A 115,343-nucleotide genomic window follows, 5' to 3' on the forward strand; every position below is an offset into this window, starting at 1 on the left:
TCTGGACGAGGACGCGATCATCCGGCTCGGCCGGAGCGGTCTGGTTCCGATGTCAGAGGAAGAAGGGCTCGCCCTCTTCGACCAGGCAATCGCCGGTGCTGCGCAGAATCCGCCCGTGCTGGCGGCGCTCCGTACGGATCCGGCGGGGCTGCGCGCGCAGGCGCAGGCCGGGGTACTCGCCCCGATGCTGCGGGGGCTGGTCCGCACGGTGGAGCGACGGGCCGAGCCCGACGCCGTGGGGTCGGGGTCGTTCACCGAGCGGCTCGTGGGCCTGTCCGAGGACGAACAGCGGGCCGTTGTCCTGGAGCTCGTGCGCAACACGGTGGCAGCCGTGCTCGGGTACGACTCGCCCGGCAGCCTCGACATCGGTCAGTCCTTCAAGGACCTGGGCGTCGACTCGCTCACTGGTGTCGAGCTGCGCAACCGGCTCAACGCGGCGACCGGGCTGCGACTGCCCGCGACGCTTGTCTTCGACCACCCGTCGCTGGCGGAACTCTCCGACCACCTGCTGACCCGCGTTTCGTCACAGGTGACCGACGCCCGTTCCGCGTCGCTCATGGCGGAGCTCGACCGTCTGGAGGCTGTGCTGGCCACGGCGCCCGCCGCGGCCGACGGCGACGGGGCAGGGGAGCCCGGCGATCGTTCCGCCGTCGCCGCACGACTGCGCCGGCTGCTCGCCGTATGGGAGAAGGACGGCTCCGACGACACCGGTGACGGGGACGCCGTGGACCACATCGAGGCGGCCTCGGCCTCCGAGATCTTCGACTTCATCGACAAGGAACTGGGCCGGAACGTCCACTGACCCCGCGGTGCTCGAACGCGGCGAGCGACTCGAACGGAGAGATGAGAACGTGCCGACGAACGAAGAGAAGCTCACCGACTATCTCAAGTGGGTGACCGCTGACCTGCACAAGACCCGCCAACGACTGGCGGAGGTCGAGGCCGCCGCGACCGAGCCGATCGCAATCATCGGGATGAGCTGCCGCTACCCCGGCGGTGTCCGTACACCCGACGACCTGTGGTCACTGGTCCGCTCCGGCGCGGACGGCATCGGGGACTTCCCCGTCGACCGCGGCTGGGACCTCGACCACCTGTACGACGCGGACCCCGACCGCAGTGGCACGTTCTACGCCCGGCACGGAGGCTTCCTGCACGACGCCCACCACTTCGACGCCCCGTTCTTCGGCATCAGCCCGCGCGAGGCGACCGCCATGGACCCGCAGCACCGGCTGCTGCTGGAGGCGTCGTGGGAGGCGCTGGAGGACGCCGGGATCGACCCGACGGCCCAGCGGGGCAGCGACACGGGCGTCTTCGCCGGGATCATGTACAGCGACTACGGCGCTCGTCTGCACACGGTGCCGCCGGAGTACGAGCCCTTCCTGGGCAACGGCAGCGCGGCCAGCGTCGCGTCCGGACGGGTGTCGTACGTCCTGGGGCTGCGGGGCCCCGCCGTGTCCGTCGACACTGCGTGCTCGTCCTCGCTCGTCGCCCTCCATCTGGCGGCGCGGGCGCTGCGCTCGGGCGAGTGTGGACTCGCGCTCGCGGGCGGTTCCACGGTGCTGTCCACGCCGGGCTTGTTCATCGAGTTCAGCCGGCAGCGTGGGCTGGCCGCGGACGGCCGCTGCAAGGCGTTCGCCGCGGCCGCGGACGGCACGGGGTTCGGCGAGGGGGTCGGCGTACTGCTGCTGGAGCGACTGTCCGACGCGCGGCGCAACGGGCACGAGGTGCTGGCTGTGGTACGGGGCTCGGCCGTGAACCAGGACGGTGCGAGCAACGGTCTGACCGCGCCGAACGGTCCCTCGCAGGAGCGGGTGATCCGGCAGGCGCTGGACGACGCCGGCCTGACGACCGAGGACGTGGACGCACTTGAGGCGCACGGCACGGGCACCACGCTCGGCGACCCGATCGAGGCGCAGGCGCTGTTGGCGACCTACGGACAGGACCGGGACGCCGAACAGCCCCTGTGGCTGGGCTCCATCAAGTCCAACATCGGGCACACCCAGGCCGCCGCCGGTGTCGCCGGGGTCATCAAGATGGTGCAGGCCATGCGGCACGGGGTGCTGCCCCAGACCCTCCATGTCGACGAGCCGACCCCGCACGTCGACTGGGAGGCCGGGCAGGTGCGGCTGCTGACCGAGGCGCGGGAGTGGCCCGAGCGTGACCGGCCCCGGCGGTGTGCCGTGTCCTCGTTCGGCATCAGTGGCACCAACGCCCACGTCGTCCTCGAACAGGCCCCGCACGCCGAGGAACCCGCGGACGAGGACTCCGCGGACGGGGCCGGGTCCGCGTCCGTCCTGCCGTGGGTGCTGTCCGCCCGTGACACCACCGCCCTGCGGGCCCAGGCGCGGCGTCTGCACGACCATCTGCGCAGCGTGGCCGACCACGACTCGGAGCCTCGTCCCGCGGAGGTGGCCCGGTCCCTCGCCGTACGGACCGCCTTCGACCATCGCGCGGTTGTCATCGGTGGTGACCAAGAGGGGCTCCTGCGGGCCGTCGCTGCGGTGGCCCGCGGAGAGGGCGGACCCACGACGGCGACGGGCAGTAGCGACAAGGACGCGCGCCTCGGATTCCTCTTCACCGGGCAGGGTAGCCAGCGGCTGGGCATGGGAAGGGAGTTGAGTGACTCCGTTGCCGGTTTCCGTGAACTGTTCGCGGACCTGTGCGCGCGCTTCGACCGGCACCTGGAACTTCCCCTGCGTGACGTCGTTTTCGCCGCGCCCCGCTCGCCCGAGGCGAAGCTGCTCGACCAGACGCTCTACACCCAGTGCGCCCTGTTCGCCGTAGAAGTCGCCCTGTACCGGCTGCTGGAGAGCACCGGTCTGCGGCCCGACTTCGTCATGGGGCACTCCATCGGTGAGCTGGCCGCGGCGCATGTCGCCGGTGTCTTCGATCTGGACAATGCCTGTGAGCTGGTCGCCGCGCGGGGGCGGGCGATGCAGGCGGCGCGCGCGGACGGCGCGATGGCCGCTGTCGAGGCGCCCGAGAGCGAGGTCCTGGAGACGCTCGCCCCGTACGACGGCAGGGTCGTCGTCGCCGCGGTCAACGGGCCGTCCGCCACCGTGGTCTCGGGCGACGCCGACGCCGTCGCCGAACTGGTCAAGGCGTGGCGGGGCCGGGGCCGACGCACCAAGAAGCTCCGGGTCAGTCACGCCTTCCACTCGCCGCACATGGAGGCCGCGGCGGCTGAACTCCTTGTCGCTGCCTCCCGGTTGACGTACGCGAAACCGGACATCGACGTCGTGTCCAACGTCACCGGTCGGGTGGCGATCGCCGGCGAGTTGATGAGCCCCGACTACTGGGCCCGGCACATCCGGCAGGCCGTGCGCTTCCACGACGGGGTGCGCACCCTGGAGGAGAACGGTGTGCGCCTCTTCGTCGAGGTCGGTCCGGACGCCGTCCTGAGTGCGATGGCCCGCGACTGCCTGGGCGCCGAGCCGCTCGTGCTCGCCCCCACGCTGCGCCGGGACCGCCCGGAGCCCGGCACCCTGTTCTTGGGCGTGGCCGAGACCTGGGCGCACGGCAGGGCCGTGGACTGGCAGAGCCTGCTGCCCGAAGCGACCGGCCCGAGCACGGTCGCCGGACATCTCCGGCTTCCGCCGTACGCCTTCCAGCACCGTCCGTACTGGCTTGAGGCCACGCCGGAGCGGGCGCCGGGGGCGGGCGCCGGTACGGCCGACGGGTGGGCGTTTGCGGACGACCAGGAGTTCTGGTCGGCCGTGGAACAGGGCGATCCCGCCGTCCTGGCCCGTACGTTCGGCGCCCGTGACGAGGAACGGCAGCTGCTGGCGGAGCTCCAGTCCACGCTGGCCGGATGGCGTCGCCAGCGCGGCTGGATGTACGAGTGGCAGTGGCGGCGGCTGCCGGAGACCAGCACCGGTCTGCACGCGGGCGCCCCAGCCGTCGACGTGGGCTGGCTCCTCGTGGAGCCGCGGCAGGAAGACGAGGACCAACTGTCGGACCTCCACCAGGCGCTGTCGGACGCCGGACTGAGGGTGGCGCGGTTCGAGGTGGACCCTGACGAGGAGACCGCGTCGGTCGCTGAGCGGCTCGGCGAGGCGTTGGACCGGCTCCGGCAGGACGGCGGTGTCGCCGGTGTCCTGTCCGCGCTGGCCGCCGCCAAGGGCCCGCATCCAGAGCACCCCGCCATCCCCGTGGGGGTCGCCCTCACCACTCGGATCGTGGAGGCGCTGGCCGCCCTCGGGGCGGATCTGGCGCTGTGGTCGCTGACGCGTGGAGCTGTCTCGACCGGCCCGGGCAACCCGTCCCCCGACCCCGCGCAGGGACACCTGTGGGGGCTGAGCCGAATTCCCGGCCTCCGTCCGGCCGACGGCGCGGGAGGCACGATCGACCTCCCGGCCGTCCTGGACCCCGTCACCGTCACCCAGCTGAAGCGCGTCCTCGCGGCAGCCGACGGCGAGGACGAGTTCGCCGTACGGGCCTCAGGGCGGCACGTCCGTCGTCTGGTGCGCGTGCCCTGGCCCGTGCCCGAGCAGGACGCGGATCCCGCCGACGGAACCGTCTTGGTCACGGGGGCCGGTACCACCGCGGGTCGCGCCGCCGCACTCGCCCTCGCGGACGCCGCCCACGGTCACTTCCTGCTCCTCGTGCCCGAGATCGGGGACGCCGCGGGCGAGGCTCTGCGCGCGGAGCTTGAGGAGCGCGGGGCGAGCGTACGCCTCGACGCGGCGGATCCGTCCGACCGCGCCGCGCTCGCCGCCGCCCTCGCGGAGACCGGCGAGGGGACACCCGTGAGCGTGGTCGTGCACACCGGAGGCGGTGCCGCGCTGCGTCATCTCCACGAGCTCACGCTGGACCTGCCGCTGACGGGGTTCGTCGTCTTCGCCGACTTCGCGGCGCTCACCGGCAGCGACCCGGGCTCGTGGCAGGCGGCTGTCGACGCAGCGTACGCCGAGACGCTGATCCGGCACCGGCACGCGCGAGGGCTGCCCGCCACGCTCCTGGCCTGGGGCCCGCTGGAACCCGGCACGGACCAGGAGACACGGGCCGGGCTGCGCGGCCTCGATCCCGCACGCGCGCTGGCCTGTCTGCCCAACCTCCTCGGCCGTACCGAGGTCACCCCCGGGCCGGTCCTCGGCGTCGCCGACATCGACTGGGACGACCACCTGGCGCACGCCACGCGGCTGAGCTCCGGCGCCCAGTACCGCGACCTGCCCGAGGCCCGCGGCCACCTGGCCGAGCAGCGGACGGACGGCCCGGACGGGGTGGCGGACCAGGCCGAACTGCGTGCCGCACTCGGGGAGTTGCCGGAAGAGGAGCGGGATCGGCGGCTCGCCGAACTGGTGCGTGCACACGTGGGCCAGGTGCTCGGCCTCGACGCGTCGCAGAACGTGGACGAGTCCCGTTCCTTCCTGGAGATCGGGTTCTCCTCGTTCACCGCCCTGGAATTGTGCAACGGCCTCCACCGGGCCACAGGGCTGCCCCTGCCGGTCGCGGTCGTCTACGACCACCCCACACCCGTCGCGCTGGTGGGCTACCTCAGGCGGTGGCTGGCGGACGCACCCGCCGCGTGAACGACGCACGGCCCGGGCCCCGGCACACAGTGTGCCGGGGCCCGGGTCATGTCGCGTGTCAGGCCTGCGGGCTCGCGGCGGCCCGCATCATCTTCAGCACGGTCTGCACCGTCCAGGCACGTGTCTCCTCCACGTGCGCGGGCGAACCGTGCACGTCGTCGTGCTCGTTGAGGGTGAGGTCGGAGACGTACCGCTTCAGGGTCCGCACATCCGACGGAGGGATGATCTCGTCACGCAAGCTGACCGTGTACCCCACCGGGATGCTCAGCGCCGACAGTTCGCCCGGCCGCAGTTCCCAGTCGCGCAGTCCGTCGAACAGCTCCGCCCGCGGTACACCCGTCAGGTGGGAGAGCGTGTCCTTGGTGATGCGCGGCACGCTGCTGTCGTACCAGGAGCGGTCGGTGAAGAAGCCGCTCACCGGCGCGCCGGCCGTGACCACCCCGCGGATGCGCGGATCGTGCAGGGCGCCGCGCAGCGCCATATGCCCGCTGAAGCTCATTGCAGACGCGTAGGTGCGGTCGACGTCGGCCCGGTCCGCGAGGGTGTCGAGCAGCGCCGAGAGCATGCGCCAGCTGTCCTTGCCGTAACCGAGCCGGTTCTCGCCGACGCCGGGCATCTCCGTGGCGACCATGGCGAGTCCGAGCTGTTCGGCGAGGAGCAGCGCCGGCGCCCACTGCTCCTTGACGCTGACGATGCCGCCCGTCACTACGAGCAGCGGGCGCGGCACGTCGGCCGACAGCCCGGCCGCCAGGGCCACGAACGGCAGCCGGGTTCCGTCGCCGTCGGGCAGGGTGACGTCGACGCGCTCTATGACGGTCTCCTGGGCGCCGCTCCACTGCGCGAAGGTTTCGGAGCAGGCCTGCTGTGCCCGTGCGCGCGGGGTTCCGTCGACGTAGGGGAACCGCGCGGTGTTCCAGCACTGGGAGGCGTCCAGCAGACGGTCCTCCGCCGCCAGTTTCCGCGCCGCGGCGGCCCACTCCTCGGTCCAGGAGCCGGGTCCCTCGCCGTCGTGCCCGATGCGTGCCAGGACCTCCTCGCACAGCTCCGGGGGCAGGCGCTGGGCCCGGGAGTGGACCACGACGAACTGCTTGAGCTCGTCGATGTCGTGAGCCGTCCTGCCGGGTTCTCGTCCCATCCGATGTCCTCCTCACACCGGGTGCCGCACCCGGCCGCGTCGTCGGGCGCGCTGCGGCGCCCTCGCCTCTCAGCCTCGATGCGGGCCCTTAAGCCCGGCTCTACCGGCTTCGGCCTCGCCCTCGGATGTCCGACAGGCCCGTTTTAGAAGGGACTAACCGGCTCGTGTCAGGTTCGGACGGCGTCGGCGGGAGGGCCGCCGACGCCGTATCCGACGACGGGAGAGTCACAGTCATGGCAACACGAAGGCAGGTCCTGCGCGGCGGGGCCGTCGGCCTCGCCCTGGCGGCGTCCGCGACCTTGCCGGGACCGGCCGGTTTCCCCGCGGCCGCCGCGCCGGGCGCCGACTGGACCGATCTGCGCACACGGCTCGACGGGGACCTGCTCCTGCCGTCCGACAGCGGGTACGCGCAGGCCAAGCAGGTGTACTTCAGCATGTACGACTCCTCGGCCCCGGCCGCTGTCGCGTACTGCGCGAGCGTCGCCGACATCCGGCTCTGTCTCGCCTTCGCCCAGCAGCACGACGTCCCGGCGGTACCGCGCAGCGGCGGGCACAGCTTCGGCGGCTTCTCCACCACCTCGGGCCTGGTCATCGATGTGTCACGGCTGCGCTCGGTCGAACCCGGTACCGCCACGACCGTGCTCGGCCCGGGCGCACAGACCGTCGACACGCTTTCCGCGCTCGCCCCGTACGGACAGGCTCTGGCGGGCGGGCTGCACGGCTCCGTGGCGGCGGGCGGCTTCGTGCACGGCGGCGGCATCGGCTGGCAGAGCCGCTCCTTCGGGCTGGCCTGCGACGCTCTCGTCTCCGCCGACGTGGTTCTCGCCGACGGCCGGCCGGTGACCTGCTCCGAGGACGAACACCCGGACCTGTTCTGGGCGTTGCGCGGCGGTGGCGGCGGCAACTTCGGCATCGTCAGCCGGTACGAGCGGCGCACCACGGCCGCCACCGACATGGTGAACTTCAGGATGTCGTGGGCCTGGAGCGACGTGGACCGGGTGATTGCGGCCTGGCAGGAGTGGATGCCGACCACGCCCTGGACGCTGGGTTCCCGCTGGATCGTCAGCCACCTCGACACGGCCCCGGGCGGAGCCGAGCCCGCCGTCTGGGTCGACGGCTCCTTCCTCGGCAGCCCCGGGGACCTCGCGCCCCTGCTGGACGCGCTCGCCGCCGGCGTGGGGCGCGCGCCCGACAGCCGTACCAGCAGCCAGTTCACCTTCCTGGACGGGATGCTGGACTGGTTCGGGTGCGCCGACAGGACAGTCGAGCAGTGCCACACGGTCGGCTACTCGCCCGAGGCGGTGATGCCGCGCGGCGGCTTCATCCTGGACCGCAGCAGACTCTTCAGGACCGGCCTGCCGAGGACCGGGATCAGTGAACTGCTCTCCGCTTTCACCGCCTCGCCACGAGCGGGCCAACTCCGGTTCGTCCAGGCCCTCTCCCTCGGCGGCCGGGCCAACACCCTGGACCGCACCGCGACGGCCTACGTCCACCGGGACGCGGAGTTCACGCTGAACTGGACGGTGGGCACCACGGCGGCGAGCCCGACCCAGGAGGAGCAGGACGCTCTGCGGGCCTGGATCGACGGCGGCTTCGCCGCAGTTGACCCCCACTCCCTGGGGGAGACCTACCAGAACTACATCGACCCTGCTCTGCGGGACTGGAAGCGGTCGTACTACGCGGAGAACTATGAGCGGTTGGCGTCCGTCAAGCGCGCGTACGACCCCGAGGGCTTCTTCCGTTTCGCTCAGGCGATCGCCTGAGCGAAACCGTCCCGTCGGTGGTCAGTCGGGCCGGGGGCCGTCGTCCGGGGCGTCACCCGCGTTCTCGATCAGCACGCGGGTGACGCCCTCGAAGTACGGCAGGACGTCCTCAAGTGAGGCCGAGTTGAGCGCGGGGGAGCGCAGGGCCGTGCGCATGATGCCCATGCCCAGCAGACAGGCCACCAGCATCTCCGCACGCAACGCCGCGTCCTCGCCCTTGACCTGCTTGATGAGTTCCTCGATGTGCGCCGCCGCCTGTGCCTCCTGCTCCAGGCGGTTGCGGGCGGGCGCGTGCGAGGGCGACCGCAACAGCATGACCAGGGGATGCTCGCCGGCGAACTGCTCCCACTCCTGGAAGACAACGGACTTGAGCATGCCGACCGGCAACGCGTCCAGGGGCCCCGACATGATCTCCCCGAGGACCTGGTGATCGACGCACGCCTCCTCGAACAGGGCGCGCTTGGAGCCGAAGTACCGGAAGACGAGCGCGGGGTCCACGTGGGCGTCCTGGGCGACGTCGCGCATTGTCGTCCCGTCGAAGCCGAGCCGGGCGAAGCGCACGCGCGCCGCGTCGAGCAGGGCTGCGCGGGTCGCGGCGCGGTCGCGTTTGTGCGGCTGTGGGGCGGCTGCCATAGCGGTACTCCCTTGAGTCATCAAACGTTGACATGGTAGCTCAAGGGCGCCTACGCTGAGCTTGTCACCATCGGATGACTTACGGTTCGAGTTCCTGGCGTGGAAGGAAAGAAAAGCCATGCAAACGGTCGTCGTCACGGGCGGAACGGATGGCCTGGGCAGGGGAATCGCCCTGCACTATCTGAGGGCGGGTGCCAGGGTCCTGGCCATTGGGAGCACGCCCGCCAAGGGTGAGGCATTAATCGAGGAGGCGCGTAAGATCTCGGCCGCCGACCGGGCCCACTTTCTTTCGGTCGACCTCACCTCGATCGCGGCCACCTGGCGGCTGGTGGAGGAGATCGAGAACACCTATGCTTCGGTGGACAAACTTGTCCTGTGCGCGCAGCGCTACAAACTCTTCGGGAAGCGTTCCGTGACGCCGGAAGGGTTTGAGCACAGTTTCGCCCTCGCCTATCTGAGCCGGTTCATCCTGAGCTACGGCCTGAGGGACGCGCTCCAGTGCACGAAGCAACCCGTGATCATGAACGTGGGCACCCCCGGCGTCGGCCTCGGAAAGGTCCACTGGGACGACCTTCAGCTGGAGCGCGGCTACAACGGCAACAGGGCGACCCTTCAGTCCTTCCGCGCCAACGACCTGCTGGGCGTGGGCTTCGCGGCGACCCAAGGCAACGGCCCCGTGACGTACATCGGGTACAACCCCGGGGTGGTCTCCACCGGTATGCCCAACTCCCTGCCGCTTCCCCTGAGGCTGATGACCAAGGCCACGTTCGCCGTCGCGGCGACGCCTGTGGGCAAGGCGATCAATCCCATGGTCGAACTCCTCGACAATCCGCCCGCCGATCCTTTCCTGGCGCGCTGGAAGAAGAAGCCGGTGGACATCAGCGGAAAGGCTTTCGACCCCGAGGACGCTCTGCGCCTTAAGGGCATCACGGAGCAGTTGGTCGGTGCGCGGTGAACTCCCTCATACCACCGTTTCCCGCCGGCCGGCTCCAGCAGCTGGGATATGTGGTGGAGAACCTCGATGACGCGGTCGAGCAGTTCTCCACGACATTCGGAATTCCGCGCTTTTTCGTGTGGAAGAACCTGGCCGCCGACATCACCGAGAAAACGTTTCGAGGTAAGTCGGCCGATTTTCAGTTCTCGTGTGCCTTCGGATATTCCGGCGACATGATGGTGGAGCTGATCCAGCATCACTCCGGCGAGAGCATATTCCAGGAATGGCTCGACAAAAAGGGCCCCGGCCTGCACCACGTCTGCTTCCTGATGAGCAGCCTTGAGCAGTTCGACGCGACCGTCGGGCAGATGGCGGCCCATGGGCACCCCGTCGCCATGTCGGGTCGGTCCGGGGACGCCCGCTTCTCCTACGCGGACACGGTCGAGAGGTACGGCGTCTTCACCGAACTGGCCTACGGTCCCCCGGAGTTCCTCGCGGCGTTCGACCGCATCAAGGCCGGGGACTTCTGACCGGCACCTCAGATCCGGACAGTGCGCCAGCAGCGGCCACAGGCTGGGGCATGAAGTGTTCCCCGCCGATGCATGGATGAAGGCGCGAGCTCTCCGGATTACACCACCACCGCATCGACCGGCACCGCTCAGGCGTCTTCGTGGTCGAGGTCAACACCGAGCGGTGGCTGGAGCGTGACGCGCTGGCCCACTTCGGTGTCCGGCGCTCGGCGTCGAACCGCCATGGGCGCCGTTCACCGGTGCTGCGCCGTGCCCAGCTCGTCGGTGTACCGGGCGAGGGCGTCCTCGGCCGTGGGGGCTGGGCCGAACAGCTGCTCCTGGCGGCGGGGGTCGGCGACGTAGCGGCCGCTGTCGAACCAGCCGAACATCGCGGCCATGTCCTTGACCAGGGGCATGAAGCGGCCGGCGACGGCTCCTGCGGCGCGGGCGACGACGGAGGGGACGGCCCACACCTTGATCTTCTTTCCGGCCTGGTTGCCCATCAGGTGGGCCATCTCGCGCATGCTGACCGGACGGTCCCAGCCGATGTCGACGCGCTCACCGTTGTCTGCCTCGGCGTCGACGGCGGCCGCCAGGTAGGCCGCGAGATCGGAGGTGTGGACGAAGGTCAGCGGGACGGTGGTCTTGCCGATCCACATCAGGCGGCCCTTGTCGATCGGGTTGCCCGCCATGGTCGCGATCTGGTCGAGGAAGGCCCCCGGGCGCAGTGCGACGAACGGGACGCCGAGCTGTTCGAGCTTGTCCTCGGCGAGCTTCTTGTGCCAGAAGTGCGGGACGTGGGGCGTCTGGTCGCTGGTGAGGATGCTGGTCAGGACGAAGCGCCGGATGCCGGCGCGGTGGGCGGCCTCGGCGAGGTTGGCGTTGCCGACGGTGTCGATGTCGTGGGCGTTCTTGCCGCCGCGGGTGTAGCCGGCAGCGGTGGTGATGACGGCATCGGCGCCGTTCATGGCGGCGACGAGCGAGTCGAGGTCGAGCATGTCGCCGCGGGCGATCTCGACACCCCGGCTTTCGAGCCTGCTCGCGTCGGTGGTCGGCCGGACCAGGGCACGGACGTTCTTGCCGTGCTTGTGCAGTTCGTCGACGACCTTGCCCCCGAGGGAGCCGGTCGCACCGACGACGAGGACGGGGAGGGGGGTGGTCATGGGGGTCTCACTTTCCATCACGTCAGTAGTGGGGGATTGGGTGGGCGGGGCAGTGGTGGCCGCGGACGTTGGTGATGCGTCCGTCCTCGATGTGCGGCCGGCCGGCGACGGTGAAGGGCTCGCCGGCCCGCGGGGGTGTTGCCCTGCCCCCGAATGAGTTCCGTCCTGCTTCCACCGGAACAGCTCGCGCTTGCCCCTGACGCTGAGGCCCCGCTCACCCCCGTTCCCCCTGACGCACTCGTGAGCCGAGCGTGCTGCCAGCACTGTCCACTTCGCAGGAACGCCGGAAACGCTTCCGCACTCCAGGCCGGAACCGGGGTGCAAGCCGAGGGGGTTACTCGGACTCTTCTTGCGGAACAGCGCGCCTGTTGATGGCGTCGGCGATGGCGTAGGCGGTGCGGACGAAGGACTCTGCCTGCTGCGGCGACAGGTTCTGCGCGGAGGTCTCCTCCAGGGCCTGCCACATGGCTGCGATGGGCTCGCGCATGGCACGGCCCCTGTCGGTGAGGTGGACGATCATGACGCGCCGGTCGTGTTCGGCCGGCTCGCGGATGAGCAGGCCGGCGTCCTGCATGCGGCGTAGGGACTTGGAGACGGTGGAGTGGTCCAGGCCGACGCTTTCGAGCAGCTCGGACTGGGTCTGGCCGTCCCGGTCCAGGAGTTGCATCAGCAACAGTTCCTGTCCGGGATGCAGGTCCATCTCGCGGAGCATGGCGGCGGCGCGGGCCCGGTGAGCGCGGGCGAGCTGGAAGATCGCGTAGCTCATCGGCCCCTCGCTGGCCGTGCTGGGGGTGCGGGGTGTGGGGGCGGGCATTCGGTTCCTCAGACGGCGTGGGTGGGGTAGTCGGTGTAGCCGGCCACTCCGCCGCCGTAGAAGGTCGCCGGGTCGGGGGTGTTCAGCGGCGCGTCAGAGCGTAGCCGCTCTACCAGGTCCGGGTTGGCGAGCGCGAGGGCGCCGACGGAGACGAGGTCGGCAGTGCCGTGGTCGATGTCCTTGGCGCGGGTGGGCAGGTCGGTGCCGGCCCGGTTGAGGATCAGCGTGGTCGGCCACAGCGCACGCAGGGTGCCCAGCAACTCCTCGTCGCCCGCGTGCATCACGTGGAGGTAGGCGAGGCCGAGCGGGCCGAGGGCGCGCAGGAGCGCCGGATACAGCTCGGCGGTGTCGGACTCGGCGATGTCGTTGTAGGGGTTGCCGGGGGAGATGCGCAGGCCGGTACGGTCGGCGCCGATCTCGTCGGCCACGGCAGCGGCGACCTCGACTGCGAAGCGGATGCGGTTGTCGAGGGAACCGCCGTAGCGGTCGGTGCGCTGGTTGGTGTTGTCGGACAGGAACTGGTGCACCAGGTAGCCGTTGGCGCCGTGGATCTCCACGCCGTCGGCGCCTGCCGCGACGGCAGCCGCTGCGGCGCGGCGGAAGTCGTCGACGGTCGCCGCGACCTCCTGCGTCGACAGAGCACGGGGGGCCGGCATCTCCTGGGGCCCGGACGCGGTGAACATCGCGCCCTGCGGTCGAATCGCGGAAGGGGCAACCGGCTGGCGCCCGTGGGGGGTGTTGTCGGGGTGGGCGATGCGTCCGGTGTGCATCAGCTGGATGACGATCCGTCCGTCGGCCGCGTGCACGGCGTCGGTGACCTTGCGCCACCCGGCGATCTGCTCGTCATTGTGGATGCCGGGGGTGAGGAGGTAGCCCTGGCCGTCGGTGCAGGGCTGGGTTCCCTCGGTGATGATGAGCGCGTGCGAGGCGCGCTGGGCGTAGTACTCGGCGTTCAGCTCGGTCGGTACGCCTTCAGGCGTGGAGCGGTCACGGGTCATGGGGGCCATGACCAGGCGGTGCGGGAGGGAAATGTCACCGACGGTGGTCGGTGTCCACAGGGAGTTCAGCATGAATGGTCCTTCGGTGATGAACAGGTGGTGATCAGGAAAGAGGGGGCGTGCCGGAAGGAGAGTCGGGCGTGATCAGTCGACGGTGAGGACGAGCTTGCCCCGGACATGCCCGGCATCGCTGACCTGCTGAGCCGTGGCGGCCTGATCGAGCGGGTAGGCGGTGACGGTGGTGACGACCTTGCCGGTCGCGGCATCCTGCGCCAGGGCGGCAAGGTGGGCGGCCGAGCGTTCCTGGCCGCCGCTGGCGAAGGTGATGCCGAGCTGGTGTGCGCGGAAGTCGGCGATGGTGACGATGCGCTCGGTGCCGCCCCGCAGGGCGATGGAGTCCTCAAGGGCCCCCTTCCCGGCCACGTCGAACACCGCGTCCACGCCGTCGGGGGCCAGTGCCCGGACCCGCTCGACCAGGCCCTCGCCGTAAACGGTCGGGGTGGCGCCGAGCGAGGCGAGGTAGTCCTGGTTGGCGGGGCCGGCGGTGGCGATGACACGCGCTCCGCGGGCGGTGGCGACCTGGACCGCCAGGGTGCCGACCCCTCCGGCCGCGCCGTGCATCAGCACGGTCTCCCCGGCGGCGACGCCGAGCAGGTTCAGGACCCGCTCGGCCGTCTCGCCCGCCACCGGCAGTGCGACCGCGTGCTGCCAGTCGAGGCCGGCGGGCTTGGGAGCCACGGTGGTGGCCAGCGCGTACTGGGCGTACGAGCCGGTGTCCGACCAGCCCAGCACCTCATCGCCCACCTTCACGTCCTGCACGCCCTCACCCAGGGCGTCCACCACGCCGGCGAGTTCGTGACCGGGGACGGAGGGGAGCGGCGTGGGGAACACGGCCTCCAGTGCCCCGGAGCGGATCTTGCCGTCCAGCGCGTTCAGCCCGGCCGCCTTGACGCGGACGCGGATCTGCCCGGGGCCGGGCTGCGGGGCCTCGATGTCCGCTTCGTGCAGCACTTCCGTGCCTCCGAAACGGTCGAACAGGATGGCTTTCATGACGACTCCTCTCGCGTCACCACCCCTTTAGGTGGCTAGACACATAACGAACGTAACAGCAAACATGTGGCTAGCCAAGTATTTGCTTCCGCTCGGGCTGCGCAAGATCGGTCGCGGCCGCGTCGGTTACCTCGGGATGGCGGTCGAGGCGGGAGGCGCCTCGCCGGAGCGCGCCTTGCGCGGCCAAGGGCTGCCTCGACTGGAAGCCGGACGACCGGGCCGGCCAGACCCTGGCGGTGCGCTGTTCCCTTCTGGTTCAGGGCCCGGGTCAGCTCGCGGTTGGCCGCCCGGGCGGCCTCCAGCTCCGCTTCCCTCTCCTCCGGCCGCGCCAACAGCTCGGTGTTCGCCTGCTCCAGGCGGGAGACCTGGCGCTGAAGCGCGACGAAGCCACCCATCGACAGGCCGAGCAGATCGACCCGGTCGAGACCGAGAGCCCGAATGAACAGCACTGCGTCGCGAGCCATCGCCTCGATCGTGTCCGGCGTGGAGAGGCCCGATCCGCCAACTCCGCCGTTGTCGAATGCGATCACCCGATAGGTGAAGTCCACACCCTGAACGGACACGGGGTGGGTCGCCGCGTTAGCGGTCCTGAGGGCACTTCTCGTTGAACTTCTCGTTTCCTGAGGCGATGTCGTCCCGGTGCTCGTGGGCACTTGATCGCCCGGCCGAGCGACTCCGTCATGTCATCCTGACGACGACCTTTCCGGTCTTCGCCCGTCCCGCCTCGGCGTACTCCAGCGCTTCCGGGGTCGATTCGAAAACAGGAAGGAGTACGCGACGTTGCGGCGGCGGGTACGTCGCCGGGTCCGGAGGCTCAGCGCGCCCATCGCGAATCGGATGATCGGATTCGCCCCCAGCTCCCTGCCGGAAGCGGGGTCGGGAGGACCCGCGACGCTGATGACGCCTGCTTCTTGTAGTCGACGACGAAGCGAGTGGGCGGCAACGGCATCCGAGGGCGTGCTGTCGAGCGCGCACCATCGTGGAGTCGACGGCGACGACCCCGTCGAGGTCGCCCTCGGCACCTGCCTGTGCGAGCAGAGCGGTGAAGATCGATTCCCACGTGCCGTCGATCGTCCACATTCGCAACCGTCACCCCGTGCTCACCGGCGAGACCCGCCGGACAGGCCCTGCGCGCGGCCCAGTTGGCAGTGCCGGGACGCCGCCGGGTTGCCGGTGCCGGCACCCCGGAGAACTCCCGTCATCGCAGGTCGCAAGGCACACCTTCGTCGCAAGGTGCCCGCGGGCTTTCACCGGTCCCTGGACTCATCTTCAAATAGTGAGCACAAATTCCACACACCCCTCTCTTCAGACGGGCCCCGATGGTCTAGATTGACCGTGCTTCGCAAGCTGGGACACGGGGCGACAAATGCTGATCCATGGGTCCGATGCTACGGACAGTCAGCAGCTGCGTGTCCGGTGCCAGGCGTGGGGGTGATCAATTCTTGGAGCCCGAGAGGGGCTTGGGGTGCGGGGAGCACCCGAGGTTTCGACGGGTTCCGGGGCGGGTTGTTCACGTAGCGCTGAAGTAGCCGGGACGGCACACGCGGGGGAGGGACCTCCCGCGGGGAGGGACAGCGCGGTGCGGGGGGGCGGGGGGCCTCCCGAGGGGAGGAAGCGTGCGGGGGGCGGGGGCCTCCCGGGGGGAGGAACGGTGTCAGTCGACCACGTCGTACCACTGGGGACCGGGGGGTTTCTGTGCGGCAGGGGGGATTAGTCGGCCCATTTCCGTCGGCGCGCGAGCGTCTTGCGAATGGGGCGATCAGCCAGTCGGTGAATGACTGGGAGCAGCGGTACCGCCGTACCGTGATCATCAGCGATACCGTGGCCACCGCCTTGGTGGTGGGGGCGATCGGCAACTTCTTCGGGGCCCGGGACGCGGCCAACTGGCACGAGAAATGGGGAATTCTCGCCTTCTGCACCGAGCTGCTGGTGCTGGGCGCGTTGGCGGTGAGCCGGTCGTGGGCTCCGGCCGTGCTCGGTCAGGGCGCAGAGGAGTTCCGGCGGCTCGGACGCGCACTGTTCACGGCGACCGTCGTACTGGCACTCGGCGGGATCGCCCTCACCTCGCGCAACATCAAGCTCTGGATCTTCGTCGCGATCCCCGCGATCGCGCTCGTCACCATGACCGCGCGCTATCTGCTCCGCCTCAAGCTGCACAGACAGCGGAAGGAAGGACGGTGCCTGAGACCGGTGCTCGCTGCCGGGAGCCCGGCCACCGTGCGCGACCTGATCAACCGAACCCGCAAGTTCCCGCACCTCGGCTGGCGGGTGGACGCGGTGTGCACGACGGACGGCCTCGGGTTCGACGGAGACCAAGTGGACGGAGTGCCGGTCGTCGGCCGGCTGGCGGACGTCGCCCACCACGTCCGCCGCGACGGTTACCGCGTCGTCGCGGTCACATCGGACCCGCACTGGTCACCGGACCGGCTTCAGCGGCTGGCCTGGAACCTCGAAGGCAGCGACGCCGAGATGATCGTGGCCCCCGTGCTGATGGAGGTGGCCGGCCCGCGGCTGCACGTCGACGGGGTGCTCGGCATACCGCTGCTGCGGGTCAGCATGCCGACTTTCACCGGGGGCCGCCGGTCGATCAAAGGGGTCGTCGACTGGATGGGCGCGGCGATCCTGCTGATGCTGCTTTCGCCGCTGATGGTTTTCGTCGCGCTGCTCGTGCTGGTGGACAGTCCGGGCGGGGCGTTCTACCGACAGCGCAGGGTCGGCAAGAAGGGCCGCGAGTTCACCATTCTCAAGTTCCGCACCATGGTCACCGGGGCTCACGGGGCACGTGCCGAGCTGGCCGGCCGCAACGAGGGCGCAGGGCTGCTGTTCAAGCTTCACCGGGATCCGCGGGTGACCCGGGTGGGAGCGGTGCTGCGCCGGTACTCGATCGACGAGCTCCCGCAGCTCTTCAACGTGCTCACCGGATCGATGTCGCTCGTCGGCCCGCGACCTCCGTTGCCGGAGGAGTCCGCCGCGTACGGCCCGGACATCCGGCGGCGGCTGCTGGTCAAGCCCGGGCTCACCGGTCTGTGGCAGATCAGCGGACGCAGCGACCTGCCCTGGGAGGAGGCGGTCCGCCTCGACCTGCGGTACGTGGAGGACTGGTCGCTCGCCCTGGACGCAGTGATCTTGTGGAAGACGCTGCGTGCGGTGCTCCACGGGCAGGGGGCCTATTGATGCGCGGGGGGCGTCGTTCGGTGCACGCGCGAACCGCAGGCCGGAAAGGCCTGCCTGGGGGGAGGGACGGATCATGAAGGTCAGCGTTTTCGGGCTCGGCTACGTGGGCTGTGTGTCGGCCGCGTGCCTGGCCAGCATGGGTCACGAGGTCATCGGCGTCGATGTGAACCAGGTGAAGGTCGACCTGGTCAACGACGGCAAGGCCCCGGTGGTCGAGGAGCGGATCGGCGAACTCATCGCCGAGGTCGTGCGGACCGGAGCGCTGCGCGCTACCGACGACGTCCGCGAGGCGATCATGGGCAGCGAGGTGTCGCTGGTCTGCGTGGGCACGCCTTCGGAGCCCAACGGCAGCCTGTGCACCACGTATCTGGAGCGGGTCACCGAGCAGATCGGCGCCGCGCTGGCCGAGCGGGGCGGGCGGCAGACCGTCGTGTTCCGCAGCACCATGCTCCCGGGCACCTGCCTGAACCTGCTGGTACCGATCCTGGAGAAGTACGTCGGCGGCACGGCCGGGGTGGACCTGGGGGTCGCGGTCAACCCGGAGTTCCTGCGCGAGGGCACGAGCGTGCGGGACTTCTTCGACCCGCCCAAAACCGTCATCGGCGAGCTCGACCCGGCAAGCGGCGACGCGGTGGCGGCGCTGTACGACGGCCTGCCCGGCGAGGTGTTCCGGGTGCCGATCCCGACGGCCGAGGCGATCAAGTACGCGGACAACGCGTTCCACGGCCTCAAGATCGGCTTCGCGAACGAACTGGGCGTGGTGTGCCAGGCGCTCGGGGTGGACTCGCACCAGGTGATGGACGTGTTCCTGGCCGACCGCAAACTGAACGTCAGCCCCGCCTACCTGCGGCCCGGCTTCGCCTTCGGCGGCTCCTGCCTGCCCAAGGACCTGCGCAGCCTGGTCCACGCGGCACAGCGGGCCGACATCTCGGTGCCCATCCTCGCCCACGTGCTGCCCTCCAACTCCGCCCATCTACAGCGCGCGGTGGAGCTGGTCGAGCGCACCGGCAAGCGCCGGGTGGGAATGTTCGGGCTGTCCTTCAAACCCGGCACCGACGACCTCCGCGAGAGCCCGCTCGTCGAGCTGGCGGAGCGGCTCTTCGGCAAGGGTTACGACCTGAAGATCTACGACGCCAACGTGAGCCTCTCCCGGCTGCTCGGCGCGAACCGCGAGTACATCGAGACCCGGCTGCCGCACCTCGGGCAGCTGCTCGCGAACTCCGTCGACGAGGTGCTCGAGCACGCCGAGGTGTGCCTGGTCGGAACCAGAGATCCGGCCGTGCTTGCGGCGCTGCCGCATGGCGACGGCCCGGTGATAGTCGACCTCATCCACCTTCCCGACGCCGAGACGCGGCGGGCCGAACCGGGGTACGTGGGCCTTGCTTGGTGACACATCTCTTGATGAAACGGTCGGCGGTGACCGGCCGGACCGGCGCGCGCTGATCCTGGTGGAGAACCTCTCGGTGCCGTTCGACCGGCGGGTGTGGCAGGAGTGCACGACGCTGCGCGACGCGGGCTGGGAAGTGCACGTCATCTGTCCCCGGGGGGAGAAGCGGGACACCGAGCCGGAGGCCGTGATCGACGGGGTGCGCATCCACCGCTACCCGTTGCGCGCGGCCACCGGAGGACCGGCCGGCTACCTACGGGAGTACGGGTCGGCGTTGTGGCACACGGCCCGGCTGGCCCGCAAGGTCGGCCCGGTCGACGTGGTCCACGCCTGCAACCCGCCCGACCTGCTGTTCCTGCCGGCACTGTGGCTGAAGCGGCGCGGCGCGCGGTTCGTCTTCGACCAGCACGACCTGGTACCCGAGCTGTACCTCTCCCGGTTCGACCGCGGTGAAGACCTGCTCTACCGCGCCGTGTGCGCGCTGGAACGGCGGACCTACCGGGCCGCGGACGTCGTGCTCGCCACGAACGAGAGCTACCGGGATGTCGCGATACGCCGTGGCGGTCAGCGACCCGAGGACGTGTTCGTGGTGCGCAGTGCGCCGGCCATCGAACGGTTCCAACCGGTGCCGCCCGAGCCGGAGTTGAAGCGCGGCAAGCCTCATCTGCTGTGCTACCTCGGCGTCATGGGCCCGCAGGACGGTGTCGACTACGCCTTGCGCGCCCTCGCGAAGCTGCGCGACGAGTTGGGGCGGACCGACTGGCATGCGGTGTTCGTCGGCGCAGGCGACGCCTTCGACGCGATGGTGGAGCTGTCCCGGCGGCTCGGTCTCTCCGAGCAGGTGCAGTTCACGGGGCGCATACCGGACGCCGATCTGGTGCGCTACCTGTCCACCGCGGACGTGTGCCTTTCTCCCGACCCGCGCAATCCGCTCAACGACGTGTCGACCATGAACAAGGTCCTGGAGTACATGGCGATGGGCCGGCCGATCGTCTCGTTCGACCTGAAGGAGGCGCGAGTCTCCGCCGGTGACGCCGCCCTCTACGCGCCCGCCAACGACGAGGCCGAGTTCGCCAAGCTCATCGCGTTGCTCCTCGACGATCCGGAGAAGCGGGCCCGGATGGGCAAGATCGGCCAGGAGCGGATCGGCGGACCGCTTTCCTGGCGCAACTCGCAGGCGTCACTGCTCGCCGCCTACGCCGCTGCCTGCGGTGACCGCACTCCGGTGCCGGCGGGCAAGACGGACCGAACAGGGAAGAGGCCGCGGCGTTGAACGAAGACACGATCCGCCTGGTCACCATCGGGCGGATTCTCCGCCGGCGCTGGCGGCTTCTCGCCGTCCTCACCGTGGTGGGCGCACTCGTCGGCTACGGCGCCTCGGTGCTGCTGTTCCCGCCGCGCTACACGGCGTCGGCCTCGGTGCTGCTGCCGGGGCAGTGGGAAGAGCGCGAGCTGCTGACTCAAGTGGACATCGCGACCAGCTCGTCGGTGGTCGACCGCGCGGCTGCCAATCTCGGCTGGAAGGGCGTCAGCGGCAGCGAGCTGCGGGACAGAGTGACTGCCAAGGCCGCCGACGGGAACATCATCAAGATCTCGGGTACGGCCGACACCCCGGAGCGCGCGCAGCAGCTCTCCGACCGAATGGCCCAGCAATTCGTCACCTTCGCCGCGCAGATCGCAGGCGGCAGCACCGACGCGACCACGGGGCTCGACGCGCTGCGAAAGAAGGTGGAGGAGACCAACCGCGGCATCACCGACCTGGCCGATGCCGCTGATCCAGGGCAGACCGTGGAGAGCGTGCAGGCGCGCACCTCACTCGAGAAACTGCGCACCTCGCTGGAAGAGGCCATGACGAAGCTGGACCAGGCCGACCCGACCAACAGCAAGGCGGGCATGGTCGTCATGGGGCCGGCCGCCCGGCCGACCGGCGAGGCCCCGCCGACGAGGATGCAGTTCATCGTGGCCGGGGCACTGCTGTTCTTCCTGTTCGCGATCATCGGCCATCTCGCCGCCGCACGGATGAATCGCCGACTGCGCACCGAACCGGAGATCACCGCGGCGCTGGGCTCGGCGCTCCTCGGCACCGTCGACGTGCTTGGTGAACCGAGCGCGCACCGGTCGGAAGACGGGGGCCCACCGGCCCGGATCCGCCGACTCCTTGGCGTCGACACCCGGTGGGACGTACCGACCCCGCAGAGGTCCGGCGACGAGGCCGGCAGGCGGATCCGCTACCGGCGGGTGTGCGCTCGCCTCCGGGACCAGCTGCCGGCCCCCCGGCGGCTGCTGGTCGTCGTACCGGACGGCGACGAGATCGCCCGCCGGGCCGCCGGGCAGCTCGTCGCCGAGGCCAAGAGCGATCCACTGTTGCGGGTGGTGGAGGTTTCGGTGGACCGGCCGACAGTGCCGGACCGCGACATCGAGTCCGGTGCCCTGGTCGTGCTCAGCGCGGGCAGCTGGACCGCCGAGGAACTCGCCGGCATCGCCGAGGCGTGCGCGGACGCCAGGCATGAGGTCGTCGGTTTCATCGTCGCCGGCACGGTCCGGGCGGCCCAGCCGACGCGGTCCGCCGGCCATCCTCCGGACAACGCCACTCCCGCGCTCGCGGTTCGCGGCCACGCGACGGGAGGTTCAGCGTGACGACGAGCACGACGTCGGAGCCGTCGGCAGCTCCGCTCTTCGACCTTCAGGGGCTGGTGGTGGCGGTGCGCAGGCGCCGCCGCCTCTGGTACGCCATGGCGCTGCTGGGGCTGCTGGTCGGCGCGGCGGTGGCGGTCCTGCTGCCGCCGCCGCCTAGCGCGGTGACCAAGGTGCTGGTCGCGCATGAGGAGGACCAGCCGAACGACACCGGAACACTGATCCGCACCGACGTAGAGCTGCTCGGGACCACGCGGATCGCCGAGAAGGCCCTCCAGTCCCTCAAGTCCCCGGAAAACCCGGAGGACTTCATGCGGGACTACCGGGGGACCGGCTTGACCAACAACCTGCTACAGATCGAGGTGACAGGTGACAGCGACGCTGAAGCGGTGTCCCGGGCCAGGGCGTTGGCGGACGCGTTCGTCGCGGACCACGTGCGGCGGATGCAGGAGGCCGCGCAGGCCGAGGCCAAGGCCCTGAGCGACCAGCGTGACCGCATGCGGGACGAACTCGCCCAGGTCAACGAGGAGATCGGGGACAGACCGCCGGAGAGCGACCCGACGGAGTCGGCGAGCATCGAGTCGCTCTTCGCCCGCCGGGCGGAACTCAACTCGCGGATCGCCGATTTCGACCAGCGTGCCGAGGAAGCGCGCACCGGTACGCCCAAGGTCATCGCCGGCACGCAGATCGTGGACGCCCCGCGCGCGATGCGGCACTCCTTGCCCAAGGCCGTCGTCACCAATGCGGCCATCGGACTCGTCCTCGGACTCGTCCTCGGGCTCGCGCTGGCCGCCGTAGGCACCGTGGTGGCGGACCGCCCCGTGCTGCGCCGGGACATCGCGGCGAACCTGGGCGCCTCGGTCATCGCGGAGCTGCCCCGCCGGTCGGGCAGGCTGTGGCAGCGCCGACGGACCCGGGCGGCACGCGAACGGCTCACCTTGTCCCTGGCCCGTACCGTACGTGGCTCCGCGGAACCGGTGTCGCTGCTGGAACTGGGCTGCGCCCGCAGCACGAGCGTGCTCGCCCTGGATGTCGCCGGGGCACTGGCGCCGGACGGGCCGGTGGTCATCGTCGATGGCCTGCCCGGCCCACAGCTCGCAGGCCGCCGCTCGAAGCCGGGAGCCCCAACCGTGGTCAGCGGCGAGCGTGCCGAGGCCATGTCGCCTCACGAGCGCCGGTTCGGCGTCGGCTCGGTGGCGCCCGGCACGGCGTGGACCGACCTCCAGTACCTCGGCACCCGGACCGTGCTCGTGGTGCGTGCCGGGCACGGCAGCGCCGCATGGCTGCACACCGTGACGAGGCAGCTCGCGGACCAGCGCATTCCGGTGATCGGTGTGGTGCTGATCGACCCCGATCCGCGTGACCGGACCGACGGCACGCTGTGGAACGGGCTGCACACCGCGCTGCGAGGCCAGAGCGAGCGGGTGGTCCGGCAGAACGGTGGGGGTACCTCCCACGCCGTTCAGGCAGTGGGGGAGGGCCATCGGCCGGCGGAGCGCCAGCCGATGTGGGCCGCACGGGTCCCGGACAACGACCAGGAGGCGCGGTAGGTCATGTGTGGCATCGCAGGTACTTACCGATGGCCGGACGGGAAGGTCGTGACCGACCGGCTCACCGATACCCTCGCCCACCGAGGTCCGGACGGGGCGGGCCGGTACGGTCACCCCGTCGGTGACGGCGAAGTGCAGCTCGGGCACCGCCGGCTGGCGATCATCGACCTGTCCGAGACCGGCGCCCAGCCGATGGTCTCGGACGGCCTCGCCCTGACGTACAACGGCGAGCTGTACAACGCGCCCGAGCTGCGCGCCGAACTGGCAGCCGCCGGGGTGCGCTTCCGCGGCACCTCCGACACCGAGGTGCTTCTCGAGGCCTGGCGGCACTGGGGCACGGACTGTCTGCCCCGGCTGCGCGGCATGTTCGCGTTCGGGATCTTCGACGAGCGAACCGGTGAACTGGTGCTCGCCCGCGACCAGTTGGGCATCAAGCCGCTGTTCCTGCTCCGGCGCGGCGAGGGCCTGGTGTTCGCCTCCGAGCTCAAGGCGCTCGCCGCCGCCACCGGCGGGTCGCTGGAGGTGGACCATGCGGCGCTGGTGGCCTCGCTGCTGTACTACTGGGTGCCGGACTCACGTTGCGCGTACCGCGAAGCGGAGAAGCTCCCACCGGGGAGCTGGCTGCGGTGCCGGCCTGACGGCCGGGTGGAACGCGGCCGGTACTGGTACCTGAAGGACGTCGCCGCCGAGGGCCGGGAGCGGGCCCGGGCCGGCGAGCAGCCGGATATCGCCGCCATCGTCGAGGAGTCGACTCGGCGCCACCTGCTCTCCGACGTACCCGTGGCGACCTTCCTCTCCGGCGGCCTCGACTCCAGCTGGCTGACCGCGCTGGCGGCCCGCGACCGCCCCGGGATCTCCGCCTACACGATCGGGTTCCGCGCCGAGGACGCCAAGTTCGAGGCGATGCCGGACGACCTGCGCTATGCCCGCCAGGTTGCCGAGCGGTTCGGCGTCGACCTGCACGAGATCGAGATCGCTCCGAACGTGCTCGACCTGCTGCCGCAGATGACGCACCACCTGGACGAGCCGATCGGCGACCCCGCCGCGATCAACACGTTCCTGATCTGCGAGGCCGCCCGGGAGGCCGGGGTCAAGGTGATGCTCTCGGGGATGGGCGCCGACGAGCTGTTCGCCGGTTACCGCAAGCACCTGGCCAACCTGCTCGCGCTGCGCTACCAGCGCGTCCCGCGGCCCCTGCGGCGCGGACTGTCCGCGGCCGTGGACCGGCTGCCGGTCGCCACGGCCCGCCGGGGGTACCGGTCGGTGCGCTTCGCGAAACGGTTCCTCTCCTTCGCCGATCTGCCGGAGGAGACCGCGTTCCGGCGCAGCTACACCATGTACGACCAGGACGAGCTGCTCGCTCTGGTCAACCCGGACTTGGCCGGGACGGTCGACGACGTGCTGACCGAGCATGCGGACATCTACGAGGACAACGACCTCGACGACTTCGTCAACCGCATGTGCCTGGGAGACGCCCGGATGTTCCTGCCGGGCCTGAACCTCGCCTACACGGACCGCTCCAGCATGGCCGCCTCGACCGAGGTGCGGGTGCCGTACGTGGACGTCGAGGTGGTCAAGGCGGCGTTCGCCGTGCCCGGTGATCGCAAGATCGTCGGACGACAGGGCAAGGCCGTCCTCAAGGAGGCGGCCACCTCGATCCTGCCCCGGGAGATCGTCTACCGGCCCAAGGGCCTGTTCAGCGCCCCGCTGCGCGCCTGGATGAGCCGGGATCTGGCACCGCTGGTGCGCGAGGTGGTCAACGACGGCGTGCTCGTCAACTCCGGGATCCTGCGCCGCGACGCGCTGGCGCGGATGGTCGCCGAGGACGCCGCCGGGCAGCGGGACTTCTCCAAGCATCTGTGGCATGTGCTGACGCTCGAGTACTGGTATCGCGACGCGACCTCTGGCTCCGGCCAGAGCAAAGCGGCTTGACGGCGTGGAAACAAGAGGAGCTCGGGTGAAACAGGTTGTGCAGAACTACAAGAGCGGCGAGCTGGCGGTGCTCGACGTGCCGGCGCCGGGCTGCAAGCCGGGCGGTGTGCTGGTGCGCACCGCCTACTCGCTGATATCCACCGGAACCGAGCTCATGAAGGTGTCCGAGGCCGGCATGTCGATGCTGGGCAAGGCCCGCTCCCGGCCGGACCAGGTGGCCAAGGTCATGCAGAGCGTGGCCACCAACGGGGTGCCCGCCACCTATCGCAAGGTGATGGGCAAGCTGGACTCCTACACGCCGCTGGGCTACTCGCTGTGCGGGGTGGTCGAGCAGGTCGGCTCCGGGATCGACGATGTGAAGGTCGGCGACCTCGTGGCCTGCGCCGGCAACGAGCACGCGCTGCACGCCGAGCTGAACTGGGTGCCGAAGAACCTCTACGCCCCGGTGCCGGACGGCCTCGCGCCGCGGCACGCGGCCTTCGGCACCGTCGGGTCGATCGCGATGCAGGGCGTCCGCCAGGGCGAGCCGCAACTCGGCGAAGTGGCGCTGGTCATCGGCCTCGGGCTGATCGGGCAGCTGGTGGTGCAGCTCCTCACCGCGTCGGGGGTCCGCGTCGTCGGGGTCGACCCCGACCCGGTGCGCTGCGAACTCGCCGAGCGCGTGGGCGCCGCGGCCTGCGGCGATCCCGCGTCCGCGGCCGTGGAGGCCGCCGTCGCCGAACTCACCGGCGGTCACGGCGTGGACCAGGTGTATCTGGCCGCCGGCGGCGGCAGCAACCAGCCCGTCGAGCTGGCCGCCCGGCTCTGCCGGGACCGCGGCCGGGTCGTCGACATCGGCAAGTGCCGCCTGGACCTGCCGTGGAACGCGTACTACGAGAAGGAACTCGACGTCCGCTTCTCCCGCTCGTACGGCCCCGGGCGCTACGACCCGGAGTACGAGCTCGACGGGCGCGACTACCCGATCGGCTACGTGCGCTGGACCGAGCGCCGCAACCTGGCGTGCTTCCTCGATCTCCTCGCCCGCGGCCGCGTCGACGTGGAGCCCCTGGTCTCCCACATCGCCGACTTCGATGACGCCGTCGAGACGTACCAGAGCCTGAAGGACGGCGACCTGAAGGCCGTGGCCGTGCTGTTCCGGTACCCCGCACACACGGAAGAGGCGGAGGCCCCGGTGGTGTCCGTGCCCCAGGTGCGCCGCAGCGGCGGAGCGTCCACCCCGGCCCGGTCCGCGCAGACGCCGGTGCGGCTCGCGTTCGTCGGCGCGGGCAACTACGCGACGTCGATGCTGCTGCCGCACCTGACCCAGCGCGACGGCGTCGAGCTGTCGACCGTCGTCACCACGACGGCGCTGTCCGCGGCCAACGCGCAGCGGAAGTTCGGCTTCGCCGAGGCGACCACCGATCTCGACGCCGTGCTCGGCGACAAGTCCATCGACGCGGTGTTCGTGGTCACCCGGCACAGCTCGCACGCCGAACTGACCCGCAGAGCACTTCTCGCCGGCAAGACCGTGTTCGTGGAGAAGCCCTTGGCCCTCACCGAGGACGAGCTGACCGGCGTACTCGCGGCGGTGGAGGAGTCCGGCAACGACCGGCTGCAAGTGGGCTTCAACCGTCGGTTCGCGCCGCTGCTGGGGGAGGCCAGGCAGCGGTTCGGCACCCGGACCGGTCCGGCGAGCCTCCGCTATCTGGTCAACGCGGGCCGGCTCCAGCACGGCAGCTGGTATCTCCAACAAGGCACCGAGGGCTCGCGGTTCGCCGGCGAGGGCGGACACTTCATCGACACGGCGAGCTGGCTCCTCGGGGCCGATCCGGAATCGGTGTACGCGGTCGCCACGTCCGGCAACGAGGACCTCCAGGTCGTACTGCGCTACCCGGACGGATCCACCGCCACCATCAGCTACGTCACCACCGGCGCACCCGGCTTCCCCAAGGAGACGCTGGACCTGGTCGCGGACGGCAAGGTACTGCGACTCGACGACTTCGTCCGTGCCTCGCTGTTTGTGGACGGAGGGGGCGGCCGTAAGAAGTGGGTCAGTTCGCGACTCCCCAAGGCCCGGGACAAGGGCCAGAACGCCGAACTGGCCGCGTTCATCAAGGCCGTGCGGACCGGCGGCCCGATGCCGGTGCCGCTGGAGTCGCTGGTCGCCACGACGGCGGCCACCCTCGCCGTGCAGGCCGGCCTGGCGGGCGGCGTGCCGGTCACGTTGGCGAGTGCGCGATGAGCATGAGCGCGGGCTGGTACCTGCGGCGGCTGTCCCGGATGGGACCGCGGGAGGTCGGCGGCCGGGCGGGCGACGCGGTGCGCAGGCGGCGGTGGCGGTCGGCGCGGCCGAACTGCCCGAGCGTGACCGGCGCCCGGTTCACCGCCGTACTCCCCGCCGGGACGATCGCCGCGGTGCCTCCGGACGCGGCGAAACGTCTCATCGCCGAGGCGGACCGGCTGATGTACGGCCACGCCGAGTATTTCGGCGTGGTACGCGACGACCTGGACGACCCGGACTGGTGGTGCGACCCGAAGACCGGGCGCCGGGCTCCGTGGGGGTACGCCTTCGACGTGCCGTACCGGAACGAGGACGCGGTCGGCGACATCAAGCAGATCTGGGAGCTGTCCCGGCATCAGTACCTCACCGTGCTCGCCGCCGCCTACGCGGTCACCGGGAACGAGCGGTACGCCGAGCGGGTCGCCGAGCACCTGCGGTCATGGTGGGCGGCCAACCCACCGCTGCGCGGCGTGCACTGGATCAGCGGCATCGAGCTGGGCATCCGGCTGCTGTCCTGGGTGTGGATCCGCCGGCTGCTCGACGGCTGGCCGGGCGCGGCCGGTCTTTTCGAGGACAACCCGGTGGCGCTGAAACAGATCTGGCACCACCAGCGCTGGCTGGCCGCCTTCCCCAGCCGGGGTTCCTCGGCGAACAACCACGTCATCGCCGAGGCCGCCGGGCAGTTCGCGGCGGCCTGCGCGTTCGGTTGGTTCCCTTCCTCGGCGCGCTGGCGGGCCGGCGCGCTGCGGTCGCTGGAGCGGCACCTGCGCGGCAACACCTTCGGCTCCGGCCTCAACCGCGAGCTGGCCACGGAGTATCACGGACTTGTGCTGGAGCTCGGCCTCGCCGCGGTGGCCGAGGCGGACGCCGCCGATGTGCCGGTCCCCGCGTCCATCCGGCTGGTGCTGCTGCGGATGACCGACGCGCTCGCGGCCATCGTGGACAGCCGGTTGCGGCCGCCGCGCCAGGGGGACGCCGACGACGGGCACGGCCTGGTCCTGGACGGCGCTGGCACCGACCGCTGGGCCTCGCTGCTGGCCACCGGGGACGCCGTGTTCGGCCGGCTCGCCTGGTGGCCGGCGGTGACCGGCACCGATGTGCGCACCCCGCTGCTGGCCGCGCTCATCCGGCCGTACGCGAAAGACGGAACCGCACCGGCCGTGACCCGACCGGCAAGCCGGCCTGCCCACTTCGCCGACGCGGGCATGACCATCCTGCGCGGCCGTGCCGGCGACCGGGAGATCTGGTGCCGCTGCGACGGCGGTCCGCACGGCTTCCTGTCCATCGCCGCGCATGCCCACGCGGACGCGCTGTCCGTGGAGGTACGGCACGACGGGGTCGACGTGCTCGCCGACCCGGGGACGTACTGCTACCACGGGCAGCCCGAGTGGCGGCAGTACTTCCGCTCGACCCTCGGCCACAACACCGTGCAGCTGGACGGCGCTGACCAGTCCGTCTCCGGCGGCCCGTTCCTGTGGACCCGGCAGGCCCGCAGCCGCGTCATTGCCGCGGACACATCCGAAGAGGGTGTGGCCCGCTGGTGCGCCGAGCACGACGGTTACCAGCGCTCCGTGCACCGCCGCCGGGTGGAGCTGACCACCGCGAGCCAGGAACTGCGGGTGGTCGACGAGGTGAGCGGTCCGCGCCGGGACCTGAGCCTGGCGTTCCACCTCGGCCCGGCGATCGCCGCGGACCTGGTGGGGAACCGGGCCGTGCTCAGCTGGACCCGGGACGGCGAGGAGCGCTCCGCGGTGCTCGACCTGCCCGGGCAGCTGTCCTGGCGGGCGCATCGCGGCGAGAGTGACCCGCCGCTGGGCTGGTACTCCGCCGGCTTCGGGCGCAAGGAACCCACCACAACGCTGGTCGGCACCGGCTTCGCCGACGGCGCGGAGGGCTTCACCACCGTGCTCAGGTTCCGGGGCTAGGGGGGCGCGTGGGGATCAAGAGGCGGCACTGGGCGTTGGCGGCGGCACCGCTGGCGCTGGCCCTGCTGACGGCGACCGGCTGTGAGAGCACGCAGGGCGCCGAGAGTACGCCGGACGCAAAGCCGACCGCCGCGCCGTCCACGCCCGTGGCCCGGGTGTGCGCCAAGCCCGCGGCCGGGCCGGCGAAGGCGCCGGCGGGCGCGGTGACCGTCGACCCCGCGGTGGTCGGTGACCTGGCGGCGAAGACCGAGAGCAGCCCGCCGAACACCACGTTCTGGCTCCGACCGGGCAAGCACAGGCTCGACCCGGACCGCTACGCCCAGGTCATCCCCAAGGACGGGGACCGCTACCTCGGTGCGCCGGGCGCAGTGCTCGACGGCGGGAAGAAGAACCAGTACGCGTTCGGCGGCAGCGCCCGCAACGTCACCATCCGCTACCTGACCGTGCAGCGTTTCGTCGCGCCGCACGACGAGGGCGTGGTCAACCATGACTCGGCCGACGGGTGGGTGATCGAGCACGCCACGATCCAGTACAACTCCGCCGCCGGGCTGATGGCCGGTGCCCGTCAGCAGGTCCGCGCCAGCTGCCTGCGCGAGAACGGCCAGTACGGCATGAACGCGTACCAGGCCAAGGGCCGCATCACCGGCCTGGTGGTCGAGGGCAACGAGATCGTGGGCAACAACACCGGCGACTGGGAGCGGCGGCGGGAGGGCTGCGGCTGCACCGGAGGCATCAAGTTCTGGGCCGTCAACGGCGCCGACGTACGCGGCAACTGGGTGCACGACAACCGCGGAACCGGATTGTGGGCGGACACCAACAACAACGACTTCCGCATCGAGAACAACGTGATCGAGGACAACGACGGCGCCGCGCTGATCTACGAGACCAGCTACAACGCGGTCATCAGGAAGAACACGATCCGGCGGAACAACTGGGTCGAGGGCCGCAGGGAAGCCGAGCGCGGCGACAACTTCCCGTACGCGACCGTCTATCTGTCCGAGTCCGGCGGCGAACCACGGGTCAAAGCGCGTACCGACAAGATCGAGGTCTACCGGAACGTGCTGGAGAACAACTGGTCCGGGATCACCCTGTGGGAGAACGCCGACCGGTTCTGCAACAGCCCGGCCAACACCTCGTCCGGTGACTGCACCTTGCTGGTGCGGGACACCGACAGCTGCGCGAGGCCGGCGATCGCCAAGCCGCCGCTGTACGCCGACTGCCGTTGGAAGACCCAGCGGGTGGACATCCACGACAACCGCTTCGTGCTGGACAAGTCCGTCGTCAAGTGCACGGAGAAGTGCGACCGCATGGCGGTCCTCGCCAACTACGGCACCTATCCGGACTGGTCGCCGTACCAGGGCGAGCGGGTGGCTGAGGCGATCACCGAGAAGCAGCACAACCGCTGGCACGACAACGTCTACCTCGGGCCTTGGCAGTTCGTCGCCCAGGACCAGAGCCAGGTGCTCGACTTCGGGCAGTGGCAGGGCACGCCCTACCAGCAGGACGCCGACAGCACCCTCGACCCTCGGGCCGGTGGTTGAGATGGGCGGAGACCTGCTGCGCGGTGCGCTGCCGGGCGGACCGGACACGGCGGGCACCCGGCCCGGCGCCGAACCGCGCCCGGCCGGCACACCGAAGATCGTCGGCATCGTCTGGGGGCTGCTGGTCCTCAACACGCTCGGCTCTGCCGGGGCGAAGACGATCATCCCGCTGCCCCGTTCCCTCATCCAGATGGTCACCATGGGCGCGCTGGTCGCCGCGTTCGCGCTGGCGCTCTCGGTCAATCTCCGGCTCCGCATCCGACCCAGTGCCTTCGTGCTCCTGCTCACCCTGCTGCTGGTGCCGAGCGTGATCTCCAGCGTGAACCTGGAGTCCGGGTTCGGCGCGCTGTTCCGCTGCGCCCGGCTGGCTCTCTTCATCGGCACGCTGTGGCTGCTCAGCCGCTGGTGGGACGGCAGCCTGACGTTCGTACGGCACCACATCCGGATGTACTTCGCGGTGCTCGGGTCGGTGGCCGCCGGCCTGGTCATCTCACCGGGCGCGGCCCTGCCCGAGCTCTATGGCGGGCGGCTGGTCGGCGCGCTGTGGCCGCTCCCCCCGCCGCAGATCGGACAGTACGCCGCGGTGATCATCGGGCTCACCGTGCTGCTCGTAGTGGGCCGACGGATCGACAGGGCCGGCGCGGCGGTCGTCATCGTGCCGTCATTCGTCCTGCTCGCGCTGACCCATACCCGGACGGCCACGCTCGGCATGTTCATCGGGCTGGCGTTGGCGATCGGCTCGCTCATCCTGACCAGCGCCGCCGCCCGCCGGTTCTTCACCTGGGCGGTGCTGTGCGGCGTGGTGGCCGCGGTGGGGTTCGCCTCCGCGCTACGGGCGTGGTTCCTGCGCGGACAGAGCCAGGAGTACCTCACCAGCCTCACCGGCCGGGCCAAGGTCTGGGACGCCCTGCTGGCAGCGCCCCGTACGGCCGGGGAGAAGGTGTTCGGCATGGGCCTGGGCGACAAGTCGTTCGGTGGGCTGCCGATCGACAACAGCTGGCTGGCCGTCTACCAGGAACAGGGTCTGATCGGCGTCACTTTGGTGGCGGCGATCATCATCGTGCTGGGCGGCGTCGCACTGCTGCGGCCACCGTCGCTCCAGCGGGCCTGCGCGATCTTCCTGATCAGTTACTGCGCGATCGCGTCGTACACCGAGGCCGGCCTCGGCGACGCCTCGCCGTATCTGCTGCATCTGGCCCTGGCCGCCTCGCTCCTCGCGGCACCTGCCGCGGCCACGCCCCTCTCGACGTCCGAAGCCCCTCGACGGCACATCCCGCGATGGGCCCGGAAATCGGAGGTGACCTGAGCATGCACGTTCTCGTGGTGCACAACCGCTACAACTCGGCACAGCCGAGCGGCGAGAACAAGGTCGTCGACCAGGAGGTGGAACTGCTGCGCACGGCCGGCCATCGGGTCGAGGTGTTCGAGCGGCGCAGCGACGACATCGCCGCCCGGTCCCTGCTCGGCAAGGTTGCGGTGCCGCTCCTGGTGCCGTGGAACCCGGCGGTCCGCAAGGAACTCGCCGCCCGGCTTCGCACCGAGCGGCCGGATGTGGTGCACGTCCACAACGTCTTCCCTCTCCTGTCGCCCGCGGTCCTGGCCGCCTGCGCCGACGCCGGCGTGCCCGCCGTGGCCACGCTGCACAACTACACCCAGGTCTGCCCTCCCGGCACGCTCCAGCGGGACGGCCGGCCGTGCACCGAGTGCGTCGGCTCCGCACCACTGCCCGCCGTCCGGCACGGCTGCTACCGGAACTCCCGCCTTGCGACGGTGCCGCTCGCGGTCAGCCTGTCGGTCAACCGGCGGCGGTGGTGGTCCGGCGTGGAGCGGTTCTTCTGCATCTCCGCGGCGCAGCGCGACGTCCTGGTGCGGTCCGGCATGCCCGCCGAGCGGCTGGCGGTGAAGCACAACTTCGTGCCGGAGCCGGGCGTCCGCCGAGAGGGCACCGGAGAGCATCTGCTCTATCTCGGCCGGCTCGCGGAGGCCAAGGGCGTGCGCCTGCTCATGGCCGCGTGGGACGAGATCGCGGCGAGCGGCGGTGTGGGCGTGCCGCTCGTGATCGCCGGCACGGGGCCGCTGGAGCGAGAGGTGACCGCCTGGGCGGTGGGCCGGGACGACGTGCGGTACGTCGGCCTGTACGACCCGGCCCAGTGCCGACAGGCCATCGCGCGGTCGGTCGCCGTGGTGGCTCCCTCGACGTGGCTGGAGGCGTTCGGCCTGGTGGTCGTCGAGGCGATGGCGGCAGGGGTGCCGACCGTCGCCGCCGGCCACGGCGCCTTCGTCGAACTCGTCGAGGACGGGGTGACCGGGCTGCTGCACCAGCCGGGCGAGGCCGCCTCGCTCGCGTCCTGCATACGCCGGATCGCGGCCGAGCAGGCCCGCAACCAGGAGATGGGCCAGGCGGCCCGGCGCCGTTACGAGCAGGGTTTCAGCCCGGCCGTCGGCCTTGAGCGCCTGGTGGATGAGTACCGCACCGCGATCGCGGGTCGGTCAGTACTGGCTCGCGGCGGGGACACCCACGCGAACAGGGGGGATGGGGACAGTAGATGACACGATGCCGACTCTGCGGCTCGGCGACGCTGGCGAGCGTCGTCGATCTGGGGGCGACCCCGCCGTGTGAGAGTTTTCTCGCCGCCGACCAACTGGACCAGCCGGAGCCTGCGTACCCGCTGCACCTGCGGGTCTGCACCGACTGCTGGCTCGCGCAGATCCCTCCGCTGATCACGCCGGAGGAGACGTTCAAGGAGTACGCGTACTTCTCCTCGTACTCGACCTCCTGGGTGGAGCACGCGCGTACCTTCGTCGCCGACGCCGCACAGAGGGTGGGTCTCGGCCCCGACGCCTTCGTGGTCGAAGTGGCCAGCAACGACGGGTACTTGCTGAAGCACGTGGTGGACCGGGGGATCCGCTGCCTCGGCATCGAGCCGTCGGTGAACGTCGGTGCGGCGGCGCGGGACGCGGGTGTGCCCACGCTCACGGAGTTCCTGTCCCCGGACACCGGATCGGCCGTCCGCGCCGAGCACGGCCCGGCGGACCTGGTCGTGGCCAACAACGTGTACGCGCACATCCCCGACGTCGTCGGGTTCACCGAGGGGCTGCGCGCCCTGGTCGCCGACGACGGCTGGGTCTCCATCGAGGTGCAGCACCTGCTGACCCTGATCGAGGAGAACCAGTACGACACGATCTACCACGAGCACTTCCAGTACTACACGGTCGCGTCCGCGACCCGGGCCCTCGCCGGCGGCGGACTCGCGCTCGTGGACGTCGAGTTGCTGCCCACGCACGGCGGCTCCATCCGGCTGTGGGCCCGGCCCACCGAGGCGGCAGGCGAACCAGCCGGGCGGGTGGCCGACGTACTGGCCCGGGAGAAGGCCGCCGGGCTCCAGGAACTGTCCGGGTACACCGAGTTCTCCGCCCGGGTGGCCAAGGTGCGCCGGGACCTCCTCAAGTTCCTCATCACAGCGGCCGAGCGCGGCGAGACGGTCGTCGGCTACGGCGCACCGGGCAAGGGCAACACCCTGCTCAACCACTGCGGCATCCGGCCCGACCTGCTCCCGTACACGGTCGACCGCAACCCCTACAAGCACGGCAGGTTCACCCCGGGCACCCGCATCCCGATCCTGCCGCCCGAGCAGATGGCCGCCGACAAACCGGACTACGTCCTCGTCCTGCCGTGGAACCTGCGCGCCGAGCTGGCCGAGCAGCTGTCCTTCGTGCACGAGTGGGGCGGCCGACTGGTCTTTCCCATCCCGGAACTGAGCATTGTCGAGGTGAAGTCATGAAGGTCGTTCTGTTCTGCGGCGGTTACGGGATGCGGATGCGCAACGGAACCGCCGACGACGTGCCCAAGCCGATGGCGATGGTCGGCCCGCGACCGCTGATCTGGCACGTCATGCGCTACTACGCGCACTTCGGGCACACGGAGTTCATCCTCTGCCTCGGGTACGGGGCCCACCACATCAAGGACTTCTTCCTCAACTACGAGGAGACGACGTCCAACGACTTCGTGCTCAGAGGCGGGCGGACCGAGCTGCTGTCCACCGACATCTCGGACTGGACGATCACGTTCGCGCAGACCGGCATCGAGTCACCGATCGGGGAGCGGCTGCGCCGGGTGCGCCACCACCTGGACGGCGACGAGATGTTCCTCGCCAACTACGCCGACGTGCTCACCGACGCCCCGCTGCCGGTGATGATCGACCGGTTCGCCCTGCGCGACGCCGGTGCGTCGATGATGGTGGTGCCGCCGCAGTCCTCGTTCCACTGCGTGGACCTGGGCGAGGACGGCCTGGTGGGGGGCATCACCGCGGTGAGCGACATGCCGCTGTGGGAGAACGGCGGCTACTTCGTACTCCGCCAGGAGGTCTTCGACCACATACCGGAGAACGGGGACCTGGTCGCCGACGGATGCGCCCAACTCGCCAAGCAAGGGCGGTTGGTGGCACATCAGCACCGCGGCTTCTGGAAGCCGACCGACACCGTGAAGGAGAAGGCCGCACTCGACGCCGCCTACGCCCGCGGCGACCGCCCGTGGGCCGTCTGGGAACGGGACGCCGCGAGAGTGGGGACCGCGTGATCCGGCTCGGGGCCGGGCGCCTTGACCGGATCGTCGCGGTGGGCGCGCACTGCGACGACATCGCCATCGGCGCCGGCGGCACGCTGCTGACGATGTGCCTCGCGCACCCCGGTACCCGCGTCGACGCGCTGGTGCTCTCCGGCGGTGGCAGCGAGCGGGAGCAGGAGGAGCAGGCCGCGCTCGCCGCCTTCTGCCCGGGCGCCGACCTGCGCCTGACCGTGCTCAAGCTGCCGGACGGCCGGCTGCCCGCCCACTGGGAGGAGGCCAAGGCCGCGGTCGAGGAGCTGCGCGAGCGGACCGAGCCTGATCTCGTGCTGGCCCCGCGTACCGAGGACGCGCACCAGGACCACCGCGGCCTGGCGAAGCTGATACCCACCGCATTCCGCGACCACCTCGTGCTCGGCTACGAGATCGTCAAGTGGGACGGCGATCTCGGCCGTCCGGCGGCGTACCAGCCGCTGTCACCGGAGATCGCCGAACAGAAGGTGCGGCTGCTTCAGGAGCACTACCCCTCGCAGCGGCACCGGCCCTGGTACGACCGGGAGGCCTTCCTCGGCCTTGCCCGGATCCGCGGTATCGAAAGCCACGCGCGCTACGCCGAGGCGTTCGCCGTCACCAAACTCACGCTCAACCTGGGGGAATGAACAGTGCGCGTACTACTGACCGGACATCAGGGCTACCTGGGCACCGTGATGGCCCCGGTCCTCGCGGCCGCCGGGCACGAGGTCGTCGGCCTCGACGCCGGCCTGTTCGCCGACTGCGTCCTCGGCCCGCCGCCCGCGGACCCGCAGGGACACCGGGTGGACCTGCGCGACGTCACGGCCGAACACGTGGCCGGAGCGGACGCCGTGATCCACCTGGCCGCGCTGTCCAACGACCCGCTGGGATCGCTGGCGCCGGAACTCACGTACGACATCAACCACCACGCGTCCGTACGGCTGGCCCGGCTGGCCCGCGACGCGGGAGTGCGGCGCTTCCTGTACGCGTCGACGTGCTCGGTGTACGGCGCCGCCGGCGGCGACGGCCTGGTGACCGAGGACGCCCCACTGCGCCCCGTGACGCCGTACGCGGAGTCCAAGGTGCGGGTGGAGGACGACCTGCACGCGCTCGCCGACGGCGACTTCAGCCCGGTGTTCATGCGCAACGCCACCGCCTTCGGCTACTCACCCCGGCTGCGCGCCGACATCGTGCTGAACAACCTGGTGGGCCACGCGCTGCTGTCCGGCGAGGTGTTGGTGCTCTCCGACGGCACCCCCTGGCGCCCGCTGGTGCACGCGGTCGACATCGCACGGGCCTTCTCGGCCGCGCTGACCGCGCCGCGCGAAGCGGTGCACGACCGGGCGTTCAACATCGGCAGCGAGATCAACAACGTCACGGTCGCCGAGATCGCCGAGCAGGTCGCCGAGGCGGTCTCCGGCGCGAAGGTGGTGATCACCGGGGAAAACGGTGCCGATCCGCGGTCGTACCGGGTGGACTTCGCCCGGTTCCGCGCCGCGATACCCGGCTTCGACTGCGAGTGGACGGTGAAGCAGGGCGCGCTCGAACTCGCCGACGCCTACCGGAAACACGGGCTGACCCGGGAGGACTTCGAGCAGCGCTTCACCCGCCTTGCCGTGCTGCGCGCGGCGTCCGACGCCGGCGCCGTCGACGACACCCTGCGGCGGCGCGGATGACCGCGGTCGGCGAACAGCCGATGACCTCGGCCGGCGACGAGATGTACGCGCTGGTGGAGCGGCTGTACCCGCTGTGCCGGAGCATCACCGGCGACGGTGTGCGCGCCACCCTGGACATCGTCGGCGAGTACATCCCGCTGCAACGGCACGAGGTGCCGACCGGGACGCAGGTGCTCGACTGGACGGTGCCGCAGGAGTGGAACATCCGGGACGCGTACGTCGCCGACAGCGCCGGCAACCGGGTCGTCGACTTCGCCGCGTCCAGTCTGCACGTGCTCGGCTACAGCGTGCCGGTGTCGCAGACCATGCCGCTGGCCGAACTCCGCGAACACCTGCACACCCTGCCGGACCACCCGTCCTGGGTGCCGTACCGCACCAGCTACTACAAGCCGGAGTGGGGGTTCTGCCTGGCCCAGGAGACCTTGGACGCGCTGCCGGACGGCGAGTACGAGGTGCGCATCGACTCCACACTCACCGACGGGCACCTCACCTACGCCGAGCACGTGGTCCCCGGGCAGGTCTCCGACGAGGTGATCGTCTCCTGCCACGTCTGCCACCCGTCGCTGGCCAACGACAACCTGGCCGGCATCGCGGTGGCGACGTTCCTGGCCCGGGCGCTGGCGGAGCAGACCCCGTACTACACCTACCGGTTCATCTTCGCGCCCGGCACCATCGGGGCCATCACCTGGCTGGCGCGCAACGCGGAGCGGGTGGAACGGGTCAAGCACGGCCTGGTGCTGGCCTGCGCCGGTGACCCCGGCCAACTGACGTACAAGCAGAGCAGGCGCGGCGACGCGGAGATCGACCGGGTGATGCAGTACGTGCTCGAAGCCTCCGAACGCCCGCACCGCGTCACCGAGTTCACTCCGTACGGCTACGACGAGCGGCAGTTCTGCTCGCCCGGGTTCGATCTCGGCGTGGGCTCGCTCACCCGGACCCCGTACGCCTCCTACCCCGAGTACCACACCTCGGCGGACAACCTGGACTTCGTCTCCCCGGAGGCGATGGCCGACACGCTCGCCGTCTGCCGCGAGGCGTCGGCCGTCCTCGACCGCAACCGGCGGTACCTCAACCTCAGCCCCTACGGCGAACCACAGCTGGGCCGGCGCGGGTTGTACGACGCGCTCGGCGGCCGCAGCGACACCAAGCAGGCCCAGATGGCCATGCTCTGGGTGCTCAACCTGTCCGACGGCGAGCACAGTCTGCTGGACGTCGCCGAGCGGTCCGGGCTGCCGTTCGGCGCCGTCGTCGGCGCGGCCGACGCGCTGCACGGCGCCGGGCTGATCAAGGCATGACGCCGATGACCACCGAGGGGGAGAAGCGGACCGCCGCGCGGGCCATGGTCGGCCGCCTGTCCTGGGGCCTTGCCGACCAGGCGGTCTGCAGCATGACCAACTTCGCGGTGGGCATCTACGTGGCACGCTCGCTGGGCCTTGTCGCCTTCGGCGTGTTCAGCCTGGCCTGGGTGACGTACGGCGTGGTGCTCAGCGTCTCCCGTGGCCTTGCCACCGACCCTCTCGTGGTGCGGTTCAGCGGGGTGCCGGACGCGTCCTGGCGCGCGGCGGCGGCCCGGTCGTCGGGTACCGCGCTCGGTGTCGGCGCCGCCATCGGCGCGGTGTGCCTGGTGGCCGGGCTGAGCCTCGGCGGCCACGTGGGACCCGCGTTCGCCGCCCTTGGCGTGGTGCTGCCGGGGCTGCTGCTCCAGGACGCCTGGCGGTACTCGTTCTTCGCCGCGGGCACCGGGCGGAAGGCGTTCGTCAACGACCTCCTGGGAGGCGTCGCGCTCGTCCCTGCCCTGCTGGTGGCGGCCCGCGTGGGCAACGTGGAGGCCTTCGTGCTCGCCTGGGGCGCGGCAGCCGCGGTGGCCGCGGCGTACGGCTGCTTCCAGTCCGGCATCCGGCCTCGGCCGACCGAAGCGCGCGCGTGGCTGCGCGAGCAGCGCGACCTCGGCTACCGGTACCTGATCGAGAACGTCGGTGTCAGCGGCGCGTCCCAGCTGCGGGCGTACGGGCTCGGCGCGATCGTCGGGGTCAGCGCGGTGGGCGTGGTCCGGGGCGCCGAGCTCCTGCTCGGCCCCTTCCTGGCCGTGCTGATGGGTCTCTCGCTGGTCACCGTCCCGGAGGCGGCACGGGTACTGCGGCAGGCCCCGCAACGCCTCGCCAGGTTCTGCCTCCTGCTGTCCGGCGGTCTTGCCTCCGCCGCGCTGCTCTGGGGCGTGGCGCTGCTCCTGGTGCCCGACCGGGCCGGCGAGTTCGTGCTCGGCGACGTCTGGCGCTCCGCCTCCGAGCTCATCGTGCCGGCCGCCCTCGGTGTCGCGGGCTCCGGCCTCGGCATCGGCGCCGCGGCCGGGCTGCGCGCGCTCGCCGCGGCCCGACGCAGCCTGCGCGCCCAACTGTTCGCCTCCGCCTGCTACGTCGGCGGCGGGCTCGGCGGAGCGGTCGCGGCCGGCGCGATCGGCTCGGCCTGGGGCGTCGCCGCCGCGACCGTCAGCAGCTCGGCCGTGTGGTGGCTGCAACTGCGGTCAGCCCTGCGCGAGCGCCACCACACCCCCACACCCGAAGTGAGGATCTCATGACCGCCCAACCCAGGCTGAGCATCGGCCTGCCCGTGTACAACGGCGAGGAGTACCTCGCCGAGTCGCTCGACGCCCTGCTCGGCCAGACCTACGAGGACTTCGAGCTGGTCATCTCCGACAACGCCTCGACCGACGGAACTCAGGACATCTGCCGCAAGTACGCGGCTGGGGACTCGCGCATCCGATACGTCCGGCTGTCCCGGAACATCGGCGCCGCGCCGAACCACAACCATGTGTTCACCGAGTGCCGCGGCGAGTTGTTCAAGTGGGCCTCGCACGACGACCTTTACGCCCGCGACCTGCTGCGGCGCTGTGTTCAGGCGCTGGACGAGCGGCCGGACATGATCCTCGCGCACAGCGGCCAGGCGGTCATCGACGGCGACGGCAAGGTGAAGGTCCCCTACGAGTACGGGCTCGCCACCGACTCGCCGCACGCGCCGGAGCGCTTCCGCAGTCTGCTGTTCGAGCCCGGTGGCGACGACTTCTACGGGGTGATGCGGGCCGACGTACTGCGCCGGGTGAAGCCGCACGACAGCTACCACCACGCGGACCGCACGTTCGTCGCCGAGATCACCCTGCACGGGCCCTTCCACCAGGTGCCGGAGCTGCTGTACTTCCGCCGCGACCACCCCACCCGCGCCGAGCGGGCGAACCCCGGCAAGCGCGCACGGTGCGTCAACCTGGACCCGCGCCGGGCGGGCCCGCTGCACCCGACGCCCCGGCTGCTCGCCGAGTACGTCTGGGGCTTCGCCTCGGCGATCCGGCGCGCGCCGTTGTCCCCGGCCGACCGGCGCGCGTGCTACCGCCACCTGGCCACGTGGATGACCAGCCGGGTCCGGCCGGGCGCCGGCGAGCGGGTCGAGGACCGCGCCCCGGTCGACCCGGCCAGGCTCACCGTCTCCGTCGACGCCCTCGTCGCCGGCCGTGAGGGGAGGCAGGCATGAACTCCCCTGTGCGCGTCGGGGTGTTCGGCCTGCTCGGCTCAGGCAACCTCGGCAACGACGGGTCGCTCCAGGCCGTGCTCGGGTACCTCCGCGACGAGCACCCGAAGGCGGCCGTGGACGCCCTGTGCGGCGGACCCGAGGTCGTCTCCGCCCGGTACGGGATCCCCGCGACGCGGCTGCACTGGTACCGCGGGGAGTACCGGACCGCATCGCGTGCGGGCGCGATCGCGGGGAAGGGCCTGGGCAAACTCGTCGACGTCTTCCGCACCGCTGCCTGGGTGCGCAGGCACGACGTGGTGATGGTGCCGGGCATGGGCGTCCTGGAGGCCACGCTGCCGCTGCGGCCGTGGGGCTTCCCGTACTCGCTGTTCCTGCTCTGCGCGACCGGCAGGCTGTTCGGCACCCGGGTCGCGCTGGTCAGTGTCGGCGCCGCCGAGATCGGCAACCGGCCGACCCGCGCGCTGGTGCGCTGGTCGGCGCGCCTTGCCGCCTACCGGTCGTACCGGGACGCCCTGTCCCGCGACGCGATGCGGGCGATGGGCGTGGACACCGCGCGCGACGAGGTCTACCCGGACCTCGCCTTCGCCCTGCCGACGCCCCGTGCGAGCGCGCCCTCGGGCCCGCCGGGCCCGGTCTGCGTCGGCGTCATGGACTTCCACGGCGGCAACGACGACCGCGCCCGGGCCGAGGAGATCCACCGGCGCTATCTCGACGGGACAACTCGGTTCGTTCGCGCGCTCGTTGAGGACGGCAGACCGGTCCGCCTGCTCACCGGCGACGAGTGCGATGCGCCGGTGGTCGCCGCGATCCTCCACGCGGTGGACTCGCCGTTGGTCACCGCAGCCGAGGCGTTCTCGCTGGCCGACCTGATGAAGGAGACGGCGGCTGCCGACACCGTGGTGGCGACCCGCTACCACAACCTGATCTGCGCGCTGAAGGTCGGCACACCGACGCTCGCACTCAGCTATGCGGCGAAGAGCGACGCGGTCATGGATCGGATGGGCCTTGGCGCGTACTGCCACCCGGCTCGCGAGGTCGACGCCGACCGGCTGCTGGAGCAGTTCCGGGCGCTGGAGAAGCGATCGGCGGAGCTGCGCCAGACCCTCGCCGAGCGGAATCGGCTCGCCGCCCGGCAACTCGAGGACCAGTTCGCCGAGTTGACCGCGGCCCTGTTCCCGGCGACCGACCACACCCACGCCCACGCTCGGCAGGAGGCCCCATGAAAGCGACCGAAGTCCCGGAGATCGCCGGCGCGTACCTGTTCGAGCCGACGCCGTACGCCGACGAACGCGGCTTCTTCTGCCGCACCTTCGACGCCGACGTGTTCCGCTCGGTGGGCCTCGACCCGGACGCCTTCGTCCAGGACAGCGTCTCCCGCTCGGTCCGGGGCGTGCTGCGCGGCCTGCACCTGCGCTCCGGCTCGGGCGAGGCCAAGCTGGTGCGCTGCTCGTACGGGAGGATCTTCGACGTCGTCGTGGACCTGCGGCCGGACTCGCCGACGTACCTGGGCCGGGCCTTCTTCGAGCTGTCCGACGAGACGCAGAAGACCCTGTACATCCCGGCGGGGTGCGCGCACGGCTTCCAGGCACTGACCGAGACCGCCGACACCTCGTACCGGATCGACCGCCCGCACAATCCGGCCGAGGACGTGACGATCGCCTTCGACGACCCGGAACTCGCCATTGACTGGCCGCTGCCGGCCACATCGATGTCCGAGCGGGACCTGAAGGCGCCGAGCCTCGCCGAGGTCCTGAAGCAGAGAGAGAGCTGAAGTCAGCGTGGACACCGAACACACCGAAGAGCCCGAGGAGTTCCTCCTGCCCCGGTCGCGGGCGGCGAACGAGCGGCTGCACGCCCTGATCCCCGGGGGCGCGCACACGTACGCCAAGGGCGACGACCAGTACCCCGAGGACCTGGCCCCGGTCATCAGCCACGGCCGCGGTGCCCATGTGTGGGACATCGACGGCAACCGCTACATCGAGTACGGCTCCGGCCTGCGGTCGGTCAGCCTCGGCCACGCCCACCCACGCGTGATCGAGGCGGTGCGGCGGGAACTCGACCGCGGCAGCAACTTCGTCCGGCCGTCCATCGTGGAGGTCGAGGCCGCGGAACGCTTCCTGGCCACGGTGCCGACCGCGGAGATGGTGAAGTTCGCGAAGAACGGCTCCGACGTCACCACCGCCGCGGTGCGCCTCGCCCGCGCCGTCACCGGGCGCCCACGGGTGGCCATCTGCGGCGACCATCCGTTCTTCTCCACCGACGACTGGTTCATCGGTACGACGCCGATGTCCGCAGGCATTCCGGCGGCGACCACCGAACTAACCGTGGCGTTTCCTTATGGGGACCTGGCCGCCACGGAGGAACTGCTCACCCGGTACCAGAACGACATCGCCTGCCTGATCCTCGAACCGGCAGGCCACACCGAGCCCCCGCCCGGGTACCTCGAAGGCCTCCGTGAACTGGCCGACCGGCACGGCTGCGTACTGATCTTCGACGAGATGATCACCGGCCTCCGCTGGTCCGAGGCGGGCGCCCAGGGTCTGTACGGCGTCGTCCCCGACCTCTCCACGTTCGGCAAGGCGTTGGGCAACGGGTTCGCCGTCTCCGCGCTCGCCGGGCGCCGCGAGCTGATGGAGCGGGGCGGGCTGCGTCACTCCGGCGACCGGGTGTTCCTGCTGTCCACCACGCACGGTGCGGAAACACACTCCCTCGCAGCCGCGATGGCCGTCCAGACCACCTACGCCGAGGAGGGCATCACCGCGCGGCTGCACGCCCTCGGCGAGAGGCTGGCCGCCGGTGTCCGCGACGTCGCGGCCGCCATGGGCGTCGGCGATCACATCGTGGTCCGGGGCCGGGCCAGCAACCTGGTCTTCGCCACCCTCGACGAGAACCGGCAGCCGTCGCAGCCCTACCGCACCCTGTTCCTGCGTCAACTCCTCGCGGGCGGGGTTCTGGCCCCGTCGTTCGTGGTGAGCAGTGCGCTGAGCGACGCCGACATCGACCGCACCGTGGAGGTGGTGGCCCAGGCCTGTGCGGTGTACCGGAAGGCACTGGACGCCGCCGACCCCACGCCCTGGTTGGGCGGGCGGCCGGTGAAGCCCGTATTCCGCCGCCTGGCGTGACGTGACGTCAGCGACGCGCCCGCCGACCGGCGTCGGCCATCCGATCGACCTGCCGGTCGGCGACTCGGTCGACCAGCCATGCGGTCGCCGGTACCACCGCCAGCGCGGTGCACCAGCCGCCGAGGACGTCGGTCGGGTAGTGCGCGCCCAGAGCGACCTGCGCCCAGCCCATGGCGGCGCCGGCAACCAGCGCCGCGGCGAGCACGAGTGACGTGCCGGCCGTCCTGCCGAGGCCGAGCCGGCCGGTCGCGATCAGCGCCACCATGAGGGCGAGCGCGGTGATGAAGGCGGTGTGCCCGCTCGGGTAGGACAGGTTGTCGTCGCCGTGGATGGTGCGTCCCACCAGGTGCTTGAGCAGCGTCGCCGTCGCCACGGTCAGGCCGGCACCGGCGACGATGAGCGCCGCCGCGCGAGGACGCCGGAGCAGCAGGCAGCCTGCCACGGTGGCCACGACCAGCGTCGCCGCTCCGGCCGGCTCCCCCAGGAAGTCCGTGGCCAGAGCGACGTGCCGCCACGGCGGCCGCACACTGTCCGCCGTCGGCCGGATGATCCAGCTGTCCACCCTGCCGGGCTCGCTGTGGCCGGCGTACAGGACCCCGACCACGACGACCACCAGCGCGGCGAAGGCCGCGATCGGCCCGAGCCACGCGCGCAGCGACGGGGGCAGCACCGCGCTTCGTAGGGCCTGCGCGGCTGGACCGAGCAAGATGATGACCCCCCGTTGTGTCCGACCCACCCTCAAGCGACCATAACCGCCCCGCCCGCCGCTGGGCACTCGGGACTCAGCTGCACCTGCGTCCGGTGTTGATGCACTGGACCGCCTTGTTCATCAGCTTCGCGTCGAAGACGTTGATGAAGTCACCGTGGTCGGTGACCGGCTTGTGCTGCTGTTCGGGGAAGCCGTCCAGCGCGAAGAACGGACGGGTCTTGCCGTTGTTCTTGATGCTGGGCGCGTCCACGTCGTACACCAGGCGCTGCACCAGCTGCGGGATGGCCTTGAAGCCGGTCGGGCAGTTGCCGTTGGCGTCGGCGAAGGCCACGTGCGTACGGTGGTTGGCGCTGTCGATGTTCGTTCCGTCCCAGCAACTCTGGAACTTGAAGGTGCGCACCACGTCGCTGCCTGACGGGCAGAGGGGGTACTTGTCCTTCAACTGCACCTTGTTCTCGAAGCCGGTGCAGCTCCAGGAGGCGTTGGCGTTGGCCGTGCCGTTGACGAACGCCTTGGCGTCACCGGTGATGATGCGCAGGAACTTGGGCATCGCCACCACCTTGCCGCGGGGGCTGCCCACGAAGTTCAAGGTGGCCTGCTTGGCCGTCAGAATCCGGCCCGTGTTGCCCTCGGCGCCGCCGCCCTGCTTGTCGGCGTCGAACTCCTTGGTGCCGTCCTGGAGGCGCAGCACCGGCCAGTAGTAGGACGACTTGTCGCCCTTGTTCTTGCAGCTGGTCCCGGCCTTGGCGAAGTCCTGGTCGCTGGAGAAGGCGTCGTTGTCCTGGTTGCCGACGTAGTCGTGCACGTGGTGTGCGCCGTTGGTGACACCGGGCGCGACGATGACGTTGTCGCTGTTGTACAGCTTGTTGGCGTTCACCCCGCACTTGCTGGCGAAGACACCCTTGGAAGCCTTCGCCGACCTGGCCGACGTGCGCACATTGGACTTCACCTTGGTGATGTCCACGAAGTCGGCGGCGACGGGGCCGTTGCCGCTCACTCCGGCATTGGTGTTGTTGCCACCCGGGCTGGCGGTGGGCTGACCGGCGGTGGGCTGGTTGCCGGTGGCGCGCAGTGTGCAGGCCGCGAGAGCGTCAAGGCCCTGCGGCTTGGCTGCCACCCGGCCGATGGCGGTGGCGATCCGGTCGATCGTCGCCTTCCGCTTGTCCTTCAGCGGACCCACGATCGCGTTCTGGGCGAAGTTGGGGTCCTGCTGAATCGCCTTCTGGGAGGTGGAAAGGCGCTGGTATGCCTCGGATATCTGCTTGTCGAGGAGTGCCAGTTCCTTGTCGACCTGGGCCTTCGCCCGGGCGGGCACTGATGTCAACTGCTGGCCGACGTCGGGGCAGTCAATGGTGGAGGTTCCAGCCGCGAGCGCCTGGTTCTGGGCAGAACTCTTCGGCGCGCTGGTCTCGTCGGCCGAGGCGTAGATGTTGACCGCCACCAGTCCACCGGCTCCGATGGCCAGTGCGGCCGCCGCGCCTACCGCCCGGCGGGCAGTCTTCGATCTCTTTCGCGTGTTGCGTCTCATCAGGCCTCTCAAGGACATCTCCGGAGCCGGCAGGACTTCCGGCGTGGGTGGAGCGCGTCCTCAGATACGGATGTGCGCGCCGATTACTCAGCGCATTCTCAGGTTCGTGGGTTCCTCCATCCGTAAACGGGGCATGAGTGCCCATCTTGGGCCTCCTCCGAAACGCTACTGTCGAGGTAACCTGTCAAGTAGGATTTGGAGGTTAGCGTGAGGGTTGTGCCGTCGATGACGAACGAACGACTGCTGCTGGACCTGCTGAACACCACCCCCGTAGTCGAGGGTCGCCCGCGCGACGAACTCGCCGACGTCGATGCGGGGCGGAGGTGGCTTGCGGACCACGACCAGCCGGCCACCGCCGAGGAGTGGGATGCCGTACGTGAGGCGCGTTCGGTGCTTCAGGCCGTGATCCGCGGTGGACGGTCCTCGGAGTCCCTGGCACCCTTTGTGGCCGACGTCAGTTCTCGGCCGACGATCGCAGGGGACGGCATCGCGTGGGTTCTGGACCTGCCTGAAGGGCGAACCGCCGCAGCCAGGGCCGTACTTGCGTGGGGCGCCCTCAGTGAATCAAGCCCCGGGAGGCTGCGTGCGTGCGCCAATCCGGAGTGCCGGCTGTTCTTGATCGACCACAGCAGGCCGAACACGGCCCGGTGGTGCTCGATGGCCGTCTGCGGCAACCGTATGAAGGCCCGGCGGCATCACGAGCGGAGCCGGAATGCCTCGTAGCCGATTTCCCGGGGTCCGGACCGGTGTCCTAGTTGCCTTTCCACCCGTCGACCGGTGATGACAGTGACCTCTTCAGGAACCCACGGATGGCGCTCGCGGCGGCGTCCAGGTGGCTTTCGAGCAGGAAGTGCCCGCCGTCGAGCAGGACGATCTCGGCGCCCGGAGCGTCATCGGCGAAGGCGAGCGCGCCCTCGGGGCGGAAGATCTCGTCGTTGCGGCCCCAGACCGCCAGCAGCGGCACCCTGCTGTCGCGCAGGTAGGCGTGCAGCTTCGGGTACAACGGGGGGTTGCCGCCGTAGTCGGCGAACAGGGCCAGCTGCACCAGGTCGTTCCCCGGCCGGGACAAGAGGGCGAAGTCGTGCTGCCAGGTGTCAGGGCTGACCAGGCTCTCGTCCGGCACGCCGTGCAGGTACTGCCACCGCGTCACCTCCAGGGTCAGCGCATGGCGGATCGCGGCCTCGGTCTGCGGGGTCTGCTCCTGCCAGTACACGCGCACCGGCTTCCAGAACTCCTCCGCGAAACCGGCCTCGTAGCCGTTTCCGTTCTGGGTGATGATCGCCGTGACCGCGGTCGGGTCCGCCAGGGCGAGCCGCCATCCCACGGGCGCGCCGTAGTCCTGGACGTACATCGCGTACCGGGTGACGCCGATCTGCTCCAGCAGCTGGGCGGTGAGGTCGGCCAGGGCGTCGAAGGTGTAGTCGAACTCCTCCACGGAAGGCGCGTCGGACAGGCCGAAGCCGAGGTGATCGGGGGCGATCACGTGGTAACGGTCGGCCAGCAGCGGGATCAGGTTCCGGAACATGAACGAGCTGGTGGGGAAGCCGTGCAGCAACACCACGGTCGGCGCGTCCACCGGCCCGGCCTCCCGGTAGAACAGCCGCTGTCCGCGGACGGTCGCGTAACGGTGATGGATGGTCGCCATGTCTGCTCCGTTCGGTGCGAGACCGGCTCGCACCGGCCCCTAACCTCTATATTCGCTTTAAGTGGTTACATCTGGAGTCAAGCATCCGGACGCTAACCCGTCAAGCGTGAATTAATGGTTAGGTGGGAGCGGCTGTGTCTCCGCCCAGTGGAACGAACTGCTGGTTCCGCACATCCCTACAGGTGCATCAAGAAGCGTGAGCCTCCCAGTCCCACTCAGAAGCAGTGAGTACCGCCCTGATGAACACGTCCCCTGCCACCATTTCGCTGCCTGGCACGAGCCGAGGAGGCTGGGCCTGCGCGACGGCCTCGGCATGCGCCGGAGGGCTGGTCGTCGGTGTCCTGACCAACCTTGCTCAGGGCCGGCTTCCAGGCGCCTGGAACCAGCTCGCCAACTCCGGCGCCGTCTGGTCCGTCGTCGCGTTCGTCGCCGGCGCGCTGCTGGCTCGGCGGGTCAGTCTGTCCGCGGCCGCCGTCGCAGGCCTGTGCGCCGAGTCCGGCCTCGTCGTCGGCTATTACGGCTACGCGGAGGTCGCCCGCGACGGCATGGGCTCACTGCACGCCCCCCTCGTCTGGCTGGGCATGGCGTTCATCGCCGGCCCCCTCTTCGGGGTGGGGGGCGTCTGGTGGCGAGGACGCGACCCGCGCCGCCGCGTCATCGCACTTGCCGCACTCGCGGGCGTCTTCGGCATGGAAGCCATCCAGTACGCCTGGGTCCTGCACTACGCCCCCCAGGCCTGGGCCTGCCTCGCCGCTCTGGTTCTCGTGGCGTTGCTGATGGGCCGCACCCACAGGGAGCGCGCGGTGACCCTGGGGACCGCCATTCCCTTCTCGCTTCTGGCCTACCTCATCTTCGAGAAGCTGGTCCTGGACACGGCCCTCGGCTCCTGACGGAGAGCCGTGTCCGTCATCAGACGGTCAACCCCCCTGAACAGGCGGCGCCCGGCTCGGGGGTCTGCGATCCCTGAACGTACTTGGTGAGGAACTGCTCGACCCGAGGGTCGGAGGCCTTGTCGACGCTCAGCTGGCTGCCCCACGCCGACAGCGTTATCGTCCCGGACTGGTCCTCGGCCGGGCTCATCAGGGTGTAGGGCGTCTTGGAGACCTTGTCGCCGAGCGTCTTGATGTCGGCATCGGCGGCCTTGTCGTTGTAGGTGATCCAGACCGCGCCGTGTTCGAGGGAGTGCACGGCGTTCTCGTTGGGAACGGCCTTCGTGTAGACGGTGCCGTCGCACGTCATCCACGCCTGGTTGTGGTCGCCGCCGACGGGAGGGTTCATCGGGTAGTCGACGGTGCCCTCGACATGGTTCTGAGTGAGCTTCTTCGTGTCCCAGGTCTTCTCACCCTGGACGGGCTTCTTCGCCGCGGCGGCCTCCTGCTCGTCCTTCTTGTCGGCGCTGTTGAGGGCGTATCCGCCCCAGCCGACCAGTCCGGCGACGATGACCGTGCCGAGGGTGATGGTGATGATGCGGTTGCGGCGCTCGCGGGCCCTTTCGGCGCGGCGCGCCTCCTCTATCTTGGCCCGCCGCGCCTCTGCGGACGCCTTCTTGCTCGGCTTGCTCATGGCTGTGTGTTCCTCGTCCCCGCCGCGCGGTGTCGTCGGGCGGCGGTGGGTGCAGGTGTGGGGTAGATGGGCGGAAGTCGGCTGCCTGTGCACGTGAGAGCACTGCGCCGTGGCTTCGGTCTAGGTCCGTTGCACCTGGAGGACGTGGAGGTCGGGAGCGCGGCAGGCCGGCGCGGGCGCCGCAGTGCGTGAGGACGTGTCCGGCTGCCGGGGGAGGTCCGGCATGCGGGGCAGGATCGCCGGGACGTACTGGACGGGAGTGGCCAGCACGGCTCGCACGCCGACGACCGGGTGGCAACACGCGTCGCCGGGGTGACAGTCGGCCGGATGCGCGGAGGCCGGCGCGTGGTGTTCGGCCGGGACGTCCGTCACTACCGCGGCGGCGGACATGGTGGTCATGGCTCCGGTGGCCGGTGCGCTCTGGCTGTGAGCCGCGAGTCCCAGGCAGATCGCCAGTGCGGCGAGCAGTACGGCCAGGGCAGGGCAGAGCGCCGCGATCCGCGTGATCCACCGCGTTCCGCGGGACTTGTGCTGTGTCCGGCTCCCCATTGCCGTTGATCTTAGGTGGTTCCTGCGGTCGAGCTCTCGACTTCGCCCGGGCACTCGGAACCTGGTCGGGACGGCCGCGCTACGCGGATCCCCTGATCACCAGCTCCGTCGGCAGGATGAGGGGCGTCGGCTCCTCGCCGTCCAGGACGCGCACCAGCATGCGGGTCATCTCGCGGCCGAGGGCCACGATGGGCTGATGGATCGTCGTCAGGGTCGGCTGGGTGTGCCGGGCGGTGAGGATGTCGTTGAACCCGACGACCGCGACGTCTTCGGGGACGGCACGGCCGCGCTCGCGCAGCACGCGCAGGGCGCCGGCGGCCATGGCGTCCGAGGCAACGAACACCGCGTCCAGGTCCGGGTGTTCGTCGAGGAGACGGGCGGTCGCGGCGGCGCCGTCCGCCTCGCTGAAGTCGGCGTGGGCCACCCGGTGGTCCTTCAGGCCGGCCAGGGCGACCGCCTCGCGGAAGCCCAGATAGCGGGAGACACCTGCGTGCATATCGAGCGGGCCGGTGACGGTGGCGATGGCGCGGCGGCCCGTCGAGATCAGGTACTCCACGGCCTGGCGGGCCCCGCCCCGGTTGTCGGCGTCGACGTACCACCGTGGGGGCCGGTCCAGGGGGCGGCCTCCGTGCACGACGGGGACGCCCCCTGCCTCGGCCACCTTCGCCAGCGGATCGTTCTCGCGCAGGGCCAGCAGCATGACGCCGTCCGCGCCCCGGGATCGGAGGATGCGGGCCAGCCGGGCCCTGCCCCGCTCGGAGGCGGCCAGGACCAGCAGGAGTTCGAGGTCCGTGTCCTCGATGACCGCGTTGACACCGGTGATCACCTCGGCGAAGAAGAGGTTGGCGAACAGCGCCGGGTCGTCGCTGGAGATCGCCAGCACCACCGCGCCGCGCCGTTGCGAGGCGAGCGAACGGGCCGCCATGTTGGGCACGTAGCCCAGCTCCGCCACGGCACTCTCCACCGCCTGCCGTGCCTTGTTGCTGACGTGCCGGCGGTTGTTGATCACCCGTGAGACGGTCCCGACCGACACCCCGGCGCGCAGCGCCACCTCGCCGAGCGTCGGCTGCCGTCCGGTCATCTGGGCCTGCTCCTGGTTCGTACGGTCGGGGTCGCGAGTAGCAGCACTGTAAGCGCCATCCGCGTCACAGACCGCCGCGCCGGATGACGTCGGCGTACCAGTGGGCGCTGTCCTTGGGCGTGCGGCGCTGGGTCGCGTAGTCGACGTGCACGATGCCGAACCGGGGCGTGTAGCCGAACGACCACTCAAAGTTGTCGAGGAGCGACCAGACGAAGTAGCCCTTGAGCGGCACGCCGCGGCCGATCGCCTGTGCGCAGAAGCGGAGATGGCCGTCCAGGTAGGCGATCCGGTCCGTGTCGTGCACCCCGTCGTGCTGGACGACGTCGTCGAAGGCGGCGCCGTTCTCCGTGATGTACAGGGGCACGGCCGGGTAGTCGTCCTTGAGCCGCAGGAGGAGCGCCAGGAGGCCCCGCTCGTCGATCTCCCAGCCCATCGCGGTCCTCGGACGGCCTCCGTCGGCGACACGGACCAACGGCGAGCCCACGTACGCGGATTGGACCGGAGTCGAGCCGCCGGCGACCAGCATCGGCGCGTAGTAGTTGATGCCGAGGTGGTCCAGCGGTGCCCCGATCCTCTTCAGGTCGCCGTCGTGGACGTGACCGAAGCCGGTGACCTCGTGGAGGTCGTCGAGCACGTCGTCGGGGTAGGCGCCGCGCAGCAGCGGATCGAGGAAGAGGCGGTTCTGCATGCCGTCGATACGGCGGGCCGCGTCCAGGTCGGCGGACGTGTCGTGGAGCGGGGAGACGTGGGTGAGGTTGAGCGTGATGCCGACGTGGGCGGCGCCCCGTATCGCCTCCGAGGCCAGGCCGTGCCCGAGCAGCAGGTGGTGGGCGGCGCGTACGGCGGCGGCGGGTTCGCGGCGGCCGGGGGCGTGCCGGCCCGTTGCGTAGCCGAGGAAGGCCGAGCACCACGGCTCGTTGAGCGTGGTCCAGTGGGTGATGCGGTCGCCCAGCGCCTCGTGGGCGAGGGTGGCGTATTCGGCGAACCGCTCGGCGGTGTCCCGGGCGGGCCAGCCGCCGCGGTCCTCCAGCGGTTGGGGCAGGTCCCAGTGGTAGAGGGTGGGCCAGGGCTGGATGCCGTGGTCGAGGAGGGTGTCGGTGAGGCGGCGGTAGAAGTCGAGGCCGCGCTGGTCGGCCGGGCCGGAGCCGGTGGGCTGGATGCGGGGCCAGGCGAGGGAGAAGCGGTAGGCGCGCAGACCGAGTTCGGCCATCAGCGCGACGTCCTCGCGGAAGCGGTGGTAGTGGTCGGCCGCGACGGCTCCGGTGTCGCCGCCCTGAACGGCGCCCGGGGTGGCCGCGAAGGTGTCCCAGATGGAGGGACCCCGGCCGTCCTCGGTGACCGCGCCCTCGATCTGATAGCTCGACGTGGCGGCGCCCCACAGGAAGCCGGGATCGAACGTGCTCACTGAGTTGAACCTCCACTTGTGGGCAATCCGAGAGCGGTAACAGTGGGAATGCCTTCGTCCTTGAACGCAAACAGCACTTCTGACCTGGGTTGACGCCACAGCTCGGCCGGTGCCTGCGTGATGCCTCCAGCAGAAACTGGAAGCGCTTACAGTCGCAGACTAGGAGCGGCACGTTCGGTCTGTGAAGTCTCCGGACGCAGAAAAGACTGCTGTGCTTGAAGGGTTGACAGCCTCCGCGCCCCCACGCACCATCTGGCACTGACGCCGCACCGAGCCGGGAACCCTGTCACCGAGAAGGGCCCGGCATGTTCCGCAAGACCAGATGGGGCGCGGTCTTCCTCGCGCCCGTCCTGACCGTCGCCCTGGCCGCGACCCCCGCACACGCCGCCGAGTACGAACGCGTGCTCAACGGCACCTTCGACAGCGTGAAGACCCCCTGGTGGAGCAGCGGCAACACACCGTCCGCCGTCAACCTGGGCCGCCTGTGCGCCGACGTCCCCGCCGGGACGGTCAACGTCTGGGACTCCATGATCGGCCAGAACGACATCCCGCTGGAGGCCGGCCAGTCCTACACGCTGCGCTTCACCGCCACCGCCACCCGGGACGTGTCCATCCGCGCTGTGCTCCAACTGCCCGTCGCTCCCGGCACGACCACCCTCAACAAGGCCGCCGCCGTCACCACCACGCCCAAGTCCTTCGAGTTCACGGGCGTTTCGGCGACGGCGAGCCTGCACGCCCAGCTGTCCTTCCAACAGGGCGGCGCCACCGAGCCGTTCACCCTGTGCCTCGACGACGTCTCCCTCACCGGCGGCGCGATACCGCCGGGCGGCGGGCGGGACTTCGGCTCCCCGGTACGGACGAACCAGTACGGCTACACACTGCACGGTCCCAAGAAGGCGTCCATCGTCAACTCCTCGGCGAAACCCGTGGAATGGCGCCTGCTCGACTCCTCGGGCGCGGTCGTCAGGACCGGACTCACCCACGTCCAGGGCACGGACATCGCGTCCGGCGACGATGTGCACATCGCGGACTTCAGCTCGTTCCGTAAGGCCGGTACGGGATACACGATCGCGGTCGGTACGGCGACCAGCTATCCCTTCGCCATCGCGGACAACCCCTACACGTCCCTGCGCAAGGACGCGCTCGACTACTTCTACGCCGTCCGCAGCGGCACGACCATCGAGGCCCGGTACGCCGGCGACGCCTACGCCCGGCCCGCCGGACACCTCGGCGTGGCCCCCAACAAGGGCGACACGGACGTGCCCTGTCTGCCCGGCACCTGCGACTACTCGTTGGATGTCCGGGGCGGCTGGTACGACGCGGGTGACCAGGGCAAGTACGTGGTCAACGGTGCGCTCGCCGCATGGCAGTTGATGGACTCCTACGAACGCTCCCGCGCCCAGGGCGACACCGCCGGGCTGCGTGACGGACTGCTGAGCATCCCCGAGAACGACAACGGCGTACCCGACGTCCTCGACGAGTCCCGCTGGGAGACCGAGTTCCTGCTGAGCATGCAGGTGCCCGCGGGCGAGCCGCTGGCCGGCATGGCTCACCACAAGATCCACGACCTGGCCTGGACCGCCCTGCCCACCCAGCCCGACCGGGATTCCCAACCCCGTTACCTGCACGCGCCGTCCACGGCCGCGACCCTCAACCTGGCCGCCGCGGCCGCCCAGTGCGCCCGTGTGTGGGCCCGCTACGACGCGGCCTTCGCCCACACGTGCCTGACCGCGGCCGAGACCGCCTGGCAGGCGGCGCTCGACCGTCCCGACGTGTACGCCCCGAGCAGCGACAGCGTCGGCGGGGGAGCGTACGCGGACAAGGACGTGACCGACGAGTTCTCCTGGGCCGCCACCGAGCTCTACGCCACCACGCACGACCGCGCCTACCTGTCCCGCATCGACACCGGGATCACCTCGGCCGGATTCTCCTGGCGGGACACCGGCGCGCTGGCCGACCTCACCGTCGTCCGGCTGCCGAGCCGTTTCCCCGCCCGCATGGTCGCCGCCGCCCGCCAGCGGATCCTCGCCGTCGCGGACGGGTTCGTGCGGGACGAGCGGTCGCAGGGCTACCCGAACCCCAGCCTGCCCGCCGACGGCGCCTATGCCTGGGGCTCCAACAGCGTCACCGCGAACAACGCCCTGGTCATCGCGACCGCCTACGACATCACGCACCGGAGCGTCTACCGCAGCGCCGTGCTGGAGTCGCTGGACTACCTCCTTGGCCGCAACGCCCTGAACCAGTCCTTCATCACTGGCTACGGCACCCAGGCCAGCCACAACCAGCACAACCGCATCTGGGCCCACCAGATCGACCCCAAGCTGCCCGGCCCCCCGCCGGGTTCGCTGGCCGGCGGCCCCGACTCCGCCCTCCAGGACCCGGTGGCGCAGCAGAACCTGGTCGGCTGCGCCCCGGCCACCTGCTACATCGACGACATCTACTCGTACTCGACCAACGAGATAGCCATCAACTGGAACTCCGCACTCGCCTGGGTGGCGACCTTCGCCGCCGACTCCGCGCGCTGACGAGAAGGGACTCACCATGCGCTGGAACGCCCTGCTCAGAACTGCCCTGATCGGTCTGCTCGCCCTACCGCTGCCGCTCATGACAGCCGGTCCGGCAGCCGCCGCCAGCCCGATCTCCCTGACGAGCGGCTTCTACTCCAACCCCGACTCCGGGCCTGCCGTCTGGGTCCGGAACAACCCCTCCGACGCGCGGGCCGCACGCATCCAGTCGTCCATCGCGTCCCAGGCGATCGCCCGCTGGTACACCGGAGGCGAGAGCGGAGGGATCGGACCGGCCGTGGCCAACTACGTCGGTGCGGCCGACAGCCACGACAGGCTGCCCGTGCTCGTCGCGTACAACATCCCGCTCCGGGACGCGTGCGGCGGCCACTCCTCCGGTGGCGCGGCCAGCGTGGCCGCGTACCGGACCTGGATCTCGACCTTCGCGGCGGCCGTGGGTGACCGCCCCGCCGTGGTCGTGATCGAGCCGGACGCCCTGTCGGACTTCAGCTGCCTGACCAGCGCGCAGATCACCGACCGGCTCGCGATGCTCGCCTACGCCGCCCAGATGTTCCAGCAGAAGGCACCCAACACCTGGGCCTATCTGGACGCCGGACACACCAACTGGGTCGCCCCGGCGACCATGGCGAGCCGCCTGAAGTCCGCGGGAGTGGCCAACGTCCGCGGCTTCTCCGTGAACGTCTCGAACTTCTACACCACCGGCTCCTCGGAGACCTACGGCAACTCGATCAACTCCGCGCTGGGCGGCGGCTCCCACTTCGCCGTGGACACCAGCCGCAACGGCAACGGGTCCAACGGCGAGTGGTGCAACCCGGCCGGGCGCAAACTCGGCGTCACCCCGCGTGTGGGCACGGGCGAGGACCTGCTGCTGTGGGTCAAGACACCGGGCAACTCCGACGGGCAGTGCGGCATCGCCCCGACCGTTCCCGCCGGGCAGTTCAGCCCCGCACTCGCCGTCCGGCTGATCGACGGTACGTGATCCCGGCGTACGGCCCCTGAACACGGCGTGGGGCGCGGGTCCCTGACAGCCCGCGTCCCACGCCGTACCCCCTCGTCAACTCGGCGGCTCCAGGCGGACGGTGTCCTTGGTGCCGTCGGGCCAGGTGACGGAGGCGAGGGCGGTGCCGTCGCCGTCGTAGCAGACCTCCAGATGTACGGCCTCAGCCGCGTCCGGCCCCTCGATCACCCCGGAGAGACAGACCAACGCGGCGTACACCGCGCCCGTTTCGACCTCGGCGGCCGTGGCGAGCCAGGGTGTCGCGGAGTGCGGGCCGAAGGCATTGGCGTCCTGCGTGGCGGCGATACCCGCCCGGTCGAAGCCGCGCAGCCCGACCACCGTGCTGGACAGTCCCGCCGGGCGGCACACCCAGGCGGCGGGCCCGGTCGCCTCGTGCGCGGCCGGCGGTTCGGCGGCGGCCAGGCAGTAGCCGCCGAGGCGCAGTCGCAGCGGTTCCTCCACCGGGCCGTCGATCCGGGCGAGCCGTACCTCCAGCGGGCCGTTCAGCACGGACGCCGTCGTGATCCACGGACCCGTACGGAAGTCGGGAGCGGAGTCGTGGGCGTACGGCGCCGGTACGGGGCCCAGCGGCCAGTGGGCGCGGTGCCGGGAGACGGCGGTCCGCACACCGAGGTGCAGCCGGGTCAGCGGGCGGCGATGGGAAGGCCGCCCCTCGGCGTCGAGCAGGGCGATGTGCGAGTCGAGCGGGTCGTTCAGGCTCGCCTCCGTGCTGTCGGGGGCGGTGTGGGAGGCGTAGGCGAGACGGCTGTAAACCGGGTCGTCCGCCTCGGCGGCGACGCCGTCGCCGAACGCGTGGTCGCTGCCGTGGTTGACGACGCGTACGACCCCGTCCACGGCCGTGCCGGAGACCAGCCATCCCGGGGCGGTCAGCGTCCGTCGCACGTCCCGGGTCTCGATCGGCAGCGCCTCCTCCTTGTCCGACCACACCGGATGCTCGGCGGGCAGCACCAGTCCGGCGAAGCCCTTGCTCGACCAGTACGGCGAGCCGGGGCCGGAGTACGGCTGTCGGATGGCCGTGAACTCCCCGTGCCAGCCCAGTGGTTGCAGTCCGCGCCCGTCGAAGCAGCCGGCCTCGGTGAAGTGCCGCAGCACCCCGCTCGCGAGGCGGCGGGTGCGGCCCGCCGGCAGGGGAGTGGCGTCGAAGACGGCGCCGGTCCACAGCGGGCAGAGCATCGCGTAGCGGTACGTGAGGGAGCGGCCCTGGTACAGCGGGGCGCCGTCGGCCGCCACCAGGTGCTGGGCGTCGTCCAGGTAGCGGCGCAGCCGGGCTCGATAGCGGGGGAGCAGGGCGGGGTCGGCGTCGGCGCCGGAGATGCGGCAGTACCAGAGCGGGTAGTACTGCATGGCCCAGCCCGAGTAGTGGTCGAAGTGCCGCAGCGGGCCGCCGGTTCCGTTCCCGTCGGAGTACCAGCCGTCGCCCGCGTACCACGCCTCCGTGCGCGCGATCGCGTGGTCGATGTCGGGCGCGCTCCACGGCGCGCCGACCGAGCGCAGGAACGCCGACGTGATCGCCCGGAACCAGACCCAGTTGTTGTCGGACACGTCGGCGTCGAGCAGGTCCGTCATCCAGGCGACGACCCGCTGCCGTACGCCCTCGTCCAGCCGGTCCCAGATCCACCGCCGCGTCTCGTGCAGCGCGATCGCCACCGACGCGCACTCCACCTTGGCCTGTCCGCACTCCCGCATGCTCGGCCAGCGCTCCGGCGAGCGCGGATCGGTGCCCGCGGCCAGGCCCTCGGCGTACCACTCGGCGTGGCCGCCCGGGTCGGTGTCGCCGGAGTGGGCCAGCCGGAAGCCGGCGAGCAGGAAGGTGCGGGCGAAGCCTTCGAGGCCGTCGCTGTGCCGGCCGGAGCGGCTGGCGGGACCGGGCAGATGGAGCAGGGCGTGCCGGTCGGTCGCGTATGGGCGCACTGCGGCCAGCTGCGCGTCGGCCAGCGCCTCCCAGTGCGTACGCGTCCAGCCGGTGTACGGGGAGAGGAGCCGGTCTTCCGGTATCAACTGTCCGCCTTTCCGACGGGGTTGAGACGGGCGGGGGGCGCCACCGATTCGCGTACGACGACGTGCGAGCCGAGCACCACACGGCGGCTCTGCGGGTCGGTGGGCCTGCGGTGCAGGGCGAGGCGGGTGGCGGAGCGGCCGAGTTCCTGCTGGGGGACGTGCACCGTGGTCAGCCGTGGGAACACGTCCTCGGCGAGCGGGATGTCGTCGAAGCCGACCACGGAGAGATCGTCGGGGACCGAGCGGCCCAGGTCACGGGCGGCGGCGATGGTGCCGGCGGCGCTCATGTCGTTGGCGCAGAAGATCGCGGTGGCGTCGGTGTCGGTGAGCAGTCGGCAGGCCGCCTCGTATCCGGACTCGCGCGTCATGTCGCTCTCGGCGACGAGGGCCGGATCAGGCTTGATGCCGTGGGCGCGCAGCGCCCGTTCGTACCCTTCGAGGCGCTGGCCCGCCACGCTGAACTCGTGCGGGCCCGCCAGGTGGGCCACCCGGGTGTGGCCGGCGGAGATGAGGTGGCTGGTGGCGGCGAAGGCACCGCTCTCCATGTCGCACTCCACCACGTCCACCGGCGCCTTGGCGCCCCGCCATGTCCGGCCGCACAGCACCAGACGGGCACCGGCCCGGTCCATCCCCTCGGCGGCGGCGGTGAGTTGGGCGAGGTGCTCCTCGGTCTCGGCCATGCCGCCCACCAGGATGATCGCCTCGGCGCCCCGCTGGCGCATCAGGTTGATCACCGACAGCTCGCGCTCGGGGACGCCCTGGGTGGAACAGACGAGGCAGACCCGGCCGTCGGCGACGGCCTGCTCCTCCACTCCGGAGGCGACGTTCATGAAGAACGGCGAGGTGATGTCGTTGACCACCATCGCCACCATCCCCGAAGCCGTGTTCAGGGAACGGGCGTTGGCGTTGACCACGTAGTCGAGGTCGCGCACGGCCTCCATGACCCGCTCGTGCGTCGCCGGGGGCGCTGTGTACGCCCCGCTGAGGATCCGCGAGACGGTGGCGACGGACACGCCTGCGCGCGACGCCACATCACGGATCGTCGCCCGACCTGCGGAACCCCGACCTTGAGCCATGCTCTGCTTCTCCTCGCCCCGGTGAACGACCGATGTGAGTAACACCGATGAAAAAGTTACACAACTCGCCGGGGAATCTCCATGTCCTGGCAGAGACCGGCCTGTTGGAACCGCCCGCGGCCGTCGGATTCGCCCGGTAAAGCCTCGACGAACCCCTTGACGACCGTGACACGCACCCTTAACGTCCCGGTTACTGTAAACGGTTCAGTGAACGTTACACGCCGCTCGGCATCCCTCTTCTCCGCCTCGGAGGAACACCAGATGACTTCGTCGAACCTCTCCAGACGCCGAATCCTGCACGCCACCGCACTCGGCGCCGGCACCCTGGCGCTGGGCGGCGGCCTGAGCGCATGCGGCGGCTCCCCCTCCTCGTCGGCGGACTCGCTCACCTACTGGGACTGGTACGTCACCCAAGGCCCCTGGGTCGACGAGGAGATGGCCCTCTTCGAGAAGGCTCACAGCGGCGTCAGCGTCAAGAAGACCACTCAGCAGAACGCCAAGTACGCGGACCTGGTGGCGCTCGCCAACCGCAGCGGCAACCCGCCGGACGTCTTCATGATCCCGCAGGTCCCCAGCGTCGCCGAGCAGGTCGCCAACGGCTGGCTGCATCCGCTCGACGAGTGGGCGACCCCCAAGTGGCAGTCGCGCTTCCCTGAGGGCACCTTCCTGGAAGGCGCCAACGTCTTCGACGGCAAGGTCTACTCGGCCCCGCTGAAGGGCTCGGCCCCGCTCTACCAGCTCTACATCCACCACGGCGTCTTCAAGTCCGCAGGCCTGACGAACGCGGACGGCAGCGTAAAGATCCCCAGGACCTGGGACGAAGTCACCAGCGCCGCCCAGACGATCACCAAGAGGAGCGGCGGCAAGTCGTACGGATTCGGCTTCGGCAACGCCGACGGCATCGGTGTCCTCGCCTGGTGGCTGGACCTGTTCGTGCGCGGCGCGGGTGCACCCGGCGGTGCTCCCACCGGCGCCGCGACCGGCATGGACTTCCGCGTCGGCAAGTGGACCTACGGCACCGACCGGGCGTACGCCGACTTCCTCGACCTGCTCGTCGAATGGAAGAAGCGCGGCTTCTTCCACCCCAACTCGGTGAGCCTCTCGGACGAAGCGGCCCGTGCGTTCTTCGAGCGCGGCAAGTTCGGCATGACCGTCGGCGGTGTGTGGAACCAACCCGAGTGGACCCAGCACGAGTTCACCGACTACAGCCTGGTCACCCTGCCCTCGCCGACCGCGACCCCGCAGGGCTACTACTACGCAGACCCGGTCGGCAACGGCGCCTTCGCCGCGGTCTCCGCCAAGAGCAAGAAGGCGCACCAGGCGTTCCAGTGGCTGGACGCGCTGACGTCCCCCGCCGCCGGGCGCCGCTGGGTGCAGGCCCTCAACGGCGTCTCCGTCCACCCCGCGGACAACGACCCGGACGGCATCGACTCCAAGCCCTTCGCCGCCTTCGTCGGCATGACCGAGCAGGTGCTGCGCGGCCCCGTGCCCCTCGTGCGCAACCCCGAACTGGCCGGTGTCGCGCCAGGCGCCCCCAAGCCGGACATCAGCGATGTGGTGACCGGTGTCTACACCGGCCAGATCAAGGACGTACAGGGCGAGTTGAGCAGTCTGGCCGACAAGAAGTTCCAGATCCTCTCCGACGCGGTCGCCGCGGTGGCCAAGCAGGGCAAGAAGGTCAGCACGTCCGACTACGTCTTCGCGGACTGGGACCCCACCAAGCCGTACACCACGAAGAAGGCGTGAGCCGTCACCATGTCACTCCTCGCCACCCGCCAGAGCCGACGAACACCCCCGACCGCACCACCGGTCGCCGCCCGGGCCGGCCTCTGGCACCGCATCCGCGCCGCCAAGTGGTCGTACCTCTATCTCGCCCCGATGGCCGTGCTGTTGCTGGCCTTCGTGATCTACCCGATCTTCGCCTCGTTCGGCTACACCTTCTACCGCTGGAACGGCATCGGTGATCCCGGTGACTACGTGGGCCTGGCCAACTTCCGGCAGATCCTGCACGACGACATCTTCTGGGGCGCCGTCGGGCACACCTTCGTCTACGCGTTCGTACTCGTCCCGGTGCAACTGCTGCTGGCGCTCGCACTCGCCCTGGTGCTGAACAACCCGAAGCTCAGGTTCGCGCTGTTCTTCCGCACCGTCTACTTCATCCCGGTCGTCACCTCGGCCGCGGTCGTGGGAGTGGTCATCCAGCTCATGCTCGCCAACTTCGGTGACTCGGCGGGCAGTCTGCTCGCCAAGACAGGGGTGACCGACGGGCAGATCGACTGGCTCGGCGATCCGCACACCGCGCTGGCCGTGATCATCGCGATCGGCATCTGGCACACGCTCGGCTACAACCTCGTCTACTTCCTCGCCGGCCTACAGACCATCCCGGCAGAGCTGTACGAGGCGGCGAAGCTCGACGGCTGCGGCCCCGTCCAGTCCTTCTTCCGCATCACCATCCCGATGCTGCGCCAAGTCGGCGTCGTCATCGTCGTGCTGGCCTTCATCGGCAGCTTCCAGGTCTTCGACCTGGTGCAGGTCCTCACCGGCGGCGGCCCGTACTTCGCCACCGAGGTCGTCAACACGTACATCTACCACCTGGCCTTCGGCGGCGCGGCCGGCGCGGCCGCCCAGCCCGACGTCGGCCTGGCCTCCGCGGCCTCGTTCCTCTACGGACTGCTGCTCATCGTCTTCTCCGCGCTCCAGGTCCTCGCGCTGCGCGGGATCAGCCGCCGACGCACGGTCGCCAACCAGTAAAGGGTTTCGTCGATGTCCACCATGTCCCCGCGCCTGCGCCAAGGCCGACGCGGTCTGCTCTATCTCGCACTGCTGGGCGGCGGGCTCATCTGGCTCTACCCGTTCCTGTGGGCGCTGGGCAGCTCGCTGAAGAGCACCGACGGCTTCTTCTCCGGCGGGCTGAACCCGATCCCTTCCGAGTTCCACTGGTCCAACTACAGCGAGGCCTGGACACAGGCGGACTTCAGCCGGTTCTTCGTCAACACGGTCCTGTTCGCCATGGGTACGGTCGTCGTGACCCTGCTCGCCACCTCCATGGCGGGCTACGTCCTCGCCCGAACCGACTTCCCCGGCAAGAAGATCTGGCTGGGCCTGGTCGGGGTGACGCTCTTCCTGCCGCACGGCTACACGATCATCCCGGTCTTCGACCTGATCCAGCGGCTCCATCTCCTCAACACCCTCTGGTCGGTGATCATCGTCCAGTCGGCGGGCGGGATGGTCTTCGGCACCTTCCTCTTCATGGGCTACTTCACGACCATCGACCGGGGTCTCGAGGACGCGGCCCGCGTGGACGGAGCGAGCTTCCACCAGATCTTCTGGCGGATCATGCTGCCGCTGTCCGGACCGATGCTGGCGACCGTCGGCCTGTTCGCCTGCATCACCGCCTGGAACAGCTTCTTCATCCCGCTCGTCTTCACCCTCTCCCGCCCCGAACTGCACACCCTGTCGGTGGGCATGTTCAACTTCATCGGCCAGAACTCCACCGCCTGGACCCTGGTGTGCGCGGGCTCGGTCATCACCCTGCTCCCCATCGTCCTGATCTTCGTCGTGCTCCAGCGGTTCTTCATCAACGGGCTGGCCGGGGCGGTCAAGTAGGGGCGAGGAGTTCGTACGGCTCCACGGCACGGGGGTCGGCACGGTGAATCGGTGCGGTCGTCGTGCTCAGCGCGCGCCCCGTGCCGCCCGAGCGCAGGGCGATGATCTCCGCCACGATGGACACGGCCGTCTCCTGCGCGCTCCGGCCGCCCAGGTCCAGACCGATGGGGGAGCGCAGCCGGGCGAGGGCCGCCTCGGGCACGCCCGCCTCGCGCAGGCGGCGCATCCGATCCCGGTGGGTGCGCCGGCTGCCCATCGCCCCGATGTAGGCGGCGGGGGTGCGCAGCGCCACCTCAAGCAATGGGACGTCGAACTTCGGGTCGTGCGTGAGCACACAGATGGCGGTGCGTTCGTCGACCTCCGTACCGGACAGCCAGCGGTGCGGCCAGTCGACGACGACCTCGTGTGCGTCCGGGAAGCGCGCGGACGTGGCGAAGACGGGGCGTGCGTCGCACACCGTCACCCGGTGGCCGAGGAACGCGCTGAGCCGTGCCAGGGCTCCCGCGAAATCGATCGCACCGAAGATCAACATGCGCGGGGGCGCCGCGAACGACTCGACGAGGACACGCGTCCCGTCCGCGAGGCGGCGTGTGGTGGCGCAGTCGGCCTCGGCGTCGGGGCGGGGACCGGCGATCATGTGCGGCAGCACCGTCGCCTCCGCGTCCCGCTCCCGCCCGCCGACCGTGCCCATGACCTGGCCGTCGTCCAGAACGAGCAGACGCGCCCCGGCCGGAGCGGGACCGGACAGGACCGTCACCGCCGTCGCCCCGCGCCCCCGGCGCACCGCCTCGGCAAGCGCCGACCACTGGGCGAAGTGCTCCACGCCCACGGCATGTACGGCGATCTCCAGCGAGCCGCCGCAGGGCAGCCCCACCGCGAACGCGTCATCGTCGCCGACGGCGAAGGTCTCGCCGGCCGGCTCCCCCGTCGCCAGGGCCTCCCGCGCCATCTCGTACACCGCGCTCTCGACGCAACCGCCCGACACGCTGCCCGCCACCTCGCCGTGCTCGGAGACCGCCATCGCCGCGCCGGGCTGCTTCGGCGCCGAGGACCAGGTGTGCACCACGCTCGCCACGGCGAATCGGGTTCCCGCCGTGCACCAGGCGTCGATCGTCTCCAGGATGTCCCGCATCGGCTCAGCCGCCCGCCGGGCCGGGAACCTGCCCGCTGAGCAGACTGCCCGCGCCGGGCACGACCGTCGGCAGGCCCAGCTCGACGAGGATGCGGTACGCCGTGGCGGTCGCCGCCGAGAGCACCGGCAGCCCCGCCGCCTCCTCCACCGGCTGGATCGACGGCAGCGAAGGCATCTGGACACAGGCGGACAGGACGAGCGCGTCGGCCCGGGACAGGTCCAGGCGCCGCCAGTGCTCGCGCAGGTCGGCGGGGTCGAGGCGGGCGACGGCCAGGTTGTCCGGCACCTCCAGGCTCAGCGCGTCCACGACCTCGATGCCCGCGGCCTCGATGTAGTCCGCCACCAGTTGGGTGAGCGGCTTCAGGTACGGGGTGACGATCGCGACCCGCCGGGCGCCCAGGGCCGTGATGCCGTCGAGCAGGGCGCCGGCGCTCGACACCACCGGGGCCTGGGAGCCCTCGGCGCGCAGCACGCCGGTGATCTCGTCCTCGGCGGTGCAGTGGTATCCCGGCCCCTGCGCCATGATCGCCACGAGACAGGCCGTGGCGACCACGTCCGGCCGGGCGTCGGCGAGTTCCCCTGCCGCGCGCCCGGTCTGTGCGTTCATGGCGCGCAGTTCCTCGGGCGTGACGTGCCGCATGCGCATGCGGCTGCTGTGGAAGACGAACCGGTCCTCCGGGACCACGGACTCCCGCTGCCGCATCATGCGCGGCAGCTCCGTCTCCATGGTCAGGTTCGAGCTGGGCACGATCATGCCGATGCGGTGGTCGGTCACGGAATCCTCCGGTACGTACGGTGGTCGGCGACCGGGGATCCGCTGTCCGCGGCGGCGGGTTACGAGTCCTCGGCCAGTCCCTCCCAGTGGTCGGCGAGGGACGTGAGCAGATGCATGACTTCTTCGCGCCGCTCGGGGCCGAACGGTCCGAGCAGCCGTTCGTCGAGTTGGCGCGCGCGGCGGTTCGCGCCCTGGAGGGTCCGTTCGCCCTCCTCCGTCAGATGGAGCAGCTTGCGCCGGCCGTCGTCGGCGGCCGTCCGGCGCACGATCAGGCCCCGGTTCTCCAGCCGCCGGGCGACGTCCGCCATCGTCGACGTGTCCAGGGAGACTGCGGACGCCATGGACCGCTGGTCGCTCCCCGGCGCCGCCTCGACAGCCTGGAGCACCGCGAACTGCGGCCCGGTGAGCGTCGGGTCGACAGCACGGATCCAGACCGCGAGATACGCCTGGTAGAGGCGGCGCACCTGGTAGCCGGGCGCGGCGGTGAGCGCGGGGGGAGGCCCAGGAGGCCCAGGAGGCGCGGACGTCGGGGTTGCGGTTTCGTCACCCATGGAGCCCACTTAAGCACGGCACTTGATCGAGTCGTCAGCCGGACCGGCGGTCCGGCGAACCCGCGGGCCGGCGTCACGCCCGCATCGGGTGCAGTACCTGGCGCAGAGCCTCGAGCGCGGCGGGCGGGTTGTCCCAGAACAGCATGTGGCCGGCGTCCGGGATCTCGGCCAGTTCGGCCGACGGCAGCAGCCGGGCCGCCTCCGCCGCGCCCTCCGCTGTGACGACCGGGCTGTCCGCGCCGTACAGCAGCGCCGTGGGTCCGGGAACGGAGGGCCACCAGTCGAAGAAGTCCTCGCTCTCGAAGCCGCGGTGCGTGGCCGTGACGGCCTCCGTGTCACAGCTCGCCAGCCAGCGGGCCCGCAGCTCCTGCTCACGGCGCGGCCAGCGCGGCCAGGACCGGGCCACCTCGTCCGCGTCGGTGCCGCGCCGCGCCTGCGCCAGCTGGTCGAGGAAGGCGTCCAGGGGTGTGGGATAGGGGCCGCGTCCGGGGCCGCTCATCGGCGGGTCGCCCAGCACGGTGCCCCGCAGCCCCACCTTGGCCCGGACGGCGGTCACGGCCGCGATCCGCGCACCCATGGAGTGCCCGAGGAGGACCGGCCGGTCGAGGCCGAGGCCCGCGACGACGGCCTCGGTGTCCTCGGCGTACGCCTCAAGACCGTACGTGCCGCCCCCGTCGGACAGCCCGCGCCCGCGGACGTCGACGACCAACGGCCGGACAAGAGGCGTCAGTTCACGGGCCACGAAGTCCATCGCGACGGCCGGGCTGGTGATGCCGGGCAGCACGACCAGCGGGAGACCGTCACCTCCGTAGTCCAGGATGTGCAGGCGCGCGCCGCCCGAGTACACCCAGCGGCTGGTGGCGGGGACGTCGGCGAGATCGGCCAGCGCGGACTGCGCCAGGAGACGGGTGGGCGGGGGTGGGGGCATGGGGTTCTCCAAGAGTGCGGAGCAGATGGGGCTACGGTTACGCGGCTGTCCTGGGCAGTCCGTCGAGGTACCCGACCGCGTCCTTGACGTCGATCACGTCGCCGTACTTGGCCTGGATGTCGAAGAGGTTCGCCTCGTGCGGACCGGGGGCGCGGTCGCCGACGCACTCCCTCGGCACCAGCACCGAGAACCCGGACTGCACGGCGTCCACGGCGGTGGCCCGCACACAGCCGCTGGTCGTCGCCCCGCACACCAGTACCGTGTCGCAGCCGAGCCCGGTCAGGAGGGCGGCCAGGGACGTACCGAAGAACGCGGAGGCGCCCTTCTTCACGATCAGATGGTCCTGCGGCGCCCGTGGCAGCCGCGGGTCGAGCGCGACCTCCTCGCCGCCTTCGACCAGGCTCCGCATGCCCTGCGCCTTGTGCAGCCAGGTGACGGCGTCGCCCGCCGCCTCGGCCGGTGTGTAGGCGATCGCGGTGAACACCACGGGTACGCCGGCCGGACGCGCCGCCGCGATCAGGCCGGCCGTGGCGCCGACGACGTCGGTGAGGTCGGCTCCCGAGGGGAATCCCGGTTCGGTGAAGCCGCGCGTGAGGTCGACCACGACGAGTGCGGGCCGGCTGCCGCGGCGCACGGGCGCGCCGAACCCGGCCCTCTCGTAGGTGCGTTCCGTCTCCTGACCGTACCGGGCGTCGCTCATGACGTCCTCCGCAGGGCTCGCAACTCCCGTGCCTGGGCGCCGAGTCGGCCGAGCAGCCAGCCCTCCAGGGCACCCAGGGCGAACGCCCCGGCCACCAGGCCGTACTTGGCGGCCCGCGGTCCGAGCAGCATCGCCAGGCCGTCGAGGTCGGAGTCCTGCGCGACGGCCGGTCGCGCCGCGGCGGGAGCGGCCGGAGCCGAGGCCGCGGGCGAGGAGGTCCCGGTCGCCCGGTCCTCGTCCAGCAGGCTCCCCAGATTCCGCGCGAACTGCTGGAGGATCCGGTCCGACACCGTGACGATCGCGCCCTTGCCGAACTGGACGATCTTGCCGCGGATCACCAGGTCCGTGGAGAGCTGGAGCAGCGCGCCCTCGGGCGCCGCGAGGATGTCCAGCGAGACCTCCGCCTCCGCGTCCCCGCTGCCGTGGGTGTCGGTGCCGCGGGCGTGCACCCGCAGCCGCCGCTGCTCGGCGTCGATCTCCAGGAAGCGGACGGTGCCCGCGTAGGAGGCGCTGATGGGACCCACCCGGATCTTCACCCGGCCCCGCCAGGTGTCGCCGTCCTGCCCGTCGAGCGTGGCGCCCGGCATGCAGGAGGCGACCCGTTCGACGTCGTTCATCAGGGCGAAGACGTCCTCGGGGGAGGCCGTGATCGGCACACTGTTGGTGAGCTGCATGCGTCAGTGCTCCTTGTCGGCAGTGCTGGCACAGGGGGTGGCGCAGGCCCCGCGCCGAGCCGTCGCGCAGGCGTCGATCGCCTCGACGATGGTCTGGTAGCCGGTGCACCGGCACAGGTTGGACGCGACCACCTCGCGGATCTCCTCCTTGCCGGCGTCCGGCCGCTCGCCGAGGAAGCCTTCGGCGAGCATCAGGAACCCGGGAGTGCAGAACCCGCACTGGAGTGCGTGGTGTTCGCTGAACGTCCGTTGCAGATCGTTGAGCCCGCCCTCACCGTCCGACAGCGACTCGACCGTGCGGATCCGGGCCCCCTCGGCCTGCGCCGCGAACATCAGGCAGGCGCGGACGGGCCGTTCGTCGACCAGGACCGTGCAGGCCCCGCAGATGCCGTGCTCGCATCCGACGTGCGTACCGGTCAGTCGCAGGTCGTGCCGCAGTACGTCGACGAGGGTGCGACGGGGCTCGGTGATCACGTCGTGCCGCTCGCCGTTGACGTCGAGGGTGATGAGCTGGAGTTCCGGATGTGTCACCACGGGGTCGGTGTTCATGAGGACAACTCCAGGTTCAGAGCGCTGTTCAGGGCGCGGTGCACGGTCTCGGGAGTGATCGGTGTGTGGTCGAGTTCGACGCCGGTCGGGCGCAGGGCGTCGTTGACGGCGTTGAGCACGGCGGCGGGCGCCCCGATCGTGCCGCCCTCGCCGGCACCCTTGGCGCCGGTCTCGGTGAACGCGCAGGGCGTCTCCAGGTGATGGATCAGCACGTCGGGGATCTCGTGCGCGGTGGGCACCTTGTAGTCCATGAAGCCGGTCGCCGACGGCTCGCCCTGGGCGTCGTACGTCACTTGCTCGAACAGCGCGCCCGCGATGCCCTGCGCGATGCCGCCCCGGCACTGCCCCTCCACGACCTGCGGGTTGATGGCGACCCCGCAGTCCTCGACGCACACGTACCGCAGGATCTCCACCTGCCCTGTGCCCGCATGGAGTTCGACGACGCACGAGTGGGTGGCGTTGGAGAAGGTGCCGTCGTTGAAGACGTCGAAGGTGGCGGTGGCCGACAGGCCCGGCTCGATGTCCTTCGGTAGCAGGTGGGCCTGGAGATAGGCGATGTCGGCGATCTCCTCGTAGGTGAGGACGTCGGAGGCGTTACGGCGGCGGGCGGCGCCGTCGGTCAACTCCACCTCGTCCGGGGCGACGTCCCAGCGGGCGGCGGCGATGGCGCGCAGCTTGTCGCCGAGTTTCGCCGCGCCCAGGCGTACGGCGCTGCCGCCGATGGTGATGGAGCGGCTGGCGAAGGTGCCGAAGCCGTAGGTGATGCGGTCGGTGTCGCCCTGATGGAGCCTCACCTTGGCGATGTCCAGGCCGAGTTCGTCGGCGACGATCTGCGCCATCGTCGTCTCGTGGCTCTGCCCGTGGTTCATGGTGCCGGTGGTGAAGGTGACCGTGCCGCTGGTGTCCATCCGTACCTCGGAGATGTCGAATCCGGGCACCACCTGCATCTTGCGCTGCGCGAAGGCCGACGAGCCGTAGCCGGTGCGCTCGCTGAAGCACGAGTAGCCGATGCCGATGTGCCGGCCCTCGGCCGCCGCCGCTGCCTGCTTCTCGTACCAGCCCTCCTCCCGGACGAGCCGCTCGCACAGGTTGAGCGACTCCCGGTAGGAACCCGGGTCGTAGGTGATGTTGTTGACGCCCGTGTACGGGAAGTCGGTGATGACGTTGCGGCGCCGGATCTCGACCGGATCCAGGCCCAGTTCACGGGCGGCACGCTCGAAGAGCCGCTCCATGACCATGACGTACTGCGGCCGGCTCACCCCGCGGTAGGGCCCGGTGGGCGCCTTGTTGGTGGTGACCGCCCGGCCCCGCACCCGGTACGCGGGCACCTTGTAGACGCCGGGCATCTCGGCGGACGCCATCAGCGGCTCGATGCCCGCCGTGAAGGGGTAGCAGGAGTAGGCGCCCATGTCGCAGACCACGTCCGTGTCGAGCGCGAGGATCCTGCCCTCGGCGTCGAAGGCCGCGCGCGCCCGGTAGTGCTGTTCGCGGGCGAGGAACGACGCGGTCAGGGCGTCCTTGCGGTCCTCGATCCACTTCACCGGCCGCCGCAGCCGCAGCGCGGCCGCCGCCGCGGCGATCTCCTCACGGCCGACGACGCACTTCTGGCCGAACCCGCCGCCCATGTCGGGCACCACGACCCGAACCGCCCGCTCGTCGAGGCGCAGGCAGCGGGACGCCACCGTCCTTACCTGGTGCGGGATTTGAGTGCAGGTGTGCAGGACGAGCTGTTCCTCGCGGTCGTCCCAGTGCGCCACGGCGCCCCGGGTCTCCAGCGGCAGCGCGTTCTGCCGTCCGGTCCTCGTGTCGACGTCGACGACACAGGACGCGGACTCGAAGATCCGGTCGATGCCGTCCGTCGCGAAGAGCGAGACGTCCACCAGGGTGTTGTGCGCGGCCTCGGCGTGGACGAGCGGGGCGCCGTCGGCGAGTGCCGTCTCCTCGGACATGACCGGGGGCAGTGTGGTGTACGAGACCCTCGCCGCCTCCAGGCCGTCCTCCGCCGCGTACGCGTCGCGTGCCACGACGATCGCGATCGGCTCCCCGACGTAACGGACCTTGTCGCGGGCCAGGACCGGCATCGCGGTCGGGACGAACTCCGAGAGCGGGCGTCCCAGTTGAGCGACGATGTCGCCCAGCTCCAGGTCTTCGGCCGTGAACGCCGCGAGGACGCCCGGTACTTCGCGCACCGCCGACATGTCCACCGAGGCCAGCTCCGCGTGGGCGACCGTGCTGCGCACGAACTGGGCGTGCAGCATCCCGGGCAGGGCGATGTCGTCGACGAACCGGCCGCGCCCGGAGAGCAGCCGCGGATCCTCGCGGCGGCGAACCGCCTTGCCCACCAACTTCCGTTCGTTCATGAGGACATGGCCTCCTCACATGCGCGCCGGACCAGGGTCCGTACGAGTTGCTTGCGGTAGTGCGTACTGCCGGACGCGTCCGTGGGCGGCTCGACGGCCTCCGCCGCGGCCGACGCGCAGGCCTCGAAGGAGCCGCCGCCGGCCAGCACGGCCTCCGCCTCCGGCACCCGGACGGCGGCGGACGCCACCCCGCCGAGCGCCACTCGCCCGGAGCGCACCTCGCCGTCCTCCACATCGAGGTCGACGGCGGCGGCCACGAGGGCGAAGTCCCCGCGCCGCTCGGCGAATTCGGTGAGCGCGGCGTGCGGTGCCGGACGGGGGAAGACGATCTCTACGAGGAGCTCGTCCGGGTCCAGGGCCGTCGTGTAGTAGCCGAGGAAGAAGTCCCCGGCCGTGACCGTGCGCTCGCCTCGGGGGCCGCGTGCCACGAACTCCGCGCCGAGCGTCATCGCGAGCAGGCACCACTCGGCGGTGGCGTCCCCGTGCGCCATGCTGCCGCCGACCGTGCCGCGGGTGCGGATCGGGAGGTGCCCGATCCAGGTCATGGTCTTCTTCAGGACCTCGAAGCCCGCCCCCAGCACCCCGGCTGGGTCTCTCTCCACCGTGTGGTGAGTGGTGAGCGCCCCGATACGCAGTCCGCCGTCGGCGTCCCGGTGCATCCGGTCCAGTTCCCGCAGTCCGCCGATGTCGACGAGGTGCCGCGGCCGGGCCAGCCGGTAGTTCATCATCGCGACGAGACTCTGCCCGCCGGCGATGACCTTGGCGTCGTCGCCGAGCTCGGCCAGCAGCCGTGCGGCACCGTCGACGTCGCGGGCCCGGTGGTACTGGAAGGGGGCGGGCTTCATGGTCCTCCTTGCGTGCGTTCCGTACAGGGTCCTGCCGTCGTACCCTCTGGGCTCAGATCGCCCGCTCGGGGACGGCCCGGACCGTGGCAACGGGCGTCTCCTCCTCGTCGGCGTCGAGGACCCGGCCCTTCGTCTCCGGCGCCGCGACCGCCATCCACGCGACGGCCAGCAGCACCGCGATCCCCAGCACCGCGAAGGTCATCGGCAGCCCCAGAGCGGGCCACATGAGCGAGCCGAACAGCATCGGGGCGAATCCGGTGAGCGCCCGGCTGACCGAGGAGGCCCAGCCGAAGCCGCTGGCCCGCAGTTCGGTGGGGTACAGCTCCGAGGCGTACGCGTACAGGACGGGAATGGTGAGCTGGATCAGGAAGCCGAAGACGGCGATCGCCACGACGGACCCGGTCGGCATCTCCATCACCAGCGCGAACACGACGAGTGCGAGGGACGCGACCGGCGCCGATACCCCGATGAGCCACTTGCGGCCGACGATGTCGACGAGGGCCGTGGACACCAGCACGCCGATGATGCCGACCCCGCTCATGAGGGTGGTCTTCATGAAGGCCGCCGTGTCACCGAGACCCTCTTCCCGCAGGATCGTCGGCATCCAGCTCAGGGCCGCGTAGTAGACCAGCATGATGGTGGCGAACAGCAGCCAGGCCGCGGAGGTGATGCGCGGGCTGAACCGCCAGATGCGGCGCAGCTGCTCGGCCGCGGCGGCCGGCCCGCGCGGCCCGGTCTCGGCGGGGGGCTCCGGAATCGTGTACGGCACGACGGGTGCTCCGGTGCGGGAGACCAGGTCGTCGATGACCTGCCTGGCCTCCACCTCGCGGCCCTTCTTCGTCAGGTAGATGGGCGACTCCGGGATGCCACGGCGCGCCCAGAACAGCAGCAGCGCGGGCAGGACCATCGTCGCCAGCATCCACCGCCAGTTCCCGTCGACCGCCAGCAGCGCCGTCGACACGAACCCGCACAGCGTGACGCCCACCGGCCACCACACATCGAGCCCGGTCAGGATCCGGCCCCGGTACTTGCGCGGTGAGAACTCGCTCACCAGCGCGTAGTCCACGGGGATACAGCCGCCGAGGCCGATGCCCGCGAGGAAGCGCAGCGCGAGGAAGACGGGGTACGAGGGCGAGAGGGCACCGAGGACGGAGAACAGGGCGAAGATCAGCAACGTGACGCTGAAGGCTTTCTTCCGGCCGATCCGGTCCGCGACCGAGCCCCAGGCGATGGCGCCGACGGCCATGCCGACGAGATTGGCGGTCGCGACGAGCCCACGATCGCTCAGCGAGAGGTCGAAGTGCTCGCCCACGAGCGGCATGAGGAAGCCGTTCAGAGCGATGTCGTATGCGTCGAACAGGTAGCCGAGGCCACCGATGATGAAGATCTTCCCCTGGACGGGCCATTTCCAGGGCAGTTCCTGAACGATCTGATCGCCTGTTTTCACGTTCGCTCCACGGTGTTTCGTGTCTGATACGTGCCGCACGATTGCGGACGCGCCTTTTCGCGGGGCTCCGGCGTGCGGACCGGAAGGTGCGGGGGGTGGCGGTCTTGGGACAGCAGGGGGAGGCCGAGTTCAGCGGCCGAACTGGTAGGAGAACGCGCCGAGATCCGGGTCGTTGAGCGGGGTGCCCGACCACAGCCAGTCGTAGGACAGGTCCGACTCCCCGTCGAAGTTTCTGAGCTTCTCGTCCCTGGCCCGCTGCTCGGGGCCGTCGGGCAAGTGGTAGAAGGACTTGTTGCGCAGTGAGGCGTCCTGGACCATGCCGGCGTGCTTGGCGCGCCGGTCGACATAGCGGCGCAGCGCCCCTTCGATTCCGTCGGCCGTGACCGCGCCGAGCTCCTCGGCCAGTACCGCGGCGTCCTCCATGGCCTGCGAGGCGCCCTGCGCCTGGTAGGGGAGCATGGCGTGGCAGGCGTCGCCGAGGAGGGCGACGCGGCCGTCCATCCAGACGGGATCGCGGCGCCGGTGGTAGAGCGCGAAGGCGGCGACGTCCTCCTTCGCCTTGGACAGCATGGCGGGCACCCGGTCGTCCCAGCCGGGGAACGCGTCCACGAGATCCTGCGCGGTCGCGGACACGCTCCACTTCTCGGCGACCTCGTCCGTGCACGGCACGCACGCCACGACGTTGAGGTACTCGCCGCCGCGGATCACGTAGTGCACGAGGTGCCGGTCGGGCCCGTACCAGATGGTGCTCTGGAAGCGGTCCATGAGCCAGCGCGTCGCCGGGTCGGCGGCGATCAACTCGCCCGGGATCAGGGCCCGGTAGGCCATCTCGCCGGAGAACATCAGGGTGTCGCGCAGGCCCATCAGGTCTCGCACTCGCGAGCGGACGCCGTCGGCGCCGATCAGCGCGTCGCCGGCGTGGCGGCGTCCGTCGTCGGTGACCGCCACCGGACGCCGGGGGTCCGTGCGGTCCAGTTCGACGACCTTGCTCGCGGTGTGCAGCTCCACGACCGGGCCGGGGCCGGCCGGGTCGACGCACGCGTCCAGCAGGATGCGGTGGAGATCGGCCCGGTGGTAATGCCAGTAAGGGGCGTTGAACTGGTCCTTGCAGCGCTGCCCCAGCGAGGTCAGCCCGACGATGCTGCCGTCCTTCCACCGGCGCCGCACCTGGTCCAGCGGCTCGGTGTGGATGGCCTCCATCTGGTGGCGCAGCCCCAGCCCCATCAGCACGCGGCTCGCGTTGGGCGCCGTCTGGATGCCCGCGCCGACCTCGCCGAGCTCGGCCGCCTGCTCCAGGACGGTGACCCGCAGACCACGCTGCCGTAGGGCCAGCGCGGCGGTGAGCCCGCCGAGACCTCCCCCGACGACGGTGACTTCGTACGACTGACTGGACGCCACTCTTCCTCCAACTGGCGGGCGTATACGGGTAGTTCGTGCGCAGGACCGGCGCGCGGTTCAGCCGTCGGTGAGCTTCCCGCCGGTGACGACCTCGACGTCGTCGACGGTGACGGTGCAGCCGCGCATCGCGATGTCGAGGTGGGCGTACGACTCACGCCCGAGGACCGGATGCGGGCCGGTCGACCACAGGAAGTTGCCGGCGAAGGCGCGGGCGTCCATGCCCATCAGGTCGTCCTTGCCGTACATGGCCGTGGCGAACCAGTCGGCGGTGCGCATCAGGCCCCACCCCATGTGGGAGAGGCTGCGCGCCCACTCGTCCTGGGCGTCCTCGAAGAAGGTCGAGAGCAGCTCGGCCTCGGCGCCTCCGGACACCTTCTCGATGTGCCCGCCCGCGATCTGCAGGGTGACGGGGGAGCGGACGTACTCCTTGAAGGGCAGCAGGATGTCGCCCTCGGCGAGCACGATCTGCCCGTCGGAGATCTCCGGCCAGCACAGCACCATCGTGCTGGGCCAGTGGTCCCAGCGGCCCGGATCGTCGGCGAAGCCGCACTGGAACTCCGGCTTGGATCCGGCGAGTTGAACGGTGAGGTCGGTGCCCGCGTCCGAGGTGACCCGCATGACGGACGACCGCTTCAGCAGGCCGACGCCTTCCAGGACCTCGGCCTTGTCGCCCTCCTTGGGGAGGTTGCGGATCAGCACGTCGGGGGCGTCGCAGACGAAGATGATGCGGGTGCCGGCGCGCAGGATCTCCTGCTGGACCGGCGCGTGGATGAAGCCCTCGCGGGTCAGGTCGACGACCAGGTCGGCCGATTTCAGCAGGTCCTGCGCGGTGCTGTCGTTGAGTACGGAGACCAGGCCCGGGCCCGCACCGGTGTGGGTGCTGGGCATCGGCGCGGGGCTGCCGCCCGGCACGGTCGCCGAGATGACATGCGCCCCGCAGGCCTTGGCGGCGCCGAAGGCGGCCGCGACATAGTCGCCGCGGCTGCCGGGCTCGGACAGCACCACGACGTGCTCGCCGCTGCGCACCTTGCACAGCCGCAGCTCGCGGGTGAAGGCGTCGAGCAGGTCGACGGACGAAAGGTCGAACACGGGTTCCTCCAGGGTTCGCCGAGGGGTACCGATCGCGCTCCTCCACGGGCTGCGGACATGGCGCAGACACGCTCCGGGCACGACGACGGAAGGGGAGGGGGACAGACGGGGAGAGGGAAGAAAGGGGGAGCGGGGAGGGGGGACGGGGGGCTGAGGCAGGGCGGAAAGACCCTGCGACACACGAGTTGACCAGCGGTTTCGGGACGGTGGGGTGCCGCCCGACACAGATAATCCGAACACGTACTATCTCGGCTTGGCAAGGGGTCGTGCGCCGAGTTAACACGGTTATTTCATGACGGGCCGTCAGGGAAGTCGCCTGTTTCCGGCCCGACCTCGGCCTCGCGTGCGCATCGCTTCGGGGGGTTTGTTACGCGGTGGTGAACTGTGCGGCCGTGCTCGGCGGCCGGGTGAAATGGCGGGCACCGGCCAGTACGAGAACCGCCAGGGCGGCGGGTGCCGCGTACGCGAGACGGAACTCGCCGGTGGAGCCGAGGAGCCCGCTCGCGGCGCCACCGGTGACCACGCCCGCGTAATTGAAGAGGTTCAGGCGTGCCAGCACCGTCTCGGCGGCGGCGGGACGCAGCCGCGCGGCGGAGGCCAGACACAGCGGGACCAGGACGGACGCCCCCAGACCCACCACCCCGGCCGCGACAACGGCGAAAGGCCAGCTCGGCGCGGCAGCCATGCCTGCCAGGGCGCCCGCGACCAGCAGGGCGGCGGTGCGGACGACCGAGACCGCACCGAACCTCTGCACCAGCCGGTCGGTGCCGGCGCGGCCGACGACCGTGCCGGCCTGGTAGGCCGCGTATGCCATCGGCGCCACCGTGAGGGACGCGGCGAGGGTCTGGCGCAGATAGACCGCCGACCAGGCCGAGACGGTGGAGTCCACGACGTAGACGACGAGGAGGACCAGGCCGAAGGGGAGGAGCCGGAACCACTCGCGGCGCCCCAGCGGTGTGTTCGCCGGAGCGTACGACGGTTCTCCGAGGGAGGGCAGGGCGTGTGTGCGTAGGCACGCGATGACGATCAGGAGGATGCCCGCCTGTACGGCCAGGCCGTCGGCCACGGACCACCCCAGCCGGGCCGCCGCGGCCGTGAGCAGGGCCGCGACGACGCCACCCAGGCTCCATGCCGTGTAGAAGGAGCCGAAGATGCTGCGGCCGTAGGCACGTTCGATCGCGGCTGCCCGGGTGTTGATCCCGACGTCGAGGGCACCGACAGCGATCCCGAACAGGACGTACGCAAAGATGGCGGTCGCCTTGCCGGGGGCCGACCCGATCAGCGTCAGCGCGACGACGGCCGTCAGCAGAGCCCCGCGCATCGTCGCGACGGGACCGGCGACGCGGACCGCGGCCAGACCCAGGAAACTGCCGGCCCCGGCCATCAGTGCCACCGTGACCATCAGGGAGGTGGTCAGGAGCGGAGCCAGTTTCAGGTGTTCGGTGACGGCGGGGACGGTCGTGTACACAGCGGCCACGGACAGGCCCTGCGCGGCGAACGCGAGGGTCGCGACCCTTCGGGCGCCGGACTTGGAGGCGGGGCGCCTGGTCTCCGCCCGGTCTGGAGTGCTGACGGACATGCGCAGAAACGTAGCCAGGCACGGAAGGGCGGACGCAGGACGCCGGAGGCCGTACAGGGGACTCCGGGGGCCACCGGTCACGACCGGACGCGACCGGTGACGCCGGGGCGCTTACGGTGGTCGCCCAGGAGAAGGTGAGTGCGATGTCCGTTGCCTCCGGCCCCGGCCCGGCAGAGCCTCAGGGGACCAGCCGCAGTACGTCGGCGACGATCCAGCCGAACATCCTGCGCTATCTCGTCACGGTCGCCGACGAGCGCGGCGTCGATCTGCGTCCCCTGCTGAGCCAGGTCGGACTGGACGAGACGCTCATGCGCTCGGCCGCGCTGAGGGTGTCGTACCGGCAGGGCAGCGCGGTGATCCGGCGCGCACTGGAGCTCACCGGGGACGCCCACCTGGGACTGAAGGTCGGCGCGGCGCAGCACCTGACCGCGTGGGGCCTGCTCGGCTTCGCCCTGCTGGCCGACGACACGCTGCGGCACGCCATCGAGACCGGCGTCAAGTACCAGAACTTCTCCGGGGCGATGACGGTGTGGTCGACGGGAGTCGGCGAGGACGGCGCCTTCGTGCTGCACGCCGACCTTCCCGACCCGGCCATCGACCCTGGCGTGGCCGCCTTCCTGATCGAGGAGGGGTTCGCCTCCGTGGTCACCCTGTCGCGGCTGGCCGTCGGTCCGGCCTTCGCGCCGAGGGCCGTGGAGTTCTCCGGACCGGCACCTCGCCGAAGCGACCTGTACCGCACCCTGTTCGGCTGTCCGGTCCGGTTCGGTGCCCCGGCCGACCGCATCGTCATCGACCCCGCCTGGGCCCGCGCCCGGATGCCCGGCCGGGATCCGGTGACCTACGCGTCCACCCTGGAGACGCTCGACGCGCAGCTGGCCTCCCGCCACGACCAGCAGGACCTGCTCGAAGTGCTGGAGGTCTCCGTCGCGCAGAGCCTCCCGATGATCCCGTCGTTCGGGGAGCAGGCCCGGCGGCACGCGACGAGCGAGCGGACGCTGCGCCGCCGGCTGGCCGACTGCGGTACGACGTACGAGGCACTGGCCGAGGGGGTGCGCCGGGAACGCGTCGAACAGCTGCTGCTCCGCCCGGAATTGACACTGCGCGACATCGCCCGCCGGGCGGGATTCTCCGACGAGCGGGCGCTGCGCCGCGCGGTACGCCGCTGGCACGGCACCTCGCCGGTGGAGCTGAGGGAGCGGATGCTCCAGGAGCCCGGGCACATGGAGTGATCGGGTCAGCGGGTACGGATCCAGACCGTCTTCTCCCGGGTCCACTGGTCGAAGGCGTTGGTCGACTTCTCCACACCGCCGAATCCGGACTGCTTCCAGCCGCCGAAGGGCGTCGTGATGTCGCCCTCGCTGTAGGCGTTGACGGAGACCACGCCCGCCTCGATGCCCCGGGCCAGCCGCAGCGCGGTGTCGAGGTCGCGCGTCCAGACCGAGGCGGCGAGCCCGTACTCGGTGGCGTTGGCCATCCGCACCGCCTCGTCCTCCGAGGTGAAGGTCTCGACGGTGACCACGGGACCGAACAACTCCCTGGTGAGGACGGAGCTGCCGGCAGGGGCGCGGGTGATCACGGTGGGCGGGTAGAAGGCGCCGCGCGGAGGCAGCCCGTGGGGGAGTCCCCCGGTGTGGATCTGGGCTCCGCCGGCCCTGGCGGCCTCCACGGCGCCCGCTACCCGGTCGAAAGCGGCGTGGTCGATGAGCGGCCCCATCCGTGTGCGCGGGTCGGCCGGATCACCGATGACGAGCTCCCTCGCCGCCGCCGTGAACCGCTCCACGACCTCCTCGGCGATGCCGCGGTGGACCAGGACACGGGAGCCGGCCGTGCAGTTCTGACCCATCGTCAGGAACGCGGCCTCGATCATGTCGCCGATGAGCTCGTCGCCGTAGGAGAGCGCGTCCGCCATCAGCACCTGCGGGCTCTTGCCGCCCATCTCCAGTGAGACGCGCTTGAAGTTGCTCTCGGCGGCGGACTTGAGGATGCGGCGGCCGGTCGCGGTGGACCCGGTGAAGGAGAGCGCCTGCACGAGCGGGTCACGGGCGAGAGCCGCACCGGCTTCCCTGCCGTACCCGGGCAGCACCCCGAGCACCCCGTCGGGCAGGCCGGCCTCGGCGGCGAGTGCGGCCAGGTGCAGGGCCGAACGCGGGGTCGCCTCCGCGGGCTTGACCAGCAGACAGTTGCCCGCGGCCAGGGCGGGACCGACCTTCCAGGCGGTCATCGCCAGGGGGTAGTTCCACGGGAGGATCGCGGCGCCGACCCCGACCGGTTCGCGGGTCATGAGACCGAGACCGTCCGGCCCGCTCGGCGCGAGGCGGCCGAAGACCTTGTCGGCCGCCTCCGCGAACCAGCGGATCGACTCGATCGCGCCGGGTACATCCCCCGTACGGCACTCCGTGATGGGCTTGCCCGCGTCCTCGCTGTCCAGCCGGGCGAGGATCTCGGCGTCGCGTTCCATCAGGTCGGCCAGGCGCAGCAGCACCGCGCTCCGCTCCCGGGCCGGCAGCCGGGACCACACCCCGGAGTCGTGGACGCGTCGGGCCTGTTCGGCGGCCTTGGTGACATCGTCGGCGCTCGCGGCGGGCAGTGTGGTGATCGGCTCCCCGGTGGCGGGGTTGACGACCTCCAACGTCTCGTTCGTGGTCATGCTTCCTCCACCAACTCCCAGCGGCCGTCGGTCTGCCGGGCCAGTCCGCGGCGGCGGAGTTCCTCCAGATAGCGGGCCATGCCGCGGTCACCGCGCCTGCGGAACAGCGGGAAGATCCTGGGCAGCAGGTTCGGTACGAGCATCGCGAACCGCACCAGACGGGACTCGCCGGGCCGGGGGTAGGCCTCCAGGCGGGGCTTGTCCAGCAGGCTCACCACGGCCGCGACGACATCGGCGGGCTGCTGCGGCGAGTCCTGGAACTGCATGGAGTTCCCGCCGTCCACGGCCTCCTGGCGCAGCATCCGGGTGTCGGTCGCGGACGGGAGGACCGACCCGGCCAGGATGCCCCTGCTCCGCAGGTCGAGGCCGATGGCGAGCATCGCGCCCCGGAGCCCGAACTTCGAGGCCGTGTAGATCGGGGTCTCGCCCAGCGGGAAGATCCCGCCGAGGGAGACCGTGGTGACCACCCGGGCGTCCCGGGAGGCCTTCAGCAAGGGGACCGCGATCCGGGTCGCGACCAGCGGGGAGGTCAGGTTGAGGGTGATCTCCCGCTCGATGCTCTCGACGCTGCGGACGTCGAAGCGCTCCGAGCTCGTCATGCCCACGTTGTTCACCAGTACGTCGAGACGGCCGTAGGCGTCGCCGACCAGCTCGAACACCCGCTCCACCTGGGTGCGGTCCATCAGGTCGCAGCCGATGCCCAGGTGCCCGGAGCCGGGCAGCTCCGCGGCCACCTTCTCGGCACGGATCCCCTCGAGGTCGACGACGACGCAGCGGGCGCCGCCGGAGGCGAAGCGGCGGCACAGGGCACTGCCGATGCCGCCGGCGCCACCGGTGACCAGCATGACCTTGTCGGAGAAGTCGAACCGGCTCATGCCGCCGCCTCCGCACGCCGCAGGGACCGCACCGGCGGCGGCTGGCCCTCGGTACGCCAGCCCATCCGGCCGGCGACCTTGCCGAGGTACTTCACGAAGGCACCGCTGTCGACGTAGCCGGTGTGGCGGGGCGAGGCGACGAACTTCAGCCCACCGGACAGATCCGGACGGTCGGCGCGGATCATCTGGGTGAACCGCTCGGCGTTCGGCAGCCGGTGCCGCGCGTCGTGCACATACCCGGCGATCAACTGGGCCTGGGTGTCGAAGAGTTGGTAGGCGCCGGAGTTGGTCTCGATGAACCCGATGCCGAACAGGCCCTCGTGCTCGCGCGAGAACGACGACAGGTACAGATCGGGGTGCTGCTCGTCACCGAAGTACCGCTGCGCGACCGGCACTTTGTGCACGTAACCCGTGGCCAGCAACACGAGATCGAAGTCGTCGCTCGTGCCGTCGGTGAAGTACACGGTGCTGCCCTCGGTGCGGGCGATCCCGGGTTTGGCGGTGATGTCGCCGTGCTGGAGGTGGTGGATCAGCATCGAGTTGATGGCCGGGTGGGTCTCGAACAGCTTGTGGTCCGGCTTCTGGAGCCCCAGCCGCGTCGGATCGCCGTTGACGATCCGCAGGAGAGCACCGAAGACCCGCTGAGCGAGCCACATCGGCAGCTGCGGGCCGCTGTTGGCGATGGTGTCCACCGGCCGCCCGAACAGGTGCTTGGGAATGAACCAGTACCCGCGCCGCATGCTGATCACCGCGTGGTCCGCGGTCCGGGCCGCGTCACACGCGATGTCGCAGCCGGAGTTCCCCGCACCGACGACCAGCACCCGCTTGCCCCGCAGCTCATCCGCACTGCGATAGCCGGCGGTGTGCCGGACCTCCCCGCTGAACGCCCCAGGAATTTGAGGGATGTTGGGGTGCCACTGCGCGCCCGTACACACCACGACCTGCCCGTGCACGCTCTCCCGCCCGTCGGCCCGGGTGACGGTCCAGGTGCCGTCCGCGTTCTTCTCGACATCCGCGACGTCGACACCGAACTCGATCCGGTCCGTCAGCCCGTAGGAGTCGGCGAAGGAGCGCAGGTACGACAGGATCTGCCGGTGCGGCGGATAGTCCGCGAAGTGCTCGGGCATCGGGAAGCCGCCGAACCCCGACAGGGTCCTGCTGGAGATGAAATGGGCCGACTCGTACATCGGGCTGCCGGGATTCTCGATGTCCCAGATTCCGCCGGGCCCGGTGTGCCGCTCCAGATGTGTGTACGGCAGATTCCGCTCCGCCAGGGCCCTGGCGACCGCCAGCCCGGCAGGTCCCGCCCCGATCACACACGTATCGAACTGGCTCGCTTTCATGAGCCCGCCTCCTCGTTCATCCCACGTCATGGGTGTTTGAGGAAACGTATTCACCTGCCGTTCAGCGGGAACTGACCCGCGCGGCCACAGACCGGACCTCAGCGGCCGCGCCGCCGCCACGGAGTCCGTCTGCGCGAAGCCTGACGTGTTCGGGTGACTTGTTCATCGGACTAAGTCGATACGATGGGGGCATGGCTCACGTTTCCGCGGCCGAGCGCCGCCCCCAGCTGATCAAAGCGGCCATCGACTTCATGACCAGGGAAGGCGTCGCGGCCGGCAGCACCCGTGCCATCGCCGCCGAGCTGGGGGTGGCCCAGGCCACGGTGCACTACACCTTCGGCACGAAGGAAGGGCTGTACCGCGCCGTCATGGAGCAGCTCACGCAGGATCTGGTGGCACAGGTCGAGCGGGCCGCGCCGGCCGACGGCGGTTTCGAGGAGACGGCGAGTGCGCTGGCGGCCGCACTGTGGCGGACGGTGCGGGACCAGCCCGCAAGCCATCAACTCCTCACGGAACTGACCATGTTCGCGCTCCGCTCCCCGGCCCTGAGCGAGGCTCTCGAAGCCCATCACCGGGGGGTGACCGAGGTGACCGCAAGGCTGATCACCGAGGCGGCCGAACGCACCGGCCAACCTCTCGCCCAGCCCGCCGAGACGATCGCGCGGTTCTTCCTCGCCGGCTTCGACGGGCTCACGATGCAGCACCTCTCGCTCCCCGACGAGAAGGCCGAGCACACCTGCCTTCAGACCTTCGTGTCCGCGGTGGTGGCCATGGCCGGGGATCGGCTGGAGCTGGTGCCCGTGCCGGTGAGCTGATGTGAGCTGAAACAGCGAAGGGCGCGCTCGTACCGTACGAGCGCGCCCTTCGCCGTGGTCAGCCGCGTGCGTGGATGAGGAGCGCATCACGGTCGAGCGATAAGGTCGGTCGACTTGAGCGGGTGATAAAGTCGGTCCATCGATACCGTTCGAGGGAGTTCGTCATGGCCGTCCTGCTTCACCGGCTGGGCCACAGCGCCTACCGTCACCGCAAGCTCGTCCTGGGCGTATGGCTCTTCGTGCTGGCCGCGCTCATCACCTGCGTCAGCGTCTTCGGCGGCAAGCTCGACGACCGCTTCTCGGTGCCGGGCACCGAGTCGCAGCGCGCGTTGGACAGCCTGAGCAAGACCCTTCCCGAAGCCTCGGGCGCGAGCGCCCAGATCGTCTTCACCGCACCCGAGGGCCACCGGATCACCGATGCCCCCTACACGGCGGCCATCGCCCGGGCCCTGGCGGAAGCCAAGAAGGCGCCGCAGGTCGGCGACGTCCTCGACCCCCGGACCTCCGGCGCCGTCTCGGCCGACCGGACGACGGCCATCGTCCAGGTCCAGTACCCCGTGCAGGTCGCGGAGGTCCGTACCTCATCGGTGGACGCGATCGAGGACGCGGCCCGAGGGGCGGAGAAGGACGGCCTGCGGACGTCGGTCGGAGGCTCCGTCTTCGGCAGCAAGGGCGTCCATGTCGGCCCGTCGGAGATCATCGGCGTGGCCGTGGCGCTGCTCGTCCTCGTCGTCACGTTCGGATCGCTGCTGGCCGCCGGCATGGCACTGCTGCCCGCGCTGATCGGTGTGGCAGTCGGCCTGGCCGGGCTGCTCGCGCTCGCGCCCGCGGTCAGTATCTCCTCCACGGCCGTCACCCTCGCCCTGATGCTGGGCCTGGCCGTCGGCATCGACTACGTCCTGTTCATCCTCTCGCGCCACCGCCAGCAACTGGCCCGCGGCACCGATCCGAAGGAGTCCGTCGCACTGGCCGTCGGTACGGCCGGCAGCGCCGTCGTCTTCGCCGGTACCACCGTGATCATCGCGCTCGCCGCGCTGAGCGTCATCGGCATCCCGTTTCTGACCACGATGGGTCTCGGGGCCGCCGGAGCCGTCCTCATCGCCGTACTGGCCGCGATCACCCTCGTCCCCGCCGTCGCGGGATTCGCCGGCACGCGGCTCGCACCCAAGCCCGGCAGTCGAGCCGCCCGGCGGGCCGCCGACGCCGAGGGCTCCACCGGCCGCACCACCCTGGGTACCCGCTGGACGAAGTGGGTCATCGCCAAGCCGCTGCTGACCGTGCTCGCCGTCGCGGGCATCCTGGTGACCCTCACCCTGCCCGCCCTGGACCTGCGTCTGGCCCTTCCCGACAACGGCTCCGCGCCGCACGCCTCCACCGAGCGCAGGGCCTACGACACGATCAGCGACAAGTTCGGCCCCGGCTTCAACGGCCCGCTGCTCGTCCTGGCCGAGACCAACGACGGTACGGCTGCCGCGAGTTCACAGGCCGGCGCTCAAGTCGCCCAGAAGCTGCGGACCCTCAAGGACGTCGAGGCCGTGCTGCCGCCCCAGCCCACCGGCGACCCGACGCAGAGCGTCATCACCGTCCTCCCCGCCTCCGGCCCCGACAGCGTCCGTACCGACCGACTCGTCCGCGACATCCGCGAGGCCGCGCCCGAGATCCGTGGCACCACCGGCGCCTCGGTCGCGGTCACCGGCACCACCGCCGTCAACATCGACGTCTCCAACCGACTCAGCGACTCCCTGCTGCCTTTCGTCGCGATCGTCGTCGGCCTCAGCCTGCTCCTGCTGATGATCGTCTTCCGGTCACTGGTCATCCCCGTCAAGGCCGCCGTCGGCTTCCTGCTCTCGGTGGGTGCCTCGCTCGGTCTGGTCGTCGCCGTCTTCCAGTGGGGCTGGCTGGCCGACGTCCTCGACGTGCCCCACAGCGGTCCGGTCGTCAGCTTCCTGCCGATCATCCTGATCGGCGTGCTGTTCGGACTGGCCATGGACTACGAGGTGTTCCTCGTGTCCGGGATGCGCGAGGAGTGGGCCCACACCGGCCGGGCCCGCCAGTCGGTCGTCGACGGCGCGCGGCACAGCGTGCGGGTCGTCACCGCGGCCGCCCTGATCATGTTCACCGTCTTCGCCGGGTTCTTCCCGCTGGACGACTCCCTCATCAAACCCATCGCGTTCGCCCTGGCCGTCGGCGTGGCCATCGACGCCTTCGCCGTCCGTATGACGCTCGTACCGGCGGTACTCGCTCTCGCGGGCCGGGGTGCCTGGTGGTTGCCGGCCTGGTTGGACAGGATCCTGCCCGACCTCGATGTCGAAGGAAGCAGCCTTCAGAAGGCGGCACCGGCGGACCGCAAGGAACCTGAACTCGTTTCCTGAGCCGCTGATCCGGCGGCGCTTCTGCTGAACAGGTCGCTCCTACTCAATGGTGAGAGCGACGAGTGAGGCAGGGTGCGCGGCCGATGTGATCACCCGTAGCGCCACGTAGCGGGCGCGGCTGTCGGTCCGCAGGACGCCACGCGCCGACAGCCGCGCCGCGCCACTGTACGTACGGCCGTCCAGGCTGAACTCGACCTGGGACGCCGGGGGTCGGCCCCCTCGCCACTGAGTCCGGATCTCGGTGATGTGCTGTTCTGCACCCAGGTCGACGACCATGCGGCCGGCGGGACCGGGCGACCATGCGGTGCCCGCGTCGCCGTCGACCGCGGCCCCGGGGTCCGTCATACCGGGCGGCAGAGGTGCGGTCGGGAAGGCGGTGCGGCCGAGTGCCAGGTCGGCGAGCGGATACGCCGTTCCGCGCGGCACGGTGACGGTGGTCGTACGGCCCGCATGGACCGTGGCATCGACGCTCTTGCCCTGCGCCGAGACGGTGACGCGGCAGGAGGGCCCGGTGAGTCGTACGGTGCGACCGTCGCGCACCTCGGCGCGGAGCCCTTCGGGAATGCGGGCGCCGGAGAGGACGATGCGTGGAGGGGCCAGGGAGGCTGAGGCGGCGGGCAGTTCGGCATGGAGGGCCGTGCCCGATGCGGTGACGGTCTGAACGCCTTGGTAGAGGCGGATTCCCTCGGCAGCCGAACCCGGGATCGTCACGGTGGTGGTCACCGGGGCCGAAGAGAGGTTGAACAGGCTCAGGTGGTGGTCGGTGAGGGCCGCCTTCACCTGCGCGGACTCCGTCGACGGCGTCGTGCGGGCGGCCGCGGCACGCAGTTCCTCGGGTGTCGCGCCGGGGAGCGCCTCGACCAGCACGCTGTCGGCCGGTCCGTCGGAGAGGACGACTGTGTCGCCGTACACCGAGAGGGGGTTGGCGCCGCCGCGTACGACGAGCCCCGCGCGGCCGTCGACGTCCAGCCACCCGCCGCGGCTGGTGAGGTCCGGCCGCGGCCAGGCGGCCAGCGCGGTCCACTGCTGCCCGTCGACCGAACCTTCCAGCCGGTACGCACGGCCCGCCGCGGCCTCCCAGCGCAGCGTCACCCGGTCCACGTCCCGGGAGGCGCCCAGGTCGACCGCGATCCAGCTGTCCGCCCGTGGACGGTCCGCGCGCGACACCGCCCAGCGGCTTGTGGCGTCACCGTCGACGGCGAGCGCGGGCTCCTTGCCCGGGTCGAAGGAGGAGGCGGAGGCTGCCACCCCGGCCTCGCGCGTCAGGTCGCCGCCCGACGCTCCGTCACGTATCTCGAAGGCGTACAGCGAATAGCCGTACGCCGGGTCGGGACGCACCCCGAGCATGCGCAGAAAGCGGAACCGGCCGCGGGGAAAGGCGAGTTCGTCGACGCGCGGTCCGGTGGACGTGCCGGCGTCGCTCCCGGCCGCGACCGTGGTGCTGCCCTCGGCCACCCGATAGGTGCGATGGCCGTCCAGCCCCGGCATCCCGGGCATGGCCAGGTTGCGCACCTCCAAGTGGCCCTCGCCGTAGGCCGTCCCGGAGGTCGCATACACGACGGCGCCCGACGGCAACGTGGTGAACCCGGCGTACCCGCTGTCCAGTGTGAGCAGGCTCGCGCTGCCGTCGAACCCGTCCCGCAGCCGCGTCGCGTACGTGATGACCGAACGCCCGGTGACCTTGGCGCCGGTGCTCGGCAGGAACATCGGTGTCGTACCGCTTAGTGCGAACAGCCAGTCGTCATGGGCCGGTTGCCAGGCGAACTTCACGAAGCCGGACTTGCTGACCACACCGGACCACGCGCCGGGTGACTGATGGGAGACGAGGCCGGGACCCGAGCCGTGGTCGGTGACGCCGCTCGCCTGCTCGAAGAGCTCGCGCTGCGACAGGGGGCGCACGGGTGCCTGCCCCGACCGGGCCCGCCACTCGTGCAGCAGGTAGCTGATGGCCAGTTCGGCCCGGGCCTCCGGCTCGTACTTGGGCTCGCCCGAGAACTTCGCGAGGCGGTACTGCGGCGGGTACGCCTGATACGCCTCCAGGCGCTCGGCCAGCGCCAGTTCACAGCGGGCCGCCGCCCGGTCGCCGACGACCTGGGCCAGGAAGGCGAGCGGGATCACGTCCCGGCCGTAGAGGTGCTCGCGGTCCGCGACCATCGGCATCAGCGGCTCGCCCGCGTCGCTCATCACGCCGAGCAGGGTGCGCCACAGCGGCCCGGCATTCGGCTGCGCCGTGAGCACCTCGGGCAGGGCGCGGCCCGCGAGGAGGAAGTGGGCGCTGTTGCGTCCCGAAGTACGCCAGAGCTCTTCCTGGTAGTGCGGGCCGAACGAGCCGTGGTTCTCGACGATGAACGTGTCGTACAGGTTCTGCGCGGTGTTCGCGCTGACGGCGACCCCGTCCACGCGGGCCGGGTTGGCGAGATCGGCGGCCGGCAGGCCCGCCTCGTTCCGGCCCCACCGGCCGAACGCGTCGCGCCAGGCCCCGTACCGCGGATCGTCGCTCGCCCAGGCCAGACCGGGGGCCAGTGACTGGGTGTAGACCCCCATCTCCTCCAGCTTGGTGTCGCCCTCGAAGCCCCCGCTGAGGCCATGCGGGGTCCAGTCACCGGAGTCGGGATCATCGCCCGTGCCCAACTGCGCGGTGTACTGCGCCTGTTCGCGGACAATGGCGTCCACGTCCCGGCGCGTCGCCTCATCGAGGTCGTCCCACAACAGGCGGGCCGCGAGCACGAAGTACGACTGGAACGTGGTGTCCCAGAACAGCTTCCGCCCCCACTGGGTGCCGCCGGCCAGCCGGTTGGATGCCGCGAAGTGCTTCACCGTGGCCAGGGTCCTGGTGCGCAGGGTGTCCTTGTCGACTCCGGCGCGCTCGTCGTCGTACGCGCCCCGGGTCAGCAGCACGGCGTTGCCGAGTACGACGGCGAAGCCGAAGTCCTTGTCGGTGTAGTGGCCTTGGGCCGGGTCCCATTGCCCTTCCGACCATCGAGTGTGGGAGAGCAGGACGCGGTAGTACGTGTCGGAGACGGGGTCCTCTGCGGGGGCGGCCGTGGCTGTCGCGGCGGAGGCCCGGGCCGAACCCGAGGTGAGCGGGAGGCCGGTCACGATGCTGGAAGCGCCGAGCAGCTGCATGGCTCGACGGCGGGTGAACCCCACGGCGTGCTGCGACATCGACGCAACCCTTTCGACAACGTTGTCAAGGAGTCTGGTCATTTTGCGGCTGCACCGTGAGCGCGTCAAGGCTCTCGGCACCCCTCGCGGCACCCGGCAGATCACGCGTGACGATCGGCGCACGCGCATCCCTGGCCCCATCGAGCAGTTCCTGCGGCACCGTTGACGGCCGGTCGAACGACACCTAGGTTTTCAGGTGACGAAAGCGCTTGCAGCCGCCCGACGTTCACCCCGCACGGTCCATTGGGCCGCGCTCCAGTGCCATGTCGGTCGGCCGCCCGGTGGAGAGTTCCTGGCGATGATGCGCACACCGCGATCTTCTTCCCGGGGCCTTTCCGGGGCGTGATGGAAACGTTGTCATGATGTCCGGCCGGTGACCGCGGACGTCGGTCCATGGCCTTTTGGCCGGCTGCTTCGCACGCACTGCCGGGAGGTCAACTGCCCAGATTGCTGACAACGATGTCAATGCCACAGTCCCTGGAGGCAACGTCATGACAAGACCCAGCGTCCGCCGCGCTCGATCGGTTCCTGCCCGGGAGGCCTCCTGACCGGGCCGCTTCTTGCCGGGGCCGCCTCCTTCCCGGCCCACGGGCCTTTGCCGTCACGCCCGTTGAACTCCGTACCGAGCCTCCCTCCGACGAAAGGTGATCTTCGCCATGTCTCCTGTGAGCCGTCGGCTCTTCCTCGGCGGGGCCTCGGCCGCCTTCCTCGCGGCAGGCACCCGGTCCGCCGCCGCGGTGTCCGACACCATCCGCCGCAGATCCAGAGACTGGACCTTCGAAAACGACTCCCTGCGCGCCACCGTGACCTACCAGAACGGCGGAATCCAGCTCACGCGGCTGCTCAACAAGCGGGCCGGAAGCGACTACCTGAGCGCCCCCTCGTTGCTCTTCGCCCATGAACTCGACGGCGCCGACACCGTGCGCGCGGACGACGGAGGCTGGCAGCTGGGAGCGACGACCAGGGAGCTCATCGCCGTACGCACGAAGGAGAGGTCCTGGCGGGTCGGGGAGCGCATCCACATCCCCCTGCACAGAACCACGCCCCGCCCGTTCCGCGTCACCCTGGTCTTCGAGATCTACGACGGTGACGCGGGCCTGCGCTACTTCACCCTCGTACGCAACGAGGACGCGGTCCGCGAACTCACCCTCACCCGCTCCACCGTGATCGACCTACCGCTGCCCGACCAGCCGCACACCCTGCACTACGTCCCGAACATGAAGTGGTTCAGCACCCGCGGCTCGCTGAGCACCGAACCCGTCGGCAGGTCCTGGCCGAAGAAGGCCCTCACCGTGTACGACACCGGGCACGGCTGGAGTGTGAGCCCCGAGCTCAACTGGAAGACGCAGCGGGGCAACGGCAACTACCCGACCGACTACATGCTGCCGCCCTTCGCGGGGATCAACGCCTGGCACCAGCAGGACACCGTCTCCGTGGACACGCACCCCGAATCGCTTCGGCTGACGCTGCTGCCCGGCGAGGAGTTCGAGTACCTCGCGGTGAACCTGACCGTGTTCAAGGGGGATGTCGTCGACGGAAAGATGGCCGACGAACTGCACTTCCGCAAGCGATTCAAGTACCACCACACCACCACGCTCTTCCACCAGAACGACTGGGACTACCGCGGCGGCCCGGGCCATGAACTGCCCGCCGGCTACTACTACGACACCGTCATCCCGCAGACCCGGCGGGCCGGCCTCGACATGGTGATGCTCGACGACTACTGGAACACCACGCGCGACTCCATCGAACCCAGCGACTCCATGAAGAAGTCCATCACCAGCCTGGCCACGCTCTCGAAGACCCTCAAGGACAACGGACTCGGCTTCGGTCTGTGGTTCTCCCTGACGGGCGACGGCCATCTCAAGGGCCGCGACCTCGCCGACCCGGCCCAACTCGCCCACAAGAGAGCCCAGATCGAGACGCTGCTCAACGACTACGGCGTCACCCAGCACATGATCGACCTCACCGAGTACTGGCAGAACGAGCAGACGACCGCCTACTCCCGCGCGGGCGACAACGTCTATCGCAAGGCCGTCCTCACCAGGTCGATGCTCAACGACCTGGTGACGAAGAACCCTCAGTACCTGCCCAAGCTCACCAGCGAACTCGATATCGCGCCCACACAGGGCGACCGCAACAACGGCCTGCTGCACATCGCGTACAACGGCTGGAACACCTCCAACGGAGGCGTCACCGGCGAGGACCTGTCGCTGCGCACGGCGCTCACCGCGTTCGGCCATCTGCCGATGGGGGCGACGTACATGAACGGCGGCAAGATGACCGGCCGGATGGAGGACTACTACTCCTACATGGCCGTCCGGGCGGTCAAGTTCGGCCAGGACCCCGGCGACGCGACCAAGTGGCCCGAGGCGGCGGTGAAGCTGATGGGCGTCTTCAACGCCTGGCGCAGACAGCCCGAGATCACCGCCCTGACGGACGGCCAGTTCCTGCCGGTGTACCTGGGCCAGGGCTGGGACACGACGGACTGGGACAGCGGCAAGGGCCCGTACGTGTGGATGTGGGCCGACGCCCGGCGCCGCACCGCACTCCTCATCGCGACCGCGGCCGGCACACCGCAGACCACGGTCGACGCGAAGGTGCGCTGGCTGGAGGACCGTACGACCTACACCGTCACCGACACCACGATCGACGACGACGGCAGCCAGGCCCACGCCGTGAAGGGGGAGTTCACCGGTGAGCGGCTGCGCACCGAGGGACTGCCGATCGACCTGTCCGAGAACACCTCGAAGGGCAAGGCGTTCTGGCTGGAGGCGGTGGTGCGGTGAGGCGTCGGGTCGCTCCCCGGTGACGCGTTCCGGACGTCACCGGGGAGTCGACCTGCCGGGTCAGCCCCGGGCCAACGCGATGACCCCCGCGAGCCTCTCTCCCGCCTCGTAGATCATGTACGGGACGCCCCCGTCGGTGCCGAAGGTGGGTGCCGCGGCACGCCCGTTCTCCGGGGCCGCGCTGCGCGAGTTGTAGAAGACGCCGAGGTGGTTGCGCTTGGTGAAGTCGTTGCCGACCTCGGTGATCATGATGTCGCCGCCGCTCTCCTTGTCCTTGTTGTAGACGACGTAGGTGCTGTTGTTGCGGTAGAGAAGGTGTGGGCCGCCGACGTTGACGGCGCCGACGTCGCCGTGCCGGATGAGCGGCTGCTGGTCGTAGGCCCAGGTTCGGCCGTCGGCGGACCAACCCCAGTGGATGTCACGGTGGTTGGTGGTGTTGTTGAGCATGAACACCATCACGTAGCGGGCGCCGTGCGAGGGCAGGTCGTGGCGGAAGACCCGGGCGTACGACGTCTCGTTGGTTCCTGCCGGGAGCATGGATGCCGACAGCACGACCTTGTCGTACGTGAAGTGGATTCCGTCGGTCGAGCGGGCGAGGCGGGTCGTGGTGTTCTCGCCGTGGAAGTACAGCCAGAACTCCCTGGCGTCCGCGTTCCACAGCACGTGGGGGGACGAGACATGGCTGACGGAGTAGTGCGGGGACCAGTTGTTGCGGACGATGGGGTTCGACGGGTACTCCGTGAACGGCCCTTCCAGCGAGTTGCCGTAGGCCAGGCAGATCCCACCGGGCGCGTCGTGCGGCGCGTAGTACAGGTAGTAGCGGCCGAGCGGGGAGCTCAGCTTGTCGTAGACGCCTCGGATGCAGGGGAAGATGATCTCGCCGGTGGGGTTGTACTTCAGCTGAGACGGCGTCAGAAGGGTGCGGACGTACGTGTAGTCGGGGAATCCGCCGGGCGCCGCGGCCGCGGGCTGGGCGCCCAGGGCCGTCCCGACGGTGAGGGCGGCTCCGGTGGCGGCGGTGGCGCGCAGGAAGAGACGCCGGTCGAGGTGGGGCTCGTGCATGGTCGGCTCCAATGCCAGATGGTCGTCGCGGCCCGGACGGGCCGGCGGTTCAGAGGTAGGTGGCGGCGGTGACGCACAGGCCGCCGAGGGCGACCGCCCAGACGTACGGCAGGGTGCGCACCATGACCTGCTGCGGAGTGACGCCCGCGTACTGGGCGCTCCACACGGTCTGAGTGCTGGTGGGGTCGGCGACCCCGAAGACCTGGTTGTACGACGTGGTCATGCCGAGGACGGCGGCCGCGGGGTAGATGCCGGTGGCGATGAGGACGCCGGCGATACCGGCGCCGAGCCCGAACACGTTGAGGGGGCCGCGGTAGAGGCACAGCGGGACCAGGAGCGTGAAGACGAGGACGAACAGCACGGGGTTCTGCGGACTGACGGACTTGACGAGCGGTTCGAGCGCGTCGACGGCGCCGGGCAGTTTCACGGCCGCGAGCAGGATGCCGATGGCGACGAACAGGGTGATCGGCGGGGCTGCCACCTCGAAGCCGCCGTACAGGGTGCGCAGCAGCCGCTTGTTCATCCCGCCGGGCCGGGTCGTGGTGACCAGTGCGTACAGGACGCCCGCCAACAGCGAGGGGATGATGGCTAGTTCGAAGCCCAGGGCGAGGACGAGCGGGACCGCGGGGGCGAGCAGCGCGTACCAGGGCGCGTCACCCAGTTCCTCACGCCGTGAACGGGGCTTCGGCTCAAGGGACTTGAGCGACCAGGTGTGCTCGGTGCCACGCCGTCGAGTCTCGACGAGGACGTACGCGAGGGCGGCCGCCAGCGCGAACGGGAAGAGCTTCACCATGAAACCGCGCACGGTCGGGATCGGCAGTTCCAGCGCGGTGGAGAAGAACTGCCACACCGGCAGCTCGAAGGGGATGCCCACGGCGATGCCCATCAGCACCGTGCCCGCGGCGGTCACCTTGGGCACACCGACGGCGATCATGGCGGGGATGCCGATGATGCCGGCGAGCATGGCGGCGGGTGCCGATCCGGTGACCGTTCCGACGAGTGCGGACACGGCGAGGACGCCGAGGGCCACCACGGTCGGGCGGTCACCGCCGAACTCGACGATCTTGCGGACGAGTGTGCCCGCGATACCGGTCTCGTCGAGGAGCTTGCCCAGCCAGGACCCCAGAATGATCGCGATCATGGTGGCGGCCAGGGCCGGCGCGCCTTCCTGGAGAACGGTGTCCAGCACGCTGTTCTCGCCGGTGAGCGGGGCCCCGGCGAGGAAGGCGATGACGACGGCGAGCAGCACCAGCGCGAAGGCGGTGGGCAGTCTCCGGGTGAGCATCAGGGCGACGCCGGCCGCCATGACGAGAAGGATGACGACACCCATGGGTCAGTTCTCTCTTCCGGGCGGGGTGAGCGCCGCACCGAGCGCGGCGGTGAGGAGCAGGGGGCTGCGGCCGAGTCCGCAGACGGTTCGGGCGTAGGCGTGCGCGGCGACCTCCTCGGCGCCGGCGACATGGCCGGCCATGCGGAGGCGTCCGACGCGCAGCACGGTGTGGTTGAGCGCCTGCTTGAGCGCGGCCTTCGCCGAGCCGTGGTGGAAGTAGGCGTGCACGGCCTCGTGGGCCAGCGCGGCCGCGCGCACCGAGCCCGGCGGGTACCAGGCCCGCCAGCCGCGGGCGTCGACCAGCTCCTCGGCGAGGGCGAGCGTGTCGGTGTAGAGCTCGATCGTCGGGGGCCGCGACGTGTAGCGGGCGAGCAGCATCCGCTCCAGCCCGCCGTCCCGCTCGACAACGCGGGCGGTGGACGGGACGGGAGCGAGCCGAGACCCGAACTCATCGGCCCTACATGCCCATCGGCGCAACAGCTCGCGGTCACGACCCTCGTGGGTGGGGGTGGCGGCCAGCAGCCGGACGGCCCATTCAACGTCGTCGACGGACGCAGGATCCGTCAACTCCCGGTCTTGGAGGGTGGGTTCGGTGGTTGTCATGACCGCACCTCCAGAACTGCGACCACCGGCTCGTCGGCTGCGCGGGTGCGCAACTCGCTGTGGGCCAGCGCGAGCAGTGGCTGGGGGTCGAGGACGCCGGACAGGTCGGCGATGCGGGAGCCGAGCAGCAGCCGCAGGGCGGGAGCGCGTACTCCGCCGTCGCCGTACGAGGTGGACTCGCCCACCAGCCGGGCGAGCACCTCTGGGGCGCCGGCCGCGGTGGTGGTCTCCACGCGGGCGTCGGCGGCGTGGTGGCGTACGACGCCGTCCACGTCGACGATCCGTATGGGGCGGCGGGCCGGCCGCAGGCGGCGGCGCGTCTCGGTGCCGTAGACGGTGTGGGCGGCGGTGCCCGCGAGGACGTGGACCGCCGCGGGGTCGGTCTTGAGACTGGCCGCCGCTGCACGCAGGCGCTCGGTGTCGTCGGCTCGGTGGGACCGGTCCTGGGTGCGCAGTTCGGTGGCGCCGGTGGCGACCGCGCGCACGGTGTTGGTCTGCGGGTCGACGGTGACCTCGACCTCGACGCCTTCGGCGGCGGCGCCCTGGGCGACGACCGCCCGCTCCGCCTCGGCCCGGACGGCGAGGATCTGTTCCTGCGTGGCGCCGGGCACGATCCGCTCGATCTGTTCCCGTACGAGCGCCAGGGCGACCCCGATGGGGCTGATGACCTCGTTGTGGCGGGCGATCCGGCCCTCCATGCCGCTGGTCTCGGCGAGGTGCGGGGTGACGGACGCGGCACCGCCGCCTCCACCGACGAGAATCGCCGTGTCCTTGTCGAGCCGGTAGTCGCGGATCATGGCGTCCACCACCGTCTTCACCCGGTCGATGCCCGCGTCGAGGATCCGCGCGGCCGCGGTCGCGACGTCGGTGCCGAGCACGGCGGCCAGCGGCGCGATCGCGGCACGCGCGCTCTCGGGGTCGCAGCGGGCGAAGTCGCCCTCGGGGACGCGGCCGAGGGCATTGGCCGCACAGGTCATGGTGACGGCGAACCGCCCGCCCGCCGCGTCGAGCACGGCGTAGTCGGCGGGGTCGCCGTCCATGGGCCGGACGGTGTCCACGCGCGCGTCGCGCAGCTGGTCGGCAGAGGCGAAACAGGCGTACGGCAGTCCCGCGATGTGGGCGCTGCGTGGTCCCACGCCCGTCACCCGGCCTTCGCCGATCCGCACCATGGAGCCGCCGCCGACACCGACGGTGCGCACGTCGAGGGCGCTCAGATACGAGGTCTTGCCGAGGATGGTGGCGTGCCGGACGGCGACCTTGCCGCGGCGTACGACGCTGATGTCGGTCGACGTGCCGCCGGTCTCCAGGAAGACGCCCTCGCTCACCCGCTCCTGCATCAGCGCGCCCGCGACTCCGGCGGCCGGTCCCGACAGGACCGTCAGGAGCGGCCGGCGGCGCATCTCGCCGAGCGCCATCACACCGCCGTCGCAGCGCATCACCATCAGCGGCGCGGTCACGCCCGCCTTGGTGATGGAGGCGTCGACGAGGTCGGCGGTGGCCAGCATGCGGGGCAGGATCGCCGCGTTGACCACGGCGGTGCGGGTGCGCTTGTGCAGCCCGTACAGCGAGGTGATCTCGTGCGCGGCGGTCATCGGCAGCCCGTACGGCCGTGCCGCGTCCAGCACGGCCTGCTCGCCCTCGGGCCGGTCGACGCTGAACGGCTGGCTGGCGACGAGGACTTGAGTGCCCTCGCCCTTCAACTCCTCGACGGCGCTGCGGACGGCTGCCGTGTCCTGGGGGTCGGCGACATGCGCGTAGGCGAGCGGAAGCCTTTTGCCGGGGGCGAGTTCGAGCTTTCCGAGCGCGGCGAGGCGGCGGGTGAGCACCGCCGCGGGGCCGGTCCCGATGCCGATCAGTCCGACGGTCGCCACATCGCCCTCCAGGAGGGCGTTGGTAGCCTGGGTCGTGCCGTGCGCCAGGAAGGCGACATCGGCCGGGGCGCAGCCGGTCTGCTCCAGCAGCCGGTCGAGCGCCTCGACGATGCCGTGTGCGACGCCGTCCTCGTGATGGTGGCTGGTGGGGACCTTGACCTGCCCCAGGAGTTCGAGGGTCGTGGCGTCCACGGCCACGGCGTCGGTGAAGGTTCCGCCCACGTCGATGCCGACGCGGATGCGGTGTGTGTTCATGTCCGGGCACCTCCTTGTGCTGGATCGGTTCGCGCGGGCGGTCACCGGGCGGGGCGGGTGGAGCCGCCCCGCCCGAACTCCCGTCCACACGTGGTGTGTTCAGTAGCCGCGTACGTCCGGCCAGTGGCGCTGCACTCCGTCGCGGTCGAGCAGCCGCGCGAACTCCTCGAACCGCTTGTCCTCGGCCTGCACCTGGTGCGGCTCCACGTCCTCGGCGACGCAGTGCGCGGCCAGGGCACCGGCGACCTCGCCGACGTTCCACTCCACCGGGTGGAGCCGGTAGCAGCCGTTGGTGATGTGGGTGGTGCCGATGTTCTTGCCGGCGGGCAGCAGATTGCGCACCCGGCGCGGCACGAGCGCGCCGAGCGGGATCTCGAACGGCACGGACCCGATGTCGATGTAGCCGTCGCCGCCGGTCGAGGGATGCAGGTCGATGCGGTAGCTGCCGACACCCACCGAGTCGCGGTGCCGCGTGCCGCCGTAGGCGCCGACCAGGTCAATCGCCACGTCATGCTCCGTGACCGTGGTGACCGCCTTGATGCGGCGCGACTCGCGGACGTACGCCGCCTTGGCCAGACCGTCCGCCGTGCCGGTCACGTCCGGGCGGATCCGCAGGCCCGGGAAGCCGGTGCCGCCGTCCGCGCGCGGTGCCTCGGTCTGTAGCCAGTACAGCAGCGACAGCGACAACTGCCGTGCTCCGCGCAGCGCTTCGGCCTCCTGGCCGATGTACGGCTTGAGCCAGTAGTCGTTGAGCGGCCAGTTGACGAGCGTGATGTCGGAATCGAAGGCGCCGGGGGAGTGCAGCTTGCGGGCGAGGATGCGGCGAAAGCCCCACAGTTCCTTGTCGCCGGCGTCGGCGCTCTGGTCGGCGGACACGCTGAGCGGGTCGTGAACGGGATTCGGTACGAAGGTCCGCTCCACCGGCTCCAGCGTGCGCGGGTCGGGTGCCTCGAAGCCGAGCAGCGGGCCCGGCCAGAACGAGGGCCGGTAGCCGCGCCAGAAGCCGTAGTCCTCCGGACGGTCGATCGTGTGGTCCTCGCCCTCGTGGTGGGAGAGGGCGAAACACACCGTGATGCCCTGCTGGTTGAGGGGCTGAGCTTCGTCCGGGGCGTGCGGCTCGTCGAACTCCGCGCGTGCCTCGGCCCCGTTCGCGTGCTCCACGCCCGCGAGGTGGAGGAGTTCGCCCGTCTCGGTGGCGTCCAGGACGTAACGGGCGGTGAGGACGCGATGCGTCCCGGCGCGCAGGTCCTTCAGCGTCACCGACCGTACGACATCGTTGTCAGACTCGGCGGAGATCGGCCGGTGCTCGGTGAGTACGGTCAGCCGCCCCGCTGCACGGTGGGGCGCGAGCATGCCCTCCAGGACGGCGAGGGCGACCTTGGGTTCGTGGCAGAGCTTGCTGACGCGGCCCGCTCCCGGGTTGAGATCGGTGAGCGTCGAGGCCTCGGCCCGCAGCGGGTACCAGTGCCGGTAGTACCGCCGGATCTCCTCGCGCAGCCGCCGGTAGGAGGCGGTGGTGCCGAACCGCTCGACCCACGGGTGCTCGTCGGGCGGTACGGCCTGGCTGGTGAGCTGGCCGCCGATCCAGTCCGTCTCCTCGGTGAGCACGACGCTGCGTCCTGCCCGGCAGGCGGCGAGTGCGGCGGCCACGCCACCGAGACCGCCGCCCACGACGAGGATGTCGGGTTCGGGTATCACGCTTCTCCTAGCTGCTGTTTCGGGTTCTTGGGGGCTCTGTGGGGACCGTGCTCAGGAACGGGTACGCGGCGGTCCGGCCGTCAGGCCCGGACGGAAGACGCAGCCGACAAGCGGTTCTCGCGCCTCCTCGCCCATGACGAGCGCGGACAGCAGTCGCACGGCCGCGGCGCCCAACTGCGGCCGGGGGATGTCGAATCCGGTGGGTTCGGGTTCACCGGCCAGGTCGGCGGGCGGGCTGCCGAGCAGGGCGAGAGACACCTCTCCGGGGCAGTCGAGGCCCGCCGCGCGCACGGCGGAGAGCAAGGCACGCCAGGCCGCCCCGGTGTCGGTCTCCTCCGCGACGAAGGCCGTCACCCCTTCATCCGCCCAGGCACGCAGTCGTTCGGGTGTGAGCTGCCGATGTGGGTCCGCGGACCGGAAGACGGTCGTGGGGCCGGAGGGGAGACCTGCTTCCTGAAGCCCTTCCAGGAAGCCGCGCTGACGGTCCGCCGAAGCGGGCGCGTCGTCGTCCTCACGGACGAGGACCATCCGCCGATGCCCCAACCCGGACAGACGGCCCACGACGTCACGCGTGGCCTCGACATAGTCCGCGCCCACCCATGCCACGCCCTCCAACTCCTCGCGGCGGCCCAGGTGTACGACCGGGAAACCGTCCTCGACCAGCCGCTTGAGCTCCGCCCGGGGTGTGTGCCGACCGAGGAAGAGACAGCCGTCGGCGAGCCGGACCCGGCTCAGGGTGTCGGGACCCGCGGCCCCCGCACCGCCGGTGCTCGACCCGGTGAACAGCACCAGGTCGTAGCCGAGTGCGGCCGCCTCGCGCTCCACGCCGACCAGGAAGGGGTAGTACGAGTGCTGCACATCGGTCGGGAACGTGGCGGTGAAGCTGAACACGCCGAGGAGGTTGTTGCGGGCGGCGGCCAGCCGTCGCGCGGCCGGATCGGGCACGTAGCCCAGGCTGCGGGCCGCCTCCAGGACCCGTCCCCGTGTCTCCTCGGAGATGGTGCGTCCCTTGGCGTCGGGCTTTGCGGAGAGCACCAGGGACACGGTCGCCTGGGACACTCCCGCGAGCCGGGCCACCTCGGCCTGCCGGGGCCGTGACGTACGTCCGGAAGGAGCGGGCGTACGTCCGGGCCGCTTCCTTTGTTCCACAGTGGCTTCTCTCCTCCGGGGCGGGTTCCGGCGCTGTCGACGGCGTTAATGCGCATTAGGTAATGCGCATTAACGAGAGACTGTGCACTTACCCGTCCGGCGGGTCAAGAGTTGGGACAGAAGTGCTGCTCCCGCGGAACCGTGCCGCCAGTGGCGCACGGTATTGCGGCGGATCCGCACCCGGCGCCCGCCCTACGGTCCCGGTGGCGACAGCCCGCCGTTCGCTCCGACTGGTAGAAGTCGGGCATGGCCTATTACCACCGCCCTGCCCACCCGGCTGCACCCCGCCCTTGTGGCGGTGCCCGATGACCGCCGGCATCGACACCCCCGACCGTCGCGGCCGCACCGGACTCGACCGGACCGGCCTGGACCTCACCGGCAACCCGCGCGTGAAGGTGCGGGAGGTGACGCTGCTCTCCAGCCACTGGTACGTCGAGCGCGCCACCACCTTCGACTTCCAGCAGGCCGACGGCACCTGGAGCACCCAGCAGCGCGAGACGCACGACCGCGGCAACGGCGCCACCATGCTGCTGTACGACACCGAACGCGAGACCGTGCTGCTCACCCGCCAGTTCCGCTACCCCGTCTACTTCAACAGCCACCCGGACGGGATGCTGATCGAGACGCCGGGCGGACTGCTCGACGACGATGACGAGCACCCGGAGATCGCCGTACGGCGTGAGGTGGTGGAGGAGACGGGGCACACGATCGGCGCCGTCCGCCATGTCTTCGACGTCTATATGAGCCCGGGCTCGGTCACCGAACGCGTCAGCTTCTACGCCGCCGAGTACGGACCGTCGACCCGCACCCACGAGGGCGGGGGACTGGACGAGGAGGGTGAGGACATCGAGATCCTCGAAGTGCCCTTCCGCAGAGCCCTGGAGATGATCCGCACCGGGGAGATCGCCGACGCCAAGACCATCATGCTGCTCCAGTGGGCGGCGCTGGAGGGGCCGTTCGCGGGCTGACGCGGCGCAGTCCCTTGACTCCTCGCAGCGGGCCCGGCTGGACGCGGCGCACTGACCGTGCCGGTGGGGCGGCTCCGCAGTAGCCTGCTGTGAAAGCCGAAGGAGAGCGGGTCATGTCCATGCTTCCCACCGAGCGAGCCATCCGGACCACCCCCGAAGGCCTCTTCTGGGAGCCCGGCGAACGCTGGGTGCGCGGCGTCAAGGGCGAAGTCACCGTCGTCGACAGCCGGCACCCCGTCCTCGTGTGGGAGCCCGAACTGCCCGTTCCGCAGTACGCGTTCCCGCGCGAGGAGGTCCGTACCGACCTCCTCCGCCCGGCCAAGAACCCGCCGGCCGGCACACACACCGGTTCGCAGATCTTCTACGACCTCGATGTCGACGGCGAGGTCGTGGAGAACGCGGCGTGGACCTTCCCCGCCGCCGACCTGGCCGGGTACATCGCCTTCGCGTGGTTCCTGCGCTGGGACAGGGGCCTCGACCACTGGTACGAGGAGGAAGAGGAGATCTTCGTCCACCCGCGCGACCCGCACAAAAGGGTGGACGCGCTGCCCAGCAGCCGCCATGTCCGGGTCGAGATCGACGGAACGCTCGTCGCCGACACCCATCGCCCGGTGCTGCTGTTCGAGACCGCCCTGCCGACGCGGTACTACATTCCGCCGGAGGACGTCCGCCGCGACCTGTTCGTCCCCACCGACCACCACACGGCATGTCCGTACAAGGGCACCGCCGAGTACTGGTCCTGGCGTGGCGAGGCCGACGTACCGCCGAACCTCCTCTGGAGCTATCCGGACCCCCTGACCGCGGTGGCCGCGGTCAGGGGACGCCTCGCCTTCTTCAACGAAGCCGTGGACATCACCGTGGACGGCGAACGCCTGGAGCGCCCGGTCACCCCGTTCAGCGAGATGCTCGGCACCCGACCGCACCCGTAGCGGTCCACCGGCGGCGCCCTTGATAATCTGTCGCCTCGCCTTTGGGAAAGGGCTGTACGTGACGCTCGGCATGGTTCTTCCATGACCCCTCCTCTCGCGCTTCGCCGCGGGAGTCACAGCCCTGTCCGTTTCCGCGGCGCCATCGTGGCTGGTCGCGCAGTTCCCCGCGTCCCTTCAGGGCGCTGCCGAACCGCAGTGGACTTCACCCGACCTGCCTAGCGCGGACGGTTCGGCCTGCCCCCCTCGTCGAAGTGCGCTTCGTGCCCGCACGTTCCTTCACGAGGAGTTCCGTCCTGTCCACCATCAGCTGGACCGAAGCACATACCGTCCGAACCGCCCGCTGGCACTCCGAGAGCACGACCCCGCCCCCGAGGCAGGTGCTTGTCGCGGACGACCGCATGCGTGCCGACACCGCGTACCGACTGGCCTGCGAAGGCACTGCACTGTTGTGGACGGGCGACTTCCACAACGCCCGCCAGCTGTTGCAGGCGCTGGCCCGGCGCATCGACCGTACGGCCCGCTCCCGCGGCGACAGCCCGCGCGAAGCGTTCCATCTGCACCGCCGGGCCCAGGGCCACCGCGCCCGGGTCCTCGGCAGGCTGCTCGTCCTCCTCGACGGCCACACCCTGCACCTGCGCCGCGCCCCCGACGTGAGCGAGGCCTGCACCGCCGCCTACGGCCCGCCCTGCGGCGACCTCGTCGTCCCGCTGAGGGACCTGCTGGGTGTGATCGGGGCGCACCAGTGGCGCGTCAAGGGCGTCGAGGTACCCGCCCTCGGCGCCCGCATCCACGCCCACTACGGCGTGTTCTCCCCGGTCAGAGGCGAGTACGTCGACCTGGTCGCCGAAGCTCCGCTGCCCGGCCCCGGCACCGCCTTCGACCTGGGGACGGGCACCGGTGTGCTCGCCGCCGTCCTCGCCCGCCGAGGCGCGGACCGGGTGGTGGCCACGGACAGCGGCCTCCGCGCGCTGAAGTGCGCTCGGGAGAACGTCCGGCGGCTCGGCCTCGCCGCTCGCGTCGATGTCATGGGCCCCGCCCTGTATCCGGAGGGCCGGGCCCGGCTCGTCGTCTGCAATCCGCCCTGGCTGCCCGCCCGGCCGACCTCCGAGCTCGAGTACGGCGTGTACGACGCGGACGGCGGCATGCTGGACGGGTTCCTGCACGGGCTCGCCGCGCACCTCGAACCGGGCGGTGAGGGCTGGCTCGTCCTGTCCGACCTCGCCGAGCGCCTCGGACTGCGGACGCGGGAACAACTGCTGAGCACCATCGGGGCGGCGGGCCTGCGGGTGCTGGACCGCACCGACACCCGGCCGCGGCACCCACGCGCGCGTGACGCCGAGGATCCCCTGCACGCCGCCCGCGCGGCCGAGGTCACCTCGCTGTGGCGACTGGCCGTCGGGTGACCCGGATCAGGGTCTGACCAGCAGGCGGAAGTCGAAGGCGTACCGGGACGCACGGTAGATGTGCGTCCCGTACTCGACGGGCCGGCCCGTGTCGTCGTACGCCGTGCGCTCCATGGTGAGCAGGGCCGCGCCCTCCTTCTCGTCGAGGCGGGCGGCCTCGTCGGTACTGGCGTTGCGGGCACCGACGGTCTGCCGGGCGCTGTGCAGGGTGAGGCCGGCGGAGCGCAGGATACGGTACAGGCCGGTCGACTCGAGTCTCGCGGTGTCCAAGGGGAGCAGGTCCGCCGGCAGGTGGTTGCAGAGGAAGGCCACCGGCTGGCCGTGGGTGCGGCGCAGCCGCTCCAGGACGACGACCTCGGCGCCCTCCGCGAGGCCGAGGGCGGCCGCGACGTCCGCGGTCGCCTGCACCCGCTCGTTGCGCAGCACCTCCGTGGTGGGTCCCTGCCCGGCCTCCTCCAAGTCGTCGTAGAGACTGCTGAGTTCGAGCGGCCGCTTGACCTGGCTGTGCACCACCTGTGTGCCCACCCCTCGGCGGCGGACCAGCAGGCCCTTGTCGACGAGGGACTGGATGGCCTGGCGGACGGTGGGCCGGGACAGGCCGAGGCGGGTGGACAGGTCGATCTCGTTGCCGAGCAGGTTGCCCGGCGCGAGGACTCCGTGCTCGATCGCCCCCTCCAGCTGCTGGGCGAGCTGGTAGTACAGCGGTACCGGACTGCCCCGGTCCAGGGCGAAGTCCACCGAGCCGAGCCCGGGGGCGGACCCGGCACGCGCGGAGTCACCGGTCTTCGGCATGGAACCCGGCTTCCTGTGCTGAACGGCCGGAAGAGGCATCGGAAGAGGCAGGGGAGTCGGCCGCGTACCGCACGGTCGTCGCCAGATCCCAGCCGGACAGCAGTCCGTGGCAGAGCGCCCCGCCGAACGCCCCGCCGGTGCCGTGGCCGTTGACCGACTCGACGGCGAGGGGAGGGACCTCGGCCGTGGTGCCGTCCTGGTGCATGGCGAGGACACCTGCGGCGCCCTGCTTGACCACCGCCAGCTCGACCCCCGCGTCGAGCAACGCCTGTGCGCACGCGCGCGGTTCGCGTACGCCGGTCGCGATCTCGCACTCGTCGAGGGTGCCGACCGCGACGTTCGCGTGCCGCAGTGCCTCGGCGTAGTACGGGCGGGCCTCCTCGGGGTCCGACCAGGACTCCGGCCGCCAGTCCAGGTCGAAGACGGTGGTGCCCGCCCTGCCACGGGCCTTGAACGCGGCGAGGACGGCGGATCGTCTGGGTTCGTGGCTCAGACCGGTGCCGGTGATCCAGAAGACGCGGGCCGCGCGGATGGCGAAACAGTCCATGTCGTAGGGATCGTCGCCGGTGCAGGTGAGCACGGCCGCGGAACGGCCCAGGAGGGCGGCGGCGACCGCGACATCCGCGGCGGTGTCTCCGAGGAATCCCCCGAAGGTCTCCGCGCGCGTCAGGGGTGCCCGGGACTGGAGGGGGTAGAGATCAACTCCGATGCGGCCCATCGTGATGAGATCGAAGGGCTGGGCTGACTCGGCCATATGCGCTCCTCGTCGAGCTCTGCTGGGGGAAGCTGGTCCCAGGGGGCCTGCCGACTCTCACGGTTGTAAAGTGCAGAGGGCGTTGCTGTCAATGATTTGTTCTTACATTCGGACCTGAATGTGAAATGATGTCCTAACAAAGTATTGACAGTGGGCGGGTCAAGGGATTGGATCCCGTCCCAGCAGACCAGCCGCGTTCGGCGGTGCAAGACCCGGACCCTGGGGGGGTTCGGGCTTCGGATCCCCGAGATCCGCCGCCTATTCCCGTCGTTCCCCCGTCGCACAGTGAGGTGCAGGACAGATGGACCGCTCTTCTCGCTTCCGCAGATTCGCCCCCGTTGTGGCCGTCGCCGCGGCAGCTGCCCTGACCCTCGCAGGCTGCTCCAGCAGCTCCGGCGGCAAGAAGGCCGAGGAGAGCGCGGACGGCGCCTCCGCGGGCAAGGCCAACACGCCCCGGATGACGGTCGCCCTGGTAACCCACCAGGCGCCCGGTGACACCTTCTGGGACATCGTCCGCAAGGGTGCCGAGGCCGCCGCGGCCAAGGACAACATCAAGCTCATCTACTCCGCCGACCCGAACGCGGGCAACCAGGCCAGCCTGGTGCAGAACGCCATCGACCAGAAGGTCGACGGCATCGCGATCACGCTCGCCAAGCCGGACGCCCTGAAGGACGTCGTGGGCAAGGCGAAGGCGGCGAACATACCCGTCGTCGGCCTCAACTCCGGTGTGAGCGACTGGCAGAAGCTCGGCCTGATGGAGTTTTTCGGCCAGGACGAGACGGTGGCCGGTGAGGCACTCGGCAAGCGGCTGAACGAATCCGGCGCCAAGAAGGCCGTCTGTGTCATCCAGGAGCAGGGCAACATCGGCCTCACCCAGCGCTGTGACGGCGTCGAGAAGACGTTCTCGGGCACGGTGGAGACCCTGAACGTCAACGGCACCGACATGCCGTCCGTGAAGTCGACGATCACCGCCAAGCTCAGCCAGGACAAGGCGATCGACTACGTCGTCGCGCTCGGCGCCCCGTTCGCGCTGACCGCCGCGCAGTCGGTGTCCGAGTCGGGCAGCGAGGCCAAGGTCGCCACGTTCGACCTCAACAAGGACCTGACCGGCGCTATCAGCAAGGGCAGCATCGAGTTCGCCGTCGACCAACAGCCCTACCTCCAGGGCTACTTGGCGATCGACTCGCTGTGGCTCTACAAGAACAACGGCAACTACATGGGCGGTGGCGAGCAGCCGGTGCTGACCGGTCCTGCCTTCGTCGACAAGAGCAACGTCGACGCCGTCGCCGAGTTTGCCGCGAAGGGCACTCGGTGATGGGTATGACCCAGCATGCCGAGCCGGCGGTGACCACACCGCCGGCCCCCGGCCCCGGCAAGGAAACCGACGGGCGGACCACCGAACGGCCCCTGGCGCTGCGGCTGTTGGCCCGCCCCGAGGTCGGTGTCTTCCTCGGCGCCGTGGCCGTGTACGTCTTCTTCCTCATCTCGGCGCCGCCGGTGCGTGACGGCAGCTCGATGGCGAACATCCTCTACCAGTCGTCGACCATCGGGATCATGGCGCTGCCCGTGGCCCTGCTGATGATCGGCGGAGAGTTCGACCTGTCCGCCGGTGTCGCCGTGATCACCTCGGCGCTCACCGCGAGCATGCTCGCCTACCAGCTGAGCATGAACGTCTGGGTCGGCGTGATCGTGGCGCTGCTGGTCTCGCTGGCGGTCGGCTTCTTCAACGGCTGGATGGTGGTCAAGACCGGTCTGCCCAGCTTCCTGGTCACCCTGGGCACCTTCCTGATCCTCCAGGGCGTCAACCTGGCGGTGACGAAGCTGGTCACCGGCAACGTCGCGACCGATGACATCAGCAACATGGACGGCTTCGACCAGGCCAAGGCGATCTTCGCGTCGACCTTCGAGGTCGGCGGCGTCAATGTGAAGATCACCATCGTGTACTGGCTGGTCTTCGCGGCGATCGCCACCTGGGTCCTGCTCCGTACCAAGTACGGCAACTGGATCTTCTCGGTGGGCGGCAACAAGGACAGCGCGCGGGCCGTGGGTGTGCCCGTGACCTTCACGAAGATCTCGCTGTTCATGCTGGTCGGCTTCGGCGCCTGGTTCGTCGGCATGCACCAGCTGTTCTCCTTCAACACCGTGCAGTCCGGTGAGGGTGTCGGCCAGGAGCTGATCTACATCTCGGCGGCGGTGATCGGCGGCTGTCTGCTGACCGGCGGCGCCGGCAGTGCGATCGGCCCGGTCTTCGGCGCGTTCATGTTCGGCATGGTGCAGCAGGGCATCGTCTACGCCGGCTGGAACCCCGACTGGTTCAAGGCGTTCCTCGGCGTGATGCTGCTCGGCGCCGTCCTGATCAATCTGTGGGTCAGCCGTACGGCGACCAGGAGGTGACCCCATGACATCCACCAACGGAACCGGCACTCACGGCGCCATCCTCCAGGACAAGGCCCCCGAGAAGGACGGGCCGATCGTCGAACTGCGCAACGCGGGCAAGGCGTACGGCAATATCCGCGCTCTGCACGGCGTCGACCTGAAGGTCTTTCCCCAGCAGGTCACCTGCGTGCTGGGCGACAACGGCGCCGGCAAGTCGACCCTCATCAAAATCATTTCCGGGCTGCACCAGCACACCGAGGGCGAGTTCCTCGTCGACGGCGAACCGGTGCATTTCTCCACCCCGCGCCAGGCTCTCGACCGCGGCATCGCGACCGTCTACCAGGACCTCGCCGTGGTCCCCCTGATGCCGGTGTGGCGGAACTTCTTCCTCGGCTCCGAGATGACCAAGGGCCCCTGGCCCGTCCGCCGTCTCGACATCGAGAAGATGAAGAAGACCGCGGACGAGGAACTGCGCAACATGGGCATCCTCCTGGACAACCTGGAGCAGCCCATCGGCACGCTGTCGGGCGGTCAGCGCCAGTGCGTGGCGATCGCCCGCGCCGTCTACTTCGGCGCCCGGGTGCTCATCCTGGACGAGCCGACCGCCGCCCTCGGCGTCAAGCAGTCCGGTGTGGTGCTGAAGTACGTCGCCGCCGCCCGCGAGCGCGGCCTCGGCGTCATCTTCATCACCCACAACCCGCATCACGCCTACATGGTCGGCGACCACTTCAGCGTGCTGCGCCTGGGCACCATGGAGCTGAACGCCTCCCGCGACGAGATCACCCTCGAAGAGCTCACCAACCACATGGCCGGTGGCACCGAACTCGCCGCGCTCAAGCACGAGTTGTCCCAGGTTCGTGGCGTGGACGTGGAAGAGCTCCCCGAGGCCGAGGACCTCCGGGCCCTGGGGGCGACCTCCCCCGAAGGGAAGTCCTGACACGGCCCCTGCCTTGGATGCGGTCCCGCGGCGCCTGACCACGGGGAAAGATCCTTGTTAGACAGAGCGTCATATTACTGAAGCGTAATAATCCGAGGTATACCGCGAGTAACTTACGCGTGAGTAGGGTCGCGGCAATCCATTGTGGAGCGGTCCGAGAACGCCGTGGGACGACGTGCGTGCTCGACTCCACCCTGCCCGGTCTCGCCCCACGAGGCCGGGCAGGCCGCTCCGCATTCCTCTCCCCAGGAGGAGCCGCATGTCTCTCGGAAGACGCCTGCTCATAGCGGTGTCCACCGCCGCCTGCCTCGGCGCCCAGGCCCTGCCTGCCGCCGCGGCGACGGAATCGGATGCCGAAGTGGTGTCCCGCGGTGTCACGATCCCCGCGTTCTACAACCCGCCGGCCGCACTGCCGACGGCCAATGGCGCGCTGATCCGCAGTGAGCCGCTGCACCTCGCCCTGAGCCTGCCCGGCCTGAACGGACGGCTGCCGGGCGAGGCGACCCGTCTGATGTACAAGTCCACCGACTCCAACGGCCGACCGGTGGCTGTCACCGGCGCCTACATCGAACCAGCTGCCACCTGGAAGGGCTCCGGTCCGCGGCCGCTCGTCGCGGTGGCACCCGGCACCATGGGGCAGGGCGATCAGTGCGCGGCCTCCATGGGCCTGGAACACCCGCTGAGCCTCAACGGCCGGACGGTGTCCGTCGGTTACGAGAATCTGGCGATCTACCGGCTCCTCGCCAAGGGCGTCGCGGTCGTCGTCACCGACTACGCCGGCCTCGGTGCGACGGACCGGCTGCACAGCTACGTCAACCGCGTCGACGAGGCGCACGCGGTACTGGACGCCGTCCGCGCCGCCCGCACCCTTGCCGGAGCGTCGGTCAGCGCCGGGTCGAGAGTGGGCCTGTTCGGCTACAGCCAGGGCGGCGGCGCCTCGGCCGCGGCAGCCGAGCTCCAGCCCACGTACGCCCCGGAGTTGACGCTTGCGGGCACCTACGCGGGCGCCCCGCCGGCCGACCTGAACGTGGTCACGGAGGCCATCGACGGCAGCGACCTGGCCGGGGCCCTGGGCTGGTCGCTCAACGGCTTCCTCCAGTCGGACCCGTCCCTGCGGCCGATCGCCGACGCGCACCTCAACGACAAGGGCAAGGCCGCACTCAAGGACCTGTCGACGATGTGCGTCGGCGACGCGCTCTTCGGATACGCCTTCGCCAACAGCACGAAGTGGACCAAGGACGGCCGGTCCATCACCGAAATCATCCGGTCCGAGCCCAAGGTCCAGGCCTTCCTCGACGAACAGCGCATCGGCACGTCGAAGCCGACGAGCCCGGTCCGCCTGGCCACCGGCACCGCGGACAACCTCGTCCCGCACGGACAGGCACGCGATCTCGCCGCCGCATGGTGCAAGAAGGGAGTCGACCTCACCTACAAGGCGGTGATCCTGCCCGGCCTCGGCGACGCCCTGCTCAACCACTTCGCACCCCTGCTCGCCGACCAGGGCTCCGCGATCTCGTGGCTGACCGACCGCCTCGCGGGCGAGCCGGCGAAGTCCAACTGCCGGAGCATGCCCGTACAGCCGTGAAAACAGGGCTCGGCGGTCCGGCCGCCGAGCCCCATGGCGTACGTCAGACCGAGCGCACTTCCTCGATCGTCACCGGCCGGTGCTCGTGCACCGACAGCGTGCACGCGTCCGCGATCCAGCCCGCCTCCAGCGCGTCCGCCACCGTGCACGGCGAGGGCCGGGTACCGGCCACGACCTCGGTGAACGCGGTGAGTTCGGCGCGGTAGGCCGCGGTGAAGCGGTCCATGAAGAAGTCGTGCGGGGGGCCGGCCGGGAAGGTCACCCCGGGCTCGACCGAGCGCAGCGGCAGCTTGTCCTCCAGGCCGACGGCGATGGAGTCCTGGAAGCCGTGGATCTCCATGCGGACGTCGTAACCCCGGGCGTTGTGGCGGGAGTTGGAGACCACGGCGATCGTGCCGTCGTCGAGGGTGAGGATCGCGCCGGTGGTGTCCGCGTCCCCCGCCTCCTTGATGTAGTCGGCGCCCCGGTTGCCGCCGACCGCGTACACCTCGGTCACCTCGCGGCCGGTCACCCAGCGGATGATGTCGAAGTCGTGCACCGAGCAGTCGCGGAAGATGCCTCCGGAGGCGGCGATGTAGGCGGCCGGCGGCGGCGCCGGGTCGAGCGTGGTCGACCGTACGGTGTGCAGCTTGCCCAGCTCACCGCTCCGCACGGCGGCACGCGCGGCGACGAACCCGGCGTCGAAGCGCCGGTTGTAGCCGATCTGGATCGGTACGTCGCTGCCCTCGACGGCCTTGAGTACCTCGACGCCCTCGGCCATGGTTCTGGCGACGGGCTTCTCGCAGAAGACGGGGATGCCGGCCTCGACGGCGGCGAGGATCAGGCCCGGGTGGGCGTCGGTCGCAGCGGCGATCACCACCCCGTCGATCCCCGCGGCCAGCACGGCCTCGGGCGAGTCCGCGACCTCGCCGCCGAACTTCCCGGCGGCGGCCTTGGCCGCGTCCGCGAACGGATCGGCCAGGACGAGCGACTCGACCACGCCGAGTCCGGAGAGAGTCTCGGCGTGGAAAGCACCGATACGGCCGAGGCCGAGAATTCCGATACGCATGGGGTGTTGCTCCTTGAGATTGATACAGAGGGTGGTACAGCGCCCCGTAGGGGCGCGGGGAACTGCGCGACCAGCCACAACGGCGCAGCACACGACCGACGACATGGCGAGGCAATTCCTTAGTCGAGACCGCCCAGCACGTTCTGGTCCCAGTCGATCACGGACCCGGTGACCACCCCGGACCGCTCCGACAGCAGGAACACCACGAACTCCGCGATCTCGTCCGGCTGGCCCAACTTGCCCATCGGCACCTTCGCGGCGGCCCGCTCACGCCAGTCGTCCCCCGCGCCGTGGAACGTCTTCTGCGTCGCGTCCTCGCCCTCCGTCGCGGTCCAGCCGATGTTCAGGCCGTTGATCCGGATCCGGTCCCAGCGGTGGGCGTGCGCGGCGTTGCGGGTCAGGCCGATGAGCCCGGCCTTGGCGGCGACGTACGGTGCCAGGAACGGCTGTCCGCCGTGTGCCGAGGACGTGATGATGTTGACGATCGTGCCGGGCGCCTGGCGTTCCACCATGTCCGCGACGGCGGCCTGCATGGTGAAGAAGGGCGCCCTGAGGTTGATCGCGATGTGCGCGTCGAAGAGCTCGGGGGTGGTGTCCAGCAGCGTGCCCCGCGAGGTCAGCCCGGCCGAGTTGACCAGGCAGTCGATCCGGCCGTACGCCGCGACGACGTCGCCGACCGCCGTCCTCGCCTGCTCGGCGTCCGACAGGTCGACCCGGATGAACATGGCCTTTCCGCCGGCGGCCGTCAGCTCGGTCACCAGCCCCTGGCCGGGGCCCGGACGCCGGCCGGTGACGGCCACGACCGCTCCCTCGCGGACCGCGGCCCGGGCGACGGCGGCGCCGACACCCTGGCTGCCCCCGCCCACCAGGACGACCTTGTCGTCGAGAAGTCCCATGTCTTGTAGGTCCCTTTCAGCTCTCGCGCCGTACGGCGCCGGCCCGCAGCTCGTCCCGCAGAGCCTCGGCTGTCCATGCCTCACGCACCGCCCGCCGTACGATGTCCGCCTGTGCGGCCGGGGCCAGACCGTCCACCGGCGGGTCGCTGTCGAGGTTGGTGGGGAAGGGGTAGCCCTCGGCGCTCGCGGCAACGACGTTGTCCAGCCATCGCTCGCCTTCGGACCTGCGCTTCATGAGCACCGGGAAGAGCGCGTTCACGATCGCCTCCCGGTCCACCCTCTCCATCGCGCGGCCGAACGCGGAGGACACCTGGAGGAGGTTGGCCATCCGCCGGATGTCCGCGGAGCGGTTGGTGCCGGCGGCGTGGAACAGGGCCGGGTTGAGGAACGCGGCGTCGCCCTTGGCGAGCGGGAGTTGGACGTGCCGGTCCTCGAAGTACGCCTGGAACTGCGGCAGTCGCCACGCCAGATAGCCGGGCTCGTACCTCTGCGAGTACGGCAGGTACATCGTCGGGCCGCTCTCGACGGGCATGTCGCCGTGCGCGACCGCGCCCTGGAGGGTGAGCACGGGGGAGAGGCGGTGCACGTGCGCCGGGTAGGCGGCGGCCGTCTCGTTGGAGAGGAAGCCCAGGTGGTAGTCCCGGTGTGCGGTCTGCGCCGCGCCGCCGGGGTTGACCACGTTGACCTGTGAGGTGACCTGGTAGCCGGGGCCGAGCCAGGCCTCCGAGACGAGCGCCACGATGTCGTTGGCGTAGTAGCCGGCGAACGCCTCGGGGTCGTACAGGGCCGCCTTCTCCAGGGCGTTCCACACCCGGTCGTTGGCGCCGGGCTTCGCGAAGTGGTCACCGCCGCCCGCACCCGAGGCGCGCTGTTCGGCGATCAGGGCGTCGAAGACGGCGGTCAGCCGGTCGACGGCATCCAGATCGGGAAAGGCCCGCTGGAAGACGACGATGCCGGGTCCGTCGGCGAGCGCGCGGACCAGCTCGGCCTGGATGTCCCGGCGGCTCCCGTCGCGCAGCCGGTCGCTGTCGTAGACGAGGACGTTCTGCGCCACGGACGCGGCGTGGGGGTAGTCGGCGGCATCGGTCTTCCGCTCGACCAGCGCGCGGAAGGCGTCGAGATCGCAGTCCTGCTCGGTGAGCCAGGAGGTGGAGGACATCGTCGTCCCTTCCGTGACAGCGGCGACTCAGTGCTGTCATTCTTGTCAGTACAAACCCCTCGAACAACCAGCAGGCAGCCATCAAAAACCCCTCAAGACAGTCCGAGGAGACGTCCGCATGGGCCACCCCTTCCCGCTCCGGGAGATCGCACGTCAGGCAGGCCTGAGCGAGGCCACCGTCGATCGGGTGCTCAACGGGCGGGGCGGCGTGCGGGAGAGCACCGCGCGCGAGGTCCGGCAGGCCATCGCCGATCTGGACCGGCAGCGCACCCAGGTCCGGCTGGTCGGCCGTACCTTCATGATCGACATCGTGATGCAGACGCCGGAACGGTTCTCCACCGCCGTACGCGCCGCCCTGGAGGCCGAGCTGCCGTCCCTGCACCCGGCCGTGGTGCGCTCCCGTTTCCACTTCCGGGAGACCGGCCCGGTGCAGGAACTGACCGCGACCCTGGACCGGATCGCCCGGCGCGGCTCGCAGGGCCTCATCCTCAAGGCACCGGACGTCCCCGAGGTCACGGCCGCGGTCACCAGGATCGCGGAGGCGGGCATACCCGTGGTGACCCTGGTGACGGACCTGCCCGCCACATCGCGCCTCGCCTACGTCGGCATCGACAACCGGGCCGCCGGTGCGACCGCCGCGTACCTCATGGGCCAGTGGCTCGGGGACCGCCCCGGCAATGTGCTCACCAGCCTCAGCAGCGGGTTCTTCCGCAACGAGGAGGAGCGCGAGATGGGCTTCCGCGGCGCGATGCGCACCCGGCATCCCGACCGTGCGCTGGTCGAGATCGCCGAGGGACAGGGGCTCGACGCCACGCAGTACGACCTCGTCCGTGCCGCCCTGAAGCGCGACCCCGGCATCCGCGCGGTCTACTCGATCGGCGGCGGCAACATCGCGACCCTGCGCGCCTTCGAGGACCTGGGCCGGGAGTGCGTGGTGTTCGTCGCGCACGACCTCGACCACGACAACACCCGGCTGCTGCGCGAGCACCGGCTGTCCGCCGTGCTCCACCACGACCTGCGCCAGGACATGCGGGAGGCCTGCCACCTGGTCATGCGGGCCCATGGAGCGTTGCCGCCCGCGGGACCGACCCTGCCGTCACCGATTCAGGTCGTGACCCCGTACAACATGCCTACGGTGTGACCCAGCTGCCGCTCTCCGCGGACCGGGCCATGGCATCGACTACGGCCGCACTGTGTACGGCGTCCGCGAGTGTCGCTCCGTACGACGTGCCCTCCGCGATCGAGCGGAGGAAGCGGTGGGCCTCGATGACCTTGAGGTCGTCGTAGCCCATGCTGTTGGCCGCGCCCGGCTGGAAGGCGGCGTACTCGCCGTGGCCCGGACCGACGTAGACCGTGCTGACGGGCTGGTCCTGGTAGGTCGTGCCGCTGCTGATGCCGAGTTCGTTCATGCGGCGGAAGTCCCAGAGGACGGCGCCCTTGGTGCCGTGGACCTCGAAGCCGTAGTTGTTCTGCTCACCGACGGCGACCCGGCTGGCCTCCAGGACGCCGCGGGCGCCGGAGGCGAAGCGCAGCAGGCAGCTCACGTAGTCCTCGTTCTCGACCGGGCCGAGTTCGCCGCCCGTGGCGCGGGTGTGGCCGGCGGTGGCGCCGGTGGGGCGGGCCCGCTCGGGGACGAAGATCGCCGTGTCGGCGGTGAGGGACGCGATGTCACCCAGCAGGAAGCGGGCCAGGTCCGCGCCGTGCGAGGCGAGGTCGCCCAGCACTCCGCTGCCGCCGCGTTCCCGCTCGTACCGCCAGGTCAGCGCACCCTCCGGATGCGCCGCGTAGTCGCTGAAGAGCCGGATGCGGACATGGGTGACCGCGCCGATGTCGCCGGCGGCGATCAGCTCGCGGGCGGCCGCCACGGCGGGGGCATTGCGGTAGTTGAAGCCGACCGCGCTCTGCACGCCCGCCTTGGTCACGGCGTCGGCGACCGCACGGGCGTCCTCGGCGGTGAGGCCGACCGGCTTCTCGATCCAGATGTGCTTGCCGGCCTCGGCCATCGCGACGCCGATCTCACGGTGCAGGAAGTTCGGGGCCGTGATGCTGACCGCCTGGACGCGCGGATCGGCGGCCACCTGGCGCCAGTCGCGGGTGGTCGAGGCGAAACCGAACTGCGCGGCGGCCTCCTCGGCCCGGCCGGGCACCTCCTCGGCGACGCTCACGAGCTGGGGCCACAGGGGCAGTTGGGGGTAGTGGTGCAGGACTCTGGCATACGCCTGGGTGTGCACCCGGCCCATCCAGCCGAATCCGACGACGGCGACACCGAGCGCATCCACCATGACAGCCCCTCTTTTGGTCTCTTTGGACCGGTCCATTCCCTGCCCAGGCCACCCTGGGCGCGGTCACTGCCTGTGTCAAGGCCCTTTGACAGGAGCAGGACCTCATGGAACGGTCCACACCATGAGAGCGCCGACGATCCGAGACGTGGCCGAACTGGCCGGTGTCTCCAAGTCGCTGGTCTCGCTGGTGCTGCGTGGCTCCGCCCAGGTGCGGCCGGAGAAGCGGGAGGCCGTGCTGCGGGCGGTGAGCGAGCTCGGCTACCGGCCGAACGCCGCCGCGCGCAGCCTCAGCGAGCAGCGCTCCCGAACGGTCGGCGTCCTCCTGAACGACCTGCGCAACCCATGGTTCGTGGACCTGTTGGACGGCCTCAACTCACTCCTGCACGACAACGGCCTGCACATGCTCCTGGCCGACGCCCGCCTCAACCGCCGTATCGGCCAGGACCTTGCCCGTCCCTTCCTGGACCTCCAGGTCGACGGCCTGGTCGTGGTCGGCACCCTGCCCGACCCGGCGGCGCTCGGAGCGGTCGCCGAACGGATCCCGGTCGTCGTCGCGGGCGCGCGCGAGGCTGTGCCGACCGGCGTCGACGTGGTCGCGGGCGACGACGAGAAGGGCGCGCGGCTGGTCACCGAGCACCTCATCGGGCTCGGCCACCGGCGCATCGCGCACATCGCGGGCTTCGGTGCCGTCGGCGAGCTGCGCCGGCGCAGCTTCGAGGCGACGATGCGGGCGCACGGCCTGGCGGACGGTGCGGTGGTCGAGCCGAGCGACATGACCGAGGAGGGCGGCTACCGGACGACCGTCCGGCTGCTGAGCCGCCCCGACCGGCCGACCGCCGTCTTCGCCGTCAACGACATCGCGTCCGCCGGTGCCCTGTCGGCGGCCGACGAGCTGGGCCTGCGCGTCCCGCGCGATGTGTCCGTCGTCGGCTACGACAACACCGGCATCTCCCGCCTGCGCCACGTCTGGCTCACCACCGTCGACAACGCCGGCCACGAGGTCGGCCGCCGCGCGGCCCGCCGCCTCCTCGACCGGTTCGGGGGACGCGGGGGAGAGGGGGGCGTTCACCTCGCGATGCCGACGCTGGAGATCCGGGGGACCACCGCAGGCCCGAGTGATCAGGTCCGGTAGCCTGGCGGCTCATCGTCCGGGGGGATCTTGTGCGAACGACATCGACCGTGGTCACGGCTGCACTGGTGTGCCTGGTGACAGGTGCAGCCCTGGCCGGCTGTACAGACGGCTCAACTGCGGAGGAGCTGTCGGCCGAGCAGATGCTCGACGACGCGAACGACACGATGAGTGAGCTCAAGTCGGTGACCGTCGAGGCGGTCACCGTCAAGGCCGCCGGTGATCGCTATTCCAGCCGTGTGACGACCGACCTGGCGAGCAGGTGCACGTCCAAGACGACATGGCCCAATGGGGCCGTCCTCGAACAGATCCGGATCGGCGAGACGGACTATGTCCGGCCGAATCGCACCTACATCGACAAGTGGAAGGGCCGGGCCACGGCTGACGGGAAGAAACAGGACATCTGGTCCAAAGTTCCCACCAGTAGGGCGACGCCGGGTGACGGACTCGTAGCCTGCCCCCGGGAGTTCGCCTCCTTCGGCACGGCCAAGAAGGGCGAAACGACCACGGTCGACGGCAGCCCGGCGATCGAGGTGGTAGTGACCGACAAGGCGGACA

Annotated in this window: 92 protein-coding genes (1 of these 92 running past the window's edge); 47 read left to right on the forward strand and 45 right to left on the reverse strand. The window is 70.6% G+C overall.

Annotated elements, in window-relative coordinates; genetic code table 11:
• Both KCH87_RS37530 and KCH87_RS50550 read left to right on the forward strand, forming a co-directional pair.
• On the forward strand, window positions 1–802 hold an 802-nt coding region (locus tag KCH87_RS37530; protein ID WP_247197408.1), incomplete at its 5' end, for a phosphopantetheine-binding protein.
• Window positions 803–851: 49 nt separating this feature from the next.
• Window positions 852–5,531 (forward strand): type I polyketide synthase, encoded by a 4,680-nt coding sequence (locus KCH87_RS50550; protein ID WP_210592339.1) that lies wholly within the window; start codon window positions 852–854, stop codon window positions 5,529–5,531.
• 58 nt (window positions 5,532–5,589) lie between these two features.
• Here KCH87_RS50550 and KCH87_RS37540 read toward each other — a convergent pair whose 3' ends face one another.
• A complete protein-coding gene (locus KCH87_RS37540; RefSeq protein WP_210592340.1) occupies window positions 5,590–6,666 on the reverse strand; it encodes an alpha/beta hydrolase in 1,077 nt (358 codons plus the stop codon).
• A gap of 233 nt (window positions 6,667–6,899) precedes the next feature.
• Here KCH87_RS37540 and KCH87_RS37545 point away from each other — a divergent pair, with 233 nt between their 5' ends.
• A complete protein-coding gene (locus KCH87_RS37545) occupies window positions 6,900–8,429 on the forward strand; it encodes an FAD-binding oxidoreductase (RefSeq protein ID WP_210592341.1) in 1,530 nt (509 codons plus the stop codon).
• 21 nt (window positions 8,430–8,450) lie between these two features.
• Here KCH87_RS37545 and KCH87_RS37550 read toward each other — a convergent pair whose 3' ends face one another.
• Window positions 8,451–9,062, reverse strand: a complete 612-nt coding sequence (locus tag KCH87_RS37550; RefSeq protein ID WP_210592342.1) for a TetR/AcrR family transcriptional regulator — start codon at window positions 9,060–9,062, stop codon at window positions 8,451–8,453.
• A 118-nt stretch (window positions 9,063–9,180) separates the two neighbouring features.
• Between KCH87_RS37550 and KCH87_RS37555 the strand changes: the two genes are divergently transcribed.
• Together KCH87_RS37555 and KCH87_RS37560 are read left to right on the forward strand one after the other, a co-directional pair.
• Window positions 9,181–10,017, forward strand: a complete 837-nt coding sequence (locus KCH87_RS37555; RefSeq protein WP_210592343.1) for an SDR family NAD(P)-dependent oxidoreductase — start codon at window positions 9,181–9,183, stop codon at window positions 10,015–10,017.
• Window positions 10,014–10,526, forward strand: coding sequence for a VOC family protein (locus KCH87_RS37560; RefSeq protein WP_308299009.1), 513 nt, complete (start codon window positions 10,014–10,016; stop codon window positions 10,524–10,526). The genes KCH87_RS37555 and KCH87_RS37560 overlap by 4 nt, the downstream gene beginning before the upstream one ends.
• A gap of 233 nt (window positions 10,527–10,759) precedes the next feature.
• Here KCH87_RS37560 and KCH87_RS37565 read toward each other — a convergent pair whose 3' ends face one another.
• From KCH87_RS37565 to KCH87_RS37585, 5 genes are all read right to left on the reverse strand, one after another.
• Window positions 10,760–11,668, reverse strand: coding sequence for an SDR family oxidoreductase (locus KCH87_RS37565; RefSeq protein WP_210592345.1), 909 nt, complete (start codon window positions 11,666–11,668; stop codon window positions 10,760–10,762).
• 334 nt (window positions 11,669–12,002) lie between these two features.
• Complete coding sequence (locus tag KCH87_RS37570; RefSeq protein WP_210592346.1) at window positions 12,003–12,482, reverse strand: MarR family winged helix-turn-helix transcriptional regulator; 480 nt, start codon at window positions 12,480–12,482, stop codon at window positions 12,003–12,005.
• Between the two features lie 8 nt (window positions 12,483–12,490).
• A complete protein-coding gene (locus KCH87_RS37575; protein ID WP_210592347.1) occupies window positions 12,491–13,552 on the reverse strand; it encodes an alkene reductase in 1,062 nt (353 codons plus the stop codon).
• 72 nt (window positions 13,553–13,624) lie between these two features.
• On the reverse strand, window positions 13,625–14,530 hold the full coding sequence (locus KCH87_RS37580) for an NADP-dependent oxidoreductase (RefSeq protein WP_210592348.1): 906 nt from the start codon (window positions 14,528–14,530) through the stop codon (window positions 13,625–13,627).
• A gap of 35 nt (window positions 14,531–14,565) precedes the next feature.
• On the reverse strand, window positions 14,566–15,078 hold the full coding sequence (locus tag KCH87_RS37585) for an alpha/beta hydrolase (protein WP_308299010.1): 513 nt from the start codon (window positions 15,076–15,078) through the stop codon (window positions 14,566–14,568).
• 1,147 nt (window positions 15,079–16,225) lie between these two features.
• Here KCH87_RS37585 and KCH87_RS37590 point away from each other — a divergent pair.
• From KCH87_RS37590 to KCH87_RS37690, 21 genes are all read left to right on the forward strand, one after another.
• Window positions 16,226–17,704, forward strand: a complete 1,479-nt coding sequence (locus tag KCH87_RS37590; RefSeq protein ID WP_210592350.1) for a sugar transferase — start codon at window positions 16,226–16,228, stop codon at window positions 17,702–17,704.
• Between the two features lie 73 nt (window positions 17,705–17,777).
• Window positions 17,778–19,094: a nucleotide sugar dehydrogenase gene (locus KCH87_RS37595; protein WP_210592351.1), complete on the forward strand. Its 1,317-nt coding sequence runs from the start codon at window positions 17,778–17,780 to the stop codon at window positions 19,092–19,094.
• The gene (locus tag KCH87_RS37600; RefSeq protein ID WP_210592352.1) at window positions 19,084–20,364 is read left to right on the forward strand and encodes a glycosyltransferase family 4 protein; all 1,281 of its coding nucleotides are present in this window, start codon (window positions 19,084–19,086) and stop codon (window positions 20,362–20,364) included. Before KCH87_RS37595 ends, KCH87_RS37600 begins: the two co-directional genes overlap by 11 nt.
• The gene (locus KCH87_RS37605) at window positions 20,361–21,728 is read left to right on the forward strand and encodes a Wzz/FepE/Etk N-terminal domain-containing protein (protein ID WP_210592353.1); all 1,368 of its coding nucleotides are present in this window, start codon (window positions 20,361–20,363) and stop codon (window positions 21,726–21,728) included. The genes KCH87_RS37600 and KCH87_RS37605 overlap by 4 nt, the downstream gene beginning before the upstream one ends.
• Window positions 21,725–23,275 (forward strand): Wzz/FepE/Etk N-terminal domain-containing protein, encoded by a 1,551-nt coding sequence (locus tag KCH87_RS37610; protein WP_210592354.1) that lies wholly within the window; start codon window positions 21,725–21,727, stop codon window positions 23,273–23,275. The genes KCH87_RS37605 and KCH87_RS37610 overlap by 4 nt, the downstream gene beginning before the upstream one ends.
• A 3-nt stretch (window positions 23,276–23,278) precedes the next feature.
• On the forward strand, window positions 23,279–25,207 hold the full coding sequence (asnB, locus tag KCH87_RS37615; protein WP_210592355.1) for an asparagine synthase (glutamine-hydrolyzing): 1,929 nt from the start codon (window positions 23,279–23,281) through the stop codon (window positions 25,205–25,207).
• A 25-nt stretch (window positions 25,208–25,232) separates the two neighbouring features.
• Window positions 25,233–27,428 (forward strand): bi-domain-containing oxidoreductase, encoded by a 2,196-nt coding sequence (locus KCH87_RS37620; protein ID WP_210592356.1) that lies wholly within the window; start codon window positions 25,233–25,235, stop codon window positions 27,426–27,428.
• A complete protein-coding gene (locus KCH87_RS37625; protein ID WP_210592357.1) occupies window positions 27,425–29,392 on the forward strand; it encodes an alginate lyase family protein in 1,968 nt (655 codons plus the stop codon). The genes KCH87_RS37620 and KCH87_RS37625 overlap by 4 nt, the downstream gene beginning before the upstream one ends.
• 8 nt (window positions 29,393–29,400) lie before the next feature.
• A complete protein-coding gene (locus KCH87_RS37630; protein ID WP_210592358.1) occupies window positions 29,401–30,933 on the forward strand; it encodes a right-handed parallel beta-helix repeat-containing protein in 1,533 nt (510 codons plus the stop codon).
• Between the two features lies 1 nt (window position 30,934).
• Complete coding sequence (locus KCH87_RS37635) at window positions 30,935–32,239, forward strand: O-antigen ligase (RefSeq protein ID WP_210592468.1); 1,305 nt, start codon at window positions 30,935–30,937, stop codon at window positions 32,237–32,239.
• A gap of 2 nt (window positions 32,240–32,241) precedes the next feature.
• Entirely contained in the window at window positions 32,242–33,483 is a 1,242-nt protein-coding gene (locus KCH87_RS37640) for a glycosyltransferase (protein WP_210592359.1), read from the forward strand.
• Window positions 33,480–34,715 carry a class I SAM-dependent methyltransferase gene (locus KCH87_RS37645; RefSeq protein ID WP_210592360.1) on the forward strand — a complete coding sequence of 412 codons (1,236 nt, stop codon included), beginning with the start codon at window positions 33,480–33,482 and terminating at the stop codon, window positions 34,713–34,715. The genes KCH87_RS37640 and KCH87_RS37645 overlap by 4 nt, the downstream gene beginning before the upstream one ends.
• Complete coding sequence (locus KCH87_RS37650; RefSeq protein WP_210592361.1) at window positions 34,712–35,509, forward strand: glucose-1-phosphate cytidylyltransferase; 798 nt, start codon at window positions 34,712–34,714, stop codon at window positions 35,507–35,509. The genes KCH87_RS37645 and KCH87_RS37650 overlap by 4 nt, the downstream gene beginning before the upstream one ends.
• Window positions 35,506–36,153, forward strand: coding sequence for a PIG-L deacetylase family protein (locus KCH87_RS37655; RefSeq protein ID WP_210592362.1), 648 nt, complete (start codon window positions 35,506–35,508; stop codon window positions 36,151–36,153). The genes KCH87_RS37650 and KCH87_RS37655 overlap by 4 nt, the downstream gene beginning before the upstream one ends.
• 3 nt (window positions 36,154–36,156) lie before the next feature.
• Entirely contained in the window at window positions 36,157–37,182 is a 1,026-nt protein-coding gene (locus KCH87_RS37660; protein ID WP_210592363.1) for an NAD(P)-dependent oxidoreductase, read from the forward strand.
• 20 nt (window positions 37,183–37,202) lie between these two features.
• Window positions 37,203–38,477 carry a DUF4910 domain-containing protein gene (locus tag KCH87_RS37665; protein ID WP_210592469.1) on the forward strand — a complete coding sequence of 425 codons (1,275 nt, stop codon included), beginning with the start codon at window positions 37,203–37,205 and terminating at the stop codon, window positions 38,475–38,477.
• Window positions 38,474–39,757, forward strand: a complete 1,284-nt coding sequence (locus KCH87_RS37670) for a hypothetical protein (protein ID WP_210592364.1) — start codon at window positions 38,474–38,476, stop codon at window positions 39,755–39,757. The genes KCH87_RS37665 and KCH87_RS37670 overlap by 4 nt, the downstream gene beginning before the upstream one ends.
• A complete protein-coding gene (locus KCH87_RS37675; RefSeq protein ID WP_210592365.1) occupies window positions 39,754–40,701 on the forward strand; it encodes a glycosyltransferase family 2 protein in 948 nt (315 codons plus the stop codon). Before KCH87_RS37670 ends, KCH87_RS37675 begins: the two co-directional genes overlap by 4 nt.
• Window positions 40,698–41,924: a polysaccharide pyruvyl transferase family protein gene (locus tag KCH87_RS37680; protein WP_210592366.1), complete on the forward strand. Its 1,227-nt coding sequence runs from the start codon at window positions 40,698–40,700 to the stop codon at window positions 41,922–41,924. The genes KCH87_RS37675 and KCH87_RS37680 overlap by 4 nt, the downstream gene beginning before the upstream one ends.
• On the forward strand, window positions 41,921–42,472 hold the full coding sequence (rfbC, locus tag KCH87_RS37685; RefSeq protein ID WP_210592367.1) for a dTDP-4-dehydrorhamnose 3,5-epimerase: 552 nt from the start codon (window positions 41,921–41,923) through the stop codon (window positions 42,470–42,472). Before KCH87_RS37680 ends, rfbC begins: the two co-directional genes overlap by 4 nt.
• 7 nt (window positions 42,473–42,479) lie before the next feature.
• Complete coding sequence (locus tag KCH87_RS37690; protein ID WP_210592368.1) at window positions 42,480–43,823, forward strand: glutamate-1-semialdehyde 2,1-aminomutase; 1,344 nt, start codon at window positions 42,480–42,482, stop codon at window positions 43,821–43,823.
• Window positions 43,824–43,830: 7 nt separating this feature from the next.
• On the opposite strand, the gene KCH87_RS37695 is transcribed toward KCH87_RS37690, so the two are convergent.
• Together KCH87_RS37695 and KCH87_RS37700 are read right to left on the reverse strand one after the other, a co-directional pair.
• The gene (locus KCH87_RS37695) at window positions 43,831–44,529 is read right to left on the reverse strand and encodes a phosphatase PAP2 family protein (protein WP_210592369.1); all 699 of its coding nucleotides are present in this window, start codon (window positions 44,527–44,529) and stop codon (window positions 43,831–43,833) included.
• Window positions 44,530–44,605: 76 nt separating this feature from the next.
• Window positions 44,606–46,060: a DUF1996 domain-containing protein gene (locus tag KCH87_RS37700; protein WP_210592370.1), complete on the reverse strand. Its 1,455-nt coding sequence runs from the start codon at window positions 46,058–46,060 to the stop codon at window positions 44,606–44,608.
• A 225-nt stretch (window positions 46,061–46,285) separates the two neighbouring features.
• Here KCH87_RS37700 and KCH87_RS37705 point away from each other — a divergent pair, with 225 nt between their 5' ends.
• Window positions 46,286–46,783 (forward strand): CGNR zinc finger domain-containing protein, encoded by a 498-nt coding sequence (locus KCH87_RS37705; protein WP_210592371.1) that lies wholly within the window; start codon window positions 46,286–46,288, stop codon window positions 46,781–46,783.
• Between the two features lie 28 nt (window positions 46,784–46,811).
• Here the strand turns inward: KCH87_RS37705 and KCH87_RS37710 are convergent, their stop codons facing one another.
• Window positions 46,812–47,705 (reverse strand): alpha/beta fold hydrolase, encoded by an 894-nt coding sequence (locus tag KCH87_RS37710; RefSeq protein ID WP_210592372.1) that lies wholly within the window; start codon window positions 47,703–47,705, stop codon window positions 46,812–46,814.
• A 239-nt stretch (window positions 47,706–47,944) separates the two neighbouring features.
• On the opposite strand from KCH87_RS37710, the gene KCH87_RS37715 reads away from it, so the two are divergent.
• Window positions 47,945–48,595 carry a DUF6518 family protein gene (locus tag KCH87_RS37715; protein ID WP_210592373.1) on the forward strand — a complete coding sequence of 217 codons (651 nt, stop codon included), beginning with the start codon at window positions 47,945–47,947 and terminating at the stop codon, window positions 48,593–48,595.
• Window positions 48,596–48,614: 19 nt separating this feature from the next.
• On the opposite strand, the gene KCH87_RS37720 is transcribed toward KCH87_RS37715, so the two are convergent.
• The 4 genes from KCH87_RS37720 to KCH87_RS37735 form a co-directional block, all read right to left on the reverse strand.
• Window positions 48,615–49,268 (reverse strand): DUF3105 domain-containing protein, encoded by a 654-nt coding sequence (locus tag KCH87_RS37720; RefSeq protein WP_210592374.1) that lies wholly within the window; start codon window positions 49,266–49,268, stop codon window positions 48,615–48,617.
• Between the two features lie 120 nt (window positions 49,269–49,388).
• Window positions 49,389–49,817: a hypothetical protein gene (locus tag KCH87_RS37725; RefSeq protein ID WP_210592375.1), complete on the reverse strand. Its 429-nt coding sequence runs from the start codon at window positions 49,815–49,817 to the stop codon at window positions 49,389–49,391.
• Between the two features lie 79 nt (window positions 49,818–49,896).
• Window positions 49,897–50,898, reverse strand: a complete 1,002-nt coding sequence (locus KCH87_RS37730; RefSeq protein WP_210592376.1) for a LacI family DNA-binding transcriptional regulator — start codon at window positions 50,896–50,898, stop codon at window positions 49,897–49,899.
• A 64-nt stretch (window positions 50,899–50,962) separates the two neighbouring features.
• Window positions 50,963–52,303 carry a GH1 family beta-glucosidase gene (locus KCH87_RS37735; RefSeq protein WP_308299011.1) on the reverse strand — a complete coding sequence of 447 codons (1,341 nt, stop codon included), beginning with the start codon at window positions 52,301–52,303 and terminating at the stop codon, window positions 50,963–50,965.
• A 305-nt stretch (window positions 52,304–52,608) separates the two neighbouring features.
• Between KCH87_RS37735 and KCH87_RS37740 the strand changes: the two genes are divergently transcribed.
• A complete protein-coding gene (locus tag KCH87_RS37740; protein ID WP_210592377.1) occupies window positions 52,609–54,828 on the forward strand; it encodes a glycoside hydrolase family 9 protein in 2,220 nt (739 codons plus the stop codon).
• Between the two features lie 16 nt (window positions 54,829–54,844).
• Window positions 54,845–55,807 carry a glycoside hydrolase family 6 protein gene (locus KCH87_RS37745; RefSeq protein WP_210592378.1) on the forward strand — a complete coding sequence of 321 codons (963 nt, stop codon included), beginning with the start codon at window positions 54,845–54,847 and terminating at the stop codon, window positions 55,805–55,807.
• Window positions 55,808–55,882: 75 nt separating this feature from the next.
• Here the strand turns inward: KCH87_RS37745 and KCH87_RS37750 are convergent, their stop codons facing one another.
• Both KCH87_RS37750 and KCH87_RS37755 read right to left on the reverse strand, forming a co-directional pair.
• Window positions 55,883–57,844, reverse strand: coding sequence for a DUF2264 domain-containing protein (locus KCH87_RS37750; RefSeq protein WP_210592379.1), 1,962 nt, complete (start codon window positions 57,842–57,844; stop codon window positions 55,883–55,885).
• Window positions 57,841–58,875, reverse strand: coding sequence for a LacI family DNA-binding transcriptional regulator (locus tag KCH87_RS37755; protein WP_210592380.1), 1,035 nt, complete (start codon window positions 58,873–58,875; stop codon window positions 57,841–57,843). The genes KCH87_RS37750 and KCH87_RS37755 overlap by 4 nt, the downstream gene beginning before the upstream one ends.
• A 306-nt stretch (window positions 58,876–59,181) precedes the next feature.
• On the opposite strand from KCH87_RS37755, the gene KCH87_RS37760 reads away from it, so the two are divergent.
• From KCH87_RS37760 to KCH87_RS37770, 3 genes are read left to right on the forward strand one after another with little or no spacing between them, the layout of a single operon-like run.
• Window positions 59,182–60,666 carry an ABC transporter substrate-binding protein gene (locus KCH87_RS37760; protein WP_210592381.1) on the forward strand — a complete coding sequence of 495 codons (1,485 nt, stop codon included), beginning with the start codon at window positions 59,182–59,184 and terminating at the stop codon, window positions 60,664–60,666.
• 9 nt (window positions 60,667–60,675) lie between these two features.
• The gene (locus KCH87_RS37765; RefSeq protein WP_210592382.1) at window positions 60,676–61,671 is read left to right on the forward strand and encodes a carbohydrate ABC transporter permease; all 996 of its coding nucleotides are present in this window, start codon (window positions 60,676–60,678) and stop codon (window positions 61,669–61,671) included.
• Window positions 61,672–61,683: 12 nt separating this feature from the next.
• A complete protein-coding gene (locus KCH87_RS37770) occupies window positions 61,684–62,526 on the forward strand; it encodes a carbohydrate ABC transporter permease (protein WP_247197410.1) in 843 nt (280 codons plus the stop codon).
• Here KCH87_RS37770 and KCH87_RS37775 read toward each other — a convergent pair.
• The 13 genes from KCH87_RS37775 to KCH87_RS37835 all read right to left on the reverse strand — a co-directional run bounded on the left by KCH87_RS37775 (window position 62,519) and on the right by KCH87_RS37835 (window position 76,553).
• Window positions 62,519–63,658: an XdhC family protein gene (locus tag KCH87_RS37775; RefSeq protein WP_210592383.1), complete on the reverse strand. Its 1,140-nt coding sequence runs from the start codon at window positions 63,656–63,658 to the stop codon at window positions 62,519–62,521. The two genes, KCH87_RS37770 and KCH87_RS37775, sit on opposite strands and share 8 nt — an antisense overlap.
• Before the next feature lie 4 nt (window positions 63,659–63,662).
• Complete coding sequence (locus KCH87_RS37780; RefSeq protein ID WP_308299012.1) at window positions 63,663–64,433, reverse strand: aspartate/glutamate racemase family protein; 771 nt, start codon at window positions 64,431–64,433, stop codon at window positions 63,663–63,665.
• Between the two features lie 59 nt (window positions 64,434–64,492).
• Complete coding sequence (locus KCH87_RS37785) at window positions 64,493–64,984, reverse strand: MarR family winged helix-turn-helix transcriptional regulator (RefSeq protein ID WP_210592384.1); 492 nt, start codon at window positions 64,982–64,984, stop codon at window positions 64,493–64,495.
• 73 nt (window positions 64,985–65,057) lie between these two features.
• The gene (locus KCH87_RS37790; RefSeq protein WP_210592385.1) at window positions 65,058–65,912 is read right to left on the reverse strand and encodes an alpha/beta fold hydrolase; all 855 of its coding nucleotides are present in this window, start codon (window positions 65,910–65,912) and stop codon (window positions 65,058–65,060) included.
• Between the two features lie 37 nt (window positions 65,913–65,949).
• Window positions 65,950–66,612, reverse strand: coding sequence for an isochorismatase family protein (locus KCH87_RS37795; protein ID WP_210592386.1), 663 nt, complete (start codon window positions 66,610–66,612; stop codon window positions 65,950–65,952).
• Complete coding sequence (locus KCH87_RS37800; RefSeq protein WP_210592387.1) at window positions 66,609–67,286, reverse strand: SRPBCC family protein; 678 nt, start codon at window positions 67,284–67,286, stop codon at window positions 66,609–66,611. Before KCH87_RS37800 ends, KCH87_RS37795 begins: the two co-directional genes overlap by 4 nt.
• Before the next feature lie 3 nt (window positions 67,287–67,289).
• Window positions 67,290–67,835 (reverse strand): (2Fe-2S)-binding protein, encoded by a 546-nt coding sequence (locus tag KCH87_RS37805; RefSeq protein ID WP_210592388.1) that lies wholly within the window; start codon window positions 67,833–67,835, stop codon window positions 67,290–67,292.
• Window positions 67,832–70,195 (reverse strand): xanthine dehydrogenase family protein molybdopterin-binding subunit, encoded by a 2,364-nt coding sequence (locus KCH87_RS37810; protein ID WP_210592389.1) that lies wholly within the window; start codon window positions 70,193–70,195, stop codon window positions 67,832–67,834. Before KCH87_RS37810 ends, KCH87_RS37805 begins: the two co-directional genes overlap by 4 nt.
• Entirely contained in the window at window positions 70,192–71,040 is an 849-nt protein-coding gene (locus tag KCH87_RS37815; protein ID WP_210592390.1) for a xanthine dehydrogenase family protein subunit M, read from the reverse strand. Before KCH87_RS37815 ends, KCH87_RS37810 begins: the two co-directional genes overlap by 4 nt.
• A gap of 52 nt (window positions 71,041–71,092) precedes the next feature.
• Window positions 71,093–72,487 carry an MFS transporter gene (locus KCH87_RS37820; protein ID WP_210592391.1) on the reverse strand — a complete coding sequence of 465 codons (1,395 nt, stop codon included), beginning with the start codon at window positions 72,485–72,487 and terminating at the stop codon, window positions 71,093–71,095.
• Window positions 72,488–72,616: 129 nt separating this feature from the next.
• Window positions 72,617–73,885 carry an FAD-dependent monooxygenase gene (locus tag KCH87_RS37825; protein ID WP_210592392.1) on the reverse strand — a complete coding sequence of 423 codons (1,269 nt, stop codon included), beginning with the start codon at window positions 73,883–73,885 and terminating at the stop codon, window positions 72,617–72,619.
• Window positions 73,886–73,942: 57 nt separating this feature from the next.
• Window positions 73,943–74,974: a hypothetical protein gene (locus KCH87_RS37830; protein ID WP_210592393.1), complete on the reverse strand. Its 1,032-nt coding sequence runs from the start codon at window positions 74,972–74,974 to the stop codon at window positions 73,943–73,945.
• 367 nt (window positions 74,975–75,341) lie between these two features.
• Window positions 75,342–76,553: an MFS transporter gene (locus KCH87_RS37835; RefSeq protein WP_210592394.1), complete on the reverse strand. Its 1,212-nt coding sequence runs from the start codon at window positions 76,551–76,553 to the stop codon at window positions 75,342–75,344.
• A gap of 143 nt (window positions 76,554–76,696) precedes the next feature.
• Between KCH87_RS37835 and KCH87_RS37840 the strand changes: the two genes are divergently transcribed.
• Window positions 76,697–77,782, forward strand: a complete 1,086-nt coding sequence (locus tag KCH87_RS37840; RefSeq protein ID WP_210592395.1) for an AraC family transcriptional regulator — start codon at window positions 76,697–76,699, stop codon at window positions 77,780–77,782.
• 5 nt (window positions 77,783–77,787) lie between these two features.
• Here KCH87_RS37840 and KCH87_RS37845 read toward each other — a convergent pair whose 3' ends face one another.
• The 3 genes from KCH87_RS37845 to KCH87_RS37855 are packed head-to-tail and all read right to left on the reverse strand — an operon-like array spanning window position 77,788 to window position 81,418.
• Window positions 77,788–79,200, reverse strand: coding sequence for an aldehyde dehydrogenase family protein (locus tag KCH87_RS37845; RefSeq protein ID WP_210592396.1), 1,413 nt, complete (start codon window positions 79,198–79,200; stop codon window positions 77,788–77,790).
• The gene (locus KCH87_RS37850) at window positions 79,197–80,075 is read right to left on the reverse strand and encodes an SDR family NAD(P)-dependent oxidoreductase (RefSeq protein ID WP_210592397.1); all 879 of its coding nucleotides are present in this window, start codon (window positions 80,073–80,075) and stop codon (window positions 79,197–79,199) included. The genes KCH87_RS37845 and KCH87_RS37850 overlap by 4 nt, the downstream gene beginning before the upstream one ends.
• On the reverse strand, window positions 80,072–81,418 hold the full coding sequence (locus tag KCH87_RS37855) for an NAD(P)/FAD-dependent oxidoreductase (protein WP_210592398.1): 1,347 nt from the start codon (window positions 81,416–81,418) through the stop codon (window positions 80,072–80,074). Before KCH87_RS37855 ends, KCH87_RS37850 begins: the two co-directional genes overlap by 4 nt.
• A gap of 191 nt (window positions 81,419–81,609) precedes the next feature.
• On the opposite strand from KCH87_RS37855, the gene KCH87_RS37860 reads away from it, so the two are divergent.
• Together KCH87_RS37860 and KCH87_RS37865 are read left to right on the forward strand one after the other, a co-directional pair.
• A complete protein-coding gene (locus tag KCH87_RS37860) occupies window positions 81,610–82,233 on the forward strand; it encodes a TetR/AcrR family transcriptional regulator (RefSeq protein ID WP_210592399.1) in 624 nt (207 codons plus the stop codon).
• A 164-nt stretch (window positions 82,234–82,397) separates the two neighbouring features.
• Window positions 82,398–84,605: an MMPL family transporter gene (locus KCH87_RS37865; RefSeq protein ID WP_210592400.1), complete on the forward strand. Its 2,208-nt coding sequence runs from the start codon at window positions 82,398–82,400 to the stop codon at window positions 84,603–84,605.
• A gap of 39 nt (window positions 84,606–84,644) precedes the next feature.
• On the opposite strand, the gene KCH87_RS37870 is transcribed toward KCH87_RS37865, so the two are convergent.
• Window positions 84,645–87,770 carry a discoidin domain-containing protein gene (locus KCH87_RS37870; RefSeq protein WP_210592401.1) on the reverse strand — a complete coding sequence of 1,042 codons (3,126 nt, stop codon included), beginning with the start codon at window positions 87,768–87,770 and terminating at the stop codon, window positions 84,645–84,647.
• Between the two features lie 656 nt (window positions 87,771–88,426).
• On the opposite strand from KCH87_RS37870, the gene KCH87_RS37875 reads away from it, so the two are divergent.
• Window positions 88,427–90,559, forward strand: coding sequence for a hypothetical protein (locus KCH87_RS37875; RefSeq protein WP_210592402.1), 2,133 nt, complete (start codon window positions 88,427–88,429; stop codon window positions 90,557–90,559).
• A gap of 60 nt (window positions 90,560–90,619) precedes the next feature.
• Here KCH87_RS37875 and KCH87_RS37880 read toward each other — a convergent pair whose 3' ends face one another.
• From KCH87_RS37880 to KCH87_RS37905, 6 genes are all read right to left on the reverse strand, one after another.
• Window positions 90,620–91,621 carry a hypothetical protein gene (locus tag KCH87_RS37880; protein ID WP_210592403.1) on the reverse strand — a complete coding sequence of 334 codons (1,002 nt, stop codon included), beginning with the start codon at window positions 91,619–91,621 and terminating at the stop codon, window positions 90,620–90,622.
• 49 nt (window positions 91,622–91,670) lie between these two features.
• Complete coding sequence (locus tag KCH87_RS37885; protein WP_210592404.1) at window positions 91,671–92,951, reverse strand: TRAP transporter large permease subunit; 1,281 nt, start codon at window positions 92,949–92,951, stop codon at window positions 91,671–91,673.
• 3 nt (window positions 92,952–92,954) lie between these two features.
• On the reverse strand, window positions 92,955–93,554 hold the full coding sequence (locus KCH87_RS37890) for a hypothetical protein (RefSeq protein WP_210592405.1): 600 nt from the start codon (window positions 93,552–93,554) through the stop codon (window positions 92,955–92,957).
• Window positions 93,551–95,680, reverse strand: coding sequence for a hydantoinase/oxoprolinase family protein (locus KCH87_RS37895; protein WP_210592406.1), 2,130 nt, complete (start codon window positions 95,678–95,680; stop codon window positions 93,551–93,553). The genes KCH87_RS37890 and KCH87_RS37895 overlap by 4 nt, the downstream gene beginning before the upstream one ends.
• A 99-nt stretch (window positions 95,681–95,779) precedes the next feature.
• Window positions 95,780–97,378, reverse strand: a complete 1,599-nt coding sequence (locus KCH87_RS37900; RefSeq protein ID WP_210592407.1) for an FAD-dependent oxidoreductase — start codon at window positions 97,376–97,378, stop codon at window positions 95,780–95,782.
• A 51-nt stretch (window positions 97,379–97,429) separates the two neighbouring features.
• On the reverse strand, window positions 97,430–98,527 hold the full coding sequence (locus KCH87_RS37905; RefSeq protein ID WP_308299013.1) for a LacI family DNA-binding transcriptional regulator: 1,098 nt from the start codon (window positions 98,525–98,527) through the stop codon (window positions 97,430–97,432).
• A 305-nt stretch (window positions 98,528–98,832) separates the two neighbouring features.
• On the opposite strand from KCH87_RS37905, the gene KCH87_RS37910 reads away from it, so the two are divergent.
• The 3 genes from KCH87_RS37910 to KCH87_RS37920 all read left to right on the forward strand — a co-directional run bounded on the left by KCH87_RS37910 (window position 98,833) and on the right by KCH87_RS37920 (window position 101,827).
• A complete protein-coding gene (locus KCH87_RS37910; protein ID WP_210592408.1) occupies window positions 98,833–99,495 on the forward strand; it encodes an NUDIX domain-containing protein in 663 nt (220 codons plus the stop codon).
• Between the two features lie 113 nt (window positions 99,496–99,608).
• Window positions 99,609–100,424: a DUF427 domain-containing protein gene (locus KCH87_RS37915; RefSeq protein ID WP_210592409.1), complete on the forward strand. Its 816-nt coding sequence runs from the start codon at window positions 99,609–99,611 to the stop codon at window positions 100,422–100,424.
• Between the two features lie 293 nt (window positions 100,425–100,717).
• Window positions 100,718–101,827, forward strand: coding sequence for a class I SAM-dependent methyltransferase (locus KCH87_RS37920; RefSeq protein WP_210592474.1), 1,110 nt, complete (start codon window positions 100,718–100,720; stop codon window positions 101,825–101,827).
• A 6-nt stretch (window positions 101,828–101,833) separates the two neighbouring features.
• On the opposite strand, the gene KCH87_RS37925 is transcribed toward KCH87_RS37920, so the two are convergent.
• Together KCH87_RS37925 and KCH87_RS37930 are read right to left on the reverse strand one after the other, a co-directional pair.
• Window positions 101,834–102,619: a GntR family transcriptional regulator gene (locus KCH87_RS37925; RefSeq protein WP_210592410.1), complete on the reverse strand. Its 786-nt coding sequence runs from the start codon at window positions 102,617–102,619 to the stop codon at window positions 101,834–101,836.
• A complete protein-coding gene (locus KCH87_RS37930; RefSeq protein WP_210592411.1) occupies window positions 102,603–103,373 on the reverse strand; it encodes a PfkB family carbohydrate kinase in 771 nt (256 codons plus the stop codon). Before KCH87_RS37930 ends, KCH87_RS37925 begins: the two co-directional genes overlap by 17 nt.
• A 301-nt stretch (window positions 103,374–103,674) precedes the next feature.
• Between KCH87_RS37930 and KCH87_RS37935 the strand changes: the two genes are divergently transcribed.
• The 4 genes from KCH87_RS37935 to KCH87_RS37950 all read left to right on the forward strand — a co-directional run bounded on the left by KCH87_RS37935 (window position 103,675) and on the right by KCH87_RS37950 (window position 108,271).
• The gene (locus tag KCH87_RS37935; RefSeq protein WP_210592412.1) at window positions 103,675–104,688 is read left to right on the forward strand and encodes a sugar ABC transporter substrate-binding protein; all 1,014 of its coding nucleotides are present in this window, start codon (window positions 103,675–103,677) and stop codon (window positions 104,686–104,688) included.
• Window positions 104,688–105,767 (forward strand): ABC transporter permease, encoded by a 1,080-nt coding sequence (locus KCH87_RS37940; RefSeq protein WP_210592413.1) that lies wholly within the window; start codon window positions 104,688–104,690, stop codon window positions 105,765–105,767. Before KCH87_RS37935 ends, KCH87_RS37940 begins: the two co-directional genes overlap by 1 nt.
• A gap of 4 nt (window positions 105,768–105,771) precedes the next feature.
• Window positions 105,772–106,686, forward strand: a complete 915-nt coding sequence (locus KCH87_RS37945; protein ID WP_210592414.1) for an ATP-binding cassette domain-containing protein — start codon at window positions 105,772–105,774, stop codon at window positions 106,684–106,686.
• A 259-nt stretch (window positions 106,687–106,945) separates the two neighbouring features.
• Window positions 106,946–108,271, forward strand: coding sequence for a lipase family protein (locus KCH87_RS37950; RefSeq protein ID WP_210592415.1), 1,326 nt, complete (start codon window positions 106,946–106,948; stop codon window positions 108,269–108,271).
• Between the two features lie 43 nt (window positions 108,272–108,314).
• Here KCH87_RS37950 and KCH87_RS37955 read toward each other — a convergent pair whose 3' ends face one another.
• The 3 genes from KCH87_RS37955 to KCH87_RS37965 all read right to left on the reverse strand — a co-directional run bounded on the left by KCH87_RS37955 (window position 108,315) and on the right by KCH87_RS37965 (window position 111,374).
• Window positions 108,315–109,319 (reverse strand): Gfo/Idh/MocA family oxidoreductase, encoded by a 1,005-nt coding sequence (locus KCH87_RS37955; RefSeq protein ID WP_210592416.1) that lies wholly within the window; start codon window positions 109,317–109,319, stop codon window positions 108,315–108,317.
• A 119-nt stretch (window positions 109,320–109,438) separates the two neighbouring features.
• Window positions 109,439–110,215: an SDR family oxidoreductase gene (locus tag KCH87_RS37960; protein ID WP_210592417.1), complete on the reverse strand. Its 777-nt coding sequence runs from the start codon at window positions 110,213–110,215 to the stop codon at window positions 109,439–109,441.
• A gap of 16 nt (window positions 110,216–110,231) precedes the next feature.
• Window positions 110,232–111,374, reverse strand: coding sequence for a phytanoyl-CoA dioxygenase family protein (locus tag KCH87_RS37965; protein ID WP_210592418.1), 1,143 nt, complete (start codon window positions 111,372–111,374; stop codon window positions 110,232–110,234).
• A gap of 118 nt (window positions 111,375–111,492) precedes the next feature.
• On the opposite strand from KCH87_RS37965, the gene KCH87_RS37970 reads away from it, so the two are divergent.
• The gene (locus KCH87_RS37970) at window positions 111,493–112,515 is read left to right on the forward strand and encodes a LacI family DNA-binding transcriptional regulator (protein ID WP_210592419.1); all 1,023 of its coding nucleotides are present in this window, start codon (window positions 111,493–111,495) and stop codon (window positions 112,513–112,515) included.
• Here the strand turns inward: KCH87_RS37970 and KCH87_RS37975 are convergent.
• Window positions 112,505–113,656, reverse strand: a complete 1,152-nt coding sequence (locus KCH87_RS37975; RefSeq protein WP_210592420.1) for a Gfo/Idh/MocA family protein — start codon at window positions 113,654–113,656, stop codon at window positions 112,505–112,507. The genes KCH87_RS37970 and KCH87_RS37975 overlap by 11 nt on opposite strands.
• 121 nt (window positions 113,657–113,777) lie before the next feature.
• Here KCH87_RS37975 and KCH87_RS37980 point away from each other — a divergent pair, with 121 nt between their 5' ends.
• Entirely contained in the window at window positions 113,778–114,788 is a 1,011-nt protein-coding gene (locus KCH87_RS37980; protein ID WP_210592421.1) for a LacI family DNA-binding transcriptional regulator, read from the forward strand.
• 74 nt (window positions 114,789–114,862) lie between these two features.
• Window positions 114,863–115,343 carry the 5' portion of a hypothetical protein gene (locus KCH87_RS37985; protein ID WP_308299014.1) on the forward strand. 152 nt of this gene lie beyond the right edge of the window, so only the first 481 of its 633 coding nucleotides appear in the window; the start codon lies at window positions 114,863–114,865; the stop codon falls past the right edge of the window.

Origin of the sequence: Streptomyces sp. GESEQ-35 (genome assembly GCF_017948485.1) — a bacterium.
Taxonomy (GTDB): domain Bacteria; phylum Actinomycetota; class Actinomycetes; order Streptomycetales; family Streptomycetaceae; genus Streptomyces.

Bases quoted from the DNA above. Each gene is read 5' to 3' on its own strand.
- KCH87_RS37540 (WP_210592340.1), bottom strand. From the start codon at position 6,666: ATGGGACGAGAACCCGGCAGGACGGCTCACGACATCGACGAGCTCAAG.
- KCH87_RS37545 (WP_210592341.1), top strand. From the start codon at position 6,900: ATGGCAACACGAAGGCAGGTCCTGCGCGGCGGGGCCGTCGGCCTCGCC.
- KCH87_RS37550 (WP_210592342.1), bottom strand. From the start codon at position 9,062: ATGGCAGCCGCCCCACAGCCGCACAAACGCGACCGCGCCGCGACCCGC.
- KCH87_RS37555 (WP_210592343.1), top strand. From the start codon at position 9,181: ATGCAAACGGTCGTCGTCACGGGCGGAACGGATGGCCTGGGCAGGGGA.
- KCH87_RS37565 (WP_210592345.1), bottom strand. From the start codon at position 11,668: ATGACCACCCCCCTCCCCGTCCTCGTCGTCGGTGCGACCGGCTCCCTC.
- KCH87_RS37570 (WP_210592346.1), bottom strand. From the start codon at position 12,482: ATGCCCGCCCCCACACCCCGCACCCCCAGCACGGCCAGCGAGGGGCCG.
- KCH87_RS37575 (WP_210592347.1), bottom strand. From the start codon at position 13,552: ATGCTGAACTCCCTGTGGACACCGACCACCGTCGGTGACATTTCCCTC.
- KCH87_RS37580 (WP_210592348.1), bottom strand. From the start codon at position 14,530: ATGAAAGCCATCCTGTTCGACCGTTTCGGAGGCACGGAAGTGCTGCAC.
- KCH87_RS37595 (WP_210592351.1), top strand. From the start codon at position 17,778: ATGAAGGTCAGCGTTTTCGGGCTCGGCTACGTGGGCTGTGTGTCGGCC.
- asnB (WP_210592355.1), top strand. From the start codon at position 23,279: ATGTGTGGCATCGCAGGTACTTACCGATGGCCGGACGGGAAGGTCGTG.
- KCH87_RS37625 (WP_210592357.1), top strand. From the start codon at position 27,425: ATGAGCATGAGCGCGGGCTGGTACCTGCGGCGGCTGTCCCGGATGGGA.
- KCH87_RS37635 (WP_210592468.1), top strand. From the start codon at position 30,935: ATGGGCGGAGACCTGCTGCGCGGTGCGCTGCCGGGCGGACCGGACACG.
- KCH87_RS37640 (WP_210592359.1), top strand. From the start codon at position 32,242: ATGCACGTTCTCGTGGTGCACAACCGCTACAACTCGGCACAGCCGAGC.
- KCH87_RS37645 (WP_210592360.1), top strand. From the start codon at position 33,480: ATGACACGATGCCGACTCTGCGGCTCGGCGACGCTGGCGAGCGTCGTC.
- KCH87_RS37650 (WP_210592361.1), top strand. From the start codon at position 34,712: ATGAAGGTCGTTCTGTTCTGCGGCGGTTACGGGATGCGGATGCGCAAC.
- KCH87_RS37665 (WP_210592469.1), top strand. From the start codon at position 37,203: ATGACCTCGGCCGGCGACGAGATGTACGCGCTGGTGGAGCGGCTGTAC.
- KCH87_RS37670 (WP_210592364.1), top strand. From the start codon at position 38,474: ATGACGCCGATGACCACCGAGGGGGAGAAGCGGACCGCCGCGCGGGCC.
- KCH87_RS37675 (WP_210592365.1), top strand. From the start codon at position 39,754: ATGACCGCCCAACCCAGGCTGAGCATCGGCCTGCCCGTGTACAACGGC.
- KCH87_RS37680 (WP_210592366.1), top strand. From the start codon at position 40,698: ATGAACTCCCCTGTGCGCGTCGGGGTGTTCGGCCTGCTCGGCTCAGGC.
- rfbC (WP_210592367.1), top strand. From the start codon at position 41,921: ATGAAAGCGACCGAAGTCCCGGAGATCGCCGGCGCGTACCTGTTCGAG.
- KCH87_RS37700 (WP_210592370.1), bottom strand. From the start codon at position 46,060: ATGAGACGCAACACGCGAAAGAGATCGAAGACTGCCCGCCGGGCGGTA.
- KCH87_RS37705 (WP_210592371.1), top strand. From the start codon at position 46,286: ATGACGAACGAACGACTGCTGCTGGACCTGCTGAACACCACCCCCGTA.
- KCH87_RS37710 (WP_210592372.1), bottom strand. From the start codon at position 47,705: ATGGCGACCATCCATCACCGTTACGCGACCGTCCGCGGACAGCGGCTG.
- KCH87_RS37715 (WP_210592373.1), top strand. From the start codon at position 47,945: ATGAACACGTCCCCTGCCACCATTTCGCTGCCTGGCACGAGCCGAGGA.
- KCH87_RS37720 (WP_210592374.1), bottom strand. From the start codon at position 49,268: ATGAGCAAGCCGAGCAAGAAGGCGTCCGCAGAGGCGCGGCGGGCCAAG.
- KCH87_RS37725 (WP_210592375.1), bottom strand. From the start codon at position 49,817: ATGGGGAGCCGGACACAGCACAAGTCCCGCGGAACGCGGTGGATCACG.
- KCH87_RS37730 (WP_210592376.1), bottom strand. From the start codon at position 50,898: ATGACCGGACGGCAGCCGACGCTCGGCGAGGTGGCGCTGCGCGCCGGG.
- KCH87_RS37740 (WP_210592377.1), top strand. From the start codon at position 52,609: ATGTTCCGCAAGACCAGATGGGGCGCGGTCTTCCTCGCGCCCGTCCTG.
- KCH87_RS37745 (WP_210592378.1), top strand. From the start codon at position 54,845: ATGCGCTGGAACGCCCTGCTCAGAACTGCCCTGATCGGTCTGCTCGCC.
- KCH87_RS37760 (WP_210592381.1), top strand. From the start codon at position 59,182: ATGACTTCGTCGAACCTCTCCAGACGCCGAATCCTGCACGCCACCGCA.
- KCH87_RS37765 (WP_210592382.1), top strand. From the start codon at position 60,676: ATGTCACTCCTCGCCACCCGCCAGAGCCGACGAACACCCCCGACCGCA.
- KCH87_RS37770 (WP_247197410.1), top strand. From the start codon at position 61,684: ATGTCCACCATGTCCCCGCGCCTGCGCCAAGGCCGACGCGGTCTGCTC.
- KCH87_RS37775 (WP_210592383.1), bottom strand. From the start codon at position 63,658: ATGCGGGACATCCTGGAGACGATCGACGCCTGGTGCACGGCGGGAACC.
- KCH87_RS37785 (WP_210592384.1), bottom strand. From the start codon at position 64,984: ATGGGTGACGAAACCGCAACCCCGACGTCCGCGCCTCCTGGGCCTCCT.
- KCH87_RS37790 (WP_210592385.1), bottom strand. From the start codon at position 65,912: ATGCCCCCACCCCCGCCCACCCGTCTCCTGGCGCAGTCCGCGCTGGCC.
- KCH87_RS37795 (WP_210592386.1), bottom strand. From the start codon at position 66,612: ATGAGCGACGCCCGGTACGGTCAGGAGACGGAACGCACCTACGAGAGG.
- KCH87_RS37800 (WP_210592387.1), bottom strand. From the start codon at position 67,286: ATGCAGCTCACCAACAGTGTGCCGATCACGGCCTCCCCCGAGGACGTC.
- KCH87_RS37805 (WP_210592388.1), bottom strand. From the start codon at position 67,835: ATGAACACCGACCCCGTGGTGACACATCCGGAACTCCAGCTCATCACC.
- KCH87_RS37810 (WP_210592389.1), bottom strand. From the start codon at position 70,195: ATGAACGAACGGAAGTTGGTGGGCAAGGCGGTTCGCCGCCGCGAGGAT.
- KCH87_RS37815 (WP_210592390.1), bottom strand. From the start codon at position 71,040: ATGAAGCCCGCCCCCTTCCAGTACCACCGGGCCCGCGACGTCGACGGT.
- KCH87_RS37835 (WP_210592394.1), bottom strand. From the start codon at position 76,553: ATGTCCGTCAGCACTCCAGACCGGGCGGAGACCAGGCGCCCCGCCTCC.
- KCH87_RS37840 (WP_210592395.1), top strand. From the start codon at position 76,697: ATGTCCGTTGCCTCCGGCCCCGGCCCGGCAGAGCCTCAGGGGACCAGC.
- KCH87_RS37845 (WP_210592396.1), bottom strand. From the start codon at position 79,200: ATGACCACGAACGAGACGTTGGAGGTCGTCAACCCCGCCACCGGGGAG.
- KCH87_RS37850 (WP_210592397.1), bottom strand. From the start codon at position 80,075: ATGAGCCGGTTCGACTTCTCCGACAAGGTCATGCTGGTCACCGGTGGC.
- KCH87_RS37855 (WP_210592398.1), bottom strand. From the start codon at position 81,418: ATGAAAGCGAGCCAGTTCGATACGTGTGTGATCGGGGCGGGACCTGCC.
- KCH87_RS37860 (WP_210592399.1), top strand. From the start codon at position 81,610: ATGGCTCACGTTTCCGCGGCCGAGCGCCGCCCCCAGCTGATCAAAGCG.
- KCH87_RS37865 (WP_210592400.1), top strand. From the start codon at position 82,398: ATGGCCGTCCTGCTTCACCGGCTGGGCCACAGCGCCTACCGTCACCGC.
- KCH87_RS37870 (WP_210592401.1), bottom strand. From the start codon at position 87,770: ATGTCGCAGCACGCCGTGGGGTTCACCCGCCGTCGAGCCATGCAGCTG.
- KCH87_RS37875 (WP_210592402.1), top strand. From the start codon at position 88,427: ATGTCTCCTGTGAGCCGTCGGCTCTTCCTCGGCGGGGCCTCGGCCGCC.
- KCH87_RS37880 (WP_210592403.1), bottom strand. From the start codon at position 91,621: ATGCACGAGCCCCACCTCGACCGGCGTCTCTTCCTGCGCGCCACCGCC.
- KCH87_RS37885 (WP_210592404.1), bottom strand. From the start codon at position 92,951: ATGGGTGTCGTCATCCTTCTCGTCATGGCGGCCGGCGTCGCCCTGATG.
- KCH87_RS37890 (WP_210592405.1), bottom strand. From the start codon at position 93,554: ATGACAACCACCGAACCCACCCTCCAAGACCGGGAGTTGACGGATCCT.
- KCH87_RS37895 (WP_210592406.1), bottom strand. From the start codon at position 95,680: ATGAACACACACCGCATCCGCGTCGGCATCGACGTGGGCGGAACCTTC.
- KCH87_RS37910 (WP_210592408.1), top strand. From the start codon at position 98,833: ATGACCGCCGGCATCGACACCCCCGACCGTCGCGGCCGCACCGGACTC.
- KCH87_RS37915 (WP_210592409.1), top strand. From the start codon at position 99,609: ATGTCCATGCTTCCCACCGAGCGAGCCATCCGGACCACCCCCGAAGGC.
- KCH87_RS37925 (WP_210592410.1), bottom strand. From the start codon at position 102,619: ATGCCGAAGACCGGTGACTCCGCGCGTGCCGGGTCCGCCCCCGGGCTC.
- KCH87_RS37930 (WP_210592411.1), bottom strand. From the start codon at position 103,373: ATGGCCGAGTCAGCCCAGCCCTTCGATCTCATCACGATGGGCCGCATC.
- KCH87_RS37935 (WP_210592412.1), top strand. From the start codon at position 103,675: ATGGACCGCTCTTCTCGCTTCCGCAGATTCGCCCCCGTTGTGGCCGTC.
- KCH87_RS37940 (WP_210592413.1), top strand. From the start codon at position 104,688: ATGGGTATGACCCAGCATGCCGAGCCGGCGGTGACCACACCGCCGGCC.
- KCH87_RS37945 (WP_210592414.1), top strand. From the start codon at position 105,772: ATGACATCCACCAACGGAACCGGCACTCACGGCGCCATCCTCCAGGAC.
- KCH87_RS37950 (WP_210592415.1), top strand. From the start codon at position 106,946: ATGTCTCTCGGAAGACGCCTGCTCATAGCGGTGTCCACCGCCGCCTGC.
- KCH87_RS37955 (WP_210592416.1), bottom strand. From the start codon at position 109,319: ATGCGTATCGGAATTCTCGGCCTCGGCCGTATCGGTGCTTTCCACGCC.
- KCH87_RS37960 (WP_210592417.1), bottom strand. From the start codon at position 110,215: ATGGGACTTCTCGACGACAAGGTCGTCCTGGTGGGCGGGGGCAGCCAG.
- KCH87_RS37965 (WP_210592418.1), bottom strand. From the start codon at position 111,374: ATGTCCTCCACCTCCTGGCTCACCGAGCAGGACTGCGATCTCGACGCC.
- KCH87_RS37970 (WP_210592419.1), top strand. From the start codon at position 111,493: ATGGGCCACCCCTTCCCGCTCCGGGAGATCGCACGTCAGGCAGGCCTG.
- KCH87_RS37975 (WP_210592420.1), bottom strand. From the start codon at position 113,656: ATGGTGGATGCGCTCGGTGTCGCCGTCGTCGGATTCGGCTGGATGGGC.
- KCH87_RS37980 (WP_210592421.1), top strand. From the start codon at position 113,778: ATGAGAGCGCCGACGATCCGAGACGTGGCCGAACTGGCCGGTGTCTCC.